Here is a 112260-nt window from a genome sequence, read left to right as displayed (position 1 = left end):
CGCAGGACGCGGACCTCGACGCGGCCGTCGAGGGGGCGCCAGTCGGCGGAGGTGAGGGCGACGCCCTGGTAGTCGTCGAGGATCGCGCAGCGCAGCACCACGGCAGTCCTTCCTCTCCCTACTTCCAGTTGATGCGGTTGCGGACGGCGCGGGCGGCCTTCCAGCCGAAGCTGAAGGCGTACGCGGAGACGGCGGACGGCGCCGGCTTCAGCTGGAGGACCAGCTTGCCGTCGCGGGGCCCGATCCGTACGGTGTGCAGCTTCTTCGCGCCGCTCTTGCCGGCGCCCGGCAGTGACACGGCGTGCTCGTCGGCCCGCTTGCTGACCTTGCCGCCGAGGGCCGTGCCGAGCTCGCCGCGGGCGGTCAGGCCCTGCGCGGTGCAGCGCAGCGAGAGGTGCCAGTCGCCCTTGGGCAGGGCGGCGCCCTGGTCGACGTCGGCGAGGTCGATGGAGACGCGGAAGCAGGAGCGTCCGTAGTCGTACGTCTCCTTGCCGCGGCTCACCGTCATGTGCGGCGACGGCACGTGCTCCACGGGCACGGCGATCTCGCGGCCGGTGCCGGCGTGCTTGAGGACGATCTCGGTGACCAGGTCGTCGGTGTCGACCATGTCGATGTACGCGTAACCGGCCAGGTCCAGGGCCGTGCCGCGCCACGCCAGCCTGTCGACGCGGCGGCGCGGGCTGGCGCCGAGCGCGGCGCCGGTGATGTCGCACAGCTCGTCGTACACCGGCGAGTCGGCGGCCGGGAACGGCGGCGTCGCGTACACCTTGCCGTCCTTCACCACGGCCTTGCCCGGCCGTCCGGCGAGCTGCCAGGCGACGACCTCGGCGAGCTCGGTCACGAGCCCCTCGCGCAGGCAGTGCGCGACGAGCTTCTCGTTGACCGGCATCTTGGCCAGGATCGACGGCGTGATCCACTTCTGCGCGTACGGGCCGGCCAGCTCGACCATCCGTGCCCGCTCCTCCGCGTCGGCGTCGAGGAACCGCTGGTCGAAGCGGCGGATCATCTCGACGTTGACGTGCCGGCCGATCAGGTGGTCGCGCAGCGCACCCGGCTCGGTGAGCCCGGTGACCAGCGCGACCATCTCGTCCGCCTGCTCCAGGGCGATGGTGAAGTCGATGCCGCCCGCGGTGATGTTGCCCTCGTCGCCCCGCTTCACGACGTAGTAGCAGTCGTAGTCGCCGACGATGGAGATGACCTTGCTGTGCAGGTACGCGCGGGCCACGAAGTGCTGGTCCTCGCTGATCCGCATGTGCTCCGGGAAGCGGATCCGGTGCTGCTCGATCATCTCGCGGCGGAACAGCTTGAACGGCATCAGCGTGTAGTACGCGTCGCCCTTCGACAGGTCGACCTTGTCGACGTTCTTCGCGAAGACCGCCTTCGGCACCCGCCGCCCGACGCCGATCAGCTTGGCGAGCACGGTGTCCGAGCCGTTCTTCTCCGCCATCGCGACCAGCCGCTCCAGCGCCTCCGGACCCAGGGAGTCGTCCCCGTCCACGAAGAACACGTACGTGCCGGTCGCGTTGTCCAGACCCACGTTCCGCGGCCTGCTCGGCCCGCCCGACGCCTCCTGGTGGATCACCTTCATGACCCCGGGATGCGCCTCGGCCCACGCGTCGAGCGTCTCCCCGCTGCCGTCGCTGCTCCCGTCGTCGACGGCGACGACCTCGATCGCGTCCAGACCGATGGTCTGCTGCTCGATCGACTGCAGCGTCAGCCGCAGGTACGGCATCGCGTTGTAGACGGGGATGACGATGGAGACCGTGGGCGTGCGCGGGACGTTCATCTGTCGGATCCCCCAGTGCAGATCTTGTGAAAAGGCTGGTCGCGATGGCGCATCGTATCGCCCGACCGGCGGTATACGGGAAAGCCGGTAGGGGACCGGAGGCGGTGGCGGGGGTGTGCCCGGCCGGGCGTCAGAGCCGCAGCAGCACTCCCCGCCACGTCCACCCCGCGTCGAGCACCGTCTGCCGCAGCGGGTCCTTCATCGAGCGGGTGTCGAAGCGGAAGGTCTCGACGCGGTGGGGGCGGCCGTCGGGGCCCGGGCGGGTGCCCCAGACGCGGTAGACGGTGTTGGCGGGGCCGCGGGAGTACTCGCCGCGGGTGGCCGCGGAGGCGGTGAGTTCCCAGCGTTCGTCGAGGGCGCGGACCTCGTGGGTGTCGGGGGCCAGGCGCATGCGGGTGACGAGGCGGACGCGGAGTGCGGGGAGGCGGCATTCGGCGACGAGATCGCCCTCCTGGCCGACGCCCTCGCGGACGCGGAAGGGCACGTCGGAGTCGTTGAGGGCGAGGAGCGCCCGGCGGACCTCCGGGGACGGAAGCGGTGCGGTGGCGCCGTCGGGGTGGCGGGTGCCGAGATAGTCGTTCCAACGGCCCATGGCGGGCCCTCCCTTCGCCGGGTTCTGCCGACATCATGGTGGGGCCTGCGGGCGACCTCCGTGTCAGCCCCCCGACAGGGTCCTCGCCACCGCCAGGAACCACGCGCCGTGCGAGAACGGCTCCGGCGGGTCGACCTCCATGCCGAGTTCGGCGGCCGCCAGCGCGTAGTCCGCCTCGTCCAGCGGCAGCGCGAGCAGCTCGTGGAGCTCGCCCACGAGACGGGCGACCAGCTGGGGGTGGGTGGTGGCGGCGTAGTCGGCGACGGCCGCGCCGTGGTCGGGGAACTCGTCGACGACGTCCTGCGAGAACCAGCCGCCCAGCAGCTGCGCGGTCTCCGGGAAGCGCACGTGCCACTCCCAGTGCGTCTGCGGCGACGCCGGCTCCGGGACGTCGCCCTCCTCGATGCTGCGCTTCAGGTGGTCGGCGAGGACGGTCAGCCAGTCGCCGATCGCCGCCTGGGGCATGCCGGTGTCCGGGATCGCGTAGAACTCGCCCAGGCTCTGCCGGAGGCGGCCCGGCGGGTTCTGGCTGTACGCGCGCAGCTGGCGCTCGGCCTCCGCGACGGCCGAGGGGCGGGTGTGCCAGGTGTGGCGGAGGTACGCGTCGAGGGCGCGGCTGCGCCGCTCCGGGGTGTCGTCGGCCGGCTGGCCCAGGTACGCGCGCATCACCTGGTCCAGCTCGCCGTAGCGGCGGTCGTGTTCGAGGGGCTTCATGGACATGTGCGTACGGCCCCTACAGGTAGAACGGAACGGTGGTCTTGACGACGAAGCCGTGCGGGCTCGACGGTTCGCGCCGCAGCACCACGCGCGCCGCGCGGACGTCGACGGGCCCGAGCCCGGCCAGCAGGTCGCCGGCCAGCTGGACGCGGCCCACGGGCTCCTCGCGGGACGGCCAGGCGGCCTCGATGGTGAGGCGGGCCCGGGTGCCCTGGGCGAGCCAGCGGTGGATGGCCTGCTCGTTGGCGGTCACCACCTGCTGGGTGGCCCAGTGGGCGGTCTCCCGGTCGGGGTAGGAAGCGGAACGGGTCAGCACGGAGAGATCCTGTCAGTAGTCGGAGAAGTTCCAGAACACGGCGACCTCGGTGTCCGCGACGATGACCAGGCCGTAGTCCTCCGAACAGACGCTGAGCGGGCTGTACGCCCAGTCCCGCGTCGTGAAGTCCAGCGTGCCGGGCCCGCGGCCGGGCCGCGTGACGTTGGTCAGGTACGCCGCCCCGTCCCCGTACCGCGCGAGGATCGTGCGCGCCATCGCCCGCAGCTCCTCCTCGCTCTCCTCGAACCGCTCCAGGCTGGACAGGGTGCAGCCGTCGTCCGTGAGGGCCAGGAGCAGGTTCTCCGCGCTCTCCCGGTCGATCTCCTTCAGGCGCTCCGCGACGTACTCCGGCGGGTGGGCGGCGAAGGCCGCCCCGTCGTCGAGACCGGCCCAGCCCCGCGGGTCCGGAACGGACCGGGACATCAGCGCGAGGACGTCGAGGACCCAGTCCTCGTGGCGGCGCGGGCCCGTGGCGTCGTACGGGTACGCGTCCTCGTAGAGATGGCGTACGGCGGCTTCCCAGGCGGCCCGGTCGACAGGCACAGGAGGCGTAGGGGGCTCAGGAGGCGTGGGGGACATGGAGGGCTCTTTCTAGGACTTCGACGGCATGGACGTCATCACGGTGAACGGCGGCGTACGGCTGCTGTCGTACCGGATCCGCGTGTCGATGCCGTTCACGTCGTACGCCTTCGCGCCCAGTCCGCCCTGCTTGTACCCGGACAGCGGGTCGTTCGGGTCCACCGGCTGCTTGCTCACGCTGCGGCCGCTGGGCTGGTTGTCGGGTGTCGTCGCGTAGAACGACTTGACGTCGCCGTCGGCCGCCGGCGGCGGGCCCTTGATCCACGCGTCGATGGCGGCCTTGTTGTGGTTGAGGTTGTACTCGGTCAGCTCCTCCGCGCGCTGGTAGTTCGGGAAGGCCGAGGAGCCGCTGGGCATCGGCTTGCCGTACGGCCACGCCTGCGTCGGCCCGCCCGACTGCTGGTCGCGCAGGCGCTGCGCGAGCTGCTCGTCCGTCTTGCCGACGTGCTTGTCGAGGGTGTGACCGTCCGCCATGTACTCGTTGGCGGCGAGGTTCAGGTCGTAGTTGCCGTTCGAGTCGACCTTCAGCCAGACCTTCGAGTCCTTGAACTCCTCCAGCGCCCGCGCGCCGAAGCCGTACGCACGGGCCTCGCCGGCCTCGAACTTGGGCGCGCTCAGGAACGCCTCGTCCAGCGGCTCCTTCAGCGCCTCCATACGGGTGGTCAGGCCGCTCAGCTTGCCGGTGTACGTGTCGACGATGCCGTTCAGCTTCGAGGTGTCGAGGTTGAAGACGGTCTTGACGTCGAAGGTGAGGATCAGGCCCGCGCCCTTGCCGATCAGGTTCGTCGCGGTGCTGAGGAGGCTCTTGGCGTCCTTGGGCTTCTCCAGGTCCTCCAGGATGTCCTTGGCGGCCTTGAGCATGGCGCGTTCGAGTTCGTCGTAGACGTCGCGGTTGAGGTCGACGGCGGCTTCCGCGTACTCGCGCAGGATGGTCGCGATCTTGTCGGCCGTGTCCTTGAGGACCGCCAGGACGGGCTCGCTGCCGGTGGGCAGGCGGGGCGTGCCCGGGCCGGAGTTGGCGGTCTGCCCCCACTGGTAGCCGACCCGCTGCTGGCCCCAGGCCGTGGCGCCCCACAGCGCGCTGCAGAAGGTCCGCATGGCGGCTTCCCAGTCGGCCTGCTGGTGGTTGGTGATGGTGCCGACGGCCTGGGTGAGCTGGTCGGCGACCATCGTCCCCACGATGGAGACGTTCATCCAGCTGTGGCACAGCGAGTTGAGGTAGTGCTGCTGCGGGAACGGGTAGACGTCCGCCACCTTGCCGACCCGGAACACGTGCTTGCACAGCGGGTGGAGGACGTCCCGGACGATCTCGGGGAGCTGTTCGAGCAGGCCGCGCAGGAAGTCGTCGCCGCCGTCGTCGTCACCCCACTTGATGTCGGGCACGGCGCCGAAGTGCGGATCCTTGTCGACGACCGCGGGCCGCGGGCGCTGCTCGGGCGTCTTCCCCGGCTGCGGGTGCGAGGCCGCGTCCGCCTTGGTGTAGGCGTTGGCCGTCTCGGTGAAGCCGACGGCGACACCGCCGACGCTGAGCACGGAGCGGCCCCAGACCTGCAGCCAGCGGTCGCCGATCTTCTTGTACGCCTGCGCGAACTTCTCGGCCTCGGTGCCGGCGCCGCCGGCGTCCGGGTACTTGCCCAGCTCCTCCAGGAGCTTGTTGGCGCCGCGCATCAGGAAGTCCTGCTGCTCGGCGACCCGTCCGGAGACCCTCCAGAGGTCGCTCGGCTTGACGTCGATGGCGCCGGAGCCGCCGCCCGCCGACGGGGCCGGGGTGGGAGTCCCCATCAGGCGCCGCCTCCCCAGCCTTCGAGCACGGAGCGGTTGGCGGCGGCGTAGTTGAGGTGCCCCTTGGTCACGACCTCGTGGAGCCAGGCCTGCGCGGCCTTCAGGTCGTCGGCCTGGTGGCTCCACTTGTCCAGCTCGTCGATGAACGTCTCGCGGGCCTCGCCCTCCCAGGTCACGACGACCTTGGCGACCCGCCCGTACAGCGTGTCCAGCTTCTCGTTGAGGGTACGGAGGATGTCCTCCAGGTCTCCCGAAAGGCGCTGCAGGGTGGCGAAGTTGACGGTGATCCGGTCGTCTTCCGGCATGGTGCTGATCCCCCGTGATGTGCTTCGGATGGATGTCCGTACGTCCGTGTGTCTGTACGTCCGTGCGTCTGTACGTCCGTGTGTCGTCGTAGACGTAGGACTCAGAGGTCCGGTTCAGAGTCCGGTTCAGAGGTCCGCGAGGCGGCTTCTGGGCGCGGCTGCCGGTGCCGGGTCGGGCACGGTGAGCTCGCGGGCGGCGGCGGCCACGTCCTCGCCCTGCTGCACCTGCCGCATCTGCGCCAGGACGTCGAGCTCCTGCTCGGTGAAGCCGTCGCGCGAGGCGCGCATCGCGGCTTCGAGGAGGGCCAGTACCTGACGGATTCGCACGGCGTCCTCGGCCACTCCGCGGTGCAGCGAGCGGTACGCGGTGGCGGTGGGCCCCTGCCAGCCCGCGGCGATCGTGTCGACGACCTCGTCCATGCGGCGGGTCTGCTTCTCCAGGTAGCCCTGCATCGCGTGGAGGTCGTCGGCCAGCTTGGTGAGGCCGTCCTCCGTGTACTTCAGATCGGCGTTGCCGGCGTTGTCCGCGCCGCCGGCGTGGTCGGCGTCCCGCATCCTGAGCCCCCGCTCTCGTCGCGCCGTTCGTACGCGTGTTCCTGCGTACGGCCGTTCACTTTAGCAAGCGGGAAGGTGACAAACTCCAGGTCGCCTGTCATGGAGGGGCAGGTGGGTGGCTGGCATACTGCACGGGTAGCCCTTCGCGCATCCCCCGTCGCGAAGGGCTACACCCTTAAGTCGGCAAGCGCGGCCGAGATGCACGGGTGTTGAACACGGCCCGGGGACTCCCCTGTGGTCCCCGGACCGTGTTTTTTGCAGTTAACAGTGACGTAGAGTGTTTACGCAAGCCCGGCACTTGCGCCGGTGCATGATGCGAACGTGGGTAACGGGATGGACATCGGCGAAGAGCACGTACCTGAGCTGCAGACGTTGCAGCAGAAGGTCGAGTACATGCTGGAGAAGACCTTCCCGGGCCAGAAGGTGTCCGGGCGGACCTTCTCCGAGCTGGTCAAGGAGCGCGGCGGCTCCCTCTCCCACAGCTACTTCTCGAACATCCTGGCCGGGAAGGTCACCCAGCCCTCCGAGGAGATCCTCAAGGCGCTCGGGCTGGGCTTCGGCGTGGACTGGCGGTTCTTCAAGGAGGAGTCGGAGGTCGTCGGCGACGTGGTCGCCGGGCTCCAGTTCCTCGCCAAGCGGCGCACCGGCGAGATCAGCGGCGTGGCGGGCCGGGGCGTCGACGACGAGGGGCTGCCGGCGGAGCTGCTGGAGTTCGCGCTCTCGCTGCTGGCGGACACCAAGGCCAAGCAGCGGCCCGAGGACGGGACGGACGGGACGGACGGGGCCGGGGGCCCCGGGAGGTAGGCCTGGCGTACGTGGGTCGGTACGGGGCTGCGGGCAGGGGTCGGTGCGCGGGTCGGCGAGCGGGTCGGTAGGTGGCTCCGTACGCGGGTCGGTACGCGGCTTCCTGCACGGCCCGGTACGTGGCTCCGTGCGCGCGTTCGGCGTTGGCTAGACTCGCCGAGCGCATGTCACGCACGCGTGCCGACGATCAAGAGGCTCCCATGTCCCTGCGCGAACTGCGTAAAGAGTGTGAAGCCGGGCTGGCTGACCTTCCCATACCGGCCCCGTTCACCATCGAGGGCCTGGTGGCGAACATGGAGGCGGCCCGCGGCCGGACCATCGTCCTCCAGGAACTCCCCGAACGGCTGGCGCGCGTCAACGCGGCCTGCGGCCTGCGGCTGAAGTCCGGGACCACCAGCTACGTGCTCTACCGGCGGCGCCCCACCCCGTACCAGACCCAGCACGTGATCCTGCACGAGCTGTGCCACGAGTGGTTCGACCACGGCACCAGCCTGGACGCGGACCAGCTGCGGAAGCTGCTGCCGGTGTTCGACACCTCGCTCATCACGCGGGTGCTCTCCTCCGACTCGGTCCAGGCCCGCGCCCAGTACGACACGCACGACGAGCGGATCGCCGAGTTCGGAGCCTCCCTCATCCCGCGCATGGCGAGAGACGTGACCAGTGACGACATGGTCGGACGGCTGGCCAACTCGCTCTCCCGGCCCGTGGCCCACCGGCGCCGCTCGTTCTTCCGCGACACGTTCTTCCGTGACATGTTCTTCCGCCGCTCGTAGCGCCGTTCGCAGCGCCGCCGGCTGCGCCGCCCGCGGCGCGCCTGGTGCCACTGCCGCCCCCCATCCCCCCACCCCTGCCCGCAGAAGACCCCCGAGGAACTCACGTGACCGCCCTCGACCTCGCCGGCTACCTCATCGCCGGTCTGATGACTGCCGTCGCCCTCTGGCGCATGCCGGCCGCACTCTGGGGCGACGAGGAGGACAAGCGCCGCCGCGCCCTGTGGGGCTGCTACGCGGGCTTCGCCGTCGCCCTGTGGACCAAGACCCGCGTGGTCCGAATAGGCCTCAACAACAGCCCCGTCGTGGACCTCGCGGTGCTGATCAAGCACTACACGGCCACCATCGCCATCCTCGCGATCCTCAGCTACATCGTCGCCATCTACGGTCACTTCCCGGACGGCGGGGCGATCCCCCGCCACGTCCGGTTCGCGCGGCTCGTCCAGCAGGTGGCCACCAAGGCCTCCGTGGTCACCCTCGTCCTGCTCACCGTGCTCTTCTTCACGGTGGTGGACCGCTCGCACCCCGCGGACCGGTTCGTGGCCGAACACGCCGGGCAGTGGGGCGCCACGCTCTACATGAGCGTCTTCTACCTGTACTTGGGCGCCGCGTCCGCCGTCTGCGCCTACCAGTGGGCGCTGGCCACGGCCGACGCCAAGCTGCTCCACCTCCGGGTGGGCCTCGGCATGATGACCTTCGCGATGTTCATCGGCGTCGGCTACACCCTCAGCCGGACCCTGTTCCTCTGGATCAGCGTGGTGGACCGGCCCAGCCCGGGCTTCGCGCTGGCCTTCGACGAGGCCACCGAGGCAGCCCAGCTGGTCCTCTTCGCCTTCTTCGCGCTCGGCGCCTCCATCCCCGCCTTCAGCAAGGGCTGGCGGCGGGCCCGGCTGTGGCGGGCCCAGATGAACCTGCATCCGCTGTGGCGCGAACTGATGACGGCCTTCCCCGACCAGCCCTTCGCCCCGCCGGCCTCGCTCGCCCGGGAGCTGACCCGCTTCGACACCCCCGCGGACCTGCGCGTCGACCGCTGGGCCGCCGACATCGCGGACGCCGTCGAGAAGCTGCGTCACTACGTGCCCGACAGCCTGCTGACCGCCGCCAAGGACGCCGCCGCTGGGCGGGAGTCGCTCGCCGACGCGTACTGGATCAAGGCGGCCCTGCTCGCCAAGGCCGAGGGCGCCACCGCCGGGAAGGCCGCCGCCTTCGAGACCAAGCACGCCACCGACCAGGACGGCGAGGTCGCCTGGCTGGTACGGGTGGCCGCCGCGTACAAGTCCGTCCCCGACCAGCGGGCCCGCGTCGTCCTGCGGTCCTGCCCGGAGTACAGCGCGTGAACCGCACCGAGAGCGCCGGCACTGCCCGGAGCAGCAGTAGCAGCACCGGCATCGGCACCACCACCGTGGCCCGTGTCGTCACCGACGCCCTGCAGCCCCGCAACGTCCTGCTCGTGGGCATGCTCGGCATCGGCCTGGCCGCGGCCGGGCACTGGACCGGCCTGCTGTGGGGTCTGCTCGGCGCCCTGTGCGCCGGGCTGATCCCGGCCGGCTACATCGAATGGGAGCGCAAGCGGGGCACCTGGGGCGACCGCCATGTGGTCGACCGCACCCAGCGGGCACCGATCTTCTTCGTCATCCTCGGCTCCATCGGCACCGGGTCGCTGGTCATGCTCCTCGGCGGGGCCCCCACGGCCATCCTCGTCGCGATGCTCGCCCTGTGGGTGATGACCATCGGGCTGCTCGCCGTGAACACCGTCTGGAAGATCTCGGTGGACTCCGCCGTCGCCTCGGCGGTGGTGGCGCTGCTCGCCGCGGTGCACTCGCCGTGGTGGCTGCTCGCCTACGTGCTCACGGTCGCCGTGTGCTGGTCGCGGGTCGCGCTGACCTACCACACGGTGGCGCAGACGATCGCCGGCGCGTCGCTGGGCGCGGCCACCGCCACCGCGTTCCTCTTCGTCTGAGTCCGCTGCCCTTCAGCCACCGTTCGGGCGGCTCCCCTCCGCCCGGTTCGCGCGCCTGAGCTGCGGTTCCCCAGAAACACACGAACCACGCACCTCAGGCTGCTCGGAGTTTCATGCTTTCAACGCCTGACTAAAACAAGCCAGTTGGCGATGTACTCCACGGACAAGCCGAACCAACGAACGGGGAAAGCCTTGTCCGAGAAGCTGCCTGGCCGTCAGATAGAGATCTCCTGGCCGGACCTGGGCATCACGGTCACCGCCGACCTTGACGGCCGCAATCCGGCGCTCGCCGACGCCCTCTGGGAGTCGCTGCCCTACCGGAGCCTCCAGGGGCACGCGCTCATCGCGGGCGAGCACCTCTACCACGTGTCGCCGATCCCGGCTCTGCTGCACACACCCCATGACACCCGTATCCCGGACCGGCGCGAGGCCCCCGACGGCACCGTGTTCCTCTCCGGTCTGCAGCACCTGGGCATCAAGTACGGCACGCTGACCGAGCCGATGCCCGCCACCCCGGTCGGCCGGATCCGTGCGGCGGACATGCCCGCCCTCCTTGAGGCCGGAGCCGCGATCTGGGACGCCGTCTACTCGACGAAGAAGCAGATCACCGCCGAGGTCCGCCACGCGGGCGAGCCGGGCGGCCACCGCATTCCGATGCTCAACGCCACCGACGTGGAAGCCGACCGCCTGATCGCGGACATCCACGCCGAGACCGAGAAGGTCTGGCTCGCGCCGCCGGTCGAGCTGGACGAGCTCCACCAGGGCATCATCCCGTCCCGGGCGGGCAACTTCGGGACCGTCCTGCCCACCCTGCTGTTCGTCAACGGCGAGACGCGCCCGCTGGGTTACGCCGCCTACGGCGGGCTCGTCCGGGCCGCCGTCCAGGGCATGTCCATGGAGTCGCTCGTCCACATGACCCGGCTCCTGGTCGGTGTCCCCGCCGAGTTCCTGGGCTACTGCGGCCTGGAGAAGCTGTGGGCGTTCACCCAGCGCTTCCTCGCCGTCCTGGACGACCTCGACCGTGACGACTTCTACGCCGTCACCAGCCAGATGGCCCTCTACATCAACTGCCTCGGCGGCTGGAACCTCCAGCTGTACCCGTGGGAGACCGGTGACCACCTGCGCCAGCAGAGCGTCGCCCGGTGAACACCCCGAACACCCCGCATGCCCCGAACACTCCGAGCACCTCGCACACCTCGCACACCCCGAGCGCTCTGCCCGGCCGGGCCGACGCCGTCGTCATCGGCGGGGGAGTGATCGGGACCTCCGCCGCCTACCACCTCGCCGAAGCCGGCCTGGACACCGTCCTGTTGGAGCGGGGAGGGCTCGGCGGCGGAGCGTCCGCGCACACCGCCGGCATGGTCCGCACGTACTTCCCCGGCAATCCCGTCACGGGGCAGCGCGCCGTGCGCAGCCTGGAGGCCTACCACGACTTCGCCCGCCACACCGGGGCGTCTCTCGGCCTGAGGCGGCTGGGGTTCATGGCGCTGTTCACCGACGAACAGCAGATCGCCGCGTTCGAGGCCGAGCAGCAGGCCCAGCAGGCCGCCGGCGTCCGGGTCGACCTGATCACCGCCCGTGCGGCGGCCGAGCTCAACCCGCTGATCAGCGAGCGCGCTGTGCTCGCCGCCGCCTGGAATCCCGAGGCGTACCACGTGGACGGCCTCGACATCGTCCGCGGCTACGCGGCCGGCGCCCGTAACCACGGCGCCCGGCTGTTCACCCACACGCCCGTCACGGGCATCGACGACGACAACACCGTCCACACGCCGCAGGGCAGCATCAAGGCGGACAGCATCGTGTGCACGGCCGGGCCCTGGTCCGGCGAGGTGGCGTCCATGGCGTCGGTCGACCTGCCGCTGGCGCCCCGTGTGATGGAGATGCTCTTCACCGACGTCCCGCCCGCCCCGCACCCCGAGCTCCCCATGACGATGCACGCCGCGTCCGGTCTGCGGATCCGCTCGTGGAAGGACCGCATCCTGCTCGCCATGGGGGCGCCCAAGGACGGCGAGGCACGCGAGGACTGGCTCGGCCGCGTCGCCGGCCATCTCGGCACCGTGTTCCCCGCCCTGGACGGCATCGGCCTGCACCGCGCGTGGTCCGGTGACTTCGACGCCAGCCCCGACAACACCGCCCTCATCGGCGAAGACCCCACCCGGCGCTTCCTGTACGCGGCCGGATTCACGGGCGCGGGCCTGTGCCAGGCCCCGGCGGCCGGGCAGCGGCTCCGCGACCTGCTGACCGTCAAGTAGCCCCGGTGGCCCCGGTACCTCGGGTGCCCCGGTAGCCCCAGAACAGGAAAGAATGACGTGATTGTTCTTGGATGTAATGGTTTCAGCCGGGTGTCGGAGTTCTTCTCCGAACGCCTCGGCGCGACCGGCATCAACAAGCATTACCTCTTGGGCCACGACGCCGCCGCCGCAGTCCTGATCGACGGCCGCCTGGTCGCCGCCGTGGAGGAGGAACGCCTCAACCGGGAGAAGAAGACCACCGACTTCCCCGTCAACGCGATCGACTGGTGCCTCAAGGAGGCCGGGATCACGTTCGAAGACGTCGACCTCTTCGCGTTCCCCTGGAACTGGACTCCCCGGATCCTGGACGAGATCCGCGACGGCATCCGCACCTCGCCGCTGGCGGAGGACGCGAAGACGCGCCTCATGGGCGACATGGCCGACCTGTTCGACCAGGTCGTCAGCCACGAGGCGATGCTGGCGGACTTCGAGGCCCGTACGGGACACCGCCCCGACCCGGCCAAGGTCCGCTTCGTCCCGCACCACCTGGCGCACGCCACGACCGGCTACTACCTCGCCGGCATGAAGGACGCCGCTTTCCTCGTCAGCGACGGCCGCGCCGAGCGCTTCTCGACCCTGACGGGCGAGATCCGCGACGGCAGGATCACCGTCTTCGACGACAGCGTCACCGGCGCCCAGTACTCCATGGGCACCCTGTTCTCCTCCATCACCCGCTTCCTCGGCTTCGTCCCGAACAACGACGAGTACAAGGTGATGGGCCTGGCCGGATACGCCGAGCCGCCGACTCCGAACCCGTTCCTCGACGACCTGCTGAGGCTGCACGACGACGGGCGCTACTCCTTCACCAAGCCCCTCCAGACCGACAACCTGCACAGTCACGACGCCCTGTTCGAGGAGTACTTCGGGCCCTTCGAGGACACCCTCGAGTACACCTCCCGCGTTGCCGCGGCAGCGCAGCAGATGCTGAACGTGGCCACCGCCCACCAGGTCCGTCACCTGGAGAAGAGGACGGACCTCGACCGGCTGCTGTTCGAGGGCGGCGTCGCCCTCAACTGCCTCAACAACACCCCGCTGTTCGAGGGCTCCCGCTTCGAGGACATGCAGGTCAGCTTCGGTGCCTCCGACACCGGCATCACCATCGGCGCCGCGGCCCACGCCTGGCTCGACGACCCCGGCACCACCCCGTCGGACATCCTCGCCGCCTCCGCGCCCGTCACCCCCTACCTGGGTCCGGCCTACGACGAGGCCGCGATCGAGGAGGCCCTGGAGGGCTTCGCCGGCCGTGTCGTCGTCTCACGCCTGGACGACGACGAGGTCGTCGAGCAGGTGGCGAAGCTCCTGACGGAGAAGGTCGTCATCGGCTGGTTCGAAGGCCGCGTCGAGCACGGGCCGCGCGCCCTCGGACACCGCAGCATCCTCGCCAACCCGGGCTTCGACGACATCAAGGACATCATCAACACCCGCGTCAAGCACCGCGAGCCGTTCCGTCCGTTCGCCCCGCTCGTCCTCGAGGAGCAGGCGCCGGAGATCTTCGACATGGGGCGCAAGACCAGCTCCCCGCACATGACGTTCGTCTTCCCGGTGCGCGACGCCTACAAGGACCGCATCCCCGGCGCCGTACACGTGGACGGCACCTCCCGCATCCAGACCCTGACGGACGAGGGAACGCCGCGGCTCACGGCGCTGCTGCGGAGGTTCATCGAACTCACCGGCACCCCGTGCCTGATCAACACCTCGTTCAACGTCGCCGGCGAACCCATCGTCTGCAGCCCCGTCGACGCCCTGAACTGCTTCATGGGAACCGAGATCGACTACCTGGTCCTCGGAAACCACCTCATCGCCAAGAACGAGTCCTAGACCGAGCCCGAGAAGGAGCGCGCCATGCCGACCAAGATCCAGCGCAAGCACACCATGTACCACTCCACCATCATCGACGCCGACCCGGACACCGTGTGGGCGACCATCCGCGACGCCATGCAGATCCTGGAGATCGTGTCCCCCGGCGACCTGGACGTCCACCGGGACGTCAGCTGGGTGGAGGGCGGCTCGGTCGAGACCGTGCCGGCCCGCTACGACTTCAAGCTCACGCTCAGCGGCAAGGTCGTCCAGCAGGAGATCGCCGCCCGCGACGAGATCAACAAGACCCAGTCCTACCGTGCCGTCGCTCCCACCAGCGGAGTCGCCAGCTACGAGGCCACCATCCGGGTGTTCCCCATCACCAACGACCCGGCGCGCTGTTTCTTCGACTGGTCGCGGATCCTGGAGATCGCCGACGACGCCGACCTGAAGGTGGTCGAGGGCATCATCGACATCATGGAGAAGCAGACCGACTGCGTACGGGACCACTTCGCGCAGACCGCGAAGTGAGCGACGTGACGACACTCGTACTGCTGCGGCACGGCGAGACGCTGCTCACCCCGCAGCGCCGGCTCTCCGGCAGCGGAGGATCCAATCCGGGACTCTCACCCGCCGGACGCCGGCAGGCCGACGCGGTGGCGGACGCCCTCGCCCACCGCGGCGGCATCGAGGCGGTCGTCACGTCACCGATGCGGCGCTGCCAGGAGACCGCGCAGCCCGTGGCCGCGCGCCTCGGGCTGCGCGTCCAGGTCGACCCGGACCTGCGGGAGGCGGACTTCGGCGCCTGGGAGGGCCTCACCTTCGCCGAGGTCCGCGAACGCCACCCGGACGACCTGAGCGCGTGGTTCGCCTCGCCCGAGGCTCCCCCCTCGGGCGCAGGCGAGACCATGCACCAGGTCACCCGCCGGGTCGCCGCCGTACGGGACGGTCTCCTGGCCCGCTACGCCGGCGCCACGGTCCTGGTCGTCTCCCACGTCGTCCCGGTCAGAACCCTGATCCGCCTCGCCCTCCAGGCCCCGCCGCACACCCTGTTCCGCATGGAGGTCGCGGCGGCCTCCCTGTCGACGGTGACGTACACGGAGGACGGCACCGCGACGCTGCAGTCCCTCAACGACACGCACCACCTGAACTGAGCGCGCCGACGAGGAGCCGGCACCTGTCGGCGACCTGATCAGCCCGCCGGCCCTGCGACGCGCACGGCGCGCTCAGGGGACCGTGGCCGTGGCCGTGTCCCTCGGGGCGTCACTGCTCCACCGGTCGGGGCAGGGCCGTCAGCCTGGTGACGGGGGAGGCGAGGAGCGCGATCGCGACCGTGGCGGAGCCGACGGCCGCGAGGGTGAGTGCGGCGTCGCCGCCGAGCGCGCCGGTCAGGAAGCCGGCGGACAGGCCGCCGAGGGCACCGCCGCCGAACAGCAGCGTGCGGAAGGCGGCCGTCATGCGTCCCATCATCGAGGCAGGGGTGCTGGTCTGGCGGAGGCTGACGATGACGACGTTGGCGACGCCGAGGCCGAGGTAGGTGAGGAAGAAGGACGCGACGCACATCGCGATCACCACCGGCCTGGGCCCGGTGGCGGTGGCGATCAGGGCCGGTCCGAGCAGCAGGGCGGACTGGGCCACCAGGTAGACGCGGCCGAGCCGGAACCGCTTGATGACGGGTCCGGCGATCAGAGCGCCGATCAGGCCGCCCACCGAGGCGGTGGAGAAGACGCCGCCGAGGGCGGAGGGGGAGAGGTGCAGGTCGCGGGTGCCGTGGAGCAGGAACATCGTCCACACGGTGATCATGGAGAAGTTGCAGCAGAATCCGACGAGCGCGAGCGCCCGCAGGATCCTGTTCCTCATGACCCAGCCCAGGCCGTCCCGCAGTTCCCGCAGGACGTGCCGGCGCGCGTTGTTCTCCGGGCATGGCTCGGGCGTGCGGATGAGCAGCAGGGAGACCACGGACACCAGGTACGAGGCGGCGTCCACGATCAGCGCCACAGGTGCGGAGAGTGCCGACACCAGTAGGCCCGCGATTCCGGGACCTGCCACGTCGGCCGCGGAGGAGCTGACGCCCATCTTCGAGCTCGCCTCGACGTAGTGAGCGGGGTGGCGGACCACGGTGGGCACGTATGACATCCAGCTCACGTCGAACAGCACCGACGCGACGCCGACGGCGCACGCGATGACCGTCAGGGTGACCATGCCGAGGGCGTCCGCCCAGTAGAGGACGGGGACCAGGGCGAGCAGGACCATGCGGACGAGGTTGGCGGCGAGCATGACCCGGCGCCGGCGGACCCGGTCCACCCAGACCCCGAAGAGCAGGGCGAGGCCGAGGTACGGGGCGAGCTGGAGGAAGCGCAGCAGCCCCACCTGCTCGTCGCTCGCCCCGAACGCGCGGATGGCGGTCAGCGGCAGGGCGAGTGTCGTCACCTGGGTGCCGAGCAGGGACACGGTCTCGCCGAGCCAGAACGTGAGGAAGGCGCCGTTGCGCCAGAGGCTGCCCGGTGGTGCGGGGGCAGCCGGCTCCGGACCGGCCGCGGTCACGTGCGCCGACGCCATCAGCCGGCCCTCCCCGTGTCGGCGCGAAGTCCCTTCCCGTCGAGGAGTGGTTCTCCAGCAAAGAGAGAAGCGTTACTCTGATGTCTCATGTCTGACGGTAGCAGTACTGAGATGGTCGTGGCGATCCTCCGCACCGAGATCGCCCGCCTCGCGCCCGGCGACCGCCTGCCCAGCAGCCGGGAGTTGACGACCCGTCACGGAGTCAGTCCGGTGACGGTGTCGCGTGCCTTCGCCCAACTGGCAGCCGAGGGAGAGGTGGTCACCCGCCCCGGCAGCGGCACCTACGTCTCCCCGCGCCGCACCCACCCGGCGGCCGACACCCCGGACACCTCCTGGCAGGCGGTGGCCCTCGCCGGCCGCGAGTTCGATCCGGGCACGCAGGACGGCCCCCCGGATCCGCCACCCGCCGGGGTGATCGCCATGGCGGGCGGCTACCTGCACCCCTCGCTCCGCCCCGACCGGGCACTGAGCGCCGCTCTGGCCCGCGCCGCCCGCCGTCCCGACGCCTGGGACCGGGCGCCCGCCGCGGGCCTCGCACCGCTGCGCGCCATCTTCGCCCGGACGGCCGGCGGAGCCGTCGGCCCCGAGGACGTACTGGTCACGGGCGGCGGCCAGGGCTCGCTGTCCATGGTCTTCCGGGCCCTGGCCGCGCCCGGCAGCCCGGTCCTCGTGGAGTCGCCCACGTACCCGGGCGCGCTGGCCGCCGCCCGCGCGGCGGGACTGCGTCCGGTGCCCGTACCGATGGACGGCGACGGCATCCGCCCCGACCTGCTGGCCGACGCCTTCGCCGTGACCGGGGCCCGACTGCTGTACTGCCAGCCCACCTTCCACAACCCCACCGGCACCGTGCTGGCGCCCGAACGCAGGCGCCAGGTCGTCGACGTGGCCCGGGCCGCCGGGGCCTTCCTCGTCGAGGACGACTTCGCCCGCCACCTCGGCCACGGCGGACCCGTCCCGCGTGCCCTGGTCGCCGACGACCGCGACGGCACCGTGATACAGCTGACCTCGCTCACCAAGCCGGCCTCACCGAGCCTCCGTATCGCAGCGGTGATCGCCCGCGGACCCGTCATGCGCAGGCTCCAGGGCATGCGCCGGGTCGACGACTTCTTCATCGCCCGCCCCCTGCAGGAGGCGGCCGTGGAACTCGTCAGCACCCCCGCCTGGGACCGTCATCTGCGCGCTCTCTCCACACGGCTGCGAGAGCGCTGCGCCGTGCTCGCCGGAGCGCTGGCGCGCGAGCTGCCCGACTGGACGCCCGCCCGGATCCCCGAAGGCGGCCTGCACCTGTGGGTCCAGCTCCCGTCCGGCCTCGACGACGCGACCGTCGCGGAAGCGGCACGGGCCCACGGCGTGGCGGTCAACCCGGGCACCCCCTCCTTCCCGGCCGAGCCGCCGGGCGCCTTCCTCCGCCTCGGTTTCGCGGCGGCGGAAGACCCCGCCGACCTCACGGAGGGAGCCCGCCGCCTCGCCGACGCGGCACGCGCCTGCGCCACGGCATGAGGCCGGTGCGAGACGCTTGGGCGGGTCTGGACAACGGCCCAGACCCAGGTCGCCGACCTGGGCCTGCGTCCAGGAACGGATGAGGGGGATCGAACCCGCGCCGCCGGCGTCGGGCCGGGCCCGGTCATCGAGCCGTCACGTGCCCGACCTCCTTGGCGACCGTGCTGACACCGAACGCCTCACAGCCCCGCCGCCGTGGCGGCTCATGGATCTCGCAGCAGGGTGTGCAGCGGATGAGCGGCTGCGTGCGCGAGGGGACGCGACAGGTGCAGGGCCGTGTGGAAGTGGCCGTCGGTCTCCTTGCCGCGGGGGTCGTCGCCGGCCGCGGACACCGCGGCGATGGCGTAGCGCTGTTCGTCGGCGTCGGTGAAGCGCCTCTGCGGGTACGTGCGGGACGTGTCCTGCTGCGTGGTCAGGCCGAACTCGGCCAGGCCGTCCGAGATGTCCTTGTACGGAACGGTCCGCAGGACGAGGGCGGCCACCCAGGGTGGCTCCTGCCCGCCCCTCTCCTGCCTGCCCTTCAGGAGCGCCCGGAACGTGCGGGCGGTCAGGAAGGTCGCCCCGCCGGTCACCGTGATCAGGCGGGTGTCGCGAGTGGCCCGGTGCAGCGCCGGGCTGGGTGCCGCGGTCTCCAGGTTCTCGGCGAATCCCTCGTCGAGCAGGCCGACCGCGCGGGCGTAGGCGATGGCCGGCGCGGAGATGTCGAGGCCGATGACGGGTACGGCGTCGGCGCGGCGCCGTGCCGCGAAGTACCCGCGGTCCTCCTCGATCAGTTCGGCGGTCGTCAGCGTGGCGACCTGCGGTGAGGTGTAGTGGTCGTACAGCTCCCGAAGCGTCACGTGGTGGTTGAGCAGGGCCGCGTTGATGCCGTACGAGCAGCAGATGTCCAGCACCGTGGACTGCGGCGGGCCGCCCTGGCCGGCCCGGCGGCCTTGACCCTCGGGAAAGCCGGCGAAGGGCAGAAGGCGGCGGAAGAGACGCTGGGCGTGATGCGGTGCCTGATAGTCCAGCGGTCCCAGGGCCGCGAAGTACGGACGTGGGTCCGGCCGGCCGTAGATGTCGTCGAAGCGGGTCATCTGCGCGGGTGTACCTGATGCGTGAGGGTTCCGAGCCGTGGTCACCAGGACCTCCTTTGGGCGGTCAGGCAGGCATAGCGCATCGCGCCGTCGACAGGGAAGGGCGCCGCGGCCCCGGCCGCTCGGCTTCGGCCACATGAGGTCCGGTCCAGGCCCCCGGTGGCACGGATGGGGCACGGACGGGGCGCGGCTGGGGCACGGCCAAGGGGTTGCTTCTGACGCACCTTGTCGACGACTGCTTCACGCGGGACTTCGCACGCAACATCGGTGCCCTCGGCCACCGACGCCGGCAGTCGAGCCGGGGCAGGCGCCGGAGCCGAGGCCGGCTGACGCTCACGTCGATGTCCGTGAGCGCGGTGCCGGCGGTCGCCGGTTGCCCTGGGCCTTCTCGCCGGTCTTCGGGGCGGGGGCGCAGCCCCGACGCCCTCCGTCTCTGCGGACCCGGGTGGGCGGAGTCGTCTCAAGCCTTCTCGGTGGGCGCGCCGGATTCGGCGGCGCGGCGGTACTCGGCGTTGATGCGGCGGGCTTCTTCGAGCTGGTCTTCGAGGATGATGATGCGGCAGGCCGCCTCGATCGGAGTGCCCTGGTCGACGAGTTCGCGGGCGCGGGCGGCGATGCGGAGCTGGTAGCGGGAGTAGCGACGGTGGCCGCCCTCGGAGCGCAGCGGTGTGATCAGGCGGGCTTCCCCGATGGCACGGAGAAAGCCCTGGGTGGCGCCGATCATCTCGGCAGCTCTGCCCATGGTGTAGGCAGGGTAGTCGTCGTCGTCGAGACGGTCGTACGAGTCATCTGCTGTCATTTGCACCTCTCCGTGAAACGCATAGAGGGGCCCTGGTGCCAGTACTGGCACCAGGGCCCTGAAGGAACTACTACACCACCTGCCGGCCCTGATGAAGCGCCGGCCTTCTGTATCCGCCCACCCGGCCTGGTCGCTGCCGGGGGTGCGGGGATCGCGGTTGCCTGACCGAAGACCACCTCGCTATCGATGTCCTGCGGTACCCGGACGCGAGACTTCTGCCCGGGCGATCCTGATGGCGCCGCGTTCCTCCATTCATCCCTTGTTGATCGACTTCTTGCCCTGCGGATACTGCGTACTGCTCGGCGACCCGAGGGAGCGCCGCTGTTGCCATGCCCTGGTGCGCGCGTCCGCAGCCCGACGCCTTCACCGGGGTACTTCCCTACTGCTCTCGCGGGTATCGCTTCTGCCATGACCGCGATCCCGCTCATGGAGGCCCCTGATCACTGCGGGCCGCCCAGTCCGGCCGCCAGTTCCGTCACCGTCCTGCGAAAGCCCTGGCTTCGAAACTCCGCCGCCGCACTGTCCTGCTCACTGCGATTACGTGTACTGCTGCCGGCAGTTCATGTCTGCCAGGCCCGTTGTCTCTCTGGGTTACGAGAGAAAACATAGCTCGCCAATACGTCGATGTCTATCGCGGCCGCAGTAGATTTTCAGGTTCCTGGCGAGGGGACGGCCGGAGTCGGGTGGGAGTGCCCAGTGGTCTCCACGTCGCGGTGGCCCCTGCACTGGCGGCCCGCCCGTTCGTCTCACCCGGCAGGACGACCGGCGGACAGGGTGAGGTGACTCGTAGGATCGCTCGCATGTCGAAGATTGACGAGCTGCTTGTTGACGTTGCCAGGCTGGTCGAGTCCGGGCAGAGCAACCAGATGTCGCTGACCGTCGTCACCGGGGGCGCGGTCATCACGGGCCGGCTGGCTCCCGAGGCGGTGTGGCGGCAGCGGGTCTCGGAGGTCCTGGCGGACTCCGACCGCCTGGCCGAGTTCTCCGCCGTCTTCGCCGCCGGGGGCGGCCAGGAGCCGCCCACGCACCTGCACTTTCACATGGCCCGGATCCTGCAGGGCACGGTGGGGATCCCCGAGACGGGCGGAATGTACCGCGTCTCGATCGCGGACATCAGCGCCTGGACGATGGGCGACGTCACGTACTCCGATCACTGACCTCGCGCGGGCGACGGCGTCCGTCGATACGTGAAAGGGCCCGGCCGGCGGATACCGGTCGGGCCCTCTCGGCTGCCCGGGCGTCACCTCAGGATCGCCCGTGGATCACGGTCAGGCAGCCGGGGCACCAAGGCTCGCGGAGGCCTGCTGGAGGGGGTCGGGGCCGTGGGCGGGCGCGGTGCCCCGAGGGAGGCCGCGACAGGTGAAGCCGAGTTTGGTCATGGCGAGGACGACTTCACGGGCGGTGAAGTCGCGGCGGTCCTGACGGGTGATGATCTGGCCGACCTGCTTGACGGGATAGGTACGGCGACCGATGGTCACGGACTCGCCGGTGATCTCCTCGGGTTTGACGCCGTTCATGGAGTCCAGGACGCCGCTCTTGGTCAGCTCGAAGGGGAAGCGTGCGATGACACAGCGCATGATGCCTCACAGGGAGAGGAAAGGGATGGTCCGCCGTAGGGAGCGGTTCATGCGGGGACGAGGGCCGGCGCGGGGGTGTCCGGGGTGTCGTCCTGTTCGGCTGCGACGGCCGAGGTGGGGCTCCGCGGGGACGCAGGGGCCCGACGGGGCGTCACAGGCGTCGCCGAGGTGAACGGCTGCTGTCGTCGGAGAGGTCGCGCAGCTGCAGCCGGTCGCTGTAGGCGGGGCTGTCGCGGACGGTGGTGAGCTGGGTCCGGGTGACAAGGCCCGTGCGCTGACCGTCGTTGTCGCAGACCAGCAGGTGCCCGGTGCGGGCCCCCGCCATGACGGCCAGGGCCACCTCCACGGTCATGTCGTCGCAGACCTGCGGTCCGGCGGTGTCCATGGTGTCGGCGCCCGTCGGGTGCGTGGGGTCGGGGTGTGTCGGGCGGGGCTGCGTCTGCACCAGTGTCACGATGTGCCTCCTGAGGAGTTGGGTCGGCTTCCGGATGGCGCCGTGCTCAGGCCGCCGTGCCGGCGGAACGCCGCGTGCCGGAGCGCCACGCCGTCGCGGCGGGAGCGCCTCGACCGCGAGAAGCCGTGCCGCGTTCGCGCCGCTGCTCGGTGGGTGGCGCGGTGATCGTCACCGGAATGCCCAAGGGGTTCTGCGCGCCGGTGATCCGGACCAGCGCATCGTCGCCGGAGCGGACCTGGGCGGTCTCGGGCACGATGCCGGCGGCCGTCATGAGGCGCGTCATGTCGCGGCGCTGGTCGCCGGTCACCAAGGTGACGACACTGCCCGAAGCGCCGGCTCGTGCGGTACGGCCGCTGCGCTGGAGACAGTCCTTGTGGCCGGCCGGCGGGTCCACGTCGACGACGAGGCCGAGCCGGTCCACAGGGATCCCGCGGGCCGCGACGTTCGTGGCGGCGACGACTCCGGCGCCGTTGCGCGGCGCGCCGGCCTGCCGACGGATCGGCACTCCCCCGACGACGGTGGCCGGGCGCGGCTCCACCGCGCGGGCGCAGGGGGTGAGGGCGTCCGTGACCTGCGGGGCGAGTTCCCGGGTCGGGCCCGGTACCAGGGCCACCGGCCGGCGGGGCTCGGCGAGGAGACGCCGGTCCAGAGCCGGATCGTACGCAGTGGCGCCCTTGCTGCGGGTTCGGGAGGTACGGCCGTCCGTTCGTGTGGGGTTCATTCAGAACTTTCCTTGACACGGGGCTCAGCGAGAATTCCGGCAGCGAATGAATGGTGTCGGAAATCGCCGGAACGGCCGAATGGAGAGGGAGAAATCAGGCGACCGTGGATCCGGGGCGGACGGGTCGATATGTTGGGCGGGCGAGGGCGGCGGCCTTTGGTGCAGGCGCACGGACAGGGCTCTGTGAATGCATGCAGCTGGGGCCCGCACCCCGAAGGATGCGGGCCCCAGCTACGTATTGCGCGTCAGTGTCAGGCGGGAACGATGTTCTCGGCCGTCGGGCCCTTCTGGCCCTGCGCGATGTCGAAGGAGACCTTCTGCCCCTCCTGGAGCTCACGGAAGCCCTGGGTGGCGATGTTCGAGTAGTGGGCGAACACGTCGGGGCCGCCACCGTCCTGCTCGATGAAGCCGAATCCCTTTTCCGCGTTGAACCACTTCACGCTGCCAGTAGCCATGTCATATCTCCTTTGGGCAGTGCAGCGGAGTCCGCACCTTACGGACTCCGTGTCGCCGCGATGATTCCCTGCCCGGAAAATGACCGGAATGCAAGACGCTTCCGTGCGGCATGTGGCCGGCGGGGCGTTCGAAGTATCGGGTACCAAAACTGCAACTGATTCGACAGTAGCATGCCGATGCCGCCTGTGCGCGCTCCGAATTCGCCCCCGCGCGACGCCGGAAGAAACTCTTTCGGTGGCGCCGGCGAGAATCTACATCGGCGATGGTAAGTATTGGCATCGGCGATGGTAAGTATTGGCTCGTTCCGAATTTGGTGCGGGCCCGCGAGCCGACTCGGGCCCGTACCGCGAGCGCGGGGCCACGGGTCCCGCCCTGGAGGGCACGGACGGGGCACCTACCGGCTCCCACCCGGCGGTCCGGTGCGGCTGGACGGGTGTAGTTCGGCACCCGACTCCGGCGCCGGTCCGCCGGAGCGCCGCTCGGCCGGATTACATGAGCCTGCGTCTCGGCGCGGGGCGTGCCGGTGCCCTTCGCGGCCCCGGACCCGACGACTGGAAGAGCACCATGGCAGAGCGCCACCCTCGCAACCGCACCGGCCGCAGTCCGCTACGTCGCGGGCTCGCCGCCGCCGTGCTCGCGGTCGGCATGCTGACGGCTTCGACGGCACCCGGATACGGCACCGGCCCGACCGCACCGGCACCCGGCCCCCAGTTCACGCCGTTGACGGCGGCCGTGATGACCGAACCGGCGCCGTTCCGCGCCACGGACGGCAAGACGCACCTCTCGTACGAACTGCTCACCACGAACGCGCTGCCCAGCAGCGCACGGGTGCGGCTGGACCGGGTCGAGGTCCGGGACGCCCGCACGCACCGGGTGGTGGGCTCGCTGAGCGGGCAGGCGCTGGCCGATGCCGCCAACCCGGTGGGCGACCCCCTGCCGGGCGCGGACGGGTACACCCCGGCGCCGCCGGGGCCGACGCCGACCGTGATCCCGGGCTCCCAGCAGTGGGTGGTCTGGCTCGACCTGGCCCTCGACCAGGGGCAGCGGGTGCCCAAGGTCCTCGAACACCACCTCTCGGGCGCCGTCCTCACCGCCTCCGGCTCCTCCCCGTTCGAGGAGACGGTCCAGATCACCCCGACCGACCGCACCGCTCCGCTGGACCTGGACGCGCCGGTCCGTCCCGGCACCTGGTACTCCAGCGAGTCGTGCTGCGGCAACACCCACCACCGGCGCGGCCTCGGTCCGATCAACGGCCGCTTCTACGTGCCGCAGCGCTTCGCGATCGACTGGTACAAGGTCGGCGAGCAGGGACAGACCTGGGAGGGCGACCCCGCGCGGCTCACCAGCTACCTGAGCTACCGGCAGCCCGTCGTGGCGGCGGCCGGCGGCAGGGTGGTGGAGGTCCAGGACGGGATCCCGGACAACACGCCGCCCGTCACGCCGCCGGTCCCGCCCATCGAGGAGACCGTCGGCAACCACGTCACCGTGGAGGTCGCGCCGGGCCGCTATCTGCTCTACGCCCACCTGAAGCCCGGCTCGCTCAGGGTCCGGGAAGGCGACTGCGTCGACCCCGGCCGGGTTCTCGGGCTGATCGGCAACAGCGGCAACTCGACCACGCCGCACCTGCACTTCCAGGTGATGACCACGCCCGAGTTCTTCCCGACCGACAGCCCGCCGTTCACCTTCCGGGAGTTCCGCGTCGTCGGACAGGTCGAACCCCGTTTCTGGGACGACAACCTGGGCCTGCAGCCCACCGGCGTCCTCCCGATCACGCCCTCGCCGTACGACGGCCCCCACCGCGCGCGGTACCCGCTCGACCGCGAGGTGCTGGAATTCTGACCCGGTTCCGGTGACAGCCCGGACGACGACGAAGCCCAGGTCTCTGACATAACCGGCATCGGGGCGTCGGGGTCGTCCGGGGTGGGTTCCTGGCCGTCGCGACGTACCGGCGGTCCCGCCGGCAGGGCAGGGGTCAGGGCTGGTCGAGGTCGCCGGCGGTGGGGGAGAGGGCCCAGTCGAGGGCGAGGTCGGCGACGGCTTCCCAGCCGGGTTCGCCGCAGGTGTAGTGGCTGCGGCCGTCGAAGAGCTTGTAGGCGGTGATCGCCTTCGAGCGCTTGGCGTTCTTCTCGTAGTTCTCGCGCTGCACGGAGGGCGGCAGGATGTTGTCGTTGCCGCCGGAGATGAACAGCAGCGGGGCGCGGTCGTCGTTGGCGAAGTCGTAGGTCGTCGCCGCGCCCGGGGTGAAGTTGGCGAATCCGCCCTGGAAGAGGATGCGGCCCGAGACGGGGACGGAGTAGCGGTCGTAGACGGCCTTCGACTCCTCCTCGGTGAGGTTGTTCGTGAAGGCGTAGTGGAACTCCTTCTCGGTGATCGGTACCGCGCGGCTCTTGTTGGCCGGGTTCTTCAGGACGGGGAAGGTCGCCTTGATCTCGCTGAACGGGAGGGACTTGATCCCCTTCACGGCCGCGCCGTCGATGGATACGCCCGCCGAGCCGTACCCGGCGTCCAGGAGGAGCTGGACGAAGGCACCGCCGAACGAGTGCCCCATGATGACCGGCTTCGTGTCGAGCCCGCCGATGACGTGCTTGAGGTGGTCGAACACCTCGGTCACGCCCAGGCCGGCCAGGGGGGAGGGGTCGTCGCGCAGGGCCTGGACTCCGGCGGTGCCGGGCTGGATGCCGGGGTAGCCGGGAGTGATCACCTTGAGCCCGCGCTGTTCGTAGCGGGTGACCCAGTTCTCCCACGACAGTGGGGTCATCCAGAGGCCGTGGATGAGGACGACGGTGTCCGTGGCCGTTTCTCGCTCCATGAGTCTCACCCTGATCTCTCCGGCCGAGGGGCTGGGCCCGCTGCCTGCCGGCTCGTCTTCCCGCCGGGCGATCCGGCGCCGCGGCTCGTCGGCCTTGCGCCGACACGGAAGACGCTATTCCGGCGGTCAGTGGAGCGGAATGATCGACTCGCTTCCTTTCTTTGCCCAAACGCTCGGCCGGACCTATTCCGGCGCTTTTCGGGTGGCGCGCCAGTCGCGGGGGGCGGAGCCGTACTCGCGGGCGAAGGCCCGGGAGAACGCCGCCTCCGACTCGTATCCCAGGGCCTTGCCGATCGCTCCCACCGGTTCGGTGGTGGTGGCGATCCGGTCGGCCGCGCGGGCCAGGCGGAGCCGGGCGAGGTAGCGGGCGGGAGGGTCTCCGGCCAGGCGGGTGAAGCGGGCCGCGAACGCGGCCCGGGACAGCGAGGCGAGCCCGGCCAGCTCCTCCACCGTCCAGGGCTGCTCGGGATGGCGGTGGATGGCCCACAGGGCGGGCCCGAGGGACCGGTCGAGCGCCGCGGTCAGCCACCCAGGGCTGCCGCCGGCCCCGTCGGCGTCGGACCAGGCCCGCAACGCCTTGATGAACAGCAGGTCAAGGAGTCTGGACGCCATCGCCCGCGACCCGGCGCTCGGGTCGGCGATCTCGGCCGCAAGGAGACCGGCGCTGAGCGGCAGCCACTCCAGACCGGGTTCGGCGCCGCGCAGCACGATGACGTCGGGCAGCGACGCGAGGAGCGGGGAGGCCGCACTCTCCTCGACAAGAAACCGGCCGCTCATCCAGGAGGCGTCCCCCTCCACCGCCCTCAGCCGGTGCGTGGCGCCGGTCGCCAGCAACGCCATGTCCCCCCGCCCGAGCCGTAGTCGGGCCCCCTCGGCGACGACGAGATCGACCGGCCCCTCCTCGACGAGGTGCAGCGCCCGCTCTCCCTGCGTGTGCCGGACGTCGGTCCCGCCGCTCGCCCGGACCGAGGTCAGCGCCTCGCCGCGCAGGTGGATCATGTCGAGTACGTCGGACAGCGCGTCGACGGACGCGTCGAGCGGGGCGGCCTGCGGCCCGACCGGATCACTCATGCTCTGGTGGCCTCACCTGTCGTGTAGTGCTCCCGGTTCTTCTATCAGCGACTCGTGCGCCACGGGGCTGATCGAAAGCAGAGCCGCGCCACCCGAAAGGCAGTGCCAGACGGTGCGCCGCGTGCCCTCTGGGCAACGACGAAAGCCCCAGGTCTCTGACCTGGGGCTTTGCTATGGAGCGGATGACGGGAATCGAACCCGCGCTATAAGCTTGGGAAGCACCCGGCACTTGAGCGCTCGGATGGTCTCTGACCTGCGCGAACGCCCGTCCGGGGTTCCAATTTGGTTGCTCTGTCCGTCCCCTTGTTGACCGCTGTTCACCGCCCCTACTGGCACGTTGTGGCACAGCCTTCAGAACAGCGCCACGGGAGGCATCGGCTTGGAGGGGCATTGCCCGGCGCGGAGGTGCGGATCATCGGTGGCAGGGAGCCTCTACATCCAGGCCACCCAGGTACCGGTTGTACTCCTCCTCGGGAAGTGTGTCGGGGACGAGGCTGCAGAGCACCCCCTTCCAGCTCGCCACATCGATCGTGCGGCGCACCAAACTGCCGTCACGCCCTAGAGCGGTCACAGTGCCGCCATCGTTCGTGAGGAGACGCGCGATCGCGCTGTCCGAGTCGGTGCCGTTCTTCGGAAGTGTCCAGGAGCCGCGGGACTCGCCGGTAGCTGTGTCCCAGAACTGCAACCGAGAGTCCTTCCCTGAAGCAGTGGCCTGGACGAGGAAGACATTGTCGCTACTGAAAGCCAGGGCCGACTCGCGGCTCGACACGGATGTGCTGCGCGCGAAAGCTCCGGTGGATACATCGAGTACGGAGATGAGTCCGTCGAAGTTGATGACGGCGACCCGTTCCCCCTTGGCGCTGACGACGACGTCGTGCCCGTACATGGTCCACATGGCCGAGATGGAGATCTCGCGTACCTGCCGCATTCCCTCCTCTGGCCCAGCCCATCTGAAGACCGTCAGCTTTTCCTCCGCAACACGAGCCAGGGTGGAGCGGTCTGCGCTGAGGGACATGGCCGCGTCGCCGTCGTCGCGCCGGAACGGTTTGGACTGGAGAACGTCCCAGGACTCGGTGTTTACGATTTGTACCTCCTCCTCTGTGGTTCCGACGATATGAATGCCGTCTGGCAGGAATCCCAACGGCTCAAAATCGGCACTGCCAGGCGACTGGCGTCCCAACTGGCTGCCGGTGCGGAGGTCCCAGAGTGACAGCGCTCCGTTCTGGACCACGATGGCACGGACGCCGTTGAGCGAGGCGATTACGGTGTCCACGCGGAGGGGCTGTCTGACGAGTTGCAGCGGTAGGCGACCGAGCTTTTGGACGCCTTGGCCAGTGACTGCCCACACCTCTGTGCCTGATTTCCCCGTGCGGTAAGCCGTCCGGTCATCAGGGGCCAGCTCAGCCGGCGTGATCTTCGAGCTGTTCGGCAGGGGTGTACCTGCCTGGAAGCTTGTCGTGGAGAAGAGGGATACTGCGCCGTCACGTGAGCCACTGGCGACCCAACGGCCGTCGCCGGAAACCGAGATGCTGGCCACAGGCCAGGTGAAGGAGCCAAGGACCCGCTGAGGACGCAGAGCGGTGTCGTACACAGTCACTCTCTGTCCGTCGGCGGCATAAAGTGCCCCGTCCCCTGTGTCGGGCATGGACATCACGTCGACGTTGTTGGTTTTAGCCAGTCGCTGTCCCTTGTTCAGGTCCCAGAGCTCATGCTGCTCGCCCAAGTACACGGTGGAACCATCGGCTGAAAGGGTGGCCTGCGCCATTTCTTGGTGGGGGATGCCAGGGATCTTCCGGGGGGCCGTCCAAGAAGTCGAGTCTCGCTCGAGAGTCCGGAGCGTCCCAGCCTGAGTGTCGAAGGCGAGGAGGCGGTTCGAGCTGTCGAACCCAAGGGTGAGGGAATTGGGTGTAGCGGGCTCCTTGACGAGCTGGCGCCCCGTCGTCGCGTCCCACACGGCGACGTGGAATCCGTACTCTGGCTCATTGGGAGAGAAGAACGCGGCAGCGACTCGCTGCCCGTCGCGGGAGAAGGCGAACGCCCGAAGCCGCTTGAACGCTGTAGCCATCTCCTCGCCGTTGCTGGCAGTGATCGTCCGCAGGACCTTCCGACCGGATACATCCCAGATGCTGATCCGGTTGTACGGCTCTTCCACCGCCAGGGTCCGTCCGTCCGCGCTGAACTCCATCCCGCCGCCGTCCTGCGGCCAGGTCCCACCCTCAAGGTGGGGTAGCGCCTTGTCAGCCCTGATGTTGTAGAGGTGGATGTGACTCGACGAGCTGCGCGCGACGTCGGGATCGAAGTCCGAGTAGTAGGCCAGCATGCCCCCGTCTCGGCTGATGGCCACCTTCGTTGCGTTGGCATGGGCCACACCGTGGTTATTGGCGACTTCTTCGTGGCCTGCTTGGAGGTGCCGGGTCACGCTGTCGTTCGCTACGACTGCTTGAGCTAGTGCCTGCGCGGACTCGCCGGTGGGTTTGACCGCCTGAGCGTACAACGCGAACTGCGCGGCTTTGCGGGGGTCCTTGCCAGCCGTGTCGAGCGCGCGGGCCGCAAGTGCCTGGGAGGCAGAGGTGCGTGCGCGTGCAAGGGCTTCCGCACGTTGTTGCCAGGCAAAGAGACCGGCACCGGCGGTGGCTATGGCCAGAACGGTGAGGCCGGCCACGAAGGAGCGTAGGCGGCGGACGGCCTTTCGCTGCATGCGCAGGTCCTCGCTGTCCAGGGCGTCCTTCGGTAGCCCGTGGAGCGGCGCCGCGAGGCTGGCGACCCTGTCTCGGAATGGCTCGCCTGGAGCCATGGAACGCTCACCGCTGTCACGGAACGACCTGAGGTCCACCCAGAGGGGCTCGCTGGTGAAGGCGCCACGTAGTTCCTGAGGGAGGGCGGTCGTGAGGTCCCAGTCGAAGTCGACTGCAGTTGAGTTCCAGGCGATATGCCCATCGCTGAGGGCGATGAGGAACTGTTTCATGCCATGGTTGTGTCGCCAGTACCGGATCTCCTCGCGGACCCAACGCGACTCCGCAGCCTCGGGAGAGGCGAGGTAGATGAAGTAACGGGACTCCGCCAAGGCGGCCTTGATGGAACCACTGAGGTCATGGCTGGCGGCAAGACTGGTGGTGTCCCGGAAGACCCTGACTCCGGGACGGCGCAGCAACGGTGTCCGGAGTATGTCGTGCAGCCCCTTCTGGAGGGCATCGGCCAGGGGTACGTCCCGTTTGTGGCTGTAGGAGATGAATGCGTCGCGTTCCAAGATCGTGTCCTCATGAGTTCCCGGCTTGCACGAGTCGCTGCAACTCATAGGGTGGCATGGGTAGTTCGTTACCAGGGAAGGTCTCGGGGATGAGTTTGCGACAACGGTTACGGCGGCGGCGGACCGGGAGCAGCGGCTTCCGGCCGCAGCAAATTTCAGTCAAGCTCTCCCTTCCCTTCGTTGGGGAGATCAGTGGTGTATGGGAGCCCGTGGACTCGGAGCGGGAAGCCGCTTGGGAGCTGTACGTCGAACTGGCCACGCGTGTTTCAGTCGTAGAACTCGGACCGGACGAGGGGCTATTGCGAGAGGCGCTGTCCTCGCTGTACACGGTGTTCGGGACGACACGGGAGATTCTGCGACGGTACGGCCCAGCGGTCGCGCCGAGGGTGGCACCCGGAAAAATGACCTTCGGTGTCCTGGCGGTGAATGTCCTGAACCACTCCATTCGGCCTCTGCTCAGCCGGTGGCACCCACTGCTGGCCGCCCACGAAGCGCGGCGTGCTGAGCATGTCGATCCGGTCGCCCATGAGCGTCGCTGGGGGCGTGCGGCGGAACTACGTGCGGAGATTGAGTCGGTGCGTCAAGTGCTGCTAGGGCTTGCGCAGACATTGAACGAGGTGGCGGGGGTGGGTGACCTGATCACCGTACGGGTGCCGCAGCAGTCAGCCTCGGAGATTCCGCAGTAGTGCCTTGGGTGGATGAGCCGGCGGAGGAGCGGCAGGCCAGTACAGGTCTGATCAATGTCGCAGGCCCAAGCCGGTGATCCGTCCCGCCTGCCGTCAGCGCACGTCAGTGGGGGCGGGCCCGGTGCCATGGCTGCTCGGGAGCTCAGCAGGCAGCTTCGTGCTTTGCAGCCGATAATTGATCGCGTGTCCAGATCGCCAGTCGGCATGTCGACGTGGCTCGGAAGTCGTGAGCCGGTCACAGTTCGTTCGTCGAGGGTGACTCTGTTGCGGCGCTGACGCGTCTGCTTCACCGTGCCTATTCCGCCCATGCTGCCGAAGGTCGGGTCTTCTTCGCCTCGTATCAGTCGGCGGAGGACACGGCCTACAGGCTGGGCAGGGGCGAGTGCTGGCTCGCCCTGAGCGGTTGAGCTGATGGGCACCGTGACGGTGGCGGCCCCATACCTGGGGCCCGAGGGGTATCCGGCTCCGGCCGGTGCGGGGTCGTTCTGGCAGCTTGCGGTGGATCCGTAGTACCGCGGGACGGGGCTCGGGCCGCGGCCGCTCGCCCTGGCGGAGGAACGTATCGGCGCGCTCGGGGCCTCGCAGGTGGTGATCGATACGTCGGCCCAGGCGGCTGACCTGGTCGGGTGGTATCGCAGGCGCGGCTACATGCCGGTCGGGTCCTGGCGGTGGGGCGTGACGAACTACGAGACCGTGGTGCTCCTGAAAGACCTACCCTTGGGCGGACACGGTCGGTGACACGGTTGTCGGTGCCGCATGCGGCACCGACAACCGGTTCGCTACTGGTTGAGGGCGCGGGTGGCGTCCTCGGCAGCGATGGCGAGGGCCTCGCCGAGGGCCTCGACGCGACGCCCGCCGGCGCTGGCTACCGGGCCCTTGCCGCCGGCACCGCCGCCGATCGTACGCGCGGCCGGGATGAGGATTCGGCTGGCCTCGATACCGGTGTCGTGGAGGCTGCGGGTGACCGCGGCGGCCAGAAGGGCCTTGCCGTCGTGCTCGGTGCCGAGGACGACGACGGCGTGGCCGGCGTCGAGGAAGCCGGTGGTGTGCTGGGCCAGTGTGCGGAGTTCGTCCGGGCCGAGTCCGGTCACCTTCTCGGTGACGATCTGGCCACCGGCGATGGCGCGGGCCGAGGCGGCGAGCTGCCTGTACCTGCTCGCCGGGATCACCTCCGGCATGCTCGCCAAGGCCAGCCACGACCTGGGCAACCCGAGCGCCGCGATGATGCAGGCCCGTACCGCCTTCGTCTGCGCCGACAACGCCGACCACCACGCCATGCGCGCCTGGGTCCGTTTCCTGCAGTCGCTCATCTCCTACTGGGCTGGCCGCCCCGGCGAGGCCGCCGACTACGCCACCCTCGGCCAGAACGTCGCCGGTAACGTCCGTGGTACGACCGGCGTCTGGCTCGCCTGTCTCTCCGCACGCGCCCACGCCCTCATCGGCGATGCCGACGCCACCCGCACCGCCATCCAGCAGGCCGAGGACACCCGCGCGGCCGTCGAACCCGACGACCTCGACGCCTTCGGCGGCATCATGACCTTCCCCGTGCCCCGGCAGCTGTACTACGTCGCCGAAGCCATCGTGCACCTCGGCGACGACCCCGCGCTCGGCGAGAGCCGGTCCGAAGCCGCCGTCACCGCGTACCGCGACGCTGCCGAGGACGAGTGGGCCTTCGGCGACGAGGCCGGCGCGCAGACCGACCTTGCCCTCGCCCGCATCGCCCGCGGTGAGATCGAGGGCGCCATCGAGGCCGTACGCCCCGTGCTCGACCTCCCCATCGAGCAGCGGAACTTCGGCATCACCAGCAGCGCCCAACGCGTCCGCGCCGCTCTGCACGCCGAAGGGCGCCGCAGCATCGGCGCGGCGGCCGATCTGCGCGTGGAGATCGAAGCCTTCACCGCCACTCCGACGTCTGTCCTCGTCCGATGACCCCGCAGGTAAGCTCCGCGCCCATGACCCCAGTCCACCTTGCTGGCCCCCGCATGGCCCTGCGCGAAGTCGAACCCGAGGACATCGACTCCCTCCTGGCCATCTACGGCAGCCCCGAGGCCACCCGGCACCTCAGCTTCGAGCCCCGTACCCCCGAGCGGGTCCAGGCGATCGTCGACCGATCCTTCGCCTCCGCCACGGACACCCCGAGGACCGAGTACTGCCTCGCGATCACCCGGCGCGGCGAGCACCGGCTGATCGGCTACGCGCGCCTGGCGACCGAACCCCAGCAGGCGGCCACCATCGGCTTTGCCCTGTATCCGGGCGAGTGGGGCAACGGTCTGGGGACGGAGACCGTCCACCTGCTGTGCGCGCTCGGCTTCACGAAGCTTGGCCTTCACCGCATCTGGGCCGCCCGCTCACCACTCAACGAGGCGTCCGCGCGGACTCTGCTGCGCGCGGGCATGACCGAGGACGGCTGCATCCGCGACCACGTCTTCGTCCGCGGCGCGTGGCGGGACTCGATCACCTACTCGATCCTGGAGCACGAGTGGACCCCGATCGACAGCCTCGACACCGAAGGTCGGCCGCCCGCTCTCGCGCCTGACGCGGACCGCGGACAGGAGAGGTGAGCCCGTGATCACCGCGGCGGGCTTACAGCACCATTTGGTGATCCCCGGCATCGCCGAATTCGCGCGCGGCGGCCTGCCCGACCCGCCGGCCACAGACAACGGCAACGACTGGGTCGACGGCGTCTGCTGGCTCTACTGCGGACAGCAGCGCACCAGAGTCCTGTGGATCGGTCCGGCCACCGTCGCCGGAGCCCAGGCACCCATCTACGCCTGCGGCGCCTGCATCAAGGAACTCCAGGCGCGAATCTGGCGCTCCCACCGCGCCCAGGATGCGATCTCTCACTCTGCACCGTCCCCCGGGCGCGCTCCCGAGCTCCGCTCCGCGGCAGGAGGGCGAGGCCGTCACCGGCGTAGTGGCTGATTGCCCTCCGGGCCGGTCATCGCCTGGGAACCCACGTTCGTTCGGTGTATCGGGCGGCTTGAGCGCCGTTCCGGCGCACCACCTTCGAGCGGAAGTGGGCGAAGGCCCGCGCCAAGGTCGGCCTGCCGAAGGACTTCCGCTTCTACGACCTCCGGCACACGGGCCACACCCTCTCCACCCAGTCCGGCGCCACGCTCAAGGACACGATGGTCCGCGCCGGCCAGTCCTCGGAGAAGGCCGCGATGATCTACCAGCACTCCGACGACGCCCGCCAGCAGGAGGTCGCCGGAGGCATCGACGCCAAGGTCCGCGCTGCTCGGCAGGCGGCAACCAAGTCGTCTCCTGCTGCTCGGGGAGCATGAGGCCGGGGCCGGGACGCATTCTCGTCCCGGCCCCCAGCCCGGTTTCAGCGCAGACCGTACGCGTGTCTGTAGGGGGCTTGGGCGTCGGTGGCTCGGAGGAAGTGCGGCTCCTTCTTGGGCCTGCCACCAGCCGTCCTGCAGGCTACTCCGATCGGGGCGCCGCAATCGCGGCACTTCCAGTCCTGGGCTTCTGTCAGCCCTTGCTGCTTGATCTCGGCCATCACGGCCCGACGCTGGTCCCACCAGGCTTCCCTCTCAGGGCCCACTGCAGGTGGCTCGGATTCCTGCAGCAGACGGAACGCGCGCTGGCGTTCGGGGTCCGCGAGAGGTCCCGACAGGGGCTTGGTGACGACGGCGGTCTCAGCCGCCTCTTCACCGGCTTCCAGCTCCGCCTTCAAGTCGTCGATCTGTTGAAGCAGGTGCCGCTCGAAGTCGTCCAGTGTTGCCCCGGGATGTGCTTCAGAGAAGTCCTGGGTCTCCAAGTAGAAGCGGCAAAGGGCGTTGAGCTGGGATCGCGCTCTGTGGTTGGTGAACTCACGCATTGCGGTCCTGTTCGTCCTCTCTTCTGGTGTGGCCGTACGGGCGGGCTCAGAGGTGCTGGGCGAACGCGGTTTCCAAGCGTTCGACGGCGTCGTCGTGGTCGCGCATATGCGGCTGCATCACCCACACGTCCTCACGGAAGGGCTCGAACCCCAAGGACCGCCACGTGCGCTGGACCACGGCCTGTTCCCGCGCTTCCCGTGCCGTGTCCTCTCGTTCGCCGACAGGGATGTCGATTGGGTACGGATGTGTCGCCACGAGCGCCGCTTGGCCGGCCACCCAGCGGAGCAGTCGGCCGATCAACAACCGGCCGACCCCGCCCAACCCGCGCCACGCCGGTGCGATCCGAACCCGGTCGATGATGACGACTTGTTCGCCGCTCACCAGGCCCTCCTCCAGATCGGGGTGCAGGCCGAGCTCTCCCGACTTGTCGAAGAGCGGTGTGAAGTGCTCATAGTCGGCGTCGCGCGCGTCCAGCGACATGTAGATGCTCCCGACTCGCCCCAGGTCCACCGTGAGGCCGGACATGGTGAGGATCGTCAGCTCCTGGTCCTCGCCCCGGGACGACTGGGCCAGCGATACGCCAGAAGCCAGGAGCCGCGCGTTGTCGGCTTCGGCCTCTTCGTCGTCCGGCTCCCACAGGGGCAGGACGGCGCGGCAGCTCCATTCCAGTGTTGCGGGGTCGTCGTGGGCATCGGAGGCGACCAAGGAAGCGGACGAGTCGAAACGTAACTCCAGACGGTTCAGATACGTCAGGAGGTCCGCCTTGGAGGATGCGGCGTCGGTCATGACGCCACACGCTAGCCACGCGGTCGGCCTCTTATGAGGAGATTCCCGAGACCGGCGGCGATCCCCTCGGCAGGACTCTGACGCAGGTGGTGCAAGGTGGTGCGCCACGTGCCCTCCGAACAGGAAGTTCGGGCGAGATGGGGCACGCGGAGGGCACGACAACCCCCGAGAGGTCTAGACAACGACGAAGGCCCAGGTCTCTGACCTGGGCCTTCGTTCAAGAGCGGATGACGGGAATCGAACCCGCGCTATAAGCTTGGGAAGCTCATGTTCTACCATTAAACTACATCCGCGAACATGCCGCCCTGATGATCAGTGCCGCATCGTTGCACACTGTACCCCATCCCGCAGGTCAGGCGAAGCGCCCTTCTCCGCGCCGGCCTCCGGAGTGCCCTCCGCGGAGCGGGGGTGGGGATCCCCTAATGTGGCTGTCTCGTCCACCACTTGTCGGGGAAGGGACTTGATGGGTTCGATGGAGCGCACCGTCGTCCGTTGTGCCGAGGGGCACGTGTTCAGCACCGCTTCGTTCCCGCTGCAGCAGCTCGGGGCCGGGCGGATCGGGCCCGGGCGGCTCATCCGGTGTCCACGGTGTGCGCGACTGCGGCACGCCGTACCCGTGGAGCACCAGCAGCGCTGAGGGCTGCGGGCGCGGAGGTCTCCCGATTGGGGGAGCTTCGCGCCCTCTGCGTATCGTGGGAGGGTGCTTCTCTCAGACAAGGACATCCGGGCCGAGCTCGACGCCGGACGGGTGCGCATCGACCCGTACGAAGAATCCATGGTGCAGCCCTCGAGCATCGACGTGAGGCTTGACCGCTTCTTCCGGGTGTTCGAGAACCACCGCTACCCGCACATCGACCCCGCCGTCGAGCAGGCGGACCTGACCCGCGAGGTCGAGCCGGAGGGCGACGAGGCCTTCATCCTGCACCCGGGCGAGTTCGTGCTGGCCTCCACCTACGAGGTCATCACGCTGCCCGACGACATCGCCTCCCGTCTGGAGGGCAAGAGCTCCCTGGGGCGGCTCGGGCTCGTCACGCACTCGACCGCCGGGTTCATCGACCCCGGTTTCTCGGGGCACGTCACCCTGGAGCTGTCGAACCTCGCCACCCTGCCGATCAAGCTGTGGCCGGGAATGAAGATCGGGCAGCTGTGCATGTTCCGGCTGAGCTCGCCGGCCGAGTTCCCGTACGGGAGCGAGCGCTACGGCTCCCGGTACCAGGGCCAGCGGGGGCCGACGGCCTCCCGTTCGTTCGTGAATTTCCATCGGACCCAGGTGTGAGGCGGTAGCGGGCATGAGTGAAGTACGCGAGAACCTGACGTACGAGGGCTTCGGCCGCGCCATCCGCGAGCTCGCCCAGACCATCGCCGACGACGGCTACGAGCCCGACATCGTGCTCTCCATCGCCCGCGGCGGTGTCTTCGTCGCCGGCGGTCTGGCCTACGCGCTGGACTGCAAGAACATCCACCTGGTCAACGTCGAGTTCTACACCGGTGTGGGTACCACGCTCGAGATGCCGGTCATGCTCGCGCCCGTCCCGAACGCGATCGACTTCTCCGACAAGAAGGTCCTGATCGCCGACGACGTCGCCGACACCGGCAAGACCCTCAAGCTCGTGCACGACTTCTGCGTCGCCCACGTCGCCGAGGTCCGTTCCGCGGTCATCTACGAGAAGTCGCACTCGCTCGTGAAGTGCGAGTACGTCTGGAAGAAGACCGACGACTGGATCAACTTCCCGTGGAGCGTCGAGCCGCCGGTCGTCCAGCGCGAGGGCCAGGTCCTCGACGCCTGAGGCGCCACAGGGACATACGGGAGGGCCCCGCAGGCTTCGTGCCTGCGGGGCCCTCCCGTATGTCCGTACGCGACCGCAGGTGACTACAGCGTGCCCAGCTTGATCAGGCTCACCAGCGCCACCAGCTGGATCGCCGACGCGCCCAGGGCCTTCGGCCACGGCAGGTCGTGCGAGCGGCTCACCATCACCGTGAAGAGCGCGCCCGCCGCCAGCCAGGTCAGCCAGCCGACGACCTGGACGAGGCCGTTCTCGCCGCCGAGGAAGAGGGCGAAGAGGAGGCGCGGGGCGTCCGTGATCGACATGATCAGCATGGACAGGCCGACGGTCGGCTGCCAGGCGCCGTCGCCGCCGAGCTGACGGGCCACGGTGTGGGTGACGGCGCCCAGGATCAGGCCGCCGATGACGAAGCCGACGCCGGTCAGGAGGACGTACGGGACGGCGGCCGACATTGTCGCGTGGATCGCCTCCTCGCGGGCCTGGTCGAAGCCGAAGATCGCGAGCGCGCCGTAGAGGAACGTGACGATCAGCGCCGGACCCCAGACGGCGTGGTCCCGCGTCCGCAGGAACGTGTCCGCCGGGCGCAGCACGATGCCGCTCAGGAGGGCCTTCCAGGGCAGCCGCGGGCCGCTCGGTACGGGGGCAGGGGCGCCCTGGGCCCCGTACGGGCCGTACGGGTCGTCGTGGACGCTGAAGACCTGGGTGTGGCCGGGGTTGTTCGCGGCGTAGTGCTGCTGCGGGTACTGGCCCTGCGGCGCGTGCGGCTCGCCGAAGTACTCCGGCTCCCCGTACGCCTGCTGCTGCGACCACTGCTGCTGCGGTGCCTGCTGTCGCGGTGCCTGCTGCCGCGGCCGGCGCTGCTGCTGCGGGTACCCCGGCGGGGGCGCCTGGTACCCGTACGGCGCCTGCTGCGGTTGTTGTTGCGGGGGGCCACCGGCCCGGCCGCGTCCGTTCCTGAATCCAGCCACGTCCATGAACGTACCCGGTCCTGACGGTGTCTCGCCTCCTCCGGGGGGACTACGGGGAGAGTGCGGCAGAGCTGTGACATCCCCTAGGGGACGGCGAAGGGCCGCCCCGCATCTCGCGGGACGGCCCTCCGTCACGTACGCGTACCGACCGCGACTACGCCGCGGGCTCCGGCTCCGGCTCGGGCTCCGCCGCCGGCTCCTCCGGCTCCGCCGGCGTCTTCACCGAGTCGAGCAGCAGCTGCGCCACGTCCACGACCGTCACGGACTCCTTGGCCTTGCCCTCGTTCTTCTTGCCGTTGACCGAGTCGGTCAGCATGACGAGGCAGAACGGGCAGGCGGTGGAGACGATGTCCGGGTTGAGGGAGAGGGCCTCGTCGACGCGCTCGTTGTTGATGCGCTTGCCGATCCGCTCCTCCATCCACATCCGGGCGCCGCCGGCGCCGCAGCAGAAGCCGCGCTCCTTGTGGCGGTGCATCTCCTGCTGGCGCAGGCCGGGGACGGCGGACATGATCTCGCGCGGAGGCGTGTAGACCTTGTTGTGGCGGCCCAGGTAGCACGGGTCGTGGTAGGTGATGAGGCCCTCGACCGGGGTCACCGGGATCAGCTTGCCCTCGTCGATGAGGTGCTGGAGCAGCTGGGTGTGGTGGATGACCTCGTAGTCGCCGCCGAGCTGCGGGTACTCGTTGGCGATGGTGTTGAAGCAGTGCGGGCAGGTGGAGACGATCTTCTTCGCCGACTTCGGCTTCTTGGTCGTCTCGTCCTCGTCATCCTCGCCGAACGCCATGTTCAGCATCGCGACGTTCTCCTGGCCGAGCTGCTGGAACAGCGGCTCGTTGCCCAGACGGCGCGGCGAGTCACCGGTGCACTTCTCCTCGCCGCCCATGATCGCGAACTTGACGCCCGCGATGTGCAGCAGCTCGGCGAAGGCCTTGGTGGTCTTCTTGGCGCGGTCCTCCAGGGCGCCGGCGCAGCCGACCCAGTAGAGGTAGTCGACCTCGGTGAGGTCCTCGACGTCCTTGCCGACGATCGGGACCTCGAAGTCGACCTCCTTGGTCCACTCGACGCGCTGCTTCTTGGCGAGACCCCAGGGGTTGCCCTTCTTCTCCAGGTTCTTGAGCATCGTGCCCGCCTCGGACGGGAACGCGGACTCGATCATGACCTGGTAGCGGCGCATGTCGACGATGTGGTCGATGTGCTCGATGTCGACCGGGCACTGCTCGACGCAGGCGCCGCAGGTGGTGCAGGACCACAGGACGTCCGGGTCGATGACGCCGTTCTCCTCGGCGGTGCCGATCAGCGGGCGCTCGGCCTCGTCCAGCGCCGCCTGCGGCACCGAGGCGAGCTGCTCGGCGGTCGCCTTCTCGTCGCCCTCCATGGTCTTGCCGCCACCCGCGAGCAGGTAGGGCGCCTTGGCGTGGGCGTGGTCGCGCAGCGACATGATGAGGAGCTTCGGCGAGAGCGGCTTGCCGGTGTTCCAGGCCGGGCACTGCGACTGGCAGCGGCCGCACTCGGTGCAGGTGGAGAAGTCGAGGATGCCCTTCCAGGAGAACTGCTCGACCTGGGAGACGCCGTAGACGTCGTCCTCGCCCGGGTCCTCGAAGTCGATCGGCTTGCCGCCGGAGGTCATCGGCTGCAGCGGGCCGAGGGCGGTGGAGCCGTCGGAGTTGCGCTTGAACCAGATGTTCGGGAAGCCGAGGAAGCGGTGCCAGGCGACACCCATGTTGGTGTTGAGCGAGACCGTGATCATCCAGGTGAAGGACGTGACGATCTTGAGCGCCGCGAAGAAGTACGTGAGGTTCTGGATCGTGCTCAGGTCGGCACCGTGGAGCGCGCTGATCAGCGGGTACGAGGCGAAGAAGCCCGGCTCCCAGCTGGTCACGTGGTGCTGGACGCCCTCGAGCGCGCGCAGCGTCATGATGCAGACGCCGACGATGAGGATGACGGCCTCGACGAAGTACGCCTGGCCGGTCTTGGAGCCGGCGAAGCGGGACTTGCGGCCGGCCTGGGTCGGCTTGCTGAGCTGGCGGATCACGATGAGCGTGACGATGCCGAGGACGGTCATCAGGCCGAGGAACTCGGTGAAGAGCTCGTACGGCAGCCAGTCGCCGATGATCGGGATCAGCCAGTCGGCCTGGAAGAGCTGGCCGAAGGCGTTGACGATCGTGAGCAGCAGCGAGAAGAAGCCCACCGCCACGAACCAGTGCGCCACGCCGACAACGCCCCAGCGGTTCATCCGGGTGTGGCCGAGGAACTCCTTGACCAGCGTGACGGTGCGCTGCTTGGGGTCGCCGGTGCGCGTGCCCGCGGGCACCGGCTGACCGAGCCGCACGAAGCGGTAGATCTGCGCGATGGCGCGGCCGAACAGCGCGACGGCTACCACCGTGATGACGATCGACACGACGATCGCGGCGAGTTGCATGTGGGGCTCCTCGGGCGGGCCTCAGCTCGGGGCCTATCTAAGCCTGGGCCTACTAAGCGGTAACTTATTGAGTCCGTGCTGAGATTACCCGTTGGGGGCGCCGCACTGTAGCGGAGCTTGCGGTGATCTGTGTCGCTCAGGCAACCCTTGCCGTGCGGGCCGGTCTCCGGCCCGCCGTGCCGCCTGCCCTGCGACGTCTACGGACTGCTGGCAGCGTACGCGCCAGGATCGCCAGGTCCATCCCCAGCCAGTGATGGTCCACATAGTGGAGGTCCAGGAGCTCGCGCTCCTCCCACGGTAGCTCCGAGCGCCCGCTGATCTGCCACAATCCGGTCATTCCGGGCCGTACGGAGAGCCGGCGCCGCCCGTCGCCGGTGGACTCCCGGTGACCGGGGGCCAGCGGGCACGGCCCGACCAGTGACATCCGGCCCCGTACGACATGGAGCAGCAGCGGCAGCGAGGCCAGCGGGCTCTTCGTGCGGAAGGTCAGCAGCGTGAACGTGGTCCCGCCGCGGCCCGCGACCGGGCGGCGGCGCAGCACCGCGCCGGTGTCCCCGGTGCCCAGGGTCAGGGACAGGGCGACGGCGGCGATCAACGGGGACAGCAGGACGAGAAGCGCGAGCCCGACGGAGACGTCCAGGAGGCGCTTGACGTCCACTGTGCGCCTGACGTCCAGCGCGCGCTTCGCCGTCATCCATCCACACTTTCCGGTTCCGGGCGAGAACATGGGATATGTCCGGACCTTCTCACGGGTGGGTCCCGGTGGCGGGGAATGACGCGCGTCCGTCCTCCTGTTGAGTGGATCGCAGAGCGAAGAGTTGAGTCGGCTCCACTCAGGTCTGTTGACTCCCACTCGTCCCTCATGCATCCTTGAGTCAGTTCCACTCAAGTCAGTCAGCTGGAGGAATCGAAATGGCACGTGCGGTCGGCATCGACCTGGGTACGACTAACTCCGTCGTCAGCGTTCTGGAAGGCGGCGAGCCCACCGTCATCACCAACGCCGAGGGCGCCAGGACCACGCCGTCCGTCGTCGCCTTCGCCAAGAACGGCGAGGTGCTCGTCGGCGAGGTCGCCAAGCGTCAGGCGGTCACCAACGTCGACCGGACCATCCGGTCCGTGAAGCGCCACATGGGCACCGACTGGAAGATCGAGCTGGACGGGAAGAGCTTCAACCCGCAGCAGATGTCGGCCTTCATCCTCCAGAAGCTGAAGCGCGACGCCGAGGCGTACCTGGGCGAGAAGGTGACCGACGCGGTCATCACCGTCCCGGCGTACTTCAACGACTCCGAGCGCCAGGCCACCAAGGAGGCCGGCGAGATCGCGGGCCTCAACGTCCTGCGCATCGTCAACGAGCCGACCGCCGCCGCCCTGGCGTACGGCCTCGACAAGGACGACCAGACCATCCTCGTCTTCGACCTCGGTGGCGGCACCTTCGACGTGTCCCTCCTGGAGATCGGCGACGGCGTCGTCGAGGTGAAGGCCACCAACGGCGACAACCACCTCGGTGGTGACGACTGGGACCAGCGCGTCGTCGACTACCTGGTGAAGCAGTTCGCCAACGGCCACGGCGTCGACCTGTCCAAGGACAAGATGGCCCTGCAGCGTCTGCGCGAGGCCGCCGAGAAGGCGAAGATCGAGCTGTCCTCCTCCACGGAGACCACGATCAACCTGCCCTACATCACGGCGTCCGCCGAGGGCCCGCTGCACCTGGACGAGAAGCTCACCCGCGCCCAGTTCCAGCAGCTGACCGCCGACCTGCTCGAGCGCTGCAAGACCCCGTTCCACAACGTCATCAAGGACGCGGGCATCCAGCTCTCCGAGATCGACCACGTCGTTCTCGTCGGTGGCTCCACCCGCATGCCGGCCGTCGCCGAGCTCGTCAAGGAGCTGACCGGCGGCAAGGAGGCCAACAAGGGTGTGAACCCGGACGAGGTCGTCGCCATCGGCGCCACCCTCCAGGCCGGTGTCCTCAAGGGTGAGGTCAAGGACGTCCTGCTCCTCGACGTGACCCCGCTGTCCCTCGGCATCGAGACCAAGGGCGGCATCATGACCAAGCTGATCGAGCGCAACACCACGATCCCGACCAAGCGCTCCGAGATCTTCACGACGGCCGAGGACAACCAGCCGTCCGTGCAGATCCAGGTCTACCAGGGCGAGCGCGAGATCGCGGCGTACAACAAGAAGCTCGGCATGTTCGAGCTGACCGGTCTGCCGCCGGCCCCGCGTGGCGTCCCGCAGATCGAGGTCGCCTTCGACATCGACGCCAACGGCATCATGCACGTGACCGCGAAGGACCTGGGCACGGGCAAGGAGCAGAAGATGACCGTCACCGGCGGCTCCTCGCTGCCGAAGGACGAGGTCGACCGGATGCGCCAGGAGGCCGAGCAGTACGCGGAGGAGGACCACCGCCGCCGCGAGGCCGCCGAGACCCGCAACCAGGGCGAGCAGCTCGTCTACCAGACGGAGAAGTTCCTCGCGGACAACGCGGAGAAGGTCCCGGCCGAGGTCAAGACCGAGGTCGAGACCGCGATCGCCGAGCTGAAGGAGAAGCTCAAGGGCGAGGACACCGCGGAGATCCGCACCGCCACCGAGAAGGTCGCGGCCGTCTCCCAGAAGCTCGGCCAGGCCATGTACGCCGACGCCCAGGGCGCCGCGGGTGCCGCCGGCGCCGAGGGTGCCCAGCAGGCCCACGCCGACGACGACGTCGTCGACGCCGAGATCGTCGACGAGGACAAGCCGAAGGGCGGCGCTGCCTGATGTCGGAGGAGACCCCGGGCTTCGAGGAGAAGCCCGACGTCCCCGCCGACGGCACGCCCGAGGAGCCGAAGGCCGCCGACTCCGCCGCGAAGGCGGAGGGGGCGGCCCCGGCCGGGGACGCTACGGACGTAGCCCTGCTGGCGCAGCTGGACCAGGCCCGTACGGCGCTCGGTGAGCGCACCGGTGACCTCCAGCGGCTCCAGGCCGAGTACCAGAACTACCGCCGCCGTGTGGAGCGGGACCGGGTCACGGTCAAGGAGATCGCCGTCGCGAACCTCCTGACCGAACTCCTTCCCGTGCTCGACGACATCGGCCGGGCCCGGGACCACGGCGAGCTCGTGGGCGGGTTCAAGTCGGTCGCCGAGTCCCTGGAGACCGTCGCCGCCAAGATGGGCCTCCAGCAGTTCGGCAAGGAGGGCGAGCCCTTCGACCCGACGATCCACGAGGCCCTGATGCACTCGTACGCGCCGGACGTCACCGAGACGACCTGCGTGGCGATCCTGCAGCCGGGGTACCGGATCGGGGAGCGCACCATCCGCCCCGCGCGGGTGGCCGTCGCCGAGCCGCAGCCGGGCGCGGCTCCGGCCGCCGGCAAGGCGGAGGAGTCCGACGACTCCGAGAAGGACAGCGATTAAGAGCCGTACCCGGGAGCGGGAGGAGGGACGTCGATGAGCACGAAGGACTTCGTCGAGAAGGACTACTACAAGGTTCTCGGCGTCCCCAAGGACGCCAGCGACGCCGAGATCAAGAAGGCGTACCGGAAGCTCGCCCGCGAGAACCACCCGGACGCCAACAAGGGCGACACCAAGGCCGAGGAGCGCTTCAAGGAGATCTCCGAGGCGGCCGACGTCCTCGGCGACCCGAAGAAGCGCAAGGAGTACGACGACGCGCGTGCCCTCTTCGGCAACGGCGGCTTCCGAGCGGGCGGCCCGGGCGCGGGCGGCTCGTTCAACTTCGACCTGGGCGACCTCTTCGGGGGCGCCCAGGGCGGGGCCGGCGGAGCCGGCGGCTTCGGCGGCGGCGGCCTCGGGGACGTCTTCGGCGGCCTGTTCAACCGGGGCGGCGGCGCGGGCGCGCGCACGCAGCCGCGGCGCGGCCAGGACATCGAGTCCGAGGTGACGCTCAGCTTCACCGAGGCCATCGAGGGCGCCACCGTCCCGCTGCGGATGTCCAGCCAGCAGCCCTGCAAGGCGTGTTCGGGCACCGGCGACAAGAACGGCACCCCGCGGGTGTGCCCGACCTGCGTCGGCACCGGACAGGTCTCGCGCGGCAGCGGCGGCGGCTTCTCGCTGACCGACCCCTGCCGGGACTGCAAGGGCCGCGGCCTGATCGCCGAGAACCCCTGCGAGGTCTGCCACGGCAGCGGCCGCGCCAAGTCGTCCCGCACCATGCAGGTGCGGATCCCGGCGGGCGTGTCCGACAACCAGAAGATCCGGCTGCGCGGCAAGGGCGCGCCGGGCGAGCGCGGCGGGCCGAACGGCGACCTGTACGTCGTCGTGCACGTCGACGCCCACCCGGTGTTCGGCCGCAAGGACGACAACCTCACCGTCACGGTGCCCGTCACGTTCGACGAGGCGGCGCTCGGCGGCGAGATCAGGGTGCCGACGCTGGGCGGCCCCGCGGTGACGCTGAAGCTGCCCGCGGGCACCCCCAACGGCCGCACCATGCGCGCCCGCGGCAAGGGCGCCGTCCGCAAGGACGGCACCCGCGGCGACCTGCTGATCACGGTCGAGGTCGCGGTGCCCACGGAACTCGACGACAAGGCACGTGAGGCCCTGGAGACGTTCCGCGAGGCAACGGCGGGCGAGGACCCCAGGGCAGAGCTGTTCCAGGCCGCGAAGGGAGCATGAGCAGATGGACCGTCGCCGACAGCCCGGATTTGGCGGTAGGGCCTACGAACTGACGGACGAGACCCCGGTGTACGTCATCTCGGTGGCGGCCCAGCTGTCCGGCCTGCACCCGCAGACGCTCCGTCAGTACGACCGCCTCGGCCTGGTCTCGCCGGACCGCACGGCGGGCCGGGGCCGCCGCTACTCGGCCCGCGACATCGAACTGCTGCGCACCGTCCAGCAGCTGTCGCAGGACGAGGGCATCAACCTGGCCGGCATCAAGCGCATCATCGAACTGGAGAACCAGGTCGCGGCCCTCCAGGCCCGCGTGGCCGAGCTGTCGACGGCGGTCGAGGGCGCGGCCCAGGCGATGCGCCAGCGCGAGGCCCAGGTCCACGCCTCGTACCGGCGTGACCTGGTCCCGTACACCGATGTGCAGCAGGCGAGCGCCCTGGTGGTGTGGCGCCCGGGGCACAAGCGCGGCGAGTAGGTCTCTCTGCCCGGACTCTCGTGACGAGGTCCCCTCCGCTTCGGCGGAGGGGACCTCGCGGCGTTCGGGGCGGCTCGGCTCAGTCGCGGTCGTCGAGGATGCCTGACTGGGCGATGAGGAAGCCGAGCTGGGCCCGGCTGCCGCTGCCGAGGGCCGCGGCGAGCTTGGCGATGTGGGCGCGGCAGGTGCGCACGTTCATGCCGAGGCGGCGGGCGATGGCCTCGTCGACGTGGCCTTCGACGAGGAGCCGGGCGATGGAGCGCTGGACGCCGCTGATGCCGTTCTTGGGCAGGGCGCCCGGGACCTGTTCGCCGAACGGGGTGGCGCGGGTCCAGGACTGCTCGAAGACGGTCGCGAGGTATTCGACGAGGCCGGGGTGGCGCAGTTCCAGGGCGACCTGGCGGTCCTGGCGGGCCGGGATGAGCGCGACCGTGCGGTCGATGATGATGAGCCGCTCGATGCTCTCCTCCAGGGTGCGCACCTGGAGCCGGTCCATGCCGGCCTGTTCCAGATAGACCTGCATGCCGGGACTGTGGCGCACGGTGTGCTGGTAGAGGGTGCGGACGCGGACGCCGCGGTCGAGCAGTGGCTGGATGCGGTTGAGCGCGGTGTTGAGGGTGTGTTCGCTGCGGCCGCCGCCCGGCTGGACGGTGAGCAGCTCCTCGGAGCACTCGGCGGTGGCCCGGCTGAGCACGGCGTCGATGCGGTGGATGCCCTCGAGGACGGTGATGGCGTGGGTCGTGGAAGGGTCCTGGGCGCTGATCGCCATGAACGGCTCGAATGTGCTGGACAGCTCCGTGGCCAGGGCGCGGCGGTCCTGGATCTCCCGTTCCAACGGCTGGACGAGCCGGGCGAGCGCCGCCGACGGTGGCACGGGCCTTAGCCATGACGGGTCGTCGGGGTCGGGGTGCAGCAGGTCCAGGTCCATGAGGCAGGGTGCGGCTTCTGCCTCGGTCCTGGTTATTCGCCCGATCCGCAACGCACTTGCGTACAAGTCCGATCCGGTTGCACAGAGGTCGACATGCCCGTGAGGATGTGTCGCTTCTGTCGGTTTATGCGGCATTTGCACACCCCCCAGGATCCTGTATTTCAGGAACATGATGCATTGCCTCGGTGGTGCGAGCGCAAAGACTGAGCCATCGTTTTGTGCGCGGGGGTAGAGGAAACCATCAAGTGAGGTCGAAGCCGCTCATGTCCAGGAAAATGCTTCGCTCGATACTTGCTTCCGTCTTCATTGGGGCGGCAGCAGTAGGAGCGCTGGCCGTCAACGACCCGGTGTGGGACAGCACGCCGGCCCACGTCGTCGCAGCTCCGAACGACCCGGTCTGGGACGTCGCACCGGCTGCCGACCGGGACCCTGGTTGGGACGTCGCCCCGGCCGCTCAGCTCGACCCCGTGTGGGACCTCGGTCCGGCGGGCGCGGGAGCATGACCGTGCCGCCGGACGACCGGTCCTTCCGACGGGAGATGGCCTCGGCATACCGCTCCGGGTGGCACTTCATCGATCTCGTCACGGCCATCCCCCACCGTGGCGACTCCTTGATGGTGACCCTCTTCGGAGAGCCGATCGTCGTCGCCCGCGAACAGGACGAGGACGTCCGTGCCTATCGGTGTCTGCGCCGCCCGCGCGGTGCGCCGCAGCCCGTTCGCTGTGCCATCCGGTACGGCATGATCTTCGTCAACCTCGATCAGCGTGACCATCAGCTGCTGGAGCCCCAGCTGGTCGACACGGAGACCATCACCGCCACCCCCCGCAGTGCCTGAACGATTCCCCCGTCGTTGTAGATCGTTCGGGCGCTTCCCCCACACAGCGGCGCCATCGCGGACCTGAAACGCGATGGCGCCGCTGTGCTTTTGCCGTCGGCCGGTTACGCCCGGCCCATCGCGCGGGTGAGCGCGATCTCGATGACGACGCGGTCCGGGTTCGGGGCCGGCACCCGGTTGTAGCGGGCCGCGTACCGGTCGACCGCGTCGGCGACGACCTCGGCCTCGGTGCGGATCCGCGCCACGCCCTCCAGCGTCGCCCAGCGCCCCTTGTCCACCTGGCAGACCGCCACCCGCGCGCCGTCCGGGCCCGCCGCCAGGACGTTGGCGACCTTGCGGCTGTGCTTGTTGGTGATGACCCGGGCGATGCCCTTCTCGCCGCCCTCCGGGTCGTACGTGACGCCCACCGCCACCACGTGCGGGGTGCCGTCCGGGCGCGGGGTCGTCAGGGTGCTCATGTGGTACTCGCGCCAGAAGCTGAGGTACGAGTCGCTGGGCTTGCTCGGGTCGATGGCCATGTCTCGGAAACTACTCCGGGGAGGGCTCCACCCGATACCTTGAGCGGAATAGACTCAACTTTGTGTAGGTTGGATGAGTCATAGGAGCTGTCGCAGTCGAAGACCAGGAGGAGACCCCGCACGTGGACGCCGAACTGACCAACAGGAGCCGGGACGCGCTGAACGCGGCGAGCAGCCGCGCCGTGTCCCAGGGGCACGCCGATCTGACCCCCGCGCACCTTCTGCTTGCGCTGCTCGCGGGTCAGGACAACGAGAACATCACCGACCTGCTCGCCGCCGTCGAGGCCGACCAGGCCGCCGTGCGCTCCGGTGCGGAGCGGCTGCTCGCCGCGCTGCCCAGCGTCACCGGGTCCACGGTCGCGCCCCCGCAGCCCGACCGCGAGCTGCTCGCCGTCATCGCCGACGCCGCCGAGCGCGCGAAGAAGCTCGGCGACGAGTACCTGTCGACCGAGCACCTGCTGATCGGCATCGCCGCCAAGGGCGGCCGGGCCGGCCAGGTCCTCGACCAGCAGGGCGCCACCGCCCGACGGCTCCAGGACGCCTTCGAGAAGGCGCGCGGCGCCCGCCGGGTGACCACCGCCGACCCGGAGGGCTCGTACAAGGCCCTGGAGAAGTTCGGCACCGACTTCACCGCCGCCGCCCGCGAGGGCAAGCTGGACCCGGTCATCGGCCGCGACCACGAGATCCGCCGCGTCGTCCAGGTCCTCTCCCGGCGCACCAAGAACAACCCGGTCCTCATCGGCGAGCCCGGCGTCGGCAAGACCGCCGTCGTCGAGGGCCTCGCCCAGCGCATCGTGAAGGGCGACGTCCCCGAGTCGCTGCGCGACAAGCGGCTGGTCTCGCTCGACCTCGGCGCGATGGTCGCCGGTGCGAAGTACCGCGGCGAGTTCGAGGAGCGGCTGAAGACCGTCCTCTCCGAGATCAAGGAGAGCGACGGCCAGATCATCACCTTCATCGACGAGCTGCACACCGTCGTCGGCGCGGGCGCCGGCGGCGACTCCGCCATGGACGCGGGCAACATGCTCAAGCCCATGCTGGCCCGCGGCGAGCTGCGCATGGTCGGCGCGACCACCCTCGACGAGTACCGCGAGCGGATCGAGAAGGACCCCGCCCTGGAGCGCCGCTTCCAGCAGGTCCTGGTCGCCGAGCCGTCCGTCGAGGACACCATCGCCATCCTGCGCGGACTCAAGGGCCGCTACGAGGCGCACCACAAGGTGCGGATCAACGACTCCGCGCTGGTCGCCGCCGCCACCCTCTCCGACCGTTACATCACCTCCCGCTTCCTGCCCGACAAGGCCATCGACCTCGTCGACGAGGCCGCGTCCCGGCTCCGGATGGAGATCGACTCCTCGCCGGTCGAGATCGACGAGCTCCAGCGCGCCGTCGACCGGCTGAAGATGGAGGAGCTCGCCCTCTCCAAGGAGACCGACGAGGCCAGCCTCCAGCGCCTGGAGAAGCTGCGCCGCGACCTCGCCGACCGCGAGGAGGAGCTGCGCGGCCTCACCGCCCGCTGGGAGAAGGAGAAGCAGTCCCTCAACCGGGTCGGCGAGCTGAAGGAGCGGCTCGACGAGCTGCGCGGCCGCGCCGAGCGCGCGCAGCGCGACGGCGACTTCGACACCGCGTCCAAGCTGCTCTACGGAGAGATCCCGGCGCTGGAGCGGGAGCTGGAGGCCGCCAGCGAGGCCGAGGCCGAGCAGGAGGCGCGGCAGGACGCGAAGGACATGATGGTCAAGGACCAGGTCGGTCCTGACGACATCGCGGACGTCGTCGGCTCCTGGACCGGCATCCCCGCCGGCCGGCTCCTGGAGGGCGAGACGCAGAAGCTGCTGCGCATGGAGGACGAGCTCGGCAAGCGGCTCATCGGCCAGAGCGAGGCCGTGCGCGCCGTCTCCGACGCGGTGCGCCGCACCCGGGCCGGCATCGCCGACCCCGACCGGCCCACCGGCTCCTTCCTCTTCCTCGGCCCGACGGGTGTCGGCAAGACCGAGCTGGCGAAGGCGCTCGCCGACTTCCTCTTCGACGACGAGCGGGCCATGGTCCGCATCGACATGTCGGAGTACGGCGAGAAGCACTCCGTCGCCCGTCTCGTCGGCGCGCCCCCCGGCTACGTCGGCTACGAGGAGGGCGGCCAGCTGACGGAGGCCGTGCGCCGCCGCCCGTACAGCGTCGTGCTCCTGGACGAGGTGGAGAAGGCCCACCCCGAGGTCTTCGACATCCTGCTCCAGGTCCTCGACGACGGCCGGCTCACCGACGGCCAGGGCCGCACGGTCGACTTCCGCAACACGATCCTGATCCTCACCTCGAACCTGGGCAGCCACTTCCTGATGGAGCCGCTGACCAGCGAGAGCGAGAAGCGGCAGCAGGTCCTGGAGGTCGTCCGGGCGAGCTTCAAGCCCGAGTTCCTGAACCGGCTCGACGAGATCGTGGTCTTCTCCGCCCTGAAGGGCGACGAGCTGGCCCGGATCGCCAAGCTCCAGATCGACCGCCTGGCCCGCCGCCTCGCCGACCGCCGCCTCACCCTGGACGTCACCCCCGAGGCCCTCGCCTGGCTCGCCGAGGAGGGCAACGACCCGGCGTACGGCGCCCGCCCGCTGCGCCGCCTGATCCAGACGGCCATCGGCGACCGCCTCGCGCGCGAGATCCTGGCGGGCGAGGTCCGCGACGGCGACACGGTCCGGGTGGACCGCTTCGAGGACGAGCTGATCGTGGGCAGGGCGGAGTAGCCCGGCCCCGGCGGAGCAGCCCGGCCCTGGCGGGGAGCCGACCGGCGGGATCGCGCCACTCGGGTCTCCGCCGCTCGGGTCTCCGGCGCTCGGGTCTCCGGCGCTCGGGTGCCCGCCGGTCGGGTGTCCGGCGGTCGGGTGTCCGGCGGTCAGCTCTCCGCCGGTCGGGTCACCTGTCCCAGGCGCCGAGGTGGGCGAGTGCGGTGTCGCCGTCCTCGTCCGCCTTCGCGTCGACGCGCAGAAGCCTCGGCGCGCGGCAGGCGGAAGCCCACCGTGACGTAGGAGCGCGGGGCGAGATCATGTCAGCCCGCAGCTGATCGCGCCGTGGGGACTTGCCACCCCCCGCCCGCCATGAGGGAGGATGGCGGCATCCGTACGAAGGGAAGAACCCGGTGAGCATCGACCCGTCCTCGATTCCTAATTTCGGGGCCCAGCCCCAGCCGCAGGCAGGACCGGCGGGCCCCGTCGTTCCCGACCAGGATCTGGTCAAGCAGCTCCTCGAGCAGATGGAGCTCAAGTACGTCGTCGACGACGAGGGTGACCTCGCGGCGCCGTGGGAGGACTTCCGCACGTACTTCATGTTCCGCGGCGAGGCGGAGCAGCAGGTCTTCTCGGTGCGGACCTTCTACGACCGCCCGCACGCCGCGGACGACCGCGCGAAGATCCTCGACGCGATCGACGACTGGAACCGCCGCACGCTGTGGCCCAAGGTCTACACCCACCTGCACGAGGAGGAGGACGGCTCCGCCACCCTCCGCCTCATCGGTGAGGCACAGATGCTGATCGGCACGGGCGTCGCCCTGGAGCACTTCGTGTCGTCGACGGTCAGCTGGGTGCGCGCGTCGATCGAGTTCGACAAGTGGATCGTCGAGCAGTTCGGCCTGGAGTCCCCGGAGGACAAGGCGTCCGGCGACGGCGACGGCTCCGCGGAGTAGTCAGCCGACTGGTCCCCGAAGTGGTCCGCCGAGCGGTCCACCGACCGCCGAGCGGTCACAGCGCCATCCGCGCCAGCGTCAGCGCGTACGGCGCGTAGGCGAACGAGAGCCCGGCCAGGCCCGCGATCACCGTGATCGCGGCGCGTGGCCGGGCTCTTGTCAGTGCCCGGGCCAGCGGCAGCAGCAGCGGGAACGCGGGCAGCAGGAAGCGCGGCTTCGACTCGAAGAAGCCGGAGCCGCCGACGGTGATCAGCACGAGCACGCCGGTGTAGACGAGGACCGGCAGCGGCGGCCGCTCGTCCGGGTCGAGCAGGAGCAGCGCGAAGAGCAGCACGCCGACCGCGGTGACGGCCAGGGCCATGACGTAGCCGAACTGCGTGGGCCCCTTCAGCATGTCCCGTACGAAGCGCGCCGCGCCCTCGCCGAAGTCGAAGCGGCTCGTCCAGCCCTCCTGGACGGTGAAGTAGCCGCCGAGCAGATCGCCGCGCCGCGCGCCGACCCACAGGAGATACGAGACCCACCCGAGCGGCGCGACCCCGGCCCCCACCCACACCGCCCAGCCGTCCCGCCCGCTCCGGCCCGCGCCGCCACTCCGGTCCGCACCGCCGCCCTGGCCGCGCCGGTCCGCCCTGGCGTGCCGGTCAGCGCCGCCGCCCCGGTCCGCCCATCCGCCCCGGTCCGCCCATCCAAGCCAGCCGGCCCTGCCGCGCCGGTCCGCCCATCGGCGCCAGCCGGCCCTGCCGCGCCCGTCCCCCCATCCGCGCCAGTCGGCCCGCCCGTGCCCGTCCCACCATCCACTCCTCCGCCACAGCTCCAGCGCCGCGGCGGCCAGGACGGCGGCGGCGACGGCGATGCCGTTGGGGCGGGAGAGGCCGGCGAGGGTGGCCAGGGAGCCGGCCCAGAGCCAGCGGCGGGTCAGGACCGCGTAGAGCGCCCAGGCGGCGAAGGCGGTCATGACCGGTTCCGTGTACGCCATCGTCAGCACGAACGACGTCGGCAGGAGCCCCCACAGCAGCACCGTGAACACCGCGACGCGTCGCCCGCACAGTCGCTCCGCGACCAGGAAGACGCCCCACGCGGCGGCCCCGGCCGCCAGCCAGGACAGCAGCAGGCCGGCCGTCCCGTAGGCGATCGGCAGCACGCCGGCGACGACCCGGACGAGCCCCGGGTAGAGCGGGAAGAACGCCAGGTCGGACATGGGCGCCCCGTCCGGCCAGTGGAGGGTGCGGCCGTAGCCGTTGGCGGCGATCCGCAGGTACCAGTCCGAGTCCCAGGACCTCGCGAGCAGCACCCGCGGCGAACGCCCGATGTGCCACGCCCACAGCGCGAACACCAGCGTCCCGGTCAGCCGCGCGGCGGCGAAGAGCCCGAGCGCGGGCGCCGCCCGGCGCAGCGAGGCGCGCAGGCGCGCGAGGCGGCGCCGGGCGGGCGCGGCGGTGAGTGCGGGGGCGGCGTCGGCCGGCGGGCGGTCGATCGTCTCGGCGGACAGGGGGCACCTCCGTGCGCGCGGGAATCCGGTCGGTTATTTCCCGACAGTCGGTCTACATGACCGGTGCCACGGCACGGAGAGGGCGCGCGGATCAGAAGCGGCGGATCACCCGCAGCATGTCCGTGCAGAGGTCGCCCTTCTCCCGCGCGTCGCCGTTCTCCTCGTACGCCTTCTTCTGCTCGAACCAGCGCTTCGGACCGCGCAGGGTCACCACCCCCGCCCCGGTGGTGAGGGTCGCGAGCACGCCCTTGTCGTCCGCGACCTCCAGGACGATGGGTCAGCGCGCCCGCCGGGTGGGCGGTGAAGTGCCAGGGACCGGTCGGGTCGACCGCCATCGGCAGCCGGGGCCGGGCACGGCTGCCGACGGTACGGGCAGCGTGTCCGTCGGCGTCGTCGGTACGGTCGTCGCCGCGCCGAGGGGCACGCGCGCCGGAAGGCCGCTCCGCGGTCTCCCGTTCCTGGCCGGTCCCTCGTTCCTGGCCGGGTCTCCCGTTCCCGGCCGGTCCCTCGTTCCTAGCCCAGCTTCTTCAGGCGCTCCACCGCCTCCTCCAGGACCTCCGTCTTCTTGCAGAACGCGAACCGCACGAACGGCGCGCCCTCCTCGCGGTGGTCGTAGAAGACCGCGTTCGGGATGGCGACGACCCCGGCCCGCTCCGGCAGCGCGCGGCAGAAGGCGAAGCCGTCGGTCTCGCCGAGGGGACGGATGTCGGTGGTGACGAAGTACGTGCCGGCCGGGCGGTGGACGCCGAACCCGGCCGCCGTCAGGCCCGCGCTCAACAGGTCGCGCTTCGCCTGGAGTTCGGCGCGCAGGGCGTCGGTGTACGTGTCGGGCAGCCGCAGCGCCTCGGCGACCGCGTACTGGAACGGGCCTGACGACACGTACGTGAGGAACTGCTTCGCGGACCGGACCGCGCTGGTCAGTTCGGGCGTCGCGGTGATCCAGCCGACCTTCCAGCCGGTGAAGGAGTACGTCTTGCCGGCCGAGCCGATGGTGACGGTGCGCTCGCGCATGCCGGGCAGCGACGCGATCGGCACGTGCGCGGCGCCGTCGAAGACCAGGTGCTCGTACACCTCGTCGGTGACGACCAGTAGGTCGCGCTCCTGGGCGAGTTCGGCGACGGCGGTCAGTTCGGCGCGGCTGAGGACGGTGCCGGTGGGGTTGTGCGGGGTGTTGAGCAGGATCAGCCGGGTCCGGTCGGTGACCGCGGCGCGCAGCTCGTCGAGGTCGAGGACGAAGGCCCCGTCGTGCGGGCGCAGGGTGACCGGGACCCGGGTGCCGCCGGCCATGGCGATGCAGGCGGCGTACGAGTCGTAGTACGGCTCCAGGGCGATGACCTCGTCGCCCGGCTCGACCAGCGCGAGCAGCGCGGCGGCGATGGCCTCGGTGGCGCCCGCGGTGACCAGGACCTCGCTGTCGGGGTCGTACGAGAGGCCGTAGCGGCGCTGCTGGTGCTCGGCGATCGCGGAGCGCAGCTCGGGCACGCCGGGGCCGGGCGGGTACTGGTTGCCGCGGCCCTCGCGCAGGGCGCGCACGGCCGCCTCGCGGATCTCCTCGGGGCCGTCCGTGTCCGGGAAGCCCTGACCCAGGTTGATCGAGCCGGTGGCGGTGGCGAGCGCGGACATCTCGGCGAAGATCGTCGTCCCGAACTCGGCGAGCCGGCGGTTCAACAGCGGCCTGGTACCCATCAATGCTCCTCACGACTCGTCGACGGGGCCATCCTCTGACGCCGGACGAGCGACGGACAAGCAGGCGACCCGGGAGACCGTGGAGACCGGGAGACCGTGGAGACCGGGAGACCTTGGAGACCGGAGACCGTGGAGACCGGGGCGACCTTCCTGCTCCCCGCCCCCGCTCCCCGCCCGCCCCGCTCCCCGCCCCTGCTCCCCGCTCCCGCCCCCGCCCACGGCCACGTTCACGCGCGCCCCCACCCCCCGCGCCCCCGCGCCCCGCTCCGCCCGGCTCAGCGCCGTCGCTGCCGCGGTACCCGGCGGGCGGTGTGCCGCGGCGCCGGACGGCGGGCGCGGGAGGCGGCGGTGAGCTGCCGCACCAGCTGGTGCAGGCAGACGGCGGCGGTGACCGGCGGCAGACCCGCGACCACGATGTCGAGCAGATCGGCCGGTGTCCGGCACGCCTCGAAGACGCACAGCCCCGTCGCGATGCCGGAGAAGACGACGACCACGGCCCAGGCGTGCGCGAGCCGGCGCGCCTCCAGCGCACTGCGCAGCACGGAGAAGGTGCCCACGAGCCACGGCGCGTAGACGATCGCCGGCCACAGGTGATCGAGGCCGTGCGGCACCCGGGACACGGCCAGGTCGAGCAGCGGGTGGTAGCAGAGCAGCCAGTCGAGGACGCAGACCGCGGTGACCGTGACGATGGTCAGCATCCCGAACAACGAGCGGAAGAGCAGCGGCCAGGACGTCACCGGCGGCAGATGGCGGCGTCGGGCGGGGTGCCCGGGCTCCGGTACCGGCTGATGCGGCAAGGCGTCGAAGGGCAAGTCGTCGAGAGACATCGCGTCGAGGGACATCGCGTCGAGGGACAGGGTGTCGAGCGGCATCCTGCCGAGCGACATCGTGTCGTGGGGTGGGACGTCGTCCCGCGGCGCATGGAGGTGGAGCGGCCCGGGCCGCTCGTCGTCCCAGCCGTCCCAACCCTCGGTGGCGGGGACGCCGGCGATCCCGGTCCCGTACTCCGGCCAGGCGCAGGGGTCGTTCATCGGGTCGTACACCGTCGACTCCCACACCCGGCGAGCCCTTCGGCGAAGCCCTCCTCGAGTTGGCGGATCCGCAGCAGGAAGTCGGCCAGCAGCCGGGAGGAGTTCCGCAGGACGACACGCTGTCCGTCGCGCGACAGGTAGCCGCACTGCACGTCTCCGGCGGCGTCCCGGCGATCGGGTACGAACAGCCAGCCCCCGGCGTCGCAGACGGGATCCCGATCCGTCCGGGGCAGGGTATTTCGTTGGCGCATTGCACTCATGCCCCGGTCAACGAAAAGCGGCCCGCGTCGAATGTCGGCAATACGGGCGTCCTTTCATATCTCATTCCAGAGGTACTCAAGAGAATTCCTCAGGCGGGTTCCAGGATGTGCTCCCATGCCACTGGCAAAGACTTCATATAGCGCTCCGATAAATTCCCCACCCTCCGGGGCGGCAGTCATATTGTCGTAACGTGCCGCGTCCGCTTGGCCATTTTCCCCGGGGTGGCGCGTTGGGTGGCGCAATTCGAAGACGGCGCACTCCTCGAAAGGGCGCCGTCTGTCGGGGGAATGAATTCAGTCACTTCGCAAATTTGGGATGCTCCGGTAAGGTCTCTGCCTCGAATTACTGGTAACTTCAGCGAGGGGGCCGGCATGCTCACCAGGAAGGAATACCTGGAGATTCGGGAACTGCGCCGCAAGGGCTGGTCGATCTCCGCGATCGCCCGCCACCTGGGGCGCGACCGCAAGACGGTGCGGTCCTACCTCGGCGGCGACCGGGTCGCGGGCGTGCGCAGCCAGACGCAGGACGCGTCCCTGCTCTTCCTGCCCTACTGCCGGCAGCGGCTGGCCGACGATCCGCACCTGCTGGCGAGCCGGCTGTTCGCCGAGGTCGTCGAACTCGGCTATCCCGGCGGCTACTCCACCTTCACCCGGGCGCTGCGCCGGCACCTGTTGCGGCCCCCCTGTGCGGACTGCCGACCCGGTGTGCCGCGGCAGGGCGGACCCGCGGACGCGCCGCAGGGGAGTGAGGAGATTCGGTTCGACTGGCTCCGGCTGCCCGCCCCGCCGCTGCGGTGGGGGTGCGGCACGCACGCCCGGCTGCTGATCGGCACCCTGGCCTCCTCGGGCCGCTGGCGCGGCGTGCTGAGCGACGGCGACGACCTTCCCCATTTGACCGAGGCGATCGACCGGGCGCTGCGCCGGCTCGGCGGTACGCCCGGGTGCTGGCGGCTCGACCGCACGCCGGTCGTGTGCACCGTCTCGACGGGCTGGCCGACACCGGCCTTCGCGCAGGTGGCCCGGTACTACGGGGTGGCGGTACGGTTCGGTCCGCCCGGCCGGAGCGACCAGGCCGGCCGGCACGGCGACCACGACGACCACGACGACCACGGCGACGAGGGCCCGCCTGAAGGCGCCTGCGGCGGCGCGGCACTGCGGGAGTGGTGGCACCGACTCGGGCCGGGCGACCACGGCGCCCACGGGGACCGGCGCGACCAGGCCGGTCCGCCGGACGAGGCCCGGTGCGCGGCGTTGCGGGAGTGGTGGCGGGCGACCGGGCACGACAGCCGGATGGCCGGCGCGCAGGACGAGCTCGACCGGCTCGCCGCGGACCACGACGCCCTGGACGCCCCCGGCCTCCCGGCCCTGCCGCTCACCCCGTTCCCCGCATGGCTGTGCGCCCACCGGATCGTCGGCCCGCAGGGGCTCGTGCCGTACCGCGACAGCTTCTACGCGGTCCAGCCCGACCTCGCCGGCTCGCGGGTGGAGGTCCATCGGCGCCTGGACCGGCCGTACCTCTCGATCGTCACCCCCATGGGCGCGGTCATCGCCCGGCACCGGCTCGCGCCGCCCGGGACGGCGCGGACCCTGGCCGACGCCGCCGGCGCGAGCGCCCTGGAGCGCCCCACGCGCCCGGCGCATTCCCAGGGCTCCGTCTGTCGGCACGGCCAGGGCCGCCGGCCGCTCTCCCGGCAGGCGCTGGCCGAAGCGCGGGCACTGCGCGTACGTCTGGAGGCGGAGGCGCAGACGCACGCGAAGGAGGAGGCGGAAGGGGAAGGGGGAGGGGAAAAGGAAGCGGAGGGGAAAGCGGAAGGGGAAGCGGAAGCGCAGGCGTCCGCCGCCGCGCCGTCGGACGCCGGACCGGAGTCCGAGGCCCCGGATCGCTCCTGACTCCGGGGCGAAGCTCTGGACTTGCTCAAGTGCGCGCTCTGCGCGCTTCGAGCCCGGCCGACGCGGGAATCCCTCTCGCACAGCCACTCTGGCTGACGCGAAAACTCGAACGTACGGGGGACTCCATGGGCGGTTTCATCGTCTTCGGACTCATCATTCTTGTGGTCGTCGGATTTGCGGCGGCGACCAGTGGCGGCCGTTCCCGCAAGCGGCGCAAGCGCCGGGGCGGCTGGGCGAGCGGCAGCTCCTCCTCTTCCTCTTCCTCTTCTTCGTCCTCGGGCGGCGGCTGCGGCGCGTCGTCCTCCTGCGGGGGCTCGTCGGGCTGCGGGTCCTCGGGGTGCGGCTCGGGCTGCGGGGGCGGCTGTGGCGGAGGCAGCTGACAGGGCCGGCGGGGAAAACGGGGAAAACGGGGAAAACGGTGGACAACACGCGTCTGTGACCACTCTGTTGAGCGATTGTGGGAATCACGCGATCGATTCCGATTGAACAGTTGAACCGTGGGGCCCCCGAGGGGATGGAAACCACGCCAAGTTGGGCAAAAACGCTGCCACTCGACCACGGTTCATGATTCCCTCGTTGTTGAGAACATCCAGCCCTCGGACCGTGTGTGGACCCGAGCCGGCGATCCCCACTCCCGGTCGAAGCCCTTCACCGGGACGCCTCCGGCCCACCCGCCAACCGTGTTTGCGGAGCCGATCCATGCTCACGACCCTGAAAACCTCCTACACCGATACGCGCGCGGCCGACCTGGCCTGGGCGCTGGGGCGCGACCCGCTGCCGGCGCTCGCCGTACTCGATCTCGAACTCGCCGGGGCCAAGCTGCAGTTGCGGCTGCTCGGCGCCTCCCATCAGGTACTCCTCCGGGAGGACGACCGCAGTTGCTCGGAGACCGTCGCCTGCATGCCCGGCAGCAGCACCCCGCTGCCGCTGGGCGTGTCCAAGCGGGTCGGCGAGTGGGAGTACGAGTTCGCCGCCCGCGTCGAGACCCTCACCCAGGGCTCGTTCGCGGGCCGCGCACAGGAGTTGCTCGCACTCGTCGCCGACCATCCGCACGGCCTCGCGGGGACCTTCCCCGGCTCGCCGCACGCCTTCACGGCGATGCTGGCGCAGCGCCACGAGGGCCAGGTGCGCTGGCGCACCTGGCACGCCTACCCGCAGGAAGGGCAGTTGGTGGTGACGAGAACGCGGATCGGCGCGCGGATGCCGGCCGCGCTCTGAGTCGCACTCCGGACCGCGCCCCGGACCGCCGGCGTAGCCGCGCGTTCACGGCGCCGCCGCACATATGCCTCGGATGCACTCGCGCGGGTGACACTGTGCGGAACAGGTGTGACGTAGCGTTACGGGCATGATCGACCCGCCCGTGACCACGCTGCCCCTGCCGCCCAAGCCGGCGGTGCGGCAGCCAGTCCGGCCGGGCGCGGTGCGGTATCCGGTCCTGGTGACGGTCTTCGTCTGCGCCGCCTGCGGCCTGGTCTACGAGCTCGAACTGGTGGCGCTCGCCACCTACTTGATCGGCGACTCGGTCACCCAGGCGTCCGTCGTGCTGTCCGTCATGGTCTTCGCGATGGGCGTCGGCTCGCTGCTCGCCAAGCGGCTGCGCTGCCGCGCCGCCGTCGGCTTCGGCCTGGTCGAGGGCGGGCTCGCGCTGATCGGCGGCTGCTCGGCGATGGTGCTGTACGCGGCCTTCGCCTGGCTCGGCCAGGCGCAGTGGGTGCTCGTCGCCTTCGCGCTGGCCATCGGCGTGCTGATCGGGGCGGAGATCCCGCTCCTGATGACGCTCATCCAGCGTGCGGAGTCGGCGCGTTCACCGGCGCGGCCGGTCGCCGGGGTCGTCTCGGGCGACACCCGGCGCGGCCGGACCCGCGCCCAGCGGGGCCCGTACGACGCGGCCGGGACCGTCGCCGACCTGTTCGCCGCCGACTACGTGGGCGCGCTGGTCGGCGGGCTCGCCTTCCCGTTCCTGCTGCTGCCCTGGCTCGGGCAGCTGACCGGCGCGCTGGTCACCGGCGCGGTCAACGCGGTCGCGGGCGGGGCGCTCGTCCTGTGCCTGTTCCGGCACGACCTGACGGGCCGTTCGCGGGCGCTGCTCATCGGCGCGAACCTCTTCGTGCTCGCCGTCCTCGCCACCGCGGCCGTCCGCGCCGACGACTTCGAACAGGCGGCGCGGCGGGCGGTGTACGGAGACAGCGTGCGGATCGCCGTGCGCACCGACGTCCAGGAGGTGGTGGTCACCGGCGAGCGGGGCGGCCCGCCCGACCTCTTCCTGGACGGGCGGCTGCGGGTCGGCGGGCGCGACGAGTACCGCTACCACGAGGCCCTGGTGCACCCCGCGATGAACGGCCGGCACACGCGCGTGCTGATCCTGGGCGGCGGCGACGGGCTCGCCGCCCGCGAGGTGCTCCGCTACGACGACGTGCGCGCCGTCACCGTCGTCGAGCTCGACCCGGGCGTCGCCAGGATCGCCCGCACCGACCCCGACCTGGCCCTGCTCAACGGGCAGGCGTTCCGCGACCCGCGGGTGACCGTCGCGTACGGGGACTCGTTCCGCTGGCTGCGCCTTCACCGCTCTCCGCAGGAACGGTACGACGTGGTGATCTCCGACCTGCCCGACCCCGGGCCCGGCGACACCGGGGGCGCGATGCTCTACTCCGAGGAGTTCTACGGACTCGCCGCCGGCGTCCTCGCCGACGGCGGCCGCCTCGTGGTCCACGCCGGCCCCGCGACCGGCAGCCCCCGCACGTACTGGACCGTCGACGCCACCCTCCGCGCCGCCGGCTTCACCACCCGCCCGTATGCCGCCGCCGCGCGCGGTCGCGGGGAGGGGAATGGGGGCGGCGACGGGGAAAGGGAGGGCGAGGGGGCCGGGGGCGGGGGCGCTGAGTGGGGCTTCCTGCTCGCGACCCGGGGCGGCCGGCCGCCGGTCCTCGGCCTCGCGCCCGACGCACCCCGGCTGCGTTCCCTCACCGCCGCCACCCTCACCGAGGCGGAGAGCCGCGTGGAGCGCAGCCGCACGGGAGGCGCGGGCGGGCTGCCGCCGTCGACGCTGGTGCATCCGCGCTACTGACGCGCGGCCGCGGCGCCCGGGGGCGCGCAAACAGGCGACGGGCGGGCCCCGGCTGAGTAGGCTCGGCTCCCATGGAGCATGAGGTGTTCGTCCCGGTCCCGGCCGAGGTCCTGCGTGCCACGCTGACGGACCCGGCGCGGGTCGCGCGCTGCGTGCCCGGCTTCCAGCAGGACGCCGACGAGGCGACCGGGCCCCTCGCGGGCCGGCTGAAGGTCCGGGTCGGCGGCAACACCATCACCTACCGCGGCACGTTCCGGATCGCCGAGCGGGACGGCGGCGGAGGCTTCGCCGTCGAGGGCGAGGGCGCCGAGGTCCGCGGCAAGGGCACCGCGTCGCTCGCGCTGACGCTGACCCTCACCCCGCTGGCCGAGGGCACCACGATCGGCTTCACCGGCGAGGTGACGGCGGCCGGGCGGCTCGCCGACGCCGACGCGGACGCCCGTGGCGCGGCGGGCGCCCGGCTGCTCGACCGGTTCGCGGAGGCGCTGGTCGCGGTGGCGGACGTGGAGGCCGAGATGGCCGCCGAGAGCGAGATCGAGAGCAGGGCGAAGGCCAAGGACGAGGAAGAGCCCGAGGACGCGGACGAGGACGAGGACGAGATCGAGGGCGACGTGGAAGCGGAAACGGACGGGCGTACGTCCGTCTTCGACACGCCGGTGCCGCCGCCGTCCCTCGACCCGCTCGCCGACGAGGAGGAGTACGAGGCGCCCGGCACCGGTCAGCCCGCCGAGGCCGCGCACGCCCGGCGCACCATGATCGGCCGCAGCGCCGAGGAGGTCGACCACGCCCCGCCGCGCGGCCGCTACGCCCCCGTGCCCGCCGTCGAGGCCTCCGGTGCCGGCGCGAGTCTGCGCTGGATCGCCCCCGCCGCCGCGCTCGCCCTCGCCTCCGCCGTCGTGGTGAGCCGCGCCCTGCGCCGCCGCCGCTGAGCCCCGAGCGGCTGGAGTCGCCGAGCGGCTGGAGCCGCCTCGCCGCTGAGGTCACCGCGCCGCTGGATCCCCCGGTTCGCTGGATCCCCCACGCCGCTGGATCCCCCGGGCCCCTGGAGCCTCTGAGCCGCTCGGGTCACCGAGTCTCCGATGGGCCGAGTCGCTGAAACGCTCCCGCCGGCCCGGTGATCGCCTAGGGTCGGAGCGTGAGCAATCTGACGCGACTGACGGCCGGTGACGCCGAGCTGACCATCGATCCCGAGCACGGCTGCCGCATCACCGGCCTGCGCATCGGGGACACCGAACTACTGCTCCAGGGCGCGCACTTCGGCTGCTTCGTGATGGCGCCCTGGGCGGGCCGGACCGAGAACGCCCGCTTCCGCAACGGCGCCACCGTCCACCAGCTCCCCGTCAGCGCGCACGCCGCCCCGCACGCCATCCACGGCACCGTCCGCGACGTCCCGTGGAAGACCGCCCAGGTCACCGGGTCCACGGCCGCGTTCACGACCGAACTCGGCGAGCCCTGGCCGTACGAGGGGAAGGTCACCCAGATCGTCGAGCTGGGCGAGGGCTCGCTCACGCTCACGCTCGGTGTCGAGACCGCGTCCGACTCCTTCCCGGCGCAGGCCGGCTGGCACCCCTGGTTCCGGCGCTCGCTCGGCGGCGCGGACGTCGAGCTCGGCTTCCACCCGGCCTGGCAGGAGGAGCGCGGCGCGAACCACATCCCAACCGGCCGCCGCATCGACCCGACCCCGCGCCCCTGGGACGACTGCTTCGGCATGCCGGACGGCGTCGACGTCACCCTGACCTGGCCGGGGCAGCTGGAGCTGCGCGTCACCAGCCGGACCGAGTACGTCGTCGTCTACGACGAGCCGGAGGACGCCGTCTGCGTCGAGCCCCAGTCCGGCCCGCCGAACGGCCTCAACACCCTCCCGCGCCTGGTCACGCCCATCGACCCGCTGGAGGTCTCGACGACCTGGACCTGGCGCCGGCTGTGAGCGGGCTGCTCCGAGGACAGGCCCTAAGCTCATGAGCATGACTGACGTACGCGCTGAGCTGCTCCAGCAGATCAAGGACAAGGCCGTGGTGCACGGCAAGGTGACCCTCTCCTCGGGTCTTGAGGCCGACTACTACGTGGACCTTCGCCGGATCACGCTCGACGGCGCGGCGGCGCCGCTCGTCGGCCAGGTCATGCTCGAGCTGACCAAGGAGCTGGAGTTCGACGCCGTCGGCGGTCTGACCTTGGGTGCCGACCCGGTCGCCACCTCGATGCTGCACGCCTCCGCCGCGCGCGGTGAGCGCCTGGACGCCTTCGTGGTCCGCAAGGCCGCGAAGGCGCACGGCATGCAGCGCCAGGTCGAGGGCCCGGACATCAAGGGCCGCCGGGTCCTGATCGTCGAGGACACCTCGACCACCGGCGGCTCGCCGCTGACCGCCGTCGAGGCGGCCCGCGCGGCCGGCGCCGAGGTCGTCGCCGTCGCGACGATCGTCGACCGGGCGACGGGCGCGGGCGAGAAGATCGCCGACACGGCGGGTGTGCCGTACCTCTACGCGTACGCGCTGGACGAGCTCGGCCTGGGCTGACGCCGACCTCCATGGCCGGCCTGCACGGCCGACTTCACGGCTGACCTTCACGGCTGAATCGCCGCGAAGTCGTGACTTAGCGTCCGGGACCGGTGCGAACCGGCTCTGACCTGCGGTTTTGCAAAGGGGCGGGGTGTTTCACGTGAAACACCCCGCCCCTTCCTCTGCCGCGCCCGTGGGACCTTCCGCGGGAGTCTGGAAGGATGGGGGCGACGATGACGTCGCCCCCAGGTCAGGGACAAGCAACGCACCTACCCGCACATCACAAGGAGCGGACGTATGCCCATCGCAACCCCCGAGGTCTACAACGAGATGCTCGACCGGGCGAAGGCAGGCAAGTTCGCCTACCCGGCGATCAACGTCACCTCGTCCCAGACCCTCCACGCCGCCCTGCGCGGTTTCGCGGAGGCCGAGAGCGACGGCATCATCCAGATCTCGACCGGTGGCGCCGAGTTCCTGGGCGGCCAGTACAACAAGGACATGGTCACGGGCGCCGTCGCCCTGGCCGAGTTCGCGCACATCGTCGCCGCGAAGTACGACATCACGGTCGCGCTGCACACCGACCACTGCCCGAAGGACAAGCTGGACGGCTACGTCCGCCCGCTGCTCGACATCTCCGCCGAGCGCGTCAAGGCCGGCCGCAACCCGCTCTTCCAGTCGCACATGTGGGACGGCTCCGCCGAGACCCTCGCCGACAACCTGGCCATCGGCCAGGAGCTGCTCGCCAAGGCCGCCGCCGCCAAGATCATCCTCGAGGTCGAGATCACCCCGACCGGTGGCGAGGAGGACGGCGTCAGCCACGAGATCAACGACGAGCTGTACACCTCCGTCGACGACGCCATCCGCACCGCCGAGGCCCTGGGCCTGGGCGAGAAGGGCCGCTACCTGCTGGCCGCGTCCTTCGGCAACGTCCACGGCGTCTACAAGCCGGGCAACGTCGTGCTCCGCCCCGAGCTGCTCAAGGACCTCCAGGCCGGCGTCGCCGAGAAGTTCGGCAAGGCCTCCCCGTTCGACTTCGTCTTCCACGGCGGCTCCGGCTCGACCGCCGAGGAGATCGCCACCGCCCTCGACAACGGCGTGGTGAAGATGAACCTCGACACCGACACCCAGTACGCCTTCACGCGTCCGGTGGCGGACCACATGTTCAAGAACTACGACGGTGTCCTGAAGGTCGACGGCGAGGTCGGCAAGAAGTCCACCTACGACCCGCGCACCTGGGGCAAGCTCGCCGAGGCGGGCATGGCCACGCGCGTGACCGAGGCGTGCGCGGCCCTGCGCTCGACCGGTACGAAGCTGAAGTAAGCGCCCTCGGCGTTGTAGGACGGGCCCGGCGCCACGAGAGTGGTGCCGGGCCCGTTCGTCGTTCCCGTTCCTGGAGGTATGAGGTGTCGGTGTTCGAGTTCGACCGCGAGATAGACCGGCGCGGCACCTGGTCGGTCCAGTGGGACGGCATATCCGACCGCTTCGGCGTCTCCGACCTGCTGCCCTTCACGATCTCCGACATGGACTTCGCCTCCCCGCCGGCCGTCCTCGACGCCCTGCGCGCACGCGTCGACCACGGCGTCTTCGGCTACACCGACTGGCGGCTCGGCGAGTTCCGGGAGGCCGTACGGGACTGGTACGCGAGCCGGTACGGCGCCGAGGTCGACCCGGAGGCGATGGTCTACGCGCCCTCCGTGCTCTCCCAGCTCTCCCAGCTGCTCCGGATGTGGACCGAGCCCGGCGACGGCGTCGTCGTCCACACCCCGACGTACGACGGCTTCCGCAAGGCCGTCACCGGCCTCGGCCGCGAGCTGCGCGGCGTCCCCCTCGGCGACACCGAGGCCCTGGAACGCGAGCTGGCCCGGCCCGACAGCCGGATGCTGCTGCTCTGCTCCCCGCACAACCCGACCGGCCGGGTGTGGCGCGAGGACGAGCTGACGGAGTTCGCCCGGCTCGCCGAACGACACGGCGCCGCCGTCGTCAGCGACGAGATCCACGCCGACCTGACGGGCGCCGGCCACCGCCACGTGCCGTGGACGGCGGTCGCCGAGCCCGGGCGGGGGCGCCGCTGGGCGCTGGTCACCTCCGGCACCAAGGCCTTCAATTTTCCCGCGCTCTCCGGTTCGTACGGGTTCCTCGGCGACCCCGAGGAGCGCGCGGAGTTCGTCCGGCGCATGGAGACCGGCGAGGGGCTGGCCTCGCCGGCCGTGCTCTCCCTGACCGCGCACATCGCAGCGTACCGGCACGGCGCGCCCTGGCTCGACGCGCTGCGCGGCTATGTCGCCGGGACGATGACCATGGCCGCCGAGCGGCTCGCCGCCGGCCTCCCGGACCTCGCCTGGACCCCGCCGCAGGCCGGCTACCTCGCCTGGATCGACCTGCGCCCGCTCGGCATCGACGAGACCACCCTCCAGGAGGAGCTCGTCACCAAGGAGAAGGTCGCGATCATGCCGGGCGGGGTGTACGGCACCCCCGGCTTCGTCCGGCTCAACCTCGGCTGCCCCCGGACGAAGGCCGAACGGGGCGTGGACGCGCTGGTACGGGCGGCGGCCCGGCTGCGGAGCTGAGCGGTCGCGGGACCGGGCGGGCGCGGGACCGGGCGCTTGCGGGCGGAGCGGTCGCGGGACCGGGCGGTTGTGGGCTGAGCGGCTGCCGGACCGAGCGGCTGCGGAGCTGAGCGGCTGCGGACGCGGGGCGTTCGCGGGACCATGCAGGCATGGCCGAAACGGCGGGCGCTGCGGCGCCGGGCATGGGGATCAGGCTCGCCTCCGGGACCGGGCGGTGGATCGTGTTCACCACTGTGCTCGGCTCCGGCATGGCGCTGCTCGACTCGACCGTCGTCAATGTCGCCCTGCCGCACATCGGCGAGGACCTCGGCGCCGACCTGGGCGCCCTCCAGTGGACCGTCAACGCCTACATGGTCACGCTCGCCGGGCTGATCCTGCTGGGCGGGTCGCTCGGCGACCGGTACGGGCGGCGGCGGGTCTTCGTGATCGGTGTGGCCTGGTTCGCGGTGGCCTCGCTGCTGTGCGGGCTCGCGCCGAACGCCGGCATCCTCGTCGCCGCCCGCGCCTTCCAGGGCGTCGGCGGCGCGCTGCTCACGCCCGGCTCGCTCGCGCTGATCCAGGCCAGCTTCCACCAGGACGACCGGGCCCGGGCGGTCGGGCTCTGGTCCGGGTTCGGTGGCGTGGGCGCGGCGATCGGGCCGTTCGTGGGCGGGTGGCTGGTGGACGGGCCCGGCTGGCGGTGGGTGTTCCTGCTGAACGTGCCGCTCGCGCTCGTCTGCGTGCCCGTGGCGCTGCGGCACGTCCCCGAGTCCCGCGACGTCGTCGCGCACGGGCGCTTCGACGTGCTCGGCGCGGTGCTCGGCGCGCTGGCGCTCGCGCTCGTCACGTACGCGCTGATCGCGCAGGTGTGGTGGGCGGGCGTGGCGGGCGTGGTGGTCGGCGCGGGGTTCGTGCGGGTGGAGATGCGGCGGGGCGAGCGGGCGATGGTGCCGCTGTCGATCTTCCGGTCGCGGCAGTTCACCGCGGTCAATCTGGTGACCCTGTGCGTCTACGCGGCGTTCAGCGGCTTCTTCTTCCTCGCCGCGCTCCAGCTCCAGGTGGTCTCCGGCTACTCCGCGCTCGCCGCGGGGACGGCGCTGCTGCCGACCACCGTCCTGATGCTGCTGCTCTCGGCGAAGTCCGGCGAGCTGGGCGAGAAGATCGGGCCGCGGCTGCCGCTGACGGTCGGGCCGCTGCTGTGCGCGGCCGGGATGCTGCTGATGCTGCGGGTCGGCGAGGACCCCTCGTACCCGGCGGACGTCCTGCCCGCGATGCTCGTCCTCGGCCTCGGCATGACGACGCTGGTCGCGCCCCTCACGGCCACGGTGCTCGCCTCCGTCGACGTCTCCCGCGCCGGCCTCGCCAGCGGCATCAACAACGCGGCCGCCCGCGCGGCGGGGCTCATCGCGGTGGCCGCGCTGCCGCTGCTCGTGGGGATGGGCCCGGAGGCGTACCGCTCGGCGACGGAGTTCGACGCCACCTTCCGCCGTGCGATGCCGATCCTCGCGGGCGTGCTGGTGGTGGGCGCGGCCCTCGCCTGGTTCACCCTGCGCGCCCCGGCCGCGGCGCCGGCCGCCGCGTGCCACCCCGAGTGCCGGGTCCACTGCGGGGTGGGGGCGCCGCCGCTGGATCCCGGGGCGGCGGGGAAGGCACGGGGCTGAGCCCCGGCCCGGGGCGCGCGTGCGGGCGATCGCCGTCGGCGGCCGCGGGCCGGTGGCAGCTCCTAGCGGTGCAGCTCCGTGTACGCCTCTTCGCTGCTGTCGCGCAGGAACTGCCAGCAGCGCTCCTGCTCGTCCTTCTCGGCGATGTCGCCCGCCGCGCGGGCCAGGGCCGCGAGGCAGCGGAGGAAGCCTCGGTTGGGGCGGTGGGACCACGGGACGGGGCCGTGGCCCTTCCAGCCGGCGCGGCGGAGGGCGTCGAGGCCGCGGTGGTAGCCGGTGCGGGCGTAGGCGTAGGACTCGATGACGCGGCCGGACTCGTAGGCGTCGTCGGCGAGCATGGCCCACGCGAGGGAGAAGGTGGGGTGCTTGCGGGCGACCTCCGCGGGGGCCAGGGACTCCTCGGCGAGGAGGCGGTAGGCGTCCTCGTTCTCGGGCAGGAGCGTCGGGCCGGGGCCGCCGAGCAGGTTCTGGTGGGTGTGCGTCGTCATGAGGGCAGTCTGCCACCGGACCGGCGGGAGCCGGCTTCCGGAACTCTTCCGGAACCCTTCTCTCCCTTCCCCCGTCCTGAGGGGCGGGGACACCTGTTCGAAGGTGGGGGAAGAGGGGGCCGTGGTGGGGCGACGACGAGCGCGACGACGGCGCGGGTGGCCGGTGCTGCTCCTGGTCCTGGCGGTGCTCGGCTGCGGGGCGGCGGCCGTCCACTACCGGGGCCGGGACACCACTGCCGCGCCCGCGCCCGCGCACGCGCCCGCGCCGGCGAAGTCGAGCGCGCGCCCGACGACGCGCTCACCCACACCGACCCCGCCGCCCACGACCAAGCCGAAGCCGAAGCCGACGCCCCAGCCCGACCCGAAGAAGCCGCCCCGCGTCCCCCGATCCGGCCCCGGCACCTTCACCACCGCCCGGGCCACCGGCGACCCCGTCGGCTCCGGCGGCACGCTGCGCCGCTACCGCGTCCAGGTCGAGGACGGCATCGACGTCTCCGCACGCCAGGCCGCCGAGGAGATCCAGCGGATCCTGGCGGATCCGCGCGGCTGGGCCGCGCACGGCCGCGGCCGCTTCCAGCTGGTCACCGACCACGCCGACTTCGTCATCCGGATCGCCACCCCGGACACCGCAGACCGGCTCTGCGCGGCCAACGGCCTGAACACCCACGGCGAGCTGAACTGCGAGACGAGCGCCGGTGTCGTGGTGAACCTGAGGCGGTGGATGCTGGGCTCGCCGACCTTCGCGGGCCCGCCCGCCGAGTACCGGAACCTGATCATCAACCACGAGGTCGGGCACGAGATCGGCATCCGCCGGCACCTCGGCTGTGCCGGCCCCGGCCGGCCAGCGCCCGTGATGATGCAGCAGATCAAGGGCCTGAACGGCTGCCATTCGAACGCATATCCGTATGACGAAGAAGGGATCTACATCTCGGGTCCGGTCGTGTCATGATGCGCTTGGGAGTGCGTGCGACGAAGCCCGCCTCCCGAGGGGACCGGGGCTCCTGTGCCGGACGAGCCGGAGGAGAGGAGCGGACCGCTACCCGGTGTTTCGTATCGAGGAGACAGAAATGTCCACCTTCCCCGATGCCTCCGGAGCCGGTACGGTCGCCGACGCAGTCGCCGACGCGCCGAACCTCGACTTCGCGGGTACGACGCCGTACGAGGACTACGTCCAGGCGGACGTCCTGACCCATCTCCAGCACCTCCGCTCCGACGACCCGGGCGAGATGGTCTTCCTGGTCACCACCCAGGTCATGGAGCTGTGGTTCACCGTGATCGTTCACGAGTGGGAGACCGCGAGCCGCGCCCTGCGCCGGGACGACCTGCCCGTGGCCATGGACGCGCTCAAGCGCTCCGTGCGCGAGCTCGAAGCCCTCAACCACTCCTGGCGGCCGCTGGCCCAGCTCACCCCCGCCCAGTTCAACGCCTACCGCGGCGCGCTCGGCGAGGGCTCCGGCTTCCAGTCGGCGATGTACCGGCGGATGGAGTTCCTGCTCGGCGAGAAGTCGGCGTCCATGCTGGTGCCGCACCGCGGCGCGCCCCGCGTCCACAGCGAGCTGGAGAAGGCGCTCCAGGAGCCCAGCCTGTACGACGAGACGCTGCGGCTGCTCGCCCGCCGCGGGCTGCCCGTCCCGGCCGAGGTCCTCGACCGCGATCCGGCGCTGCGCTACGAGCCCTCCGCGGAGGTCGAGCGGATCTGGGCCGGAATCTACGCCGACCCCGACCAGAACGCCGAACTCGTGCGCCTCGGCGAGGCGTTGAGCGACGTCGCCGAGCTGGTGTGGCGCTGGCGCAACGACCACCTGGTCGCCACCCGGCGCGCGATGGGCGCGAAGACCGGCACCGGCGGCTCCGCGGGCGTGGCCTGGCTGGAGAAGCGGGCCCAGAAGAACGTGTTCCCCGAGCTGTGGACGGCGCGCAGCCATGTCTGAGAGCTACGCGGAGCGCGCACAGGCGCTGGACACCGCCGACGAACTGGCCAAGCACCGCGCGAAGTTCGCCCTCGACGAGGTCGTCTACCTGGACGGCAACTCGCTCGGCGCGCTGCCCGCTCACGTACCCGCCCGGATGGCCGACGTCATCACCCGGCAGTGGGGCGAGCTCCGCATCCGCTCCTGGGACGAGTCCGGCTGGTGGACCGCGCCCGAGCGGATCGGCGACCGGATCGCCCCGCTGGTCGGCGCCGCCGCCGGGCAGATCGTGGTCGGCGACTCGACCAGCGTGAACGTCTTCAAGGCGGTCGTGGCGGGCACCCGGCTGGCCGGCGATCCCCGCGACGGCCGTGACGAGATCCTCGTCGACGCGACGACCTTTCCCACGGACGGGTACATCGCCGAGTCCGCCGCGCGCCTCACGGGTCACCGGATCGTGCCCCTCGACCCGGCCGAGATGGCCGGCGCGGTGACCGACCGCACGGCCCTCGCCCTGGTCAACCACGTCGACTACCGCACCGGCCGGCTCCAGGACCTGCCCGGCCTCACCGCCGCCCTCCACGAGGCGGGCGCGCTCGCCGTCTGGGACCTGTGCCACAGCGCGGGCGCGCTGCCGGTCGGCCTCGACGCGCACGGCGTGGACCTGGCCGTCGGCTGCACGTACAAGTACCTCAACGGCGGCCCCGGCGCGCCCGCGTACCTGTACGTCGCCGAGCGCCACCAGGGCCGCTTCGACTCGCCGCTGCCCGGCTGGAACTCGCACGCCGACCCGTTCGGCATGACCCCCGGCTACCGGGCCGCCGAAGGCGCGCTGCGCGGCCGGGTCGGCACGCCCGACATCCTGTCGATGCTGGCCCTGGAGGCGGCCCTCGAGGTCTGGGACGGCGTCGAGATCGAGGCCGTGCGCGCCAAGTCGCTGGCCCTGACGGACTTCTTCCTGGAGTGCGTACGGGCCTACGTCCCCGCCGGCCGGGTCGAGTCCGTGACGCCCGAGGCGCACGCGGAGCGGGGCAGCCAGGTCGCGCTGCGCTGCGCCGAGGCGCCGGCCGTGATGGCGGAGCTGATCCGGCGCGGTGTGGTGGGCGACCTGCGGCGCCCGGACATCCTGCGGTTCGGTTTCACGCCGTTGTACGTGGGCTTCGCGGACGCGGAGCGGGCGGCGCGGGTCCTCGCCGAGGTCCTCGCTTCCGAGGGCTCTTCCGCGGGCTCTTCCCAGGACGGATGATCATCGGTTGATCGCCTGATCTGCGGGGGCCGTACTCCTGATACGGTCCCCGCAGGTCAGGCCAATCGGCCCCGTTCCAGGAGAGGTTGGAAGCAGCATGCCGGACCCCGCCGCGCGCGACGCCGCCGAAGAGGCATCGGCCTTCTCGCACCCGGCCGTCGCCCCGGACGCCTCCGCCGCGTACGGCGCGCATCCCGACCAGCTGGTCGACTTCTACGCGCCGCGCGACGGGCGGGAGCACGCGCCGCTCGTCGTCGCGCTGCACGGCGGCGCCTGGCGCGCGCCGTACGACCGGCAGCATCTGACCCCGTTCGTGGACTTCCTCGCCCGGCGCGGCTTCGCCGTGGCCAGCGTCGAGTACCGGCGCGGCAGCGACATCCCCCGGCAGGGCGCCACGGGCCCGGTGGCCGGGCGCTGGCCGGAGACCTTCGACGACGTGGCCGCCGCGCTGGACGCGGTCGCCGACCTCGCCGCCGAGCACCTTCCGCAGGCCGACCCGCGCCGCCTCGTCCTCACCGGCCACTCCGCCGGCGGGCACCTCGCCCTCTGGGCCGCCGCCCGCCATGTCCTGCCGGCCGGCTCACCGTGGCGGCTGCCGGCCCCGCCGGCCCTGCGCGGTGTCGTCGCCCTCGCCCCGATCGCGCATTTCGAGCGAGCGGTGGAGCTGAACGTCTGCGGCGGCGCCACGACCGAACTCCTGGGCGGAGACGCCGAGTTCGCCGCCCGAGCGGCCCTCGCCGACCCGGCCGTGCTGCTGCCCACCGGCATCGCCACGACCGTGGTCCAGGGCCGTGACGACATCGTCGTCCCGGCGGCCGTGGCCGAGGCCTACGTGGACGCGGCGGCGAAGGCCGGCGAGACCGTCGGCTTCACCCTGCTCGAGGACGTCGGCCACTTCCCGCTGATCGACCCGGCGGCGGACGCGTGCGCGGTGGTGGCGGAGGAGATCGCCCAGCTGGCCTGGTGACGGAGCGGGTGGCGGACTTGGCGACGGAGCCGCCGGCGACTTGATGACGGACATGGCGACGGACCCGGCGACGGACCCTCGGCGCCGCGGGTAGTCCTCAAGGCGGACCCGCGAGGATCCGCATCCAGCCGGACGCCCCCGCCCGCGCCCCACCCGTACGGTGGTCCGGTGACTTCGACCCGGACCACCGAAACGAGCCGCAGCCCCGAGCTCCGCCTGACCCTGACGGCGCTCGGCGGTCTGCGCGCGGACCTCATCACCGATGCCTTCGCCTACCGCCCGCTGCCCCGCATGGACGTCGAGCGCGGGCCGACCCGCTTCCTGCCGGAGCGGATACGGGCGCACGCGGGCCTGCTGCCGCACGCCTTCGTCGCGTTCACCGCGTTCTGCGTGTTCATGATGGGCTACCGGCGGGTCTTCGACGGGGTCGGCCCGGTCGCGTTCGTCTACGCGTGCGTGCCGGCCGTGATCGTGCTCCTGACGCTCGTCCGTCCGGTCCTCGCGTTCTGGGCGTCGCTCGTCACCGCGCCCTTCATCGCCTACCTGGGCGCGTGGGGCGACGGCTGGCCCTGGGCGCCGAACTCGGTCCTCGCGCACCTCGCCGTCCTCGTCTTCGTCGCCCTGCGCACCCGCCCGCGCACCGCCGCGTGGATGTGGGTGGTCACCGCCGTGTTCGCCGTGCTCGCCTCCGGGGCGCCCGGCGCCGCGTACGGCAACGACGGGCCACAGGTCGTCTTCGTCGCCGCGCTGCTCCTGCTCGCCGTCTCCGTCCGCCAGGTCCGCCGCGAGGCGGCCCGCGAGGTCACCGCGCAGCAGTCGGTGACGGCGGTCGAGCGGTCGAAGCGGACGCTGCTCGAAGAGCGCACGACCATCGCCCGCGAGCTGCACGACGTCGTCGCGCACCACATGTCGGTGGTGGCGATCCAGGCCGAGGCCGCCCCGTACCGCGTCGAGAACCCGCCGCCCGAGCTGGAGCAGGCCTTCGTGACGATCCGCGAGAACGCGGTGGCCGCGCTGACCGAGCTGCGCCGCATCCTCGGGGTCGTACGGGCCGAGGACTACGAGGCTCCCGACGCGCCGCAGCCGACGCTCGCGGACCTGGACGGCCTGGCCGCCAACGTCCGGGAGGCCGGGCTCGACGTGGAGCGGACGGTGACGGGCGCGGTGCGCGAGCTGCCGCAGGGCGTGGAGCTGTCGGCGTACCGGATCGTGCAGGAGGCCCTGTCGAACGTGCTGCGGCACGCGCCCGGCGCCGCCGCGAAGGTGGAGCTGTCGTACGTCCTCGGCGGGCTCGGGCTGCGGATCGCCAACGGCCCGGCGCGCGGTCTGGTCAAGCCGTCCCCGGGCGCCGGCCACGGTCTCACCGGTATGCGGGAGCGGGTGACCATGCTGAACGGTGAGATGACCGCAGAGGCGACCGCCGACGGCGGCTACGAGGTCACCGTCTTCATCCCCGTGCCCCGTGAGGAGCCTCAGCCGTGATCCGCGTCCTGATCGTCGACGACCAGATGATGGTCCGCGAGGGCTTCTCCGTCCTCCTGAACGCCATGCCGGACATCGAGGTCGTCGGCGAGGCCGTGAACGGCCGCGAGGCCGTCGCCCAGGTCGCCGCCCTCCGCCCCGACGTGGTCCTGATGGACATCCGCATGCCGGAGCTGAACGGCATCGACGCCACCCGCGAGATCGTCGCCGCCGACGCCGCCGCGAAGGTGCTCGTCCTGACCACCTTCGACCTGGACGAGTACGTGTACCAGGCGCTGCGCGCCGGAGCCTCCGGCTTCCTCCTCAAGGACGCCTCGGCGCGGCAGCTCGCTGAGGGCGTGCGGGTGGTCGCGGCCGGCGAGGCGCTGCTCGCGCCGACCGTGACGAAGCGGCTGATCAACGAGTTCGCGCGGTCGGCGGCGAGCTCGCCGCGACCGCCCGCGACGGCGCAGATCGGCGAGCTGACCGAGCGCGAGACGGAGGTCCTCGTGCTCATCGCGCAGGGCCTGTCGAACCAGGAGATCGCCGACCACCTCGTCGTCGCCGAGTCGACGATCAAGACGCATGTGAGCCGGATCCTGGTGAAGCTGGGCCTGCGGGACCGGACGCAGGCGGCCGTCTTCGCGTACGAGGCGAGGCTGGTGCAGGTCGGCGGCTAGCAGCGGGTGAACAGCGGGTAGGGAAGGGGGCATGGATTTCGACCCCTGGTCCCCGGAGTTCGTCGCCGACCCCTACCCCGCCTACGCGCAGCTGCGCGCCGCCGGCCGCGCCCACTGGTACGAGCCCACTCGCCAGTGGCTGATCCCGCACTACGAGGACGTCTCCGCGCTGCTCCGGGACCGCCGCCTGGGCCGTACGTACACCCATCGCTTCACGCACGAGGAGTTCGGCCGCCCGGCGCCGGACGCCGCCCACGAGCCGTTCCACACGCTCAACGACCACGGACTGCTCGACCTGGAGGGTGCCGACCACACCCGGATCCGGCGGCTCGTGTCGAAGGCGTTCACGCCGAGGACGGTGGAGCGGCTCGCGCCGACGGTTTGGCGCCTGGCCGGTGAGCTGGTCGGGGGACTGGTCGCGGACAGCGGCGGCGATCTGCTCGCGCGGGTCGCCGAGCCGCTCCCGGTGGCGGTGATCGCCGAGATGCTGGGCGTGCCGGAGGACGACGAGGAGCGGGCGCGGCTGCGGCCCTGGTCGGCGGACATCTGCGGGATGTTCGAGCTGAAGCCGTCGGAGGAGACCGCGCGCCGGGCCGTCCGGGCCTCGATCGAATTCTCCGACTACCTGCGGGAGTTGATCGCGCGGCGGCGGAAGGACCCGGGGGAGGATCTGATCTCGGGGCTGCTCGGTGTCGCGGAGTCGGCCGAAGGGGCGCTCACCGAGCAGGAGATGATCTCCACCTGCGTACTGCTCCTCAACGCGGGCCACGAGGCGACCGTGAACGCCACGGTCAACGGCTGGTGGGCCATGCTCAGCCGCGGGGTCCGCCCGGATGCGGCTCCCGATGCGTTGTCCACAGCTGTGGACGAACTCCTGCGCTACGACACCCCGCTCCAGATGTTCGAGCGCTGGGTCCTCGACGACATCGAGCTCGGCGGCGTCGTCATCCCGCGCGGCGCCGAGGTCGCCCTCCTCTTCGGCTCCGCGAACCGCGACCCCGCCCGCTTCGGCCCGAACGCCGACAGGCTCGACCTCGCCCGCCCCGACAACCCGCACATCAGCTTCGGCGCCGGCATCCACTACTGCCTCGGCGCCCCGCTCGCCCGCCTCGAACTCACGGCCGTGCTCGGTAAGTTGCTGGGGCATGCGCCGGGGCTGCGGCTCGCCGCGGAGCCGGTGCGGAAGCCGGGCTACGTCATCCGGGGCTTCGAGGAGCTGCTCGTGGAGGTCTGACCGGCGCCGCGCGAACCGGCTCAGCACGCCCCCTCCAGGACCTGGCGGAGGCGGGCCGCGTATGCCTTCGGGTGGCTGGTGTTGCCGTTGTGGCCGCCCGGAAATTCCACCAGCCTGTGGCCGACGAGCTCGGCGAGGGAGACCGCGCAGGCGTGGTCGAAGACCGTGCGCGGGGTCGTGCGGCCGGCGGCGGGGACTATGCGGGTGCCGGTGTTCGCCAGTGCGGTGGTGTCGAGCGTGTCGTGAACGACCGCCGTGAAGTCGTGGCGGATGAAGTGGTCGAAGTTGGCGATCCGCTGGGCGTTCATCGGCTGGGGCGTCAGGCCCGGCTCGGCGCCGGCGCCGGTGGGGTCGATGCCCAGGGTCCGGACGATCTCCGGCAGTACGGCGCCGAGACCTTCTTGGCGGTACAGATCCTGGAGGGCGGTGAGCTCCCGCTCGTGCCGGGCGCGCTCCTGGTCGGGCAGCAGGCGCGGGGCGACGGGCTCGTGGGCGACGAGCGTGTGGACGAGTCCGGGGTGGCGCACGGCCGCGTGCAGCCCGATGGCGGCTCCCAGGCTGCAGCCGAGCATGAGGGCGGGCGCGTCGGTGAGGGCGGCGAGGAGGTGCTGGACGTCGTCGGCGTGCTCGACGAGCGTCGCCCCTCGCTCCGGGGCGTCGAGCCGGCTGCGCGAGAGGCCGCGGCGGTCGTAGGTGATCACGCGGTAGGAGCGGGTGAGCCGGGCGACGAGGTCGGTGCTGCGGTCGGCGTCGCCCTCCCCGCTCTGCGAGATCAGCAGCGTCGGGCCGGTGCCCCGGACCTGGTAGTGCAGGACCGCCCCGGGAACGTCGAGTGTGCCGACGGTCGTGGTCGCGGCCTCGGTCATGGCCTCGGTCGTGGTCATGGTTCTCCCCCTTCGTGTGCGGTGGGCTTCGCGCCCTCCGTCCTCCTCATCAACGTTATTCCATCCAACTCGATACATCAACCTCAATGCATCAACCCTGATGTATCGGATGGGATGAATCTAGTTCGATGTATGTTGACGGGGTGAATGGAGCCGAACTGTTCCTGCTGGGCCGCCTCCTGATGAAGATCGGCGAGGACGCGCTGCCCGAGCCTCCCGGTGGCGAGGGCCGGTACGCCGGCAGCGCCCGGTTGGTCCTGATCGTCGCCGGCGACATCGCCGCCCACCCCGACAGCGCCGTCGGCGAGATCGCCGCCCGGACCGGTCTGCCGCAGAGCCAGGTGTCCACTGCCGTGGCCCGGCTGAAGGAGGCCGGATCGGTGCAGGCGGTGCCGGACCCCGCCGACCGGCGCCGGGTACTGGTGCGCCCGGCCGCGGAGGCGTCCGAGCGTGTGGCGGAGGTGCGGGCCACTCGGATCGAAGGCGCGCTCGCCGCGGCGCTGGGGTCCGACGACCCGCAGCGCCTGGGTGAGGTCACTCAGGCGCTGGAGGTACTGGCCCGCGCGCTCATGCCGGAGTCCCCGGCCCGCTCCTGAGCCGTACGGCCTGCGCTCCTGACCTGCGTAGGCCCGTTCCCGGGCCGTGCGGGACGTACGGCACGACCTCAGCCCGCCATGTCCCGGCGGCGCAGCCCCGCCAGGCCCGCCGCCGTGAGCACCGTCGCCAGGGCCGTGAGGACGAGGACCGGGGTCCACGCCATGTCGCCGCCCGGCAGCTTCGGCAGATGCCCGAACGGGGACAGGTCCAGGGCGGCCTGTGGCAGGTCGAGCGCGGGCCCGATCCAGCCGAGCGCCAGGCACACCCCGGCCACGCCCCACGCGGCCGGGGCGGCCTTGGGGACCGCGCCCCACAGCAGCACCGCAAGGCCGGCGAGCGTCCACACGGCCGGGAGCTGGGCGAGCGCGGCGCCCAGGATCGGGCCGAGCTCCCTGCCGTACGAGAGCGCGAGTCCGACCCCGCTCAGGAGCAGGATCAGCGCCGCCCCTGCGAACGCGACCACCAGGTGCCCGGCCGCCCAGCGCAGCCGCCCGACCGGCGCGGCGAGCAGCGGTTCGGCGCGCTGCGAGGTCTCCTCGCCGTGCAGGCGCAGCACCGAGCCGACCGCGAACAGTGCCGCGACCATGCCGAAGAGCCCCACCATGGTGCCGAGGAAGGCGTCGGTGAGGGCGCTCTGGCCGCCCATCCGCTCGAAGATCTGCCGGGCCTGCTCGTTGCCGCCGACGATGTCGGCGGCGCCCTCGACCATCCCGCCGAAGACCAGTCCGCCGAGCAGGAAGCCGAGCGACCAGCCGAGCAGCGTGCCGCGCTGCAGCCGCCAGGCCAGCGCGCCCGCCGTCGCGAGCCGTCCGTCGGCGGGCCCGGGCCGGGTGGGCAGGAAGCTCATGCCGACATCGCGCCGGGCGGTCAGCCCGTACGCCACGGCCGTCTGGACGAGGACGGCGGCGGCGATCAGCGCCAGTACCCACCACCGCTCGCCGTCCGCGTCGAAGGCACGGATGTTCTCGGCCCAGCCGACGGGCGAGAGCCAGCTGAGGACGCTGTCGCCGTCGGCCGTGCCCGCGTCTCCGGCCGCCCGCAGGACGAAGGCGAGCCCGAGCAGCCCGGCCGTCAGCCCCTTGGCGAGCCGGGCGCTCTCGGTGAGCTGGGCGACGATCGCCGCCATCGTCGCGAAGACCATGCCGGTCCCGCCGATGGCCAGGCCGAGTGCGAGGGCGCCGGCCGTGCCCTGTCCGGCGAGCCCGGCGGTGACGATCAGGACGACGGCGGTGTTGGCGGTGAGCGCGGCGAGCAGCGCGGCGGTCAGCGGGGCCCGGCGGCCCACCGCGCCGGCGGACAGCATCTCCTGGCGGCCCGTCTCCTCCTCCTCGCGGGTGTGCCGGACGACGACGACCAGGCTCATGACGGCGGCGAGGACGGCCGCGAAGGTGCCGAACCGCCAGGCGACGAGCCCGCCGAGGGAGTCGTCGAAGACCGGCCCGTAGAGCGAGCGCATCGAGCTGTTCGCGGACATGGACGCGGCGAGTTCGGCGCGCTGCGCGGCCGTTCCGTAGAGGCTCTGCAGCGAGCCCGCGCCGCTCGCCACCAGGCCGCCGGTGACCAGGGCCCAGACGGGCAGCATCAGCCGGTCGCGGCGCAGCGCGAGCCGGGTGAGGGAGGCGGTGCCGGCGAGGCCGAGCGTACTCATGCCACTTCCTCCGCGGCGTAGTGGCGGAGGAACAGCTCCTCCAGGGTGGGCGGGGTGCTGGTGAGGCTCCGTACGCCGGACTCGGTGAGCGAGCGGAGGACGGCGTCGAGCTTGTCGGTGTCGACCTGGAGGCGGATCCGCTGTCCCTGTACGTCGAGGCCGTGCACGCCCGGCAGGTGGGCCAAGCCGTTGGGTGGGCCCGCGAGTTCGGCGACCACGCTCGTACGGGTGAGGTGGCGCAGCTCGGCGAGCGAGCCCGACTCGACGGTGCGGCCCTTGCGGATGATGCTGACCCGGTCGCAGAGGGTCTCCACCTCGCTGAGGATGTGCGAGGAGAGGAGGACGGTCCGGCCGTGGGCGCGCGCCTCGGCGACGCACTCCTGGAACACCTCCTCCATCAGCGGGTCGAGCCCGGACGTCGGTTCGTCGAGCACGAGCAGATCGACGTCGGAGGCGAAGGCCGCGACCAGGGCGGCCTTCTGCCGGTTGCCCTTGGAGTACGTCCGGCCCTTCTTCGTCGGGTCCAGCTCGAAGCGCTCGATCAGCTCGGCGCGCCGGGCCCTGTCGAGGCCTCCGCGCAGCCGCCCGTACAGGTCGATCACCTCGCCGCCGGAGAGGTTGCGCCAGAGGGTGACGTCACCGGGGACGTAGGCGATCCGCCGGTGCAGTTCGACGGCGTCGGCCCACGGGTCCCGGCCGAGGACGCGGGCGCCCCCGGAGTCGGCGCGCAGGAGCCCGAGGAGGACGCGGATGGCGGTGGACTTCCCGGCGCCGTTGGGGCCGAGGAAGCCGTGGACCTCACCGGTCTCGACGGTGAGGTCGAGGCCGTCCAGTGCGTGGGTGCGGCCGAACGACTTGTGGAGTCCGGCGACGCTGATTGCCTTCGTCATGTTTCGGAACGTACGCTGATTTCACAAATTTGTGAAGTTAAGGAACTGCATAAACTTGGTCCATGAGCGAGGGGATGACCGACGGGATGAGCGAGATGACGACGCCCGACGAGAGCAGGGCCGGGGACAGGGACGGCAGGGCTGGTGGCGGCGCGGTCGGCGCGGCCGGTGCGGCCGGTGACGACGAGGCGGTCTCCCGCTTCGTCGAGCGCTTCGCGGGCGAGATGACGGCGGCCGGCATGCAGCGCATGGCGAGCCGCGTCTTCGCCGCCCTGCTCGCCTCCGAGACGGCTTCGATGACCTCGGCCGAGCTCGCCGAACGGCTCCGGATCAGCCCGGCCGCCGTCTCCGGCGCGATCCGCTACCTCTCGCAGGTCAACATGGTCAGCCGCGAACGCGACCCGGGCACCCGCCGCGAGCGGTACGTGCTCCACAACGAGCTCTGGTACGAGACCTTCACCCGCCGCGACCAGGTCCTCACCCGCTGGGAGAAGGTCCTCGACGAGGGCACCGAACTCCTCGGCCGCGACACGGCGGCGGGCCGCCGCACCGCCGAGACGGCCGAGTTCTTCGCGTTCCTGCACGGCGAGATGGCCGGGATCATGGACCGCTGGCGGGCCCGCAAGGACGCCGAGAAGGCGGCGGAGAAGGCGGCTGGCAGGGGAGAGGTGAAGGCGGGCGGGGCGGTTACCCCAGGGGAATGACCGAGGCCGGTGGCGCCATCACCTCGGCGAACCTGTCCGTCCCCGCCTCCAGGTACGCCTCCATGGGCCACAGCGCCCGGCCGCCCACCCACGGGACGACGATCGGCCGCCCGGTGGTGGACCGGTCCAGCCAGCCCCGCAGCTCCACCTGGCCGAGGGGCGCGTCCGGGACGTCCTCCGCCCGCAGTGGCAGCACCCCCAGCGGCCGGGCGTCCGGCCCGCCGTCCGCGGGGAAGACCACGAGGAGCGGCCCGTTGCCGCGGGGCGTGCGCAGGAGCACGTACCGCTTCGGTACCAGGGCGGGGGCAGCCGCCGCGCGGGCGAAGAGGGCCGCGACGTGCCGGCCGAAGGTCAGGAACCGGTAGCCGTACCAGCCGGTCCCGACCAGCGCGATCGCACCGGTGATCACGGGTTTGAAGGTCGGCTGGACGCACCACAGGGCGCCCATCGCGAGCACGAGCAGTGCGCTCAGACCGATGGACGGCAGTCCGGACAGCCTCCGCAGACTGCGCACCCGCCACCACGGCACGCTCCGCACGTCCGCCTCGGGGCGGCGGCGCCGGAGCTTCTTCCCGGACGCGGACTTCGGTGTCCAGGCGTACGGGGCGAGCAGGCCGTACGTGAGGTCGGCGGGCCTGACGGTCGCGCGCACCGGAGCCGGGACCGGAGCCACGCCCTGCGGCTGGGCCGGGACCGGCCGGACCAGCAGCCCGTCGTCGGCCGCACGCCGGACGAGGCTGCGCCGGGCGTTCCGGCGGAGCACCGGCACCGCCCAGACCAGGGTGCCGCCACCCGGCTGGGCGAGCACCCCGCCGCGCGCCGGGTCGCCGCACCACCAGAGCACGCCGGTCGGGCCGGGCTGCGCCAGGTGGTGGCGCTGCTGGGCCGCTCGCAGGGCCAGCGGCCACGTCTCTCCGGTGGCCGGATCGGTCAGGACGACGGTCGCCGGGTGCAGCCGCCCGCGCTGAGGTACGAGCTCAGCAGGGTGGGCGGACCAGGGCCGGGCGGCCAGGACGCGGCGCATGCGGCGGGCGGTGACGAGGGTGCCGAGACTGACGGCGGCGACGAGCACGCCGAGCGTGAGGAGCCCGGGCCCCACCTGCCCGCCCCACACGCTGTCCGCCGACGCGGCGGCCATCCACCCTCCGGCCACGGCCGCGACGACCCCGCCGGCCACCCAGCCGCGTGCCTGCGTCCCGTACCGGTCCAGCGCCGTCGCCGTCGCCGGCACGTCGAGCGCTCTCGCGCCCCCCGCCTCGTCCACGAACTCTCCCCCTGCTTTCCCCCTGCTGATGGGTCCCCTGAGTCCCCTGAGTCCCCTGAGACGCCTGAGTCCCCGCGAGGAGCCTAGACCCGCTCCGCCGGCACCGTCAGACCCCAGGCCCCCTCCCGTACCGTCCAGGTCCGGCGGCGCACCGGCCCCGCGACCGCCGTGTCGGCGCGGTAACGGAAATCGGGGCCGGTGACGGTGAGGGTGCGGGCGGTGGTGTGCAGGGCCGGGGCGCCGGCCGGGATCAGGGTCAGCGCGGCCCGGCCGTCCACGGCGCGGGCCGTGAGGCTCTCGACCGGGGTGCCGACGTCGCAGAGCAGCTCGCCGTCCGCCTCGATCCGCAGCCGGTGGGTGCGGACCGCGAGGGCCGTCGGGGCGGGGCGGACCAGGGTGCGGACGAGGGAGCGGCAGGTGTCCCAGACGGTGGGCGGCGCGGGCGCCGGCTCATGGGCGGCGGGCACGTCGAGCCTGGTGAGGACGACGCCGTCGCTGTCGTCGACCAGCAGGTCGAGCCGGCGTACCGTCCCGTCGAGGACCGCGCGGGCGGCGGCGACCGTGTCGTGCGGCACGCCGAGCGCGCGGGCCGTCTCCAGCCCGTCGGGCGCGCCGATCGGGACCATCGCGACGGCGGTCGTGGACGCCGTGCCGCTAGGGTCCCGCTCGCGCTGGAGGAGGGTCACGGTGCGCAGCAGCGTGCGGTCGTCGCCGAGGACGACGGGGCGCCGGGAGCCGCGCCTGGCCAGGGCCCGGGAGAATTCCTCCGCGGTGTCCGGCAGGCAGATCTTCGCTTCTGCGCCCGCGGACAGCACATCCTTCGCGATCCGTACGGACTCGCCGTCCATTCGGCGGGCGACCGGGTCGACGATGACCAGCAGCTGGTCGTGATCCGACACCTCGGTCCTTCCTCGGGTAGTCTCTTTGTGCAAGAGCCCCTTGCGCTATTGCGCCAGGGGCTTCGTCTATTCCGGGGCACACCGGTGAGGCGGCGTCGGCCCCCTGACCTTGGTCTTGCCCCGCCCGGAAGGGGTGTACGCCTGTGCCCGCACTTGTGCTGCTCGGTGCTCAGTGGGGTGACGAGGGCAAGGGAAAGGCCACCGACCTGCTCGGTGGTTCCGTTGATTATGTGGTGCGCTACCAGGGCGGCAACAACGCCGGCCACACGGTCGTCGTAGGCGACCAGAAGTACGCGCTGCACCTCCTCCCCTCCGGCATCCTCTCCCCGGGATGCACCCCGGTCATCGGAAACGGCGTCGTCGTCGACCCGGCGGTCCTGCTCTCCGAGCTGAGCGGGCTGAACGAGCGCGGCGTCGACACCTCCAAGCTCCTGATCAGCGGCAACGCCCACCTGATCACGCCGTACAACGTCACCCTCGACAAGGTGACGGAACGGTTCCTCGGCAAGCGCAAGATCGGCACGACCGGCCGTGGCATCGGCCCGACGTACGCCGACAAGATCAACCGCGTCGGCATCCGGGTCCAGGACCTCTACGACGAGTCGATCCTCACCCAGAAGGTCGAGGCGGCGCTCGAGGGCAAGAACCAGCTGCTCGCGAAGCTCTACAACCGCCGCGCCATCGAGGCCGCGCAGATCGTCGAGGAGATGCTCCAGTACGCGGAGCAGATCAAGCCGTTCGTCGCGGACACCACGCTCATCCTCAACCAGGCGCTCGACGACGACAAGGTCGTGCTCTTCGAGGGCGGCCAGGGCACCCTGCTCGACGTCGACCACGGCACGTACCCCTTCGTCACCTCCTCGAACCCGACCGCCGGCGGCGCCTGCACCGGCGCCGGCGTGGGCCCGACGAAGATCGGCCGCGTCATCGGCATCCTCAAGGCGTACACGACCCGCGTCGGCGCCGGCCCGTTCCCGACCGAGCTCTTCGACGAGGACGGCGAGGCCCTGCGCCGCATCGGTGGCGAGCGCGGTGTCACCACCGGCCGCGACCGCCGCTGCGGCTGGTTCGACGCGGTCATCGCCCGCTACGCGACCCGCGTCAACGGCCTGACCGACTTCTTCCTGACCAAGCTCGACGTGCTGACCGGCTGGGAGCAGATCCCGGTCTGCGTCGCGTACGAGATCGACGGCAAGCGCGTCGAGGAGCTGCCGTACTCGCAGACCGACTTCCACCACGCGAAGCCGATCTACGAGATGCTCCCGGGCTGGTCCGAGGACATCACCAAGGCCAAGACCTTCGCCGACCTGCCGAAGAACGCGCAGGCGTACGTGAAGGCCCTGGAGGACATGTCCGGCGCCCCGATCTCCGCGATCGGCGTGGGCCCGGGCCGCGACGAGACGATCGAGATCAACTCGTTCCTGTAGGCACGCGGAAGGGGCCCGCTCCCGGTTCGGAAGAACCGGGGAGCGGGCCCCTTCACATGTCCGGAGGACCGGCCGGCTGGATGTCCGGATGTTCGGCCGGCTGGATGTCCGGATGTCCGGATGCCCGGATGCCCGGATGCCCGGATGTCCGGATGTCCGGCCGGGCGGGTGCTTGGACCCGTCCGGCTAGGCGTCGAACTTGGTGTCCCGGCCGACCTTCTCCCACGCGTCCAGGTCCGCCCGGACCTGGTCCAGGTGTGCGTAGATCGTGTCGATCGAGTCGTCGCCGAGCGCGAGCCGCAGCGGCGTCTCGTCGGCGTTCAGCGCCGCGAGGACGGCCGCCGCGGCCTTCGCCGGGTCGCCGGCCTGGCCGCCGTCGCCGCCCTCGACGAAGGCGCGGGTGGCACCGACCGTGTCGGCGTAGTCGGCGATGGTGTCGGTGCTGAGGCTCTTGCCGCTGCCGAAGAGCGACGTGCGGAAGGCGCCCGGCTCGACGATCAGGACGCGGATGCCGAGCGGGCCGACCTCGGCGGCCAGCGCCTCGGACATGCCCTCCAGGGCGAACTTCGTCGCGCTGTAGGCGCCGAAGCCGGCCATCGACATCTGGCCGCCGACGCTGCTGAGCTGCACGATCGCGCCGGAGCGGCGGGCCCGCATGTGGGGCAGGACGGCCCGGGTCAGGGCGGCGGGACCGAAGACGTGGACGTCGAAGAGCGAGCGCAGCTCGGCGTCGCCGGTCTCCTCGACCGAACCGACGTGGGTGCGGCCCGCGTTGTTGACCAGGACGTCGATGCGGCCGTGCCGCTCGGCGACCTCGGCCACCACGCGGTCGATCGCCGCCGTGTCCGTGACGTCGAGGGTGACGGCCTCGACCTGGTCGGGGTGGGCGGCGACCAGCTCGTCCAGGGTGCCGGCGCGGCGCGCGGCGGCGACCACGACGTCCCCGGCGCCGACCGCCGCCTCGACGAAGGCGCGTCCGAAGCCGCTGTTGGCGCCGGTGATCAGCCAGACCTTGCTCATGTTCGTGGATTCCCCTCGTTCGTTGTGCAACTAGCGTGCGCCAGAAGGGCGTTGCCCGTCCAAGATCCCTCGTGATAGCCCATGGTTATGGATGTGAACGGGCACGTGGACGTGAGTCGGCTCCTGGACGCGCACGGGGTCGTGGACGTGCACGGGCGGGATCTGCGCTACTTCCTCGCCGTCGCCGAGGAGCTCCACTTCACGCGCGCCGCCGAGCGGATGTACGTCTCGCAGCCGGCGCTCAGCAAGCAGATCCGGGCGCTGGAGCGCCGGCTCGGCGCCCCGCTCTTCGACCGCGACCGGCACGGCGTCCGCCTCACCGAGGCCGGTACGGCCCTGCTGCCGCACGCCCGCGCCGTGCTCGCCGCCTGGACGGAGGGCCATGCCGCGGTACGGGCCGCCCGGGATGCCGCGGACGGCACCCTGGTCGTCGGGATGAGCACCAGCCCCGGCCGCGGCGGCCTGCTGCCCGCGATCCGCTCCCGCTTCACCGAGGCCCACCCGCGGGCCCGCACCCGGCTGCGCCAGGTCGGCTGGGAGGACCCGACGGCCGGGCTCGCCGACGGCAGCAGCGACGTCGCCTTCGTCTGGCTGCCGCTCACCGGCGCCGAGCGCTTCCGCTGGGTCGTCGTCGCCACCGAACCCCGCCTGGTCGCCCTCCCCGCCGACCACCCCCTCGCCGCGCGCGACCGCCTCGCCTTCGCCGACCTCCTCGACGAGCCCTTCCTCGCCCTCCCGCCCACCGGCCCCGAACTCCGTGACTACTGGCTCGCCCTCGACGCCCGCGCCGGCCGCCCCCCGGTCGTCGGCGCCGAGGTCGCCAGCGCCGACGAGACGTACGAGGCCCTCGTCGGCGGCCTCGGCATCTGCCTGGTCGCCACGGGCAACGCCCCGCTCCTCGCCCGCGACGGCGTCGTCACCCGCCCCGTCGACGGCATCTCCCCGTCCCGCTTCGCCCTCGCCTGGCGCGCCGACGACCCCCGCGGTCTGGTCCAGGACTACGCGAGGGCGGTGGCGGAAGTGGCGGGGGCGGGGACGGGAGCGGGGGCGGGGATGGGAGCGGGAGCGGGGACGGGGGCGGGAGCGGGAGCCGTGGCGGCGGCTGAGCCCGCCTAGGGCCTGTCCGGCGGGCTACTCGCGGACGAACTCCCCCGGCTCGCCGTCCGCGCTCATGCCGTAGACCTGGAGCAGCTCCTTGCCCTGGTGGTGGACGATCCGGAGGTTGCTGGAGCCCTCCTCCACGCACTCCGGGTCCCAGCTGTCCGGGGCGCGGGTCTGCGGGCCGATGACGAGGAGGCCGCCGGCGCCGCCGACGAGCGCGGTGGCGGTGCAGTCGACGTCCTCGGAGGTGAGGTTGCCGTCCTTGTCGGTGCGCGGGTAGGTCTGCTCGAAGCGGACGAGCGGGGCGCCGACCGGGCCCTGGGTGACGACGAGGCGGTAGCTCCAGCGGTCGGGCTCGGGCTGAGTGACGGTGGACGGGTCCTGCTTCCAGGTGCCGAGGAGGGCGGCGGGCACGACGCTCGCGCCGGCCGCGGTCCGCTGGAAGGTGGCCTCGGCGACGCCGGAGCTCCATTCGACGACGTCGTTCGAGCGCAGCCGGAGGGTCTGGCGGGCGGCCGGGGTGCAGCGCTGGGCGGGGACGCTCGCGGTGACCTCGGCCTCGCCGAGGACCAGTTCGGTGTCGGTGGCGGAGACGAGGGCGGCCCGGCCCATGCACAGCTGCTCGCCGGTGACATGGGTGTAGACGGCCGTCCGGGCGCCCGCCGCGCCCTGGGTGATCTCGATGCGGCTGGTCTCCCTGGGGGCGTCGGCGGAGCCCTGGAGGACGCCTTCCCAGGCGCCGAGGAAGGCGGCCGGGACGATCCCGGCGGGCCGGGCCGAACCGCTGCCCCCGCTCGTGCCCGTACCGCCGCGGGCCTTGCTGTCGGATCCGCCGGTGTCCGGGGCGGGCCAGTAGGTGTACGCGAGTCCCGCCGCGGCGGCGACGGCGAGCGCGGTCGCGGCGGCGAGCAGGCCGCGCCGGCGACCCCGGGGCGCCGTGGGCACGGGCGCCGGGGTGGGGTCCTCGGCCGGCGGGGGGCCCTGGTCCTCGGTGTCGAGGAGCCGGGCGGCGTGGCGTCCGAGCCGGGCCAGGACGTCGGCGGGCAGCCACGGGTCGGTGACCTGGAGGGTGTCGACGAGTTCGGTCGCCGAGGGGCGCGCGGCCGGGTCCTTGGCGAGGCAGGCCCGGATCAGGCCGGCGAGCTCGGGCGCGAGGTCCGTGAGGTCGGGCTCGTCGTGGGCGATGCGGAACATGGTGGCGTGCACCCCGCTGTCGGCGCCGCCGAACGGCGAGCGCCCGGTCGCCGCGTACACGAGCACCGAGCCCAGGCAGAACACGTCGGAGGCGGGCGTGAGTCTCTCGCCGCGGACCTGCTCGGGCGACATGAAGCCGGGCGAGCCGACGACCGCGCCGGTGGTGGTCAGGCCGCCGTCGGTGACGGTGTCGAGGGCACGCGCGATGCCGAAGTCGATGATCTGCGGTCCGTCGACGGTGAGCAGCACGTTGGACGGCTTGAGGTCGCGGTGGACCAGGCCGGCGGCGTGGATGTGGGTGAGGGCCCGGGCGAGCCCGGCGGCGAGGGTGCGCACGCTGGCGGGCGGCAGCGGCCCGTACTCGTCGGCCACGACCGTACGCAGCGAGGGCCCGGGTACGTATCCGACGGCCACCCACGGCAGCTCGGCCGCGGTGTCCGAGCCGAGCACGGGCGCGGTACCGGTGCCGCCGACCTTCTCCAGGGCGGCGACCTCGCGGGCGAACCGCAGCCGGAACTCCTCCTGCGCGGCGAGCTCCGGGTGCACGACCTTCACCGCGACCGCCCGGCCGCCCGCCGACCGGCCCAGGTACACCCGGCCCATGCCGCCGGTGCCGAGCCGTCCGATCAGCCGGAAAGGCCCTATGACGACCGGGTCTTGCGTGCTCAAGGGATCCACGAGGTCAGAGCATGCCAGAGCGGGATTCGGCGCGGATCGGTACGGGGCGGTGCGGACCTCGGCGAACGGTCCGGTTCCCCCGAGCCTCCTTCACCTGTTGCCGGGGGTGGCGGGCCTGGGTCTAATGGCGACGAGGGGGCTGCCGCAGGAGGAGAAACCCCATGCGTGTCGTCGAAGTGACCGCCTACGGCGGACCCGAGGTCCTGAGGATGGCCCGCCGCCCCGAGCCCGAGCCCGGGGACGTGCCCGGCAAGGTCCGGGTCCGGCTGAAGGCGGCAGGTGTGGCCGTCGCGGACATGCGGATCCGCGCGGGTTACTACGCCGACGAGCTGGAGCCGCTGCGGCCCCCGTTCGTCCTCGGCACGGACTTCGCCGGCCGGCTCCTCGACCCCGCGCCCGGCCCGGCGGGCACCCTTCCGGCCGGTACCCGGGTGGCCGGCTTCGTGCCCTGGTTCACCGAGCGGACGGGCGAGGGCACGTACGCGGAGGTCATCCGGGCCGACCCGGACTGGCTGGCGCCGATCGCGGACGACATCGACTTCACCCAGGCGGCCTCCGTCCCGCTGGCCGCCGCCACCGCCCAGCAGGGCCTCGGCGTGCTCGACCTCCCCCCGGGTTCGTCGCTCCTCGTCACCGGCGCCAGCGGCGTCGTGGGCCGCTTCGCCGTCCAGTTCGCCTCGGCGGCCGGCCTGGAGGTCGTCGCCGTCGCCCACGAGGGCGACGAGAGCGAACTCAAGGTCCTCGGCGCCAAGCACTGCGTCACCCGCGGCGAACCCGTCGACGTCCTCAACCAGCTCCTGGCGACCGTCCCCGACCGCGTCGACGGCGTCTTCGACGGCGCCCTCGTCGGCAGCCCGGTCCTCCCCGCAGTCAAGGACGGCGGCGTCTTCGTCGCCCTCGCGAAGGACCGCACCCCCGCCTCCGAACGCGGCATCCGCGTCGAGACCGTCTTCGGCCGTCCCGACCCCGCCGAGCTGGCCGCCATCTTCCAGATGGTCGCCGACCGGCGGCTCATCACCCGCGTGGCCGACGTCATGCCCCTCGAAGAGGTCGCCGAGGCCCACCGCCGCGCGGAGGCGGGCCGCCGCCCCGGGCGGATCGTCCTGATGATCTGAGCCCCCGTCTCCCCGGTCGGCTCGCCCAGACACGCCGGCAGACGGACCGGCTGACCGGCCGGTCGTCAGGCCGTCAGCGCTGCGAGCTCCGCGTCGGCCCGCTCGGTCACCAGCGCGAGCACGCGGCCGGCGGCGGTGAGGTCCTCGGTGGGTATGCCGCCCCAGACGCGGGCCGAGATGGGGGCGGTCTCCGCGGCGAGGGTGGCGAGCACCTCGCGACCGGCGTCCGTCGGGAGGAGGTGGGCGCCGTCGGTGACGAGCAGCTTCTGGGCCTCCAGCTCGTCGAGCGTGGTGCGGATGTCCGCTGGGTCGGCCTTGAGGGAGCCCCGGACCTGGGCGATGAGCTCGTCCGCCGTCTGCGGGGCCTCGGCCGTGACGGCGGCGCGCAGGGCGATCTGCTGCTGGAACGTGGCGCCGTGCCGGGCCAGGACGTGCTCCAGGACGCCACGGGCGGCGTAGTGGGCGAGGCCGAGCGCGCGGGCGTCGGCGAGCGGAGCGGCGGTCGGGGCGCTGGTGGCGTTGACGGCATCGGTGTTCACGGACATGCTCGTTCACTCCTCTAACGTTCAAGCGACTAACGTTTGTGGCACTAACGACAGTAGATCGTTCGTGCCACTAACGCAAGGGGTAATCTGCACCGCATGAGCGAGACTCCCGAGGTCCCCGAGACCCCCGAGATGCCCGAGGTCGCCGACCTCCCCGACCGCCTGCGCGGCCTGCCCAGCCGCCTGCTCGCGCTCACCTCGGCCCGCGCCGACCGGGTGGTGAGCGAGCGTCTCGCCGCCGAGGACGCCCGCAAATGGCACTACGCGGCGCTCGCCTCACTCGCCGAGTACGGCCCCACCAGCCAGGCCGGCCTCAGCCGTCGCACCGGCATCTACCGCAGCGACCTCGTCGCCGTCATGAACGAGCTGGAGGCACAGGGTCACGTCGCCCGCACCCCCGACCCGGCCGACCGCCGCCGCAACGTCGTGACGATCACCTCGCAGGGTCGCCAGCACCTCCGGCGCCTCGACAAGATCCTCGCCGACGCGCAGGACGAGCTGATGGCCCCGCTGTCGGTCGCGGAACGGTCCTTGCTCGTCAGCCTGTTGGAGCGGATGCTCGCGCGCTGAGCCTCAGCTTCCGCCGTCGAACAGCGTGATCAGAAGGCCTCCCAGCACGGCGACCGGGATCCCGAAGGCCGCGCAGAGCTTCAGCACCCCGGCCTCCGAAACGTCTGTCGGAGAACCACTCCCAGCAACCTGTCTCGTCCGCCCCGGTCTCGGTGGACAAGATGGTCATGGCCCGCCCCACCTGCGGTTACCTACCCTCGACCCATGACCCCTCATGTCGAACCCGACCCCCAGGCCGGTGCGGCCGTCAAGGCCGCCGACCGCGCGCACGTGTTCCACTCCTGGTCCGCCCAGGGCCTGATCGACCCGCTCGCCGTCGCCGGCGCCGAGGGTTCGTACTTCTGGGACTATGACGGCAACCGCTACCTCGACTTCACCAGCGGCCTCGTCTACACCAACATCGGCTACCAGCACCCCAAGGTCGTCGCCGCGATCCAGGAGCAGGCCGGGAAGCTCGCGACCTTCGCTCCCGCCTTCGCCGTGGACGTGCGCTCGGAGGCCGCACGCCTCATCGCCGAGCGCACGCCGGGCGACCTGGACAAGATCTTCTTCACCAACGGCGGCGCCGAGGCCGTCGAGAACGCCGTCCGCATGGCCCGGCTGCACACCGGTCGTACGAAGGTGCTCTCGGCCTACCGCTCGTACCACGGCGCCACCTCCACCGCGATCAACCTGACCGGTGACCCGCGCCGCTGGGCCTCCGACACGGCCTCGGCCGGCGTGGTCCACTTCTGGGCGCCGTTCCTCTACCGCTCGCCGTTCTACGCCACCACCGAGGCGGAGGAGTGCCAGCGCGCGCTCCAGCACCTCGAGGACACCATCGCCTTCGAGGGCCCGGCGACCGTCGCCGCGATCATCCTGGAGACCGTGCCGGGCACGGCCGGCATCATGACCCCGCCGCCCGGCTACCTGAACGGCGTGCGCGAGATCTGCGACAAGTACGGGATCGTCTTCATCCTCGACGAGGTGATGGCGGGCTTCGGCCGCACCGGCAAGTGGTTCGCCTCCGAGCACTTCGACGTCGTGCCCGACCTGATGACCTTCGCCAAGGGCGTGAACTCCGGGTACGTGCCGCTGGGCGGCGTCGCCATCAGCGCGAAGATCGCCGCGACCTTCGACACCCGCCCGTACCCCGGCGGTCTGACCTACTCCGGGCACCCGCTGGCCTGCGCCGCCGCCGTCGCCACCATCAACGTGATGGAGGAGGAGAAGGTCGTCGAGCACGCCGCCCACATCGGCGAGACCGTCCTCGGCCCCGGTCTGCGCGAGCTGGCCGAGCGCCACCCGTCGGTCGGCGAGGTCCGCGGCATGGGCGTCTTCTGGGCGCTCGACCTGGTCAAGAACAAGGAGACGCGCGAGCCGCTCGTCCCGTACAACGCGGCCGGCGAGGCGAACGCGCCGATGGCCGCCTTCGGCGCTGCGGCGAAGATGAACGGCCTGTGGCCGTTCATCAACATGAACCGCACCCACGCCGTCCCCGCCTGCAACGTCAGCGAGGCCGAGGTCAAGGAGGGTCTGGCCGCCCTCGACGCGGCGCTGAGCGTCGCCGACGAGCACACGGTGTGACCTCAAAGGTCTGACCTCAGGTGTGACCTCAAAGGTGTGACCTCAAGGGAGTGACAACACCGTGATCGGCCCCCTCCCCGCCCTGGACTAGGGTGTCCCGGAACCGGACGGACCGGACGGAGGGGGCCGACCACATGCCCGCGAGCGGAGCTGTCACCCGCAATACCTTGCGGCAGCAGATCGCGGACGCGCTGCGTGACGAAGTCCTCGCTGGGCGTCTCCAGCCGGGCGAGGAGTTCACGGTCAAGCAGATCGCCGAGCAGTACGGCGTCTCCGCGACGCCCGTGCGCGAGGCCCTCGTCGACCTCTGCGCGCAGGGGCTGCTCGACTCCGACCAGCACCGCGGCTTCCGGGTGCACGAGTTCTCGGTCGACGACTACCGGGGCATGGTCGAGGCCCGCATGCTCGTCGTGGACGGCATCTTCCGCCGGAACGCGGCCTCCCCCGAGCCGCCCGCCGTCGCCTCCCCCGAGCCGCCCGCCGTCGCCGGGGCCGAGCCGCCCGCCGTCGCCGGTGCGGAGCCGCCCGCCGTCGTTGGTGCCGAGCCCGACGTCACGCACGGCGTCACCCTCGTCTCCATACGCCGCCGGGGCGAGGCCGCCGCCCGCGCCGCCCGGGCCGGGGACCTGGACGTCCTCATCGGATACGACATCCGGTACTGGCGCGAGCTGGGCCGGCTCGTCGCCGCCAACGACTACATCGCCGACTTCCTGCACCGGCTGCGCGTCCAGGCGTGGGTCTTCTCGGTCCCGTACCTGCGGTCCGACCGCGATCTGGTCGGCTGGCTGTGGAGCGGCCACGTCGAGCTGGTCGACGCGATCACGCGCGGCGACGCGGACGGCGCGGTGGCGGTCGTACGGGACTACAACGCGCGGTCGCTGGAGTGGGCGGACCGGCTGGAAGCGCGCTCCCGGCGTACGGGCTGAGACGTACTGGTTCGGTTGTACGGTCTGGGACGTGCGGGCTGAGTCGGCGCGGGCTGAGACGGCACGGGCTGAGTCGGCGCGGGCTGAGAGGTACGGGCTGAGTCGGCGCGGGCTGAGATGGTGTGGGCTGAGACGTACGGGTTGACGGGCGGCCCGCGCGGGCAGGCACCCAGCGGGTAGGCGGGGCAGCGTGGCCCCACTAACCTGGCCACCCCTGCAACTGACGGAGAGCGAGCCTCCCTTGGCCTGTGACCTGTGGCTGGTCCCCCTCGTCGACGTGCTGTGCCACAGCGCCGACAACCCCTTCGCCGAAGAGATAGCCACCTTCGACCAGGCCCTGACCGAGGCCGGCCTGCCCACCGTGCCCGTCTACGCCTACATGCCGGGGCTGACCGGCGACGTCGCCCCGGTCGCGGGCTTCGACTACGAGGCCCTGCACTTCCTGCGCCGTGCCTATCTGCTGCAGATGTGCGGGCTGCCCGTCGAACCGGTCGGCGAGCTCGGCGGGGACTACGAGCAGCTCCTGGAGATGTTCGAGGCCACCGCCCAGCAGTCGCACCTGGTGTGGCACTACGACCACGCCGGCGCGTACGTGCCGGTCGACTTCCCCGTACCGCTCTCCAACGACGAGCTCCTGGAGGGCGGCGGTCCGCTGGGCTCCTCGCACGGGCTCCTGCGCGAGCTGGAGTTCGTCGCGCCCGCGATCGGCATCGACCCGGCGAACCCGCCGGCCGCGCCCGCGCCCCCGGACCGGCCCACCAGCCTGGAGGAGCCCGCCGCCCCGGCCCCGTACCAGGACGACAGCCCCTTCGCCCGGGAGCGGCACGTCTGGCTGGGGCTGCACGCGGCGGCGACCCGCAGCCTGGCACAGGGCTCGATGATCATCCTCAGCTAGTACCCACCGCCCTCCGAGGCGCCCTCGTACGGCGCTCAGCGCGGCTCCGGCGGGCGCTGGCGCGGCATGTTGGGCCGGGTGCCCGGCGGCAGCGGGAAGCGGCCCGAGGGGTGGCCGGCCTCGGGGCGGGCGCCCGGGGCCGTGCCGACGGCCTGGAGGGCCAGCGGCGCCGGGCCGGAGCGGAACTCGACCATCCAGTCCGTGGTCTCCGCCCGTACCAGCTCCGTCACGTCCTCCGAGAAGCGGCGCAGGATGCCCAGACAGCGCTCGGCGGCCTCGCTGGCCGTGCCCTCCGTCGGGCCGAGCACCTCGCGCACGCTCTCCGAGGCCCAGTCGAACTGGAGCGCCTGGAGCCGGCGCTGCACGGCCTGCGCGGTGGCCACGTTCCTTATCCAGCCCGAGGTGATGCCGAAGTACCGGTCGCAGGCGAGGCAGGCGGCGCCGAGGAGCAGCGAGAGATAGCCCCAGCCGGCCAGGCCGTCGGCGACCCGGGCCAGGTCGAGCAGCGGCAGCGCGGCGCCCGCGATCGCGCCGAGGGCCGTGCCGACGCGCAGCAGGCGGGCGCAGCGCCGCTTCCAGACGCGGTCGGAGAGGTACCACTCGGCGGTGCGCAGCGCGTTCGACTCCACCCAGCGGTAGAGCTCGTCGAGGCGCTCGGCGGGCTCGCCCCAGTCGCCCAGCGGGAAGGGCGCCCCGGTCAGGTCCGGGGCCCGGTCGCCGTTCCGGTCGCCGTTCCGGCCTCTGCGCCCGGCTCCGCTCCGGTCTCCGGCCCGGTCTCCGGCCCGGTCGCGGTGCGCGGCCGGGCCTGCGGGCTCGCCGGAGTTGCCCGGGCCTTCGGGGTTCCCCGGCTGCGGCTGCATGTCCGGCTGCTGGCTCACCGGGGGACTCCTCTGTTCAGCTCAGCGCTCGTGTCCTTCTGTGACGTGCGGTGCACGTGGTGCCTGCCCTTCCTACCGCCGAATGGTGGGCTGTGGGCCCGGAATCCCGGGATTTCCGCCCGCAAGAGGGTGTTGATCAGGTAGAGGAGCCCGCAGTTTCTCACTCGAAAGAGTTGCGTCGGCGTGGGGGTCGACGACCACGTAGGCTCGTTTTCACCAAGTTCCGAAACCTGAGGAGTGACCGTGATCCCCGGTGGTGGCCAGCCCAACATGCAGCAGCTCCTCCAGCAGGCCCAGAAGATGCAGCAGGACCTCGCCCGCGCCCAGGCGGAGCTCGCGGCGACCGAGGTCGACGGGCAGGCGGGCGGCGGCCTGGTCAAGGCCACCGTGACCGGCTCGGGCGAGCTGCGCGGCCTGGTGATCGACCCGAAGGCGGTCGACCCGGAGGACACCGAGACCCTGGCCGACCTGATCGTGGCCGCCGTCAAGGCCGCCAACGACAACGCGCAGCAGCTCCAGCAGCAGAAGCTGGGCCCGCTGGCGCAGGGCCTGGGCGGCGGCGGCCTGCCGGGCCTGGGCTTCTGAGACCGGTCCTCGGCCCGGGCTGCTGAGCCCTCGGCCCCCGGCCGGTCCGAGACCCGGCCCGGCTGGTCCGAGACCCGGCCCCGGCTGGTCCGGTCCGATCACCCGGCCCGGGCCGGTCCGAGACCCGGCCCCGGCCTGGTTTCCGAGACCCGGCCCCGGCCTGGTTTCCGAGCCCCGGCCCCGCCATCCCTCCGGGTCTTCGACCCGTACATCTTCTGTGGCTCGATTCCAGCCACTACCGTAAGAATCAAGCACTTCCGAGAAGGGCGCCGGCATTGTACGAAGGCGTGGTTCAGGACCTCATCGACGAACTGGGCAGGCTGCCCGGCGTCGGTCCCAAGAGCGCCCAGCGGATCGCCTTCCACATCCTCCAGGCCGAGCCGACCGATGTGCGGCGGCTCGCCCGGGCGCTCCTGGAAGTGAAGGAGAAGGTCCGGTTCTGTGCGGTCTGCGGAAACGTCGCGCAGCAGGAGCAGTGCAACATCTGCCGTGACCCGCGCCGCGACCTGACCGTCATCTGCGTGGTCGAGGAGCCGAAGGACGTCGTGGCGATCGAGCGGACCCGCGAGTTCCGCGGCCGCTACCACGTGCTCGGCGGCGCGATCAGTCCGATCGAGGGCGTCGGCCCGGACGACCTGCGGATCCGCGAGCTGCTGGCGCGGCTCGCGGACGGCACGGTCACCGAGCTGATCCTGGCCACCGACCCGAACCTGGAGGGCGAGGCCACCGCGACGTACCTGGCGCGGATGATCAAGCCCATGGGCCTGAAGGTGACGCGGCTCGCGAGCGGTCTGCCGGTCGGCGGTGACCTGGAGTACGCCGACGAGGTCACCCTGGGGCGTGCCTTCGAGGGGCGGCGACTGCTAGATGTATGACGACGACCGAGTCCGTGCGCACGACGCCGCACTCTCAGAGAGGCTCCTCGATGTCTGACGCCACGCTGCACTCCATCACCCAGGACCCGGACGACTTCGCGGTGCAGGTCGCGGACTCGATCGAGAGCTTCATCGTCGCCACGACGGAGGTCGCCAAGGGCGACGAGCCGGACAGCGCGGTGCCCTTCCTGCTCCTGGAGGTCTCGCAGCTGCTGCTCGCCGGCGGGCGGCTCGGCGCGCACGCGGACATCGTCCCGGACGAGCAGTACGAGCCGGACGCGGGTCCCGACGTGGACGTGGACGACCTGCGCGAGCGGTTCGCGGTCATGCTGGAGCCGGTGGACGTGTTCTCCGAGGTCTTCGACCCGTACGAGCCGCGCAAGGCGCCCGTACCGGCCCGGATCTCCGACAACCTCGCCGACATCGTCACCGACCTGCGGCACGGCCTCGCCCACTACCGCGCGGGCCGGACCAGCGAGGCGCTGTGGTGGTGGCAGTTCTCGTACTTCTCGAACTGGGGCCCCACCGCCTCCGCCACCCTGCGCGCCCTCCAGTCCCTGGTGGCGCACGTCCGGCTCGACCAGCCCCTCGCCGACCTGGCGGGCCTCGACACGGACGAGGACCTGACGGAGGACGCCCTCGCGGAGGAGGCGGGCCGCGTGATGGCGCAGGAGCTGGGCGGCTTCGGCCGCCACGCGGGCTGACGGACGTACGGGATACGCGTACGGGCTTCAGGGCAGGGCTTACGGGCCGGCCCCGGCGCACGGGGCCGATGCGCGGCGTACGGGCGGGCTGACGCGGTCGTACGGTCCGATGCGCGGCATACGGGCGGGCTGACGCGGTCGTACGGTCCGATGCGCGGCGTACGGAGCCTGGGCCCGGCTCACGTGTCGGCAGCGGCGTACCTACGGGCTGACGCAGCTGTACGGTCCGGCGCCCGGCGTACGGTCCGGCGCCCGGCGTACGGGCTGGCGCGCGGCATACGGGCCGGCGGCACGCGCGGGGGCCCGCGCGTACGAGCCGGCGTACGCCCTACAGCCGGCCCGCCTCCACGATCCGGCTCAGGAACCGGCGCGTGCGGTCGTGCGTCGGCGCGCCGAAGACCTCGGCCGACGTGCCGCGCTCCAGGACGACCCCGTTCTCCAGGAAGCACACCTGGTCGGCGACCTCGCGGGCGAAGCCCATCTCGTGGGTGGCGATGACCATCGTCATGCCCTCCTCCTTGAGGTCCCGCACGACGTTCAGGACCTCGCCGACCAGCTCCGGGTCGAGCGCCGCCGTCACCTCGTCCAGCAGCAGCAGGCGCGGCCGGTTCGCGAGCGCGCGGGCGATCGCCACGCGCTGCTGCTGACCTCCGCTGAGCCGGTCCGGGTACTCGCCCGCCTTGGCGGCGAGCCCGAGCCGGTCGAGCAGCTCGCGCGCCCGCTCCTCGGCGGCCCGGCGCTCGGCCTTGTGGACGCGGCGCGGGGCGAGCGTGATGTTGTCGAGCACGCTCATGTGCGGGAAGAGGTTGTACGCCTGGAAGACCACGCCGATCCGGCGCCGTACGGCATCGGCGTCGGCGCGCGGGTCGGTGATGTCGTCGCCGTCCAGGAAGATCGCGCCGTCGTCGATCTCCTCCAGGAGGTTGGCGCACTTGAGGAGGGTCGACTTCCCGGAGCCGGAGGCGCCGATGAGGACGGTGACCGAGTGCTGCGGGACGGCGAGGTCGACATCGCGCAGGACGACGGTCTGGGCGGCGCCGTGGCCGTACGTCTTGCGGACCGACTCCAGGCGGAGGACGGGCGTCATCGTCATACCGTGCCTCCCTGCGACTGGCGGCGGTTCATCCGTGCCGTGACCCAGTCCGTGAACCGGGTCATCGGGATCGTGAGCGTGACGAAGACCAGGGCGGCGACGGTGTACGGCGTGAAGTTGAAGGTCTTGCCCGCCAGGATCTGCGCCGCGTACACGGCGTCGACCGCACCGCCGATGGAGACCAGGCCGGTGTCCTTCTGGAGCGAGACCAGGTCGTTGAGCAGCGGCGGCACGACCCGGCGTACGGCCTGCGGCAGCACCACGTACCGCACGGTCTGCGCGCTCGACAGACCGAGCGAGCGGGCGGCGGCGCGCTGGCTGGGATGGACGCTCTCGATGCCCGCCCGGAAGACCTCGGCCGTGTACGCCGAGTACGTGAGGACGATCGCCGCACCGCCGAGGACGACCGGGTCGGCCGGCACGCCCTGGAGGCGCAGCGCGGGCACGCCGAAGATGATGGCCAGCAGGCAGATGACCAGCGGCAGGCCGCGGAAGAAGTCCACGTACGCGGTGGCCAGGGCGCGGAGCGGGAAGAACGCCGGGCCGCGGACGGTGCGGGCGAGGGCGATCAGCAGGCCGAGGACGAGGGCGGCGGGCCCGCAGACGGCGAGCAGGCCGAGGTTGAGCCAGAGACCGTCGATGACCTGGGGGAGGGCCTGGCGGGCGTACTCCGCGCTGAAGAAGGTCTCCTTCACGCGCGGCCAGCCGGGAGAACCGGTGATGCCGAAATAGAGCACCGCCAGGGTGACGGCGGTGCTCAGGGCGGCGACGGCCGTCGCGCGGCGGGTGCGGGAGCGCTTGTAGCGCTCGCGCTCGATCCGGCGCTGCGACGGCCTGTACATCTCGCCCGGGGTGTCCTCCTGGGGCGAGTCCTCCTTCGTGACGGTCACTTCAGCACCGGCGCGCCGGCCGCCTCGGACAGCCACTGCTTCTCGATCGCGGCGAGCGTGCCGTCCTTGCGCAGCGCGTCCACGGCCTGGGAGACGCAGGAGGTCAGCGCGGAGCCCTTGTCGAGGACCAGGCCGAACTGCTCCTTGGCGCCGCCGGTGGTCTCGAACTGGCCGACGACCTTCGCCTCGGGGACCTCGGCGCCGGTGATGTAGAACGCGGTCGGCAGGTCCACGACGATCGCGTCGACCTGGCCGTTCTTGAGCGCGGCCTTGGCGAGGTCGTTCTTCTGGAAGACGGCGGGCTGCTGCTCCGGCTTGATCTGCTGGTTGATCACGTCGAGGCTGGTGGTGCCGACCTGTGCGCCGAGCTTGGCGCCCTTGAGGTCGGCGAGGGTGGTCGCCTTCGCGGCCTTGGAGCTCTTGAGCGCGATGACGGCCTGGCGGACGTCGTAGTAGCCGGAGGACAGGTCCACGGCCTTGCGGCGGTCCTCGTTGATCGACACCTGGTTGACGTCGAAGTCGAAGCTCTTCTCGCCGGGCGCGAAGGCGTTGTTGAACGCGACCTTCTGCCAGACCACGTCACCCTTCGCGAAGCCGAGCTTCTGCCCGACCGCGTACGCGACGGCGGACTCGTAACCCTTGCCGTTGGCCGGGTCGTCGTCCTGGAACCAGGGCGCGTAGGCGGGCGTGTCGGTGCCGACCGTCAGCTTGCCCTTCGCCTTCGTGGCGAGCGCGTCCTTCGCGCAGGACGCGGGCGCGCCGCTCTTGGCGGGCTTGCCGCCGGCCGCCTGATCCTGGGGGGCCTCGGGCTGGGGCGCGCACGCGGACGCGGCGAGGGCGACGAGGACGGAGGCCGTGGCGAGCGTGGCGGTGTGACGTGGGCGCATGGCGGGAGAGTGGCAGGCGTCCGGGCATCTGTCCAGGTCACGCGCGTGTGGTCTCGTATGCCGAAACGTTTGTGACGGCTGTATTGCGGCGCCCCCGCGGCTTCTCTGAGCCGTCCCCGCAGCTCCTCTGCGGCTTCCCTGCGGCTCTTCCCGCGGCCCCTCTGTGCCCCCTCTGTGGCCCCTCTGTGGCATCTCGGCGGCATCTCGGCGGCGACCCCACGAGAGGGTTCGGAGGCCCCGAGTGATCACCAGTGATCACTCCGCGAGCAGCGAATCTCATCATTCGATATCACCGTGGCGTTTTTCCGCTGCTCGTTAGACTGAGCCGACCGCAGTGAGAAGCTGCGGCAACGACTGAGCGAGGAGCGCACGTGGGCCTTGTCGTGCAGAAGTACGGAGGCTCCTCCGTTGCCGATGCCGAAGGCATCAAGCGCGTCGCCAAGCGAATCGTGGAAGCCAAGAAGAACGGCCACCAGGTGGTCGTCGTGGTCTCCGCGATGGGCGACACGACGGACGAGCTGATCGATCTCGCCGAGCAGGTATCCCCGATGCCGGCCGGCCGTGAGTTCGACATGCTGCTGACCGCCGGAGAGCGGATCTCCATGGCCCTGCTGGCCATGGCGATCAAAAACCTGGGCCACGAGGCCCAGTCGTTCACCGGCAGCCAGGCGGGTGTCATCACCGACTCGGTCCACAACAAAGCGCGCATCATCGATGTCACGCCGGGCCGCATCCGCACCGCGCTCGACGAGGGCAACATCGCCATCGTCGCCGGTTTCCAGGGCGTGTCCGCGGACAAGAAGGACATCACCACGCTGGGCCGCGGCGGCTCCGACACGACCGCCGTCGCCCTGGCCGCCGCGCTCGACGCCGAGGTCTGCGAGATCTACACGGACGTCGACGGTGTCTTCACCGCCGACCCGCGCGTGGTGAAGAAGGCGAAGAAGATCGACTGGATCTCCTTCGAGGACATGCTGGAGCTCGCCGCCTCCGGCTCCAAGGTGCTGCTGCACCGGTGCGTCGAGTACGCACGCCGCTACAACATCCCGATCCACGTCCGCTCCTCCTTCTCGGGGCTGCAGGGCACGTGGGTCAGCAACGAACCGACAGGGGATCTGAAGGTGGAGCAGGCCATCATCTCCGGTGTCGCGCACGACACCTCCGAGGCCAAGATCACGGTCGTCGGCGTGCCGGACAAGCCGGGCGAGGCCGCGGCCATCTTCCGTGCCGTCGCGGACGCCGAGATCAACATCGACATGATCGTGCAGAACGTGTCCGCCGCCTCCACCGGGCTCACGGACATCTCCTTCACCCTCCCCAAGTCCGAGGGCCGCAAGGCCATCGACGCCCTGGAGAAGACGAAGGCCACGATCGGCTTCGACTCGCTCCGCTACGACGACCAGATCGGCAAGATCTCCCTGGTCGGCGCCGGCATGAAGACGAACCCGGGCGTCACCGCGGACTTCTTCAAGGCGCTGTCGGACGCGGGCGTCAACATCGAGCTGATCTCCACCTCCGAGATCCGCATCTCGGTCGTCACCCGCGCCGACGACGTCAACGAGGCCGTCCGCGCCGTCCACACCGCCTTCGGTCTGGACAGCGACTCCGACGAGGCCGTGGTCTACGGCGGCACCGGCCGCTGATCACGGCACGGTTCCTCCGATGAGCGGCAAGCCGACGCTCGCGGTCGTGGGAGCGACCGGGGCCGTCGGCGCCGTGCTGCTCCGGATGCTCACGCACCACGCGGACGTCTGGGGCGAGATCCGACTCCTCGCCTCCGCCCGTTCGGCCGGCCGCAGGCTGGCCGTGCGGGAGGAGGAGAGCGAGGTCCTCGCGCTGAGCGAGGAGAACCTGGAGGGCGTCGACGTCGCCCTCTTCCTCGTGCCCGACGCCGTCGCGGCGCGCTGGGCGCCGATCGCCGCCGCCAAGGGCACGGTGGTCGTGGACACCTCCGCGGCGTTCCGGGCCGACCCCGACGTGCCGCTCGTGGTCCCCGAGATCAACGCGCACGCCGTACGGATGCGGCCGCGCGGCATCGTCGCGAGCCCCGGCTGCTCCACCCTGGCGCTGATCGTCGCCGTGGGCGCCCTGCACGCCGAGTACGGGCTCACCGAGCTCGTCGTCACCGTGCAGCAGGCCGCGAGCGGCGCCGGCCGGGCGGGCACCGCCGCGCTGCGCCACCAGCTGGCCGTCGTCACCGGCAGCGAGCTGGGCATGCACCCGGGCGACGTGCGCCGGGCGGTCGGCGACGCCACCGGCCCCTTCTCCGGGCCGCTCGCCCTCAACGTGCTGCCCTGGTCGGGCGAGCTCGCCGCCGACGGCTGGTCCACCGAGGAGCTGGCCGTCCGCGAGGAGGCCCGCAAGGTCCTCGAACTGCCCGGGCTGCGGGTCGCCGCGACCTGCGTCCGGGTCCCGGTGGTGGCCGGGCACTCCGTCTCCGTGCACGCCCGCTTCGAGAAGCCCGTCACCGTCGCCCGCGCGCACGAGATCCTCGCCACCTCTCCCGGTGTGGTGCTGTACGACGATCCCGGCGCCGGAGACTTCCCGACGCCCGCCGACGTCGTGGGCACCGACCCCAGCTGGGTCGGCCGGGTGCGGCGCTCGCCGGACGACACCCGGGCCCTGGATCTCTTCGTGTGCGCCGACAACCTGCGCAAGGGCGCGGCGCTCAACGCCGTCCAGATCGCGGAGTCGATCGTGGGGACGGCCTCAACTTTGTAGGATCTGTGAACGCCTTGTGAGCAATTCGGCGTCGGCAGGCTCTTGATCAGGTCAGATGTCCTGGACGACGATGCTGTTCCCTCCCCGCTGCAACCAGCGGTCGGGCGGGAGCGTCTTCGCGTGCACCCAGGACCAGGTGACGTGAAGCACGCCGAGAGCGGGGCATCGGGGGAGAACGGGTACGCATGAGGGCAAACGACGCACCGTCAAAAACGGTGGCGTACGCGTACAACCCTGACGGGGGGAAGCGTGTCCAACAGGCGTGGCAGAGGTACTCGACATCGCGGCGGTCATCCCGCTGCACGGCACCGGGGTGCGACCGCTCAGGCGGCCGCGCCCGGTCGGCGGCATGCCGGTGATCGCGCCCATGCCCCTCAAACCCCGCTCCCTGCGGCCCACCCGTCCCGGCGGTCAGACCCCGGACCAGAGCACCGGTCAGACCGCTGGTCAGAGCACCCCGCCGCCGACCGTGAGCGGTATTCCGGCGCCCCGCGGGGGCGCTGACGACGCGATGGCTGCCGGCACCACCGTCGACCACCTCACCGAGACCTACCGCGCCCACTACCGGTCGCTGCTCGGTCTCGCCGCGCTGCTCCTCGACGACACCGCCTCCTGCGAGGACGTCGTGCAGGAGGCGTTCATCCGGGTCCACTCGGCCCGCAACCGGGTCCGCGACCCCGAGAAGACCCTGGCCTACCTGCGCCAGACCGTCGTCAACCTCTCCCGCTCCGCGCTGCGCCGCCGCATCCTCGGCCTCAAGCTGCTCTCGAAGCCCATGCCGGACATGGCGAGCGCGGAGGAGGGCGCGTACGACCAGCTGGAGCGCGACGCGCTGATCAAGGCCATGCGCGGGCTCCAGCGACGCCAGCGCGAGGTCCTGGTGCTGCGCTACTTCGCGGACATGACGGAGGCCCAGGTCGCCGAGACCCTCGGCATATCGCTCGGCTCGGTGAAGGCGTACGGCTCCCGCGGCATCGCGGCCCTGCGCGTCGCCATGGAGGCCACGTCATGAGCGGCTGGCGGCATGATGGGCGCGACGGTGACCGGGACGACCTGAGTGGATTCGGTTTGGTGAACGAAGCGCCGGAAGGCCGGGCGCCGGAAGGCCGGGCGCCGGAGGGCCGGGCGTCGGAGGGCCGGGCGCCGGAAGGCCGGGCGCCGGAGGGCCAGGCGCTGGAGGGCCGGGCGCTGGAAGGGCGGGCGGCTGACGGCGACACGGTGGAGGGCCGGGCGCTGGAAGGGCGAGCGGCTGACGGCGACGCGCCGGAGGACCGGGCGCCGGAAGGCCGGGCGGCGGAACGCTTGGGGGCCGGGGGCCGAGCGGCCCACGGCCGAGCGGCGGAAGGCCATGCGGCTGACGCGCACGCGGCTGACGGCCACGCGCCCGAGGTCGGCGGCGGTGGCGGTTCCCTCGACGAGCTCGCGTTGCGGCGGCTGCTCCAGGGGGCGGTGTCCGGGATCGAGCCGTCCACGGACGCGCTCGACCACCTGCGCCGGGCCGTGCCCGCACGCCGGGCCCGCAAGCGGCAGGCCGTGGTCGGCATGGCCGCGGCGATCGTTCTCGTCGGCACGGCCGTGCCGGCGCTCGTGCACGTCGCCTCGTCGGACGGGATCAGCACCGACAAGGCCGTCAACGCCGGGCACGGCGAGCAGGCCCAGGGCGGCACCGGCACCGAGACCGGCATCGAGGGCGGGCAGAAGACCACGGCCCCGTCCCCCGGGGCGACCGCGACCGGTCAGGGCGGTGCCGAGGGCATCACGGGCAGGCCGCCCGCCGCCACGGCGCCCGGCACGGGCGTCGGCAGCGGCGGCAAGCCCACGCCGTCCGTCGCCCCGGACGCCCCGCCGTCCTGTCTGGCCGGCCAGCTCGGCGTCGTCTCTGCCCAGGCCGGCGTCCCGGACGAGTCCGGGAAGGTCTACGGCACCTTCCGGATCGCCAACGTCTCGCCGCGCGACTGCCTGGTCGGCGGCCCCGGGAAGATCACCTTCGAGGCGCACGGCGCGGCCGACCGGACGAAGATCGCGGTGGTGGAACACACCGCGGGCGACGCGGCCGGCGGCCTGCCCGACCCCGCACAGGAGTCCCCGCGGCTGCTGCTCACCCCGAACAACGCGTACGAGGTGAAGTTCGCCTGGGTGCCCAGCGAGACCTGCCCGACCACCGGCACCACCCCGACGCCGACCCCGACCGATGCGACGAGCGGCGGCTCGACCACCGGGGGCACCACCACCGGCGGTTCCGGCACCGAACCCTCGGCCAACACGCCCGACACCCAGACGACGGACGGCGCCACGGCCGACGGCAGCATCGCCGTGACGCACACGGCGGACCCGGGCGGCCCGGTGGCCGAGACGACCATCCCCAACGCCTGTGCGGGCACGATCTACCGGACCGGGGTCCTGGACGCCTCCTGAGGCGTCCAGGACCGGCGGTGCCGGTTCAGAGCCCGAGGGCCGCGTCCCGCTGGGTCTCGACCTCGCGGCGGACGAGGCGGAACCACATGAAGGCCACGAAGCCCGCGAAGACGAACCACTCGGCCGTGTAGCCGAGGTTCTGGAACGCCTTCATGTCCAGGCTCGTGCCCGCGGCCGCGGCCGCCGGCACGGGCTTGAGCCCGGCGGGGGAGTCGGTGAGCGTGATCCAGGCGTCGTAGACGTCGTCCGGCACCACGTTCACCAGCGACGCGGCGCTGATCAGGCCGAGCTGCCCGGCGGGCAGCCCGCCCGTCGTGCGGACGCCCTTGGTGCCCGTGCCCTCCGAGGCCTGGAGGGCGCCGGTGACGGTGACCGGGCCGGCCGGCGGGGCCGGCGCCGCGGCGCCCGCGGGCAGCCAGCCGCGGACCACCGGCAGCGCCTTGCCGTCGTCCGTCTTCAGGAGCGTGAGGACGTACGAGCCGGTGCGGCCGTCCAGCTCCCGGTCCGGGACCAGGAACTGCTCCCCGTACCGCCCGTCGGCCCGCGCGATGCGACCCGAGGTCTCCTTGTCCACGGGCAGCAGCGCGTCCAGCGCCTCGGCCTTCTGCGTCGCCGGGTCGGGGCGCCGCTCGGCCTCCTCATGGGAGGCGACACGGTCCTCGAACCTGCCCAGCTGCCAGGTCCCCATGAACACGCAGAACGGGATGGCGAGGAGGACGAAGACGTTGATCCCCCACCAGCGGGGCGTTCTCAGGAACCGGTACACACCCCCACGGTACGGGGGGCGGCTCAGCCCACCTCCTTCCGGGGTCCGGAAGGCCCGGGCGTCCCCAGGTGCCGGGCCGCGAAGGCGAGATCGAGCGCCACCTGCTTGATCCGCTCGTCCACGACCAGCGAGCCGTGCCCCGCGTCGTACCGGTACACCTCGTGCACCGCGCCCCGGGCGGCGAGCCGGTCCACGTAGTTGTCGATCTGGCGGATCGGGCAGCGCGGGTCGTTGACGCCGGCCGTGATGTGCACCGGGGCCCTGACCGCGTCCACGTACGTCAGCGGCGACGAGGCCGCGAACCGCTCCGGGACCTCCTCGGGCGAGCCGCCGAGCAGCGTGCGGTCGAGCGCCTTGAGGGCCTCCATCTCGTCCTCGTACGCCGTCACGTAGTCCGCGACGGGCACCGCGGCCAGACCCAGCGCCCAGGCGTCCGGCTGGGTGCCGAGGCCGAGCAGGGTGAGGTAGCCGCCCCAGGAGCCGCCGGCCAGGATCAGCTTCGCCGGGTCGGCGAGGCCGCTGGCCACCGCCCACTCGCGGACCGCGGCGATGTCCTCCAGCTCGATCAGACCGACCCGGTGCTTCAGCGCGTCCGTCCACTCCCGGCCGTAGCCGGTCGAGCCGCGGTAGTTGACCCGCACCACCGCGTAGCCGTGGTCGAGCCAGGCCGCCGGGCCGGAGGCGAAGGCGTCGCTGTCGTGCCAGGTCGGGCCGCCGTGCACCTCGAAGATCGTCGGGAACGGCCCCTCGCCCTCCGCCGGGCGCTGCACCAGGGCGTGCACCCGGCCGCCCGGACCGTCCACCCACACGTCCTCCACCGGCAGCGAAGGCGGCGCCTTCGGGCCGGGCGGGTCGAGGACGACCGAGCCGTCCGTGGAGCGCACCACCGGCGGCTGGGCCGCCGAGGACCACAGGTACTCCACGGTGCCGTCCGGGCGGGCCGTCGCACTCGACACCGTGCCCGCCGGGGTCTCCACCCGGACGAGGGCGCCGGTCGCGATGTCGTACCGCCACAGCTCGCTGCGGGCCTCGAAGCCGTGCACGATCAGCAGGCCCGAGCCGTCCGGGAACCACTCCGCCGACACGTCGCCCGGCAGGTCGAGGCGCAGGTCGGTCTCGGTGCCCGTGGCCACGTCCCACAGCATCGGCTCCCAGCGGCCGCGCCGCTGGTGCCCGACGAGCAGCCGGGTGTCGCCGGCCACCGGTGCGAAGCCGAGGACGGTCAGGCCCAGCTCCTCGGTACCGCCCTTGGTGTCGTCCAGCTCGGCCACCACGGCGGAGGAGCCCGACGCGGAGGAGCCGGACGCGGAGGAGCCGGACGCCGCATCGGCGGCGTCCGCTGCGGCGTCGGCGCGCAGCACGCGGATCGCCGAGTGCATCGCGTCCCCGTGCTCGGTGTGCTCGATCGCGATCAGGGAGCCGTCGTACGACAGGTCGCCGACCCCGGCCGACTCACGGTGCCGGTAGATCTCCACCGGCTCGGTCGCGCCCGGCCGCAGCAGGTGCACGGTCGAGCCGTCCTCGTCCGTGGAGCGGCCCACCACGACCGTGCCCTCCCGGCCGAGGGCCAGGCCGGCCGGGTAGGAGGCGTCGAGTCCGGGCACCGCGGGCTCGTCCGCGCCGCGTTCGAAGGGCTGGCGCATCCACACGCCGAACTCGTCGCCGTCGGTGTCCGCGAACCACCAGATCCACCGGCCGTCCGGGCTGAGCGTGCCGTCCGTCGTCCCGTTCGGCCGGTCGGTCACCTGGCGCTGCCCGCCCGTCGCCCGGTCCCACGCGTACAGCTCGAACGTCCCCGTCGCGTTCGACACGAACAGCGAGCGGTCCGGGGCCTCCTCCGCCCACTCGGGCAGCGAGACCCGCGGTGCGCGGAACCGCTGCTCCCAGGCCGGGGCGCCGGCGAAGTCCGTACGCCTGCTCTGTTCAGTGCTCTGGTCAGTGCTCTCGGTCATGGAGCCATGATGCTCCGCGCCGCCGACAAATCGTTCGCCTCGCCCCCAACCTGTGGATAACCTCGCGGGCATGTACGCACCGACCCCCGACGACTGGCACGAGGCCAACCGCGCACGCTGGGACGAGCGGGTGCCGATCCACGTCGCCAGCGACTTCTACGGCCTCGACGACTTCCGGGCCGGCAAGGACGCGCTGCGCGACTTCGAGCTCGCGGAGGTCGGCGACGTCACCGGCCGCTCGCTGCTCCACCTCCAGTGCCACATCGGCCTGGACACCCTGTCCTGGGCCCGCCACGGTGCCGCGCGCGTCGTCGGCCTCGACTTCTCCGAGCCGGCCGTCGAGACCGCCCGCTCGCTCGCCGCCGACCTCGGACTGACGCCCGAGCGGGCCGCGTTCGTCGCCGCCGACGCGTACGACGCCGCCACGGCGGTGCCGGACTCCGCGTACGACATCGTCTACACCGGCGGCGGGGCGCTGAACTGGCTGCCCGACCTCGACCGCTGGGCCGAGACGGCCGCCTCGCTCGTGGCGCCCGGAGGCTTCCTCTACGTCGCCGAGTTCCACCCCATCAGCGACTCCTTCGACGACGAGACCGCCACGCGGCTGGTCAACGACTACTTCGTGCGCGAGCCGTGGGTGGACACCTCGTCCGGCACCTACGCCGACCTGGATGCCGCCACCACCCAGAACCGCAGCGTGGAGTGGGTGCACCCGGTCGGCGAGGTGGTCACCGCCCTCGCGAAGGCCGGGCTGCGCATCGAGTTCCTGCACGAGCACGACGTGACGCTGTTCCCGCGCTTCGCCTCGCTCAAGCGGCAGGACGACGGCTACTACCGCTTCCCGGCCGACCGGCCGCGGATCCCGCTGATGTACTCGATCAAGGCGTCGAAGGCCGGGCAGCCGGCCCGGCAGGCGGCGTCAGCCTGATCACGGCGCGCCCGCCCGCCGGGTCCACCGTGGAGCGGTGCGGCGGGGCGCCGTCCTCCTCGTCGTCACGCAGCACGAGGGAGCTTTGCCGCTCCTTCAACTCGTTCTGCTTGCCCTGCGAGAAGGTGGCGTGCAGCTGCTCGAAGCCGGTCGCCGAGACCTGGCCGGTCCGCTTCCCGCGTCCGGTGGCGCGCGCAGGATCTGATCGCCGAACGCGAGCAGCGTCAGCAGGATGACGAGCCCGGGCAGCGTCACGAACACGGCGAATCCCATGCCGCCACTGTGCCCGGGGCCCCGGAAACGGCGGAAGCCGTCGGCCTGTCAGAGGCCATGTCTACGATTGCGGCATGGAGTTCGCCTTCGTCGTAGCAGCAGTGTTCCTCCTGTTCTTCGGGGCCGGTGTGCTGCGCGACCGGCGCCGCTTCAGCAACGCCGTGTATCTCGGCCTGGCCGTCACCTTCCTCGGCCTCGGCCTGCTCGCCGGCATCGACGACGCCCCGCCCGGCGTCGGCGAGACGGTGATGGTCGTCGTGCTGCTCGTGCTCGCGCTCGGCCCGGTCGTGCTGGCCGGACTGCTGTGCGCGAACGGCGTGAAGATGGTCCGCAAGGAGGGCAGACGCCCGGCGAACCTGCTGGCACTGCTCGCCGGGCTCGGCATGTTCGGCGTGATGGTGCTGATGGCGGTCGCGTTCGTGACCCGCTCGGTGCGGCTCGGCGTGGTCGTCGGCACGCTCCTGCTCGTCCTCGGCTATGTCTCCTTCCTCTTCCTCTGCTTCATCGGCTACGCCTTCCTCTACGGCCGGATGGGCATCCGCCGCGACGCCGACTACGTCGTCGTGCTCGGCTCCGGCCTGATCGGCGGGCGCCGGGTGCCGCCGCTGCTCGCGAGCCGCCTGGACCGGGGCCGACAGGTGTACGAGAAGCTCGCCGAGCTCCGCGAGGTGGACCGCCCGCCGGTGCTCATCACCTCCGGCGGCCAGGGGCCCGACGAGCAGCTCCCCGAGTCGCACGCGATGGCCGACTACCTCGTCGAGCGCGGCTTCCCGGCGGACCGGGTCGTGCGCGAGGACCGCTCGCGCACCACCGAGGAGAACATGCTGTTCAGCCGCGAACTGATGGAGGCGCAGCGGCCCGGCGCCGAGTGCGTGATCGTCACCAACAACTTCCACGCCTTCCGGGCCGCGCTGCTCGCCCGGAAGACGGGGGTGAAGGGCCAGGTGGTGGGCTCGCCCACGGCCGCGTACTTCTGGCCGAGCGCCACGATCCGCGAGTTCGTCGCCGTGTTCCTCCAGTACAAGGCGGTCAACCTGGGGATCTGCGGCGCGCTGATACTCATGGGCGCCCTGGCCCTCGCCGCCGCTCCCTGACCCGGTGCCCTGACCCGGTCTCCTGACCGGCTCGCTGCCCCTCCCCGCCCGGCTCGCCGCCCCTCCCCGCCCGGCTCCCCGGCCCCGGGCCCAGCCGCAGGGAGTACTACCGCAGGTCGGATGGCGTGGGTCGTCCTACGCTGGAGGAGGCCGATACAGGCGGAGGCGACGTCATGAGAGCTCGGCACCACTTCCATATCGATTACCGGGGCCACTCGGTGAGCGCCACCGTCCAGACCGGGCACCGGCCGGTCGTCGAGATCCTGGTCGACGGCAAGGAGACGGGTCACGCGACGACCGAACACGACCGTCCGGTCACGCTCCACATAGAGCTGCCGACGGAGCCTCCGACGCCGGTCACCGTGCGGGCGACCCCGGGCCCGGGCGTGCCGCGCTGCCTGCTGCTCGGGCCGGAGGAGCAGGAGCCGCATGTGATGGCCCCGCGTATCTACTGATCCCGGTACCGGTTCCGGCACTGATCCTGGTAGCGACCCCCGCACTGATCCCGGCACTGATCCTTGCTGGGGCGGCCCCGCCCGGTCAGCTGAGCCAGGCCATCCCGATCAGCAGGAAGACGACGAAGGCGACGGCCCCGGCGACGGCCGCGGTACGGCGCGGGCGGCGCCGTGAGATGGCCGCGATCGGGTTCTCGGCGGGCGCGGCCGCGCGCCGCGAACGTGGTCCGGGTGTAGCCGGGCCGGGGACCGGTCTCGGAGGCGCGGAGTGCGGTGCCGCGTGCGATGCGGACCGCGGTGCGACGTGCGGCGCGGAGTGCGGTGCCGAGTGCAGTGCGGGCCGCGGTGCCGGATGCTGTGCGGGGTTCGGCACGGGCTGGGGATGCGGCGCGGGTACGGCCTGTGGCAGCGGCTGCGGCTGGTCGCGCCACGAGCCGGAGGCGAACCAGTCGGCGATGGCCTGGGCCTGTGGCCGCTGCTCCGGCTGCTTGGCGAGCAGCGTGAGCAGGAAGTCCTCGAAGGCAACCGGTATCGGCACACCGAACTGCCGCGGCGGCGCGGGTGGGGTGTCGATGTGCTGGTAGAGCAGCGCGGTCGCGGTGTCGGCGCGGAACGGAGGCTGGCCGGTGAGCAGTTGGTAGAGCACGCAGCCGAGCGAGTAGACGTCCGAGGCGGGCGAGGCGGGCTGCCCCAGCGCCCGCTCCGGCGCCAGATAGAGCCCCGTGCCGACGATCTGGCCGGTCGTGGTGAGCGCGGCCGACGGGTCGTCGACGAAGCGCGCGATGCCGAAGTCGGCGAGTTTGACGGTCCCGTGGGAGTCCATGAGCAGGTTGCCGGGCTTGATGTCACGGTGCACCACGCCCTGCCGGTGCGCCGCCGCGAGGCCTGCCGCCGCGTGCGCGGCGACGGTCGCGACCTGCTCGGCGGAGTACACCGTCGAGTGGTTCCGGTCGCCGGCGAGGCTGTCGCCGTCGACCAACTCCATGACGAGGTACAGCTTTCCGTCCCAGGTGCCGAAGTCGAAGACGCCGACGACGTGCGGGTGGCTCAGCCGTGCCGCGGTCTGCGCCTCCAGCCGGAACCGGTCGGCCGCCGACGGGTCGTGCTCGTGACCCAGCATCAGCTTCACGGCCACGTCGCGCCCGAGCACCTCGTCGGTCGCCCGCCAGACCTCGCCCATGCCGCCACGTCCGACGCACACCTGGAGCCGATATCGGTCCGCGACCAGCACCTGAGACCCACCCTTCTCTTGATGACTCATCGTAGAGCGGGTTCAGCGCGGCGCTTCCTCAAGCCCCGGTCTCCCGAGTGCCTGACGCTCAGGTTCCGGAGCCTCGAGTCCCCCGCTCGGGAAAGCCGTGGGTGCGCGCGCCGACGACCACGAGCAGCACCGGCACCAGGAGCAGCAGCACGCTCCATGGGAAGGACGCCGGGCCGAGGGTGTCGAGGAGGACGCCGCCGGTCACGCCGCCGCCCGCCATCAGAGTGTTCCAGACGGTGACGAGCAGGGCCTGGCCCCGGTCGCCGCCCGCGTCGGTGACCGCCGTCTGCAGCAGGGTGGCGAGCCCGCCCCAGCCGAGGCCCCACAGCACCATGGAGCCGTAGACGACGACCGCGTCGTCCGCGAAGGGGATCAGGAGCGCGGCGGCGAGCAGGAACAGGACCGTGCTGCCGATGGTGAGTTCGCGCAGCCTGCGGTCGATCA

The 112260-nt window shown here is 71.6% G+C and carries 106 protein-coding genes, 1 tRNA gene and 4 pseudogenes (2 of these 111 only partly in view); 61 read left to right on the top strand and 50 right to left on the bottom strand.

Translation table 11 applies throughout. The features are described from left to right. The 9 genes from ACIRSU_RS20695 to ACIRSU_RS20655 form a co-directional block, all read right to left on the bottom strand. Window positions 1–101, bottom strand: partial view of a D-2-hydroxyacid dehydrogenase family protein gene (locus ACIRSU_RS20695; protein ID WP_403794067.1) — the 5' end (the start) only. Its footprint begins 859 nt before the window's first position; only the first 101 of its 960 coding nucleotides appear in the window; it begins with the start codon at window positions 99–101; its stop codon lies beyond the left edge, outside the window. Between the two features lie 17 nt (window positions 102–118). Continuing rightward, the gene (locus ACIRSU_RS20690; protein ID WP_403794065.1) at window positions 119–1786 is read right to left on the bottom strand and encodes a glycosyltransferase family 2 protein; all 1668 of its coding nucleotides are present in this window, start codon (window positions 1784–1786) and stop codon (window positions 119–121) included. 130 nt (window positions 1787–1916) lie between these two features. Next, complete coding sequence (locus ACIRSU_RS20685; protein WP_403794063.1) at window positions 1917–2378, bottom strand: hypothetical protein; 462 nt, start codon at window positions 2376–2378, stop codon at window positions 1917–1919. Window positions 2379–2441: 63 nt separating this feature from the next. After that, complete coding sequence (locus tag ACIRSU_RS20680) at window positions 2442–3098, bottom strand: contact-dependent growth inhibition system immunity protein (protein WP_403794062.1); 657 nt, start codon at window positions 3096–3098, stop codon at window positions 2442–2444. A gap of 13 nt (window positions 3099–3111) precedes the next feature. After that, window positions 3112–3411, bottom strand: a complete 300-nt coding sequence (locus ACIRSU_RS20675) for an RNase A-like domain-containing protein (protein WP_403794060.1) — start codon at window positions 3409–3411, stop codon at window positions 3112–3114. A 12-nt stretch (window positions 3412–3423) separates the two neighbouring features. Continuing rightward, window positions 3424–3954, bottom strand: coding sequence for a hypothetical protein (locus ACIRSU_RS20670; protein WP_403794059.1), 531 nt, complete (start codon window positions 3952–3954; stop codon window positions 3424–3426). A gap of 48 nt (window positions 3955–4002) precedes the next feature. Then, entirely contained in the window at window positions 4003–5772 is a 1770-nt protein-coding gene (locus ACIRSU_RS20665; RefSeq protein ID WP_403794057.1) for an RNase A-like domain-containing protein, read from the bottom strand. Continuing rightward, complete coding sequence (locus tag ACIRSU_RS20660) at window positions 5772–6077, bottom strand: WXG100 family type VII secretion target (RefSeq protein ID WP_403794055.1); 306 nt, start codon at window positions 6075–6077, stop codon at window positions 5772–5774. The genes ACIRSU_RS20665 and ACIRSU_RS20660 overlap by 1 nt, the downstream gene beginning before the upstream one ends. Before the next feature lie 126 nt (window positions 6078–6203). Beyond that, on the bottom strand, window positions 6204–6632 hold the full coding sequence (locus ACIRSU_RS20655; RefSeq protein ID WP_403794053.1) for a WXG100 family type VII secretion target: 429 nt from the start codon (window positions 6630–6632) through the stop codon (window positions 6204–6206). 333 nt (window positions 6633–6965) lie between these two features. Between ACIRSU_RS20655 and ACIRSU_RS20650 the strand changes: the two genes are divergently transcribed. The 9 genes from ACIRSU_RS20650 to ACIRSU_RS20610 all read left to right on the top strand — a co-directional run bounded on the left by ACIRSU_RS20650 (window position 6966) and on the right by ACIRSU_RS20610 (window position 15408). After that, on the top strand, window positions 6966–7436 hold the full coding sequence (locus tag ACIRSU_RS20650; protein ID WP_403794909.1) for a hypothetical protein: 471 nt from the start codon (window positions 6966–6968) through the stop codon (window positions 7434–7436). 200 nt (window positions 7437–7636) lie between these two features. Further along, complete coding sequence (locus ACIRSU_RS20645; protein WP_403794906.1) at window positions 7637–8209, top strand: toxin; 573 nt, start codon at window positions 7637–7639, stop codon at window positions 8207–8209. Window positions 8210–8313: 104 nt separating this feature from the next. Further along, entirely contained in the window at window positions 8314–9543 is a 1230-nt protein-coding gene (locus ACIRSU_RS20640; protein ID WP_403794051.1) for an MAB_1171c family putative transporter, read from the top strand. 50 nt (window positions 9544–9593) lie between these two features. Next, window positions 9594–10166: a hypothetical protein gene (locus ACIRSU_RS20635; protein ID WP_403794903.1), complete on the top strand. Its 573-nt coding sequence runs from the start codon at window positions 9594–9596 to the stop codon at window positions 10164–10166. Between the two features lie 192 nt (window positions 10167–10358). Next, the gene (locus ACIRSU_RS20630) at window positions 10359–11312 is read left to right on the top strand and encodes a hypothetical protein (protein ID WP_403794050.1); all 954 of its coding nucleotides are present in this window, start codon (window positions 10359–10361) and stop codon (window positions 11310–11312) included. Then, window positions 11309–12418, top strand: coding sequence for an NAD(P)/FAD-dependent oxidoreductase (locus ACIRSU_RS20625; RefSeq protein ID WP_403794048.1), 1110 nt, complete (start codon window positions 11309–11311; stop codon window positions 12416–12418). The genes ACIRSU_RS20630 and ACIRSU_RS20625 overlap by 4 nt, the downstream gene beginning before the upstream one ends. Before the next feature lie 90 nt (window positions 12419–12508). Then, window positions 12509–14275: a carbamoyltransferase gene (locus tag ACIRSU_RS20620; RefSeq protein WP_403794046.1), complete on the top strand. Its 1767-nt coding sequence runs from the start codon at window positions 12509–12511 to the stop codon at window positions 14273–14275. A 24-nt stretch (window positions 14276–14299) separates the two neighbouring features. Further along, window positions 14300–14785: an SRPBCC family protein gene (locus tag ACIRSU_RS20615; protein WP_403794044.1), complete on the top strand. Its 486-nt coding sequence runs from the start codon at window positions 14300–14302 to the stop codon at window positions 14783–14785. 5 nt (window positions 14786–14790) lie between these two features. Continuing rightward, window positions 14791–15408: a histidine phosphatase family protein gene (locus tag ACIRSU_RS20610; RefSeq protein ID WP_403794042.1), complete on the top strand. Its 618-nt coding sequence runs from the start codon at window positions 14791–14793 to the stop codon at window positions 15406–15408. A 109-nt stretch (window positions 15409–15517) separates the two neighbouring features. On the opposite strand, the gene ACIRSU_RS20605 is transcribed toward ACIRSU_RS20610, so the two are convergent. Then, the gene (locus ACIRSU_RS20605) at window positions 15518–16813 is read right to left on the bottom strand and encodes an MFS transporter (protein ID WP_403794041.1); all 1296 of its coding nucleotides are present in this window, start codon (window positions 16811–16813) and stop codon (window positions 15518–15520) included. An 87-nt stretch (window positions 16814–16900) separates the two neighbouring features. On the opposite strand from ACIRSU_RS20605, the gene ACIRSU_RS20600 reads away from it, so the two are divergent. Further along, a complete protein-coding gene (locus ACIRSU_RS20600; RefSeq protein WP_403794039.1) occupies window positions 16901–18313 on the top strand; it encodes a PLP-dependent aminotransferase family protein in 1413 nt (470 codons plus the stop codon). Between the two features lie 203 nt (window positions 18314–18516). Here ACIRSU_RS20600 and ACIRSU_RS20595 read toward each other — a convergent pair whose 3' ends face one another. Both ACIRSU_RS20595 and ACIRSU_RS20590 read right to left on the bottom strand, forming a co-directional pair. Further along, a complete protein-coding gene (locus ACIRSU_RS20595) occupies window positions 18517–19389 on the bottom strand; it encodes a hypothetical protein (RefSeq protein ID WP_403794037.1) in 873 nt (290 codons plus the stop codon). A gap of 460 nt (window positions 19390–19849) precedes the next feature. Then, window positions 19850–20188: a MerR family transcriptional regulator gene (locus ACIRSU_RS20590; RefSeq protein WP_403794035.1), complete on the bottom strand. Its 339-nt coding sequence runs from the start codon at window positions 20186–20188 to the stop codon at window positions 19850–19852. A gap of 800 nt (window positions 20189–20988) precedes the next feature. Here ACIRSU_RS20590 and ACIRSU_RS20585 point away from each other — a divergent pair. Next, entirely contained in the window at window positions 20989–21345 is a 357-nt protein-coding gene (locus ACIRSU_RS20585) for a hypothetical protein (protein ID WP_403794033.1), read from the top strand. 111 nt (window positions 21346–21456) lie between these two features. Here ACIRSU_RS20585 and ACIRSU_RS20580 read toward each other — a convergent pair whose 3' ends face one another. From ACIRSU_RS20580 to ACIRSU_RS20565, 4 genes and pseudogenes are all read right to left on the bottom strand, one after another. After that, the gene (locus tag ACIRSU_RS20580) at window positions 21457–21765 is read right to left on the bottom strand and encodes an SCO5918 family protein (protein ID WP_403794031.1); all 309 of its coding nucleotides are present in this window, start codon (window positions 21763–21765) and stop codon (window positions 21457–21459) included. A gap of 47 nt (window positions 21766–21812) precedes the next feature. Next, window positions 21813–22219: pseudogene (locus tag ACIRSU_RS20575) on the bottom strand (CBS domain-containing protein). A 46-nt stretch (window positions 22220–22265) separates the two neighbouring features. Then, a pseudogene (locus ACIRSU_RS20570) lies at window positions 22266–22907 on the bottom strand (helicase-related protein); the annotation flags it as partial. 284 nt (window positions 22908–23191) lie between these two features. Beyond that, window positions 23192–23395 carry a cold-shock protein gene (locus tag ACIRSU_RS20565; RefSeq protein ID WP_403794029.1) on the bottom strand — a complete coding sequence of 68 codons (204 nt, stop codon included), beginning with the start codon at window positions 23393–23395 and terminating at the stop codon, window positions 23192–23194. A gap of 565 nt (window positions 23396–23960) precedes the next feature. On the opposite strand from ACIRSU_RS20565, the gene ACIRSU_RS20560 reads away from it, so the two are divergent. Beyond that, window positions 23961–25235: a M23 family metallopeptidase gene (locus ACIRSU_RS20560; RefSeq protein ID WP_403794028.1), complete on the top strand. Its 1275-nt coding sequence runs from the start codon at window positions 23961–23963 to the stop codon at window positions 25233–25235. A 133-nt stretch (window positions 25236–25368) separates the two neighbouring features. Here the strand turns inward: ACIRSU_RS20560 and ACIRSU_RS20555 are convergent, their stop codons facing one another. The 3 genes from ACIRSU_RS20555 to ACIRSU_RS20545 all read right to left on the bottom strand — a co-directional run bounded on the left by ACIRSU_RS20555 (window position 25369) and on the right by ACIRSU_RS20545 (window position 30523). Beyond that, the gene (locus ACIRSU_RS20555) at window positions 25369–26205 is read right to left on the bottom strand and encodes an alpha/beta hydrolase (RefSeq protein WP_403794027.1); all 837 of its coding nucleotides are present in this window, start codon (window positions 26203–26205) and stop codon (window positions 25369–25371) included. 183 nt (window positions 26206–26388) lie between these two features. Continuing rightward, window positions 26389–27276: a cupin domain-containing protein gene (locus tag ACIRSU_RS20550; RefSeq protein WP_403794026.1), complete on the bottom strand. Its 888-nt coding sequence runs from the start codon at window positions 27274–27276 to the stop codon at window positions 26389–26391. A gap of 412 nt (window positions 27277–27688) precedes the next feature. Then, window positions 27689–30523, bottom strand: a complete 2835-nt coding sequence (locus ACIRSU_RS20545) for a toll/interleukin-1 receptor domain-containing protein (protein WP_403794025.1) — start codon at window positions 30521–30523, stop codon at window positions 27689–27691. Window positions 30524–30732: 209 nt separating this feature from the next. On the opposite strand from ACIRSU_RS20545, the gene ACIRSU_RS20540 reads away from it, so the two are divergent. Continuing rightward, window positions 30733–31209 carry a hypothetical protein gene (locus ACIRSU_RS20540; RefSeq protein ID WP_403794024.1) on the top strand — a complete coding sequence of 159 codons (477 nt, stop codon included), beginning with the start codon at window positions 30733–30735 and terminating at the stop codon, window positions 31207–31209. A gap of 779 nt (window positions 31210–31988) precedes the next feature. Here the strand turns inward: ACIRSU_RS20540 and ACIRSU_RS20535 are convergent. Further along, complete coding sequence (locus tag ACIRSU_RS20535) at window positions 31989–32387, bottom strand: DHHA1 domain-containing protein (RefSeq protein ID WP_403794023.1); 399 nt, start codon at window positions 32385–32387, stop codon at window positions 31989–31991. On the opposite strand from ACIRSU_RS20535, the gene ACIRSU_RS20530 reads away from it, so the two are divergent. The 4 genes and pseudogenes from ACIRSU_RS20530 to ACIRSU_RS20515 all read left to right on the top strand — a co-directional run. Further along, complete coding sequence (locus ACIRSU_RS20530; RefSeq protein WP_403794022.1) at window positions 32386–33138, top strand: hypothetical protein; 753 nt, start codon at window positions 32386–32388, stop codon at window positions 33136–33138. The genes ACIRSU_RS20535 and ACIRSU_RS20530 overlap by 2 nt on opposite strands. A 23-nt stretch (window positions 33139–33161) precedes the next feature. After that, window positions 33162–33770 carry a GNAT family N-acetyltransferase gene (locus tag ACIRSU_RS20525; protein WP_403794020.1) on the top strand — a complete coding sequence of 203 codons (609 nt, stop codon included), beginning with the start codon at window positions 33162–33164 and terminating at the stop codon, window positions 33768–33770. Between the two features lie 4 nt (window positions 33771–33774). After that, on the top strand, window positions 33775–34131 hold the full coding sequence (locus ACIRSU_RS20520) for a hypothetical protein (RefSeq protein ID WP_403794018.1): 357 nt from the start codon (window positions 33775–33777) through the stop codon (window positions 34129–34131). Between the two features lie 62 nt (window positions 34132–34193). Beyond that, a pseudogene (locus tag ACIRSU_RS20515) lies at window positions 34194–34493 on the top strand (site-specific integrase); the annotation flags it as partial. A gap of 44 nt (window positions 34494–34537) precedes the next feature. On the opposite strand, the gene ACIRSU_RS20510 reads toward ACIRSU_RS20515, so the two are convergent. The 3 genes from ACIRSU_RS20510 to ACIRSU_RS20500 form a co-directional block, all read right to left on the bottom strand. Beyond that, the gene (locus ACIRSU_RS20510) at window positions 34538–35035 is read right to left on the bottom strand and encodes a hypothetical protein (protein WP_403794016.1); all 498 of its coding nucleotides are present in this window, start codon (window positions 35033–35035) and stop codon (window positions 34538–34540) included. A 46-nt stretch (window positions 35036–35081) separates the two neighbouring features. Then, the gene (locus ACIRSU_RS20505; protein WP_403794015.1) at window positions 35082–35822 is read right to left on the bottom strand and encodes a hypothetical protein; all 741 of its coding nucleotides are present in this window, start codon (window positions 35820–35822) and stop codon (window positions 35082–35084) included. A gap of 222 nt (window positions 35823–36044) precedes the next feature. Continuing rightward, window positions 36045–36115: transfer RNA gene (locus tag ACIRSU_RS20500), tRNA-Gly, on the bottom strand. A gap of 407 nt (window positions 36116–36522) precedes the next feature. Here ACIRSU_RS20500 and dcd point away from each other — a divergent pair. After that, window positions 36523–37098: a dCTP deaminase gene (gene dcd, locus ACIRSU_RS20495; protein ID WP_403794013.1), complete on the top strand. Its 576-nt coding sequence runs from the start codon at window positions 36523–36525 to the stop codon at window positions 37096–37098. A gap of 13 nt (window positions 37099–37111) precedes the next feature. Then, window positions 37112–37609 carry a phosphoribosyltransferase gene (locus tag ACIRSU_RS20490; RefSeq protein WP_403794011.1) on the top strand — a complete coding sequence of 166 codons (498 nt, stop codon included), beginning with the start codon at window positions 37112–37114 and terminating at the stop codon, window positions 37607–37609. A gap of 83 nt (window positions 37610–37692) precedes the next feature. Here ACIRSU_RS20490 and ACIRSU_RS20485 read toward each other — a convergent pair whose 3' ends face one another. The 3 genes from ACIRSU_RS20485 to ACIRSU_RS20475 all read right to left on the bottom strand — a co-directional run bounded on the left by ACIRSU_RS20485 (window position 37693) and on the right by ACIRSU_RS20475 (window position 41687). Next, complete coding sequence (locus ACIRSU_RS20485; protein ID WP_403794009.1) at window positions 37693–38574, bottom strand: Yip1 family protein; 882 nt, start codon at window positions 38572–38574, stop codon at window positions 37693–37695. Window positions 38575–38728: 154 nt separating this feature from the next. Continuing rightward, a complete protein-coding gene (locus ACIRSU_RS20480) occupies window positions 38729–40993 on the bottom strand; it encodes a (Fe-S)-binding protein (RefSeq protein ID WP_403794007.1) in 2265 nt (754 codons plus the stop codon). A gap of 136 nt (window positions 40994–41129) precedes the next feature. Continuing rightward, complete coding sequence (locus ACIRSU_RS20475) at window positions 41130–41687, bottom strand: sugar transferase (protein WP_403794006.1); 558 nt, start codon at window positions 41685–41687, stop codon at window positions 41130–41132. A gap of 218 nt (window positions 41688–41905) precedes the next feature. Here ACIRSU_RS20475 and dnaK point away from each other — a divergent pair, with 218 nt between their 5' ends. The 4 genes from dnaK to ACIRSU_RS20455 are packed head-to-tail and all read left to right on the top strand — an operon-like array spanning window position 41906 to window position 46069. Next, on the top strand, window positions 41906–43750 hold the full coding sequence (dnaK, locus tag ACIRSU_RS20470; RefSeq protein ID WP_403794004.1) for a molecular chaperone DnaK: 1845 nt from the start codon (window positions 41906–41908) through the stop codon (window positions 43748–43750). Further along, complete coding sequence (gene grpE / locus ACIRSU_RS20465) at window positions 43750–44385, top strand: nucleotide exchange factor GrpE (RefSeq protein WP_403794002.1); 636 nt, start codon at window positions 43750–43752, stop codon at window positions 44383–44385. Before dnaK ends, grpE begins: the two co-directional genes overlap by 1 nt. A gap of 33 nt (window positions 44386–44418) precedes the next feature. Further along, a complete protein-coding gene (gene dnaJ, locus ACIRSU_RS20460) occupies window positions 44419–45600 on the top strand; it encodes a molecular chaperone DnaJ (protein ID WP_403794000.1) in 1182 nt (393 codons plus the stop codon). Between the two features lie 4 nt (window positions 45601–45604). Beyond that, window positions 45605–46069: a heat shock protein transcriptional repressor HspR gene (locus tag ACIRSU_RS20455; protein ID WP_403793998.1), complete on the top strand. Its 465-nt coding sequence runs from the start codon at window positions 45605–45607 to the stop codon at window positions 46067–46069. 79 nt (window positions 46070–46148) lie between these two features. On the opposite strand, the gene ACIRSU_RS20450 is transcribed toward ACIRSU_RS20455, so the two are convergent. After that, window positions 46149–47132: a helix-turn-helix transcriptional regulator gene (locus ACIRSU_RS20450; RefSeq protein WP_403794900.1), complete on the bottom strand. Its 984-nt coding sequence runs from the start codon at window positions 47130–47132 to the stop codon at window positions 46149–46151. A gap of 364 nt (window positions 47133–47496) precedes the next feature. On the opposite strand from ACIRSU_RS20450, the gene ACIRSU_RS20445 reads away from it, so the two are divergent. Further along, a complete protein-coding gene (locus ACIRSU_RS20445; RefSeq protein WP_389211084.1) occupies window positions 47497–47832 on the top strand; it encodes a (2Fe-2S)-binding protein in 336 nt (111 codons plus the stop codon). 104 nt (window positions 47833–47936) lie between these two features. Here the strand turns inward: ACIRSU_RS20445 and ACIRSU_RS20440 are convergent, their stop codons facing one another. Then, window positions 47937–48350: a pyridoxamine 5'-phosphate oxidase family protein gene (locus ACIRSU_RS20440; RefSeq protein WP_403793996.1), complete on the bottom strand. Its 414-nt coding sequence runs from the start codon at window positions 48348–48350 to the stop codon at window positions 47937–47939. A 122-nt stretch (window positions 48351–48472) separates the two neighbouring features. Between ACIRSU_RS20440 and clpB the strand changes: the two genes are divergently transcribed. After that, on the top strand, window positions 48473–51073 hold the full coding sequence (gene clpB, locus ACIRSU_RS20435; RefSeq protein ID WP_403793994.1) for an ATP-dependent chaperone ClpB: 2601 nt from the start codon (window positions 48473–48475) through the stop codon (window positions 51071–51073). A gap of 392 nt (window positions 51074–51465) precedes the next feature. Further along, window positions 51466–52008: a YbjN domain-containing protein gene (locus ACIRSU_RS20430; RefSeq protein ID WP_403793992.1), complete on the top strand. Its 543-nt coding sequence runs from the start codon at window positions 51466–51468 to the stop codon at window positions 52006–52008. Window positions 52009–52063: 55 nt separating this feature from the next. Here the strand turns inward: ACIRSU_RS20430 and ACIRSU_RS20425 are convergent, their stop codons facing one another. From ACIRSU_RS20425 to ACIRSU_RS20410, 4 genes are all read right to left on the bottom strand, one after another. Further along, window positions 52064–53482: a glycosyltransferase family 39 protein gene (locus ACIRSU_RS20425; RefSeq protein ID WP_403794897.1), complete on the bottom strand. Its 1419-nt coding sequence runs from the start codon at window positions 53480–53482 to the stop codon at window positions 52064–52066. 106 nt (window positions 53483–53588) lie between these two features. Beyond that, window positions 53589–53741 carry a hypothetical protein gene (locus tag ACIRSU_RS20420; RefSeq protein ID WP_403793990.1) on the bottom strand — a complete coding sequence of 51 codons (153 nt, stop codon included), beginning with the start codon at window positions 53739–53741 and terminating at the stop codon, window positions 53589–53591. A gap of 269 nt (window positions 53742–54010) precedes the next feature. Then, on the bottom strand, window positions 54011–55183 hold the full coding sequence (locus tag ACIRSU_RS20415; protein WP_403793988.1) for a pyridoxal phosphate-dependent aminotransferase: 1173 nt from the start codon (window positions 55181–55183) through the stop codon (window positions 54011–54013). Between the two features lie 275 nt (window positions 55184–55458). Beyond that, on the bottom strand, window positions 55459–56241 hold the full coding sequence (locus ACIRSU_RS20410) for a hypothetical protein (RefSeq protein ID WP_403793986.1): 783 nt from the start codon (window positions 56239–56241) through the stop codon (window positions 55459–55461). 605 nt (window positions 56242–56846) lie between these two features. Here ACIRSU_RS20410 and ACIRSU_RS20405 point away from each other — a divergent pair. The 9 genes from ACIRSU_RS20405 (at window position 56847) to ACIRSU_RS20365 (ending at window position 68130) form a co-directional block, all read left to right on the top strand. Further along, entirely contained in the window at window positions 56847–58364 is a 1518-nt protein-coding gene (locus ACIRSU_RS20405) for a Mu transposase domain-containing protein (protein ID WP_403793984.1), read from the top strand. Window positions 58365–59063: 699 nt separating this feature from the next. Next, window positions 59064–59582, top strand: a complete 519-nt coding sequence (locus ACIRSU_RS20400; protein WP_403793982.1) for a DUF2617 family protein — start codon at window positions 59064–59066, stop codon at window positions 59580–59582. Window positions 59583–59709: 127 nt separating this feature from the next. After that, window positions 59710–61428 (top strand): spermidine synthase, encoded by a 1719-nt coding sequence (locus ACIRSU_RS20395; RefSeq protein ID WP_403793981.1) that lies wholly within the window; start codon window positions 59710–59712, stop codon window positions 61426–61428. Window positions 61429–61499: 71 nt separating this feature from the next. Continuing rightward, window positions 61500–62357, top strand: a complete 858-nt coding sequence (locus tag ACIRSU_RS20390; protein ID WP_403793979.1) for an SRPBCC family protein — start codon at window positions 61500–61502, stop codon at window positions 62355–62357. A 206-nt stretch (window positions 62358–62563) separates the two neighbouring features. Beyond that, on the top strand, window positions 62564–63355 hold the full coding sequence (locus tag ACIRSU_RS20385; protein ID WP_403793977.1) for an aldose 1-epimerase: 792 nt from the start codon (window positions 62564–62566) through the stop codon (window positions 63353–63355). 37 nt (window positions 63356–63392) lie between these two features. After that, on the top strand, window positions 63393–63941 hold the full coding sequence (pyrE, locus tag ACIRSU_RS20380) for an orotate phosphoribosyltransferase (RefSeq protein WP_403793976.1): 549 nt from the start codon (window positions 63393–63395) through the stop codon (window positions 63939–63941). A 279-nt stretch (window positions 63942–64220) separates the two neighbouring features. Next, window positions 64221–65243, top strand: a complete 1023-nt coding sequence (gene fbaA / locus ACIRSU_RS20375) for a class II fructose-bisphosphate aldolase (protein WP_403793974.1) — start codon at window positions 64221–64223, stop codon at window positions 65241–65243. An 89-nt stretch (window positions 65244–65332) separates the two neighbouring features. Next, window positions 65333–66490, top strand: a complete 1158-nt coding sequence (locus ACIRSU_RS20370; protein ID WP_403794895.1) for a MalY/PatB family protein — start codon at window positions 65333–65335, stop codon at window positions 66488–66490. 182 nt (window positions 66491–66672) lie between these two features. Beyond that, window positions 66673–68130, top strand: coding sequence for an MFS transporter (locus tag ACIRSU_RS20365; protein WP_403794892.1), 1458 nt, complete (start codon window positions 66673–66675; stop codon window positions 68128–68130). Between the two features lie 62 nt (window positions 68131–68192). Here the strand turns inward: ACIRSU_RS20365 and ACIRSU_RS20360 are convergent, their stop codons facing one another. Next, window positions 68193–68618, bottom strand: coding sequence for a DUF3151 domain-containing protein (locus ACIRSU_RS20360; protein WP_403793972.1), 426 nt, complete (start codon window positions 68616–68618; stop codon window positions 68193–68195). Between the two features lie 124 nt (window positions 68619–68742). Between ACIRSU_RS20360 and ACIRSU_RS20355 the strand changes: the two genes are divergently transcribed. From ACIRSU_RS20355 to ACIRSU_RS20325, 7 genes are all read left to right on the top strand, one after another. Next, window positions 68743–69567: a DUF3152 domain-containing protein gene (locus ACIRSU_RS20355; RefSeq protein ID WP_403793970.1), complete on the top strand. Its 825-nt coding sequence runs from the start codon at window positions 68743–68745 to the stop codon at window positions 69565–69567. A gap of 118 nt (window positions 69568–69685) precedes the next feature. Continuing rightward, the gene (locus ACIRSU_RS20350; RefSeq protein WP_403793968.1) at window positions 69686–70549 is read left to right on the top strand and encodes a tryptophan 2,3-dioxygenase family protein; all 864 of its coding nucleotides are present in this window, start codon (window positions 69686–69688) and stop codon (window positions 70547–70549) included. Then, on the top strand, window positions 70542–71774 hold the full coding sequence (kynU, locus tag ACIRSU_RS20345; protein WP_403793966.1) for a kynureninase: 1233 nt from the start codon (window positions 70542–70544) through the stop codon (window positions 71772–71774). Before ACIRSU_RS20350 ends, kynU begins: the two co-directional genes overlap by 8 nt. Window positions 71775–71871: 97 nt before the next feature. Then, the gene (locus ACIRSU_RS20340; protein WP_403793964.1) at window positions 71872–72741 is read left to right on the top strand and encodes an alpha/beta hydrolase family protein; all 870 of its coding nucleotides are present in this window, start codon (window positions 71872–71874) and stop codon (window positions 72739–72741) included. A gap of 168 nt (window positions 72742–72909) precedes the next feature. After that, a complete protein-coding gene (locus ACIRSU_RS20335) occupies window positions 72910–74223 on the top strand; it encodes a histidine kinase (RefSeq protein ID WP_403793962.1) in 1314 nt (437 codons plus the stop codon). 26 nt (window positions 74224–74249) lie between these two features. Further along, entirely contained in the window at window positions 74250–74882 is a 633-nt protein-coding gene (locus tag ACIRSU_RS20330; protein ID WP_403794890.1) for a response regulator, read from the top strand. Between the two features lie 31 nt (window positions 74883–74913). Beyond that, entirely contained in the window at window positions 74914–76116 is a 1203-nt protein-coding gene (locus ACIRSU_RS20325) for a cytochrome P450 (RefSeq protein ID WP_403793960.1), read from the top strand. Between the two features lie 20 nt (window positions 76117–76136). Here the strand turns inward: ACIRSU_RS20325 and ACIRSU_RS20320 are convergent, their stop codons facing one another. After that, the gene (locus ACIRSU_RS20320) at window positions 76137–77000 is read right to left on the bottom strand and encodes an alpha/beta fold hydrolase (protein WP_403793958.1); all 864 of its coding nucleotides are present in this window, start codon (window positions 76998–77000) and stop codon (window positions 76137–76139) included. A gap of 143 nt (window positions 77001–77143) precedes the next feature. Between ACIRSU_RS20320 and ACIRSU_RS20315 the strand changes: the two genes are divergently transcribed. Beyond that, window positions 77144–77596 carry a MarR family winged helix-turn-helix transcriptional regulator gene (locus ACIRSU_RS20315; RefSeq protein ID WP_403793956.1) on the top strand — a complete coding sequence of 151 codons (453 nt, stop codon included), beginning with the start codon at window positions 77144–77146 and terminating at the stop codon, window positions 77594–77596. Between the two features lie 68 nt (window positions 77597–77664). On the opposite strand, the gene ACIRSU_RS20310 is transcribed toward ACIRSU_RS20315, so the two are convergent. Further along, on the bottom strand, window positions 77665–79245 hold the full coding sequence (locus ACIRSU_RS20310; RefSeq protein ID WP_403793954.1) for an ABC transporter permease: 1581 nt from the start codon (window positions 79243–79245) through the stop codon (window positions 77665–77667). After that, window positions 79242–80135 carry an ATP-binding cassette domain-containing protein gene (locus ACIRSU_RS20305; RefSeq protein WP_403793952.1) on the bottom strand — a complete coding sequence of 298 codons (894 nt, stop codon included), beginning with the start codon at window positions 80133–80135 and terminating at the stop codon, window positions 79242–79244. Before ACIRSU_RS20305 ends, ACIRSU_RS20310 begins: the two co-directional genes overlap by 4 nt. Window positions 80136–80359: 224 nt before the next feature. On the opposite strand from ACIRSU_RS20305, the gene ACIRSU_RS20300 reads away from it, so the two are divergent. Next, on the top strand, window positions 80360–80839 hold the full coding sequence (locus ACIRSU_RS20300) for a GbsR/MarR family transcriptional regulator (RefSeq protein WP_403794887.1): 480 nt from the start codon (window positions 80360–80362) through the stop codon (window positions 80837–80839). Here the strand turns inward: ACIRSU_RS20300 and ACIRSU_RS20295 are convergent. Further along, window positions 80823–82103: a hypothetical protein gene (locus tag ACIRSU_RS20295; protein ID WP_403793950.1), complete on the bottom strand. Its 1281-nt coding sequence runs from the start codon at window positions 82101–82103 to the stop codon at window positions 80823–80825. The genes ACIRSU_RS20300 and ACIRSU_RS20295 overlap by 17 nt on opposite strands. An 83-nt stretch (window positions 82104–82186) precedes the next feature. Then, window positions 82187–83002: a diacylglycerol kinase family protein gene (locus ACIRSU_RS20290; RefSeq protein WP_403793948.1), complete on the bottom strand. Its 816-nt coding sequence runs from the start codon at window positions 83000–83002 to the stop codon at window positions 82187–82189. A 143-nt stretch (window positions 83003–83145) separates the two neighbouring features. Here ACIRSU_RS20290 and ACIRSU_RS20285 point away from each other — a divergent pair, with 143 nt between their 5' ends. Further along, window positions 83146–84429 (top strand): adenylosuccinate synthase, encoded by a 1284-nt coding sequence (locus ACIRSU_RS20285; RefSeq protein WP_403793946.1) that lies wholly within the window; start codon window positions 83146–83148, stop codon window positions 84427–84429. A gap of 186 nt (window positions 84430–84615) precedes the next feature. Here the strand turns inward: ACIRSU_RS20285 and ACIRSU_RS20280 are convergent, their stop codons facing one another. Further along, window positions 84616–85449, bottom strand: coding sequence for an oxidoreductase (locus ACIRSU_RS20280; RefSeq protein WP_403793944.1), 834 nt, complete (start codon window positions 85447–85449; stop codon window positions 84616–84618). A 93-nt stretch (window positions 85450–85542) separates the two neighbouring features. Between ACIRSU_RS20280 and ACIRSU_RS20275 the strand changes: the two genes are divergently transcribed. Further along, window positions 85543–86565 (top strand): LysR family transcriptional regulator, encoded by a 1023-nt coding sequence (locus tag ACIRSU_RS20275; protein ID WP_403793942.1) that lies wholly within the window; start codon window positions 85543–85545, stop codon window positions 86563–86565. A gap of 15 nt (window positions 86566–86580) precedes the next feature. Here ACIRSU_RS20275 and ACIRSU_RS20270 read toward each other — a convergent pair whose 3' ends face one another. Further along, window positions 86581–88422 carry a serine/threonine-protein kinase gene (locus tag ACIRSU_RS20270; RefSeq protein WP_403793940.1) on the bottom strand — a complete coding sequence of 614 codons (1842 nt, stop codon included), beginning with the start codon at window positions 88420–88422 and terminating at the stop codon, window positions 86581–86583. 161 nt (window positions 88423–88583) lie between these two features. Between ACIRSU_RS20270 and ACIRSU_RS20265 the strand changes: the two genes are divergently transcribed. Continuing rightward, window positions 88584–89537 carry an NADP-dependent oxidoreductase gene (locus ACIRSU_RS20265; protein ID WP_403793938.1) on the top strand — a complete coding sequence of 318 codons (954 nt, stop codon included), beginning with the start codon at window positions 88584–88586 and terminating at the stop codon, window positions 89535–89537. 65 nt (window positions 89538–89602) lie between these two features. Here ACIRSU_RS20265 and ACIRSU_RS20260 read toward each other — a convergent pair whose 3' ends face one another. Further along, window positions 89603–90082, bottom strand: coding sequence for a MarR family transcriptional regulator (locus ACIRSU_RS20260; RefSeq protein ID WP_403793936.1), 480 nt, complete (start codon window positions 90080–90082; stop codon window positions 89603–89605). A gap of 96 nt (window positions 90083–90178) precedes the next feature. Between ACIRSU_RS20260 and ACIRSU_RS20255 the strand changes: the two genes are divergently transcribed. The 4 genes from ACIRSU_RS20255 (at window position 90179) to ACIRSU_RS20240 (ending at window position 94039) form a co-directional block, all read left to right on the top strand. Continuing rightward, window positions 90179–90652, top strand: coding sequence for a MarR family winged helix-turn-helix transcriptional regulator (locus tag ACIRSU_RS20255; protein ID WP_403793934.1), 474 nt, complete (start codon window positions 90179–90181; stop codon window positions 90650–90652). Between the two features lie 204 nt (window positions 90653–90856). Next, the gene (locus ACIRSU_RS20250; RefSeq protein ID WP_403793932.1) at window positions 90857–92218 is read left to right on the top strand and encodes an aspartate aminotransferase family protein; all 1362 of its coding nucleotides are present in this window, start codon (window positions 90857–90859) and stop codon (window positions 92216–92218) included. Between the two features lie 134 nt (window positions 92219–92352). Further along, complete coding sequence (locus ACIRSU_RS20245) at window positions 92353–93144, top strand: GntR family transcriptional regulator (protein ID WP_403793930.1); 792 nt, start codon at window positions 92353–92355, stop codon at window positions 93142–93144. 241 nt (window positions 93145–93385) lie between these two features. Continuing rightward, the gene (locus ACIRSU_RS20240; protein WP_403793928.1) at window positions 93386–94039 is read left to right on the top strand and encodes a hypothetical protein; all 654 of its coding nucleotides are present in this window, start codon (window positions 93386–93388) and stop codon (window positions 94037–94039) included. Between the two features lie 35 nt (window positions 94040–94074). On the opposite strand, the gene ACIRSU_RS20235 is transcribed toward ACIRSU_RS20240, so the two are convergent. Further along, window positions 94075–94899, bottom strand: coding sequence for an SLATT domain-containing protein (locus ACIRSU_RS20235; protein WP_403794885.1), 825 nt, complete (start codon window positions 94897–94899; stop codon window positions 94075–94077). Between the two features lie 261 nt (window positions 94900–95160). Here ACIRSU_RS20235 and ACIRSU_RS20230 point away from each other — a divergent pair, with 261 nt between their 5' ends. The 3 genes from ACIRSU_RS20230 to ACIRSU_RS20220 all read left to right on the top strand — a co-directional run bounded on the left by ACIRSU_RS20230 (window position 95161) and on the right by ACIRSU_RS20220 (window position 97081). Then, on the top strand, window positions 95161–95502 hold the full coding sequence (locus tag ACIRSU_RS20230) for a YbaB/EbfC family nucleoid-associated protein (RefSeq protein ID WP_403793926.1): 342 nt from the start codon (window positions 95161–95163) through the stop codon (window positions 95500–95502). Window positions 95503–95777: 275 nt separating this feature from the next. Beyond that, entirely contained in the window at window positions 95778–96377 is a 600-nt protein-coding gene (recR, locus tag ACIRSU_RS20225; protein ID WP_403793924.1) for a recombination mediator RecR, read from the top strand. Window positions 96378–96427: 50 nt separating this feature from the next. Further along, a complete protein-coding gene (locus ACIRSU_RS20220) occupies window positions 96428–97081 on the top strand; it encodes a DUF5063 domain-containing protein (RefSeq protein ID WP_403793923.1) in 654 nt (217 codons plus the stop codon). A gap of 328 nt (window positions 97082–97409) precedes the next feature. On the opposite strand, the gene ACIRSU_RS20215 is transcribed toward ACIRSU_RS20220, so the two are convergent. From ACIRSU_RS20215 to ACIRSU_RS20205, 3 genes are read right to left on the bottom strand one after another with little or no spacing between them, the layout of a single operon-like run. Then, the gene (locus ACIRSU_RS20215) at window positions 97410–98174 is read right to left on the bottom strand and encodes an amino acid ABC transporter ATP-binding protein (protein ID WP_403793921.1); all 765 of its coding nucleotides are present in this window, start codon (window positions 98172–98174) and stop codon (window positions 97410–97412) included. After that, on the bottom strand, window positions 98171–99016 hold the full coding sequence (locus ACIRSU_RS20210; RefSeq protein WP_403794882.1) for an amino acid ABC transporter permease: 846 nt from the start codon (window positions 99014–99016) through the stop codon (window positions 98171–98173). The genes ACIRSU_RS20215 and ACIRSU_RS20210 overlap by 4 nt, the downstream gene beginning before the upstream one ends. A 44-nt stretch (window positions 99017–99060) precedes the next feature. Then, window positions 99061–99951 carry an ABC transporter substrate-binding protein gene (locus ACIRSU_RS20205; protein ID WP_403793919.1) on the bottom strand — a complete coding sequence of 297 codons (891 nt, stop codon included), beginning with the start codon at window positions 99949–99951 and terminating at the stop codon, window positions 99061–99063. A gap of 371 nt (window positions 99952–100322) precedes the next feature. Between ACIRSU_RS20205 and ACIRSU_RS20200 the strand changes: the two genes are divergently transcribed. The 4 genes from ACIRSU_RS20200 (at window position 100323) to ACIRSU_RS20185 (ending at window position 105087) form a co-directional block, all read left to right on the top strand. Then, entirely contained in the window at window positions 100323–101594 is a 1272-nt protein-coding gene (locus tag ACIRSU_RS20200; RefSeq protein WP_403793917.1) for an aspartate kinase, read from the top strand. Between the two features lie 19 nt (window positions 101595–101613). Beyond that, the gene (locus tag ACIRSU_RS20195) at window positions 101614–102672 is read left to right on the top strand and encodes an aspartate-semialdehyde dehydrogenase (protein ID WP_403793915.1); all 1059 of its coding nucleotides are present in this window, start codon (window positions 101614–101616) and stop codon (window positions 102670–102672) included. A gap of 262 nt (window positions 102673–102934) precedes the next feature. Continuing rightward, window positions 102935–103684, top strand: coding sequence for a SigE family RNA polymerase sigma factor (locus tag ACIRSU_RS20190; protein ID WP_403793913.1), 750 nt, complete (start codon window positions 102935–102937; stop codon window positions 103682–103684). Window positions 103685–103743: 59 nt separating this feature from the next. After that, on the top strand, window positions 103744–105087 hold the full coding sequence (locus ACIRSU_RS20185; RefSeq protein ID WP_403793911.1) for a hypothetical protein: 1344 nt from the start codon (window positions 103744–103746) through the stop codon (window positions 105085–105087). 25 nt (window positions 105088–105112) lie between these two features. Here the strand turns inward: ACIRSU_RS20185 and ACIRSU_RS20180 are convergent, their stop codons facing one another. Together ACIRSU_RS20180 and ACIRSU_RS20175 are read right to left on the bottom strand one after the other, a co-directional pair. Beyond that, on the bottom strand, window positions 105113–105853 hold the full coding sequence (locus ACIRSU_RS20180; RefSeq protein WP_403793909.1) for an SURF1 family protein: 741 nt from the start codon (window positions 105851–105853) through the stop codon (window positions 105113–105115). Window positions 105854–105876: 23 nt separating this feature from the next. Beyond that, window positions 105877–107805 (bottom strand): prolyl oligopeptidase family serine peptidase, encoded by a 1929-nt coding sequence (locus ACIRSU_RS20175; protein WP_403793907.1) that lies wholly within the window; start codon window positions 107803–107805, stop codon window positions 105877–105879. Between the two features lie 70 nt (window positions 107806–107875). Between ACIRSU_RS20175 and ACIRSU_RS20170 the strand changes: the two genes are divergently transcribed. Further along, window positions 107876–108733 carry a class I SAM-dependent methyltransferase gene (locus ACIRSU_RS20170; RefSeq protein ID WP_403793905.1) on the top strand — a complete coding sequence of 286 codons (858 nt, stop codon included), beginning with the start codon at window positions 107876–107878 and terminating at the stop codon, window positions 108731–108733. Here the strand turns inward: ACIRSU_RS20170 and ACIRSU_RS20165 are convergent. After that, window positions 108684–109006: pseudogene (locus tag ACIRSU_RS20165) on the bottom strand (DUF6191 domain-containing protein). The gene ACIRSU_RS20170 and the pseudogene ACIRSU_RS20165 overlap by 50 nt on opposite strands. Before the next feature lie 74 nt (window positions 109007–109080). On the opposite strand from ACIRSU_RS20165, the gene ACIRSU_RS20160 reads away from it, so the two are divergent. Both ACIRSU_RS20160 and ACIRSU_RS20155 read left to right on the top strand, forming a co-directional pair. Beyond that, complete coding sequence (locus tag ACIRSU_RS20160) at window positions 109081–110100, top strand: YdcF family protein (RefSeq protein WP_403793903.1); 1020 nt, start codon at window positions 109081–109083, stop codon at window positions 110098–110100. 173 nt (window positions 110101–110273) lie between these two features. Continuing rightward, complete coding sequence (locus tag ACIRSU_RS20155) at window positions 110274–110555, top strand: hypothetical protein (RefSeq protein ID WP_403793902.1); 282 nt, start codon at window positions 110274–110276, stop codon at window positions 110553–110555. A gap of 85 nt (window positions 110556–110640) precedes the next feature. Here ACIRSU_RS20155 and ACIRSU_RS20150 read toward each other — a convergent pair whose 3' ends face one another. Both ACIRSU_RS20150 and ACIRSU_RS20145 read right to left on the bottom strand, forming a co-directional pair. Next, window positions 110641–111786 (bottom strand): protein kinase, encoded by a 1146-nt coding sequence (locus ACIRSU_RS20150; RefSeq protein WP_403793900.1) that lies wholly within the window; start codon window positions 111784–111786, stop codon window positions 110641–110643. Between the two features lie 88 nt (window positions 111787–111874). Further along, window positions 111875–112260 carry the 3' end of an MFS transporter gene (locus tag ACIRSU_RS20145; RefSeq protein ID WP_403793898.1) on the bottom strand. 826 nt of this gene lie beyond the right edge of the window, so only the last 386 of its 1212 coding nucleotides appear in the window; its start codon lies off the right edge, out of view; the stop codon is at window positions 111875–111877.

Source organism: Streptomyces sp. NPDC101160 (assembly GCF_044768205.1).
GTDB lineage: Bacteria > Actinomycetota > Actinomycetes > Streptomycetales > Streptomycetaceae > Streptomyces.
Note: the sequence above shows the minus strand (reverse complement) of the source record. Positions and strands in the feature narration are given on the sequence as shown.

What these genes read in the sequence shown, in the direction of transcription:
- ACIRSU_RS20325 (WP_403793960.1), top strand. Translation starts at nt 74,914, where the DNA reads ATGGATTTCGACCCCTGGTCCCCGGAGTTCGTCGCCGACCCCTACCCC.
- ACIRSU_RS20175 (WP_403793907.1), bottom strand. Translation starts at nt 107,805, where the DNA reads ATGACCGAGAGCACTGACCAGAGCACTGAACAGAGCAGGCGTACGGAC.
- ACIRSU_RS20255 (WP_403793934.1), top strand. Translation starts at nt 90,179, where the DNA reads ATGAGCGAGACTCCCGAGGTCCCCGAGACCCCCGAGATGCCCGAGGTC.
- ACIRSU_RS20365 (WP_403794892.1), top strand. Translation starts at nt 66,673, where the DNA reads ATGGGGATCAGGCTCGCCTCCGGGACCGGGCGGTGGATCGTGTTCACC.
- ACIRSU_RS20360 (WP_403793972.1), bottom strand. Translation starts at nt 68,618, where the DNA reads ATGACGACGCACACCCACCAGAACCTGCTCGGCGGCCCCGGCCCGACG.
- ACIRSU_RS20210 (WP_403794882.1), bottom strand. Translation starts at nt 99,016, where the DNA reads ATGTACAGGCCGTCGCAGCGCCGGATCGAGCGCGAGCGCTACAAGCGC.
- ACIRSU_RS20690 (WP_403794065.1), bottom strand. Translation starts at nt 1,786, where the DNA reads ATGAACGTCCCGCGCACGCCCACGGTCTCCATCGTCATCCCCGTCTAC.
- ACIRSU_RS20400 (WP_403793982.1), top strand. Translation starts at nt 59,064, where the DNA reads ATGCTCACGACCCTGAAAACCTCCTACACCGATACGCGCGCGGCCGAC.
- ACIRSU_RS20220 (WP_403793923.1), top strand. Translation starts at nt 96,428, where the DNA reads ATGTCTGACGCCACGCTGCACTCCATCACCCAGGACCCGGACGACTTC.
- ACIRSU_RS20595 (WP_403794037.1), bottom strand. Translation starts at nt 19,389, where the DNA reads ATGACCCGCTTCGACGACATCTACGGCCGGCCGGACCCACGTCCGTAC.
- ACIRSU_RS20405 (WP_403793984.1), top strand. Translation starts at nt 56,847, where the DNA reads ATGCTCACCAGGAAGGAATACCTGGAGATTCGGGAACTGCGCCGCAAG.
- ACIRSU_RS20660 (WP_403794055.1), bottom strand. Translation starts at nt 6,077, where the DNA reads ATGCCGGAAGACGACCGGATCACCGTCAACTTCGCCACCCTGCAGCGC.
- ACIRSU_RS20490 (WP_403794011.1), top strand. Translation starts at nt 37,112, where the DNA reads ATGAGTGAAGTACGCGAGAACCTGACGTACGAGGGCTTCGGCCGCGCC.
- ACIRSU_RS20245 (WP_403793930.1), top strand. Translation starts at nt 92,353, where the DNA reads ATGCCCGCGAGCGGAGCTGTCACCCGCAATACCTTGCGGCAGCAGATC.
- ACIRSU_RS20510 (WP_403794016.1), bottom strand. Translation starts at nt 35,035, where the DNA reads ATGCGTGAGTTCACCAACCACAGAGCGCGATCCCAGCTCAACGCCCTT.
- ACIRSU_RS20235 (WP_403794885.1), bottom strand. Translation starts at nt 94,899, where the DNA reads ATGCAGCCGCAGCCGGGGAACCCCGAAGGCCCGGGCAACTCCGGCGAG.
- kynU (WP_403793966.1), top strand. Translation starts at nt 70,542, where the DNA reads ATGTCTGAGAGCTACGCGGAGCGCGCACAGGCGCTGGACACCGCCGAC.
- ACIRSU_RS20395 (WP_403793981.1), top strand. Translation starts at nt 59,710, where the DNA reads ATGATCGACCCGCCCGTGACCACGCTGCCCCTGCCGCCCAAGCCGGCG.
- ACIRSU_RS20390 (WP_403793979.1), top strand. Translation starts at nt 61,500, where the DNA reads ATGGAGCATGAGGTGTTCGTCCCGGTCCCGGCCGAGGTCCTGCGTGCC.
- ACIRSU_RS20455 (WP_403793998.1), top strand. Translation starts at nt 45,605, where the DNA reads ATGGACCGTCGCCGACAGCCCGGATTTGGCGGTAGGGCCTACGAACTG.
- ACIRSU_RS20645 (WP_403794906.1), top strand. Translation starts at nt 7,637, where the DNA reads ATGTCCCTGCGCGAACTGCGTAAAGAGTGTGAAGCCGGGCTGGCTGAC.
- ACIRSU_RS20680 (WP_403794062.1), bottom strand. Translation starts at nt 3,098, where the DNA reads ATGTCCATGAAGCCCCTCGAACACGACCGCCGCTACGGCGAGCTGGAC.
- ACIRSU_RS20305 (WP_403793952.1), bottom strand. Translation starts at nt 80,135, where the DNA reads ATGACGAAGGCAATCAGCGTCGCCGGACTCCACAAGTCGTTCGGCCGC.
- ACIRSU_RS20525 (WP_403794020.1), top strand. Translation starts at nt 33,162, where the DNA reads ATGACCCCAGTCCACCTTGCTGGCCCCCGCATGGCCCTGCGCGAAGTC.
- ACIRSU_RS20215 (WP_403793921.1), bottom strand. Translation starts at nt 98,174, where the DNA reads ATGACGATGACGCCCGTCCTCCGCCTGGAGTCGGTCCGCAAGACGTAC.
- ACIRSU_RS20530 (WP_403794022.1), top strand. Translation starts at nt 32,386, where the DNA reads ATGCTCGCCAAGGCCAGCCACGACCTGGGCAACCCGAGCGCCGCGATG.
- pyrE (WP_403793976.1), top strand. Translation starts at nt 63,393, where the DNA reads ATGACTGACGTACGCGCTGAGCTGCTCCAGCAGATCAAGGACAAGGCC.
- ACIRSU_RS20155 (WP_403793902.1), top strand. Translation starts at nt 110,274, where the DNA reads ATGAGAGCTCGGCACCACTTCCATATCGATTACCGGGGCCACTCGGTG.
- ACIRSU_RS20415 (WP_403793988.1), bottom strand. Translation starts at nt 55,183, where the DNA reads ATGGGTACCAGGCCGCTGTTGAACCGCCGGCTCGCCGAGTTCGGGACG.
- ACIRSU_RS20205 (WP_403793919.1), bottom strand. Translation starts at nt 99,951, where the DNA reads ATGCGCCCACGTCACACCGCCACGCTCGCCACGGCCTCCGTCCTCGTC.
- ACIRSU_RS20350 (WP_403793968.1), top strand. Translation starts at nt 69,686, where the DNA reads ATGTCCACCTTCCCCGATGCCTCCGGAGCCGGTACGGTCGCCGACGCA.
- ACIRSU_RS20340 (WP_403793964.1), top strand. Translation starts at nt 71,872, where the DNA reads ATGCCGGACCCCGCCGCGCGCGACGCCGCCGAAGAGGCATCGGCCTTC.
- ACIRSU_RS20555 (WP_403794027.1), bottom strand. Translation starts at nt 26,205, where the DNA reads ATGGAGCGAGAAACGGCCACGGACACCGTCGTCCTCATCCACGGCCTC.
- ACIRSU_RS20605 (WP_403794041.1), bottom strand. Translation starts at nt 16,813, where the DNA reads ATGGCGTCGGCGCACGTGACCGCGGCCGGTCCGGAGCCGGCTGCCCCC.
- ACIRSU_RS20160 (WP_403793903.1), top strand. Translation starts at nt 109,081, where the DNA reads ATGGAGTTCGCCTTCGTCGTAGCAGCAGTGTTCCTCCTGTTCTTCGGG.
- ACIRSU_RS20615 (WP_403794044.1), top strand. Translation starts at nt 14,300, where the DNA reads ATGCCGACCAAGATCCAGCGCAAGCACACCATGTACCACTCCACCATC.
- ACIRSU_RS20505 (WP_403794015.1), bottom strand. Translation starts at nt 35,822, where the DNA reads ATGACCGACGCCGCATCCTCCAAGGCGGACCTCCTGACGTATCTGAAC.
- ACIRSU_RS20170 (WP_403793905.1), top strand. Translation starts at nt 107,876, where the DNA reads ATGTACGCACCGACCCCCGACGACTGGCACGAGGCCAACCGCGCACGC.
- ACIRSU_RS20480 (WP_403794007.1), bottom strand. Translation starts at nt 40,993, where the DNA reads ATGCAACTCGCCGCGATCGTCGTGTCGATCGTCATCACGGTGGTAGCC.
- ACIRSU_RS20320 (WP_403793958.1), bottom strand. Translation starts at nt 77,000, where the DNA reads ATGACCACGACCGAGGCCATGACCGAGGCCGCGACCACGACCGTCGGC.
- dnaJ (WP_403794000.1), top strand. Translation starts at nt 44,419, where the DNA reads ATGAGCACGAAGGACTTCGTCGAGAAGGACTACTACAAGGTTCTCGGC.
- ACIRSU_RS20580 (WP_403794031.1), bottom strand. Translation starts at nt 21,765, where the DNA reads ATGCGCTGTGTCATCGCACGCTTCCCCTTCGAGCTGACCAAGAGCGGC.
- ACIRSU_RS20560 (WP_403794028.1), top strand. Translation starts at nt 23,961, where the DNA reads ATGGCAGAGCGCCACCCTCGCAACCGCACCGGCCGCAGTCCGCTACGT.
- ACIRSU_RS20310 (WP_403793954.1), bottom strand. Translation starts at nt 79,245, where the DNA reads ATGAGTACGCTCGGCCTCGCCGGCACCGCCTCCCTCACCCGGCTCGCG.
- ACIRSU_RS20550 (WP_403794026.1), bottom strand. Translation starts at nt 27,276, where the DNA reads ATGAGTGATCCGGTCGGGCCGCAGGCCGCCCCGCTCGACGCGTCCGTC.
- ACIRSU_RS20535 (WP_403794023.1), bottom strand. Translation starts at nt 32,387, where the DNA reads ATGCCGGAGGTGATCCCGGCGAGCAGGTACAGGCAGCTCGCCGCCTCG.
- grpE (WP_403794002.1), top strand. Translation starts at nt 43,750, where the DNA reads ATGTCGGAGGAGACCCCGGGCTTCGAGGAGAAGCCCGACGTCCCCGCC.
- ACIRSU_RS20440 (WP_403793996.1), bottom strand. Translation starts at nt 48,350, where the DNA reads ATGGCCATCGACCCGAGCAAGCCCAGCGACTCGTACCTCAGCTTCTGG.
- ACIRSU_RS20265 (WP_403793938.1), top strand. Translation starts at nt 88,584, where the DNA reads ATGCGTGTCGTCGAAGTGACCGCCTACGGCGGACCCGAGGTCCTGAGG.
- ACIRSU_RS20590 (WP_403794035.1), bottom strand. Translation starts at nt 20,188, where the DNA reads ATGACAGCAGATGACTCGTACGACCGTCTCGACGACGACGACTACCCT.
- ACIRSU_RS20655 (WP_403794053.1), bottom strand. Translation starts at nt 6,632, where the DNA reads ATGCGGGACGCCGACCACGCCGGCGGCGCGGACAACGCCGGCAACGCC.
- ACIRSU_RS20250 (WP_403793932.1), top strand. Translation starts at nt 90,857, where the DNA reads ATGACCCCTCATGTCGAACCCGACCCCCAGGCCGGTGCGGCCGTCAAG.
- ACIRSU_RS20300 (WP_403794887.1), top strand. Translation starts at nt 80,360, where the DNA reads ATGACGGCGGCCGGCATGCAGCGCATGGCGAGCCGCGTCTTCGCCGCC.
- fbaA (WP_403793974.1), top strand. Translation starts at nt 64,221, where the DNA reads ATGCCCATCGCAACCCCCGAGGTCTACAACGAGATGCTCGACCGGGCG.
- ACIRSU_RS20565 (WP_403794029.1), bottom strand. Translation starts at nt 23,395, where the DNA reads ATGGCTACTGGCAGCGTGAAGTGGTTCAACGCGGAAAAGGGATTCGGC.
- ACIRSU_RS20445 (WP_389211084.1), top strand. Translation starts at nt 47,497, where the DNA reads ATGACCGTGCCGCCGGACGACCGGTCCTTCCGACGGGAGATGGCCTCG.
- ACIRSU_RS20685 (WP_403794063.1), bottom strand. Translation starts at nt 2,378, where the DNA reads ATGGGCCGTTGGAACGACTATCTCGGCACCCGCCACCCCGACGGCGCC.
- ACIRSU_RS20330 (WP_403794890.1), top strand. Translation starts at nt 74,250, where the DNA reads ATGATGGTCCGCGAGGGCTTCTCCGTCCTCCTGAACGCCATGCCGGAC.
- ACIRSU_RS20665 (WP_403794057.1), bottom strand. Translation starts at nt 5,772, where the DNA reads ATGGGGACTCCCACCCCGGCCCCGTCGGCGGGCGGCGGCTCCGGCGCC.
- ACIRSU_RS20195 (WP_403793915.1), top strand. Translation starts at nt 101,614, where the DNA reads ATGAGCGGCAAGCCGACGCTCGCGGTCGTGGGAGCGACCGGGGCCGTC.
- ACIRSU_RS20650 (WP_403794909.1), top strand. Translation starts at nt 6,966, where the DNA reads ATGGACATCGGCGAAGAGCACGTACCTGAGCTGCAGACGTTGCAGCAG.
- ACIRSU_RS20260 (WP_403793936.1), bottom strand. Translation starts at nt 90,082, where the DNA reads ATGTCCGTGAACACCGATGCCGTCAACGCCACCAGCGCCCCGACCGCC.
- ACIRSU_RS20280 (WP_403793944.1), bottom strand. Translation starts at nt 85,449, where the DNA reads ATGAGCAAGGTCTGGCTGATCACCGGCGCCAACAGCGGCTTCGGACGC.
- ACIRSU_RS20600 (WP_403794039.1), top strand. Translation starts at nt 16,901, where the DNA reads ATGTCTGACGGTAGCAGTACTGAGATGGTCGTGGCGATCCTCCGCACC.
- ACIRSU_RS20475 (WP_403794006.1), bottom strand. Translation starts at nt 41,687, where the DNA reads ATGACGGCGAAGCGCGCGCTGGACGTCAGGCGCACAGTGGACGTCAAG.
- ACIRSU_RS20585 (WP_403794033.1), top strand. Translation starts at nt 20,989, where the DNA reads ATGTCGAAGATTGACGAGCTGCTTGTTGACGTTGCCAGGCTGGTCGAG.
- dnaK (WP_403794004.1), top strand. Translation starts at nt 41,906, where the DNA reads ATGGCACGTGCGGTCGGCATCGACCTGGGTACGACTAACTCCGTCGTC.
- ACIRSU_RS20450 (WP_403794900.1), bottom strand. Translation starts at nt 47,132, where the DNA reads ATGCCGCATAAACCGACAGAAGCGACACATCCTCACGGGCATGTCGAC.